Genomic DNA, 115,343 nt, shown 5'->3' on the forward strand with positions numbered 1-115,343 from the left:
TCATGCTAAACCAAGCCCTTATGCCACTATTAAAGGCGGCCCCCAACGCGTCAATTGTGTTTACAACCTCCAGCGTTGGTAGAAAAGCCAGAGCTTACTGGGGCGCTTATTCGGTGTCGAAATTTGCCACCGAAGGCATGATGCAACTGCTTGCTGACGAATTAGAGAGCACCTCCAACATTCGCTGCAACGCCATCAATCCAGGGGCAACCCGCACCACAATGCGCGCGGCCGCTTACCCAGCAGAAGACCCAGAAACCCTTCCCTCTCCTGAGGAAATAATGCCGGTTTACCTGTATTTAATGGGCGCCGATAGCGAAGGCATCAATGGCAAATCATTAGACGCTCAAGCCAAATAAACTACCGCGCAATGGTTTTCCACCATTGCGCGCCACTCAAACTTTCGGCTAGTATCGTGACATGACAACAATACCTAAGACACTGATCACAGCGCTTTTTTTTCTCGCCACTCTCGTCGGCTTTCACCCTACCGCTGTCGCCGCCACAGTAACCAGCAACCCTCATAAGCCCCTTGAAAAAGCCATTAGCGATCACAACAACTACAGTTTAATAACGCTACAAAATGGCCTCAATGTCATCCTTGTTAGCGACCCACACGCGGAACGATTTGCCGCCTCCATGGCCGTAAATGTCGGCAGTTACCAAGACCCCAAAAACCAACAGGGATTAGCGCATTTTTTAGAACACATGCTGCTCTTAGGCACTCAAAAATACCCTAATGCTGGCAGCTACCAGTCCTTTATTAGCCACCATGGCGGCAGCTACAACGCTTACACCAGCATCAACTCCACCAACTTTTTCTTCGATATAGAAAGTAAGCACTTTAGCAGCGCACTGGATAGATTTTCACAATTTTTCATTGCCCCACTGCTTGACCCGAATTCCGCACAACGGGAAAAAAACGCGGTTAACGCCGAATACAAAGCGAAATTTAACAGTCAACGCCGTCGCCTCAATCAGGCCTTTAAAACATTACTCAACCCAGAACACCCTCAGAGTCAATTCACCGTCGGCAGCTTAGACACACTGAAAGACCGCGAAAATAACCCACTGCACAAACAACTACTGACGCTTTATAAAGAAAACTATGTGGCCAACAACATGGCCTTGGTGTTGGTTGCTAACCTACCAATGGCAGATCTTGATGCATTGGCCACCAAATACTTTTCAGCCATCCCTTCTGGCAACATAAAACCAAGACCAAAAGCCCCATCATTACTCAAACCTGGGGCACCTCAACTGCAGTTCACTCGCCCCAATATAGACAGCAACACGCTGTCATTTTGCTACCAAATTGACAGCCAAGAAAAACACTACAAAACACGCCCCGCTCGCTATTTAACCTATATTTTAGGCAACGAAAGCAAAGGGTCACTGTACGCCACACTTAAAAACGAAGGCTTAATCAACAGTTTAAGCAGCGACATATCCCCTGACTACGAGCACAACGCGCTATTTTGTACCGACATTCGACTGACCGACCAAGGCACGCACAACATAGACAAGGTTGCCAGCACCTTCTTCGCCACGATCGGCACCATTAAGTCAGCCCCGATTAACCCTGTTTATCTCGAAGAAGAAGTCACACTAAGCAAACTGACCTATGACTATCACAATTACATCAGCCCACAAGCCTTAGCCAAGCTACTGTCTTCTAGGATGCTGTCGGTGCCACCACAAGACGCCCTTAGCAGCTTCAAAATAGAGAAAGTCGCCAGCAACAAAGACATCACCCATATTTTGAATCAACTAACCGATCAAAACCTATTGGTCCAATTATCCACCCAACACACACTACCCAAAAAATGGTCAAAAGAACCCATCACATGGCACACAGAACCCTGGTACCAAAGCCAGTACAGCAACACCCAATTTAGCGACTATTTTTTGAACATGGTGCATTTCTCCACCAAAAATACGGCCATCACACTTCCCAAAAAGAATCCGTTCATCCCAACATCACTCAGCATGGTCGATGAGCAAGATAAGACGCCACACATCATCCTCCAGAAAAAGAATTTCACCTTTTGGCACAAAGCGGACACCAGCTTCCAAAAGCCAACCAGTATTAACTTTCTCGCCATTCAATTTGACCACGCTGCCGATACCGCCAAGCACAGCGTACTCAATCATTTATGGACTCGAACCGTAAACGACAGCATCAGCGAGTCCACTTATGAGCCCTATATTGCAGGCCTTGGCTACAGCCTCTACCCTCACCTTAATGGCATTTCTTTTAACACCACAGGCTATGCAGACAAACAAGGCGACTACCTCGTTTGGCTGGTCGATCAGTTTTTTCTATTCAAGCCTACGCAGCAAGACTTTCAGCGCATCAAGGCACAGCTAAAGAAAGATCTCGATAACCAAAAGAGCCGCCAAGCCTATCAAGGCGCCAACATTGCACTAAGCTCCTTGATCACCAAGAACAACTTCACCACCAAAGAACTGCTTGCGGCACTTAAAGACAGCACCATTGGGGACCTTCAAAACTACATCAAGAACGCCAAAAGCCACTTCGAAGTCGTCGGCTACAGCACTGGCGACGTGTCAGAAGCAAACGCCATGAAGCTTGCCAGCACACTGCATGAGCGATTCATCAACAGACTCGCCCCTCACTTATCGACCAAGGTAGAAACCAAGCAACTGGCCGCACAAGAAAAGCTCGAGTACCGCTTTCCCTCTATCAGCAAAGACAGCACAGTCCTTTACTCCTTGATAGACACAGGCCCGCAGACGGAAAACAAAACTGAGTACGAATCCACTCTGCAAAAGTCCTACTTTGCCATCTTGTGCAACATACTCAACAGCCGCTTTTACAACCAGCTGCGCACCGAACAACAACTGGGCTACATTGTCGGCGTGCAAGACCTCAGCACACGCAACACCCCTATTCTCGGCTTTCTCATACAGTCCCCTGATAAGGACACCAACACCTTGGTCAACGCCATTGAATCCTTTATCAAAGAACAAGCCATATTGTTGCAAACACTGCCCAAACAAGACTTTCAGAACACCAAAAACAGTCTACTGAGTAGCCTAAAAATGGGCGCTAGAAATCTAGACGACAACGCGTACGATGAATGGCATGAAATCGCCAAATACTCACAGGATTTTGATCACAAAAAACAAGCCATTAAGGTCGTAGAAGGGATCACGCAAGAAGGCTTTATTCAGTACATTAAGCAGAAAATAGAACAAGGCAATACTGCAAAAATACTCATTCACAATAAAGCGCTAGATAAGACACTAATACAGAAAGGACACTGGATAAAAGCTCACCCAGAAGGCAACAACTTGACTGGACACTCGTTAAAAATAGAAGCTCAACACAACACACACACCCTAGCCGCCAATTAGTTTTTCCAGTTTATCTTCTTGGCTTTCGCTCGGCTTCGCTACATTATTGGAAGCCTTCACCGCTGGTGTTTTAGGCTTTATTTCTGAGAACTCTCCGGTATCTGGGATTAGATTTTGTGAATTCGAGTCATCTTGAGACTTCTCTAGCTTATTAAGCTGATCGCCAAAGACACCTATTTCCGGCATCATTCGCAGGCGCTTTTCTTGAATATCATCAGGGATATGACCAGTAAACAAAACCGTAAAGGGTGCATCTTTAGTACGCTTATTCACCTCATCATAAATCGCTTTTTCTCTTTTGGCGATCTTCTGCTCTTCAAGATAAGAGCGATCCGCCCCCGTCGCCGTCACCACCACATTAGGCCCCAACAACGACACTTTACTTTTTTCAGCAGGAATAACAGCAACCTCATCTGGAGAATTAAGCACCACCTGATGACGACCATGGATCACCTGATTGCCATAGATAATATCCACCGGTTGAATTTCCACTGTTTGAGCCTGCACCACTAAAGGCAGCACAAACATAACCCCTACTATTTTTTTCATAACCACCCCAAAGATCGAGCCTCTAACTATAAGAGATAATCAGCCATTAAAAAAGGAGGCTAAACACTGCTTAGCCTCCTTTTTGTAAACTAATCGCTGAGCGTATTACAAAGTAATAACATCAAACTCAACCAATGAATCCACATCCGCTTCGTAATCAACGCCATCTACACCAAAACCAAACAGCTTCAAAAACTCATCTTTGTAAAGCTGATAATCGGTTTCAGCAAATAAGTTTTCATCGGTAATTTGTGGCCATAGATCACGGCAAGCTTGCTGAACATCGTCGCGCAGCTCCCAATCATCCAAGCGCAAACGGTTCGCGTCATCAACCAATTCAGCTGGGTTATGGTTATTGTACAAACGCTCAGAGAACATGCGGTATATCTGATCCATACAGCCTTCATGAAGGCCTTTTTCGCGCATCACTCTGAAGACCATAGCCAAATACAAAGGCATCACTGGAATAGCCGAAGAAGCTTGAGTCACAACCGACTTCAAGACAGCGACGTTAGCACCACCATTAAGCACAGACAGCTGGCCATTAATTGCAGCAGAAGCACGATCTAGATCTTCTTTCGCTTTACCTAGAGCACCGTGCCAATAGATAGGCCATGTAATATCAGAGCCAATGTAAGAATACGCAACGGTACGCACACCTTCAGCCAATACGCCCGCTTCTTGCAACGCAGACATCCATAATTCCCAATCTTGGCCACCCATTACGGTCGTTGTCGCCGCAATTTCTTCCTCTGTCGCTGGCTCAATTTCCGCTTCGATAATCACATCTTTATTCGTATCGATCGCGGTAGAACGGTAAGGCTGACCGATCGGTTTCAAAACAGAACGAATGACTTCGCCAGTTTCTGGCATTTTGCGCACTGGCGACGCCAATGAGTAAACCACCATATCGATTTCACCAAGGTCTTGCTTGATCAACTCGATGACTTTGTCACGCGCTTCATTTGAGAAAGCGTCGCCATTAATGCTTTTGGCGTACAAACCTTCTTCTTTGGCTGCTTTTTCAAACGCCGCCGCATTGTACCAACCCGCAGTACCCGTTTTCTTTTCTGTTGCTGGTTTTTCAAAGAAAACACCGATTGTCGCCGCACCAGAACCAAATGCCGCCGCAATACGAGAAGACAAGCCATAACCACTAGAAGAACCAATGACCAATACTTTTTTAGGGCCATTTTCCACTTGGCCTTTTGCTTTCGTAAAAGCAATCTGCTCTCTTACGTTTTGCTCACAGCCTACAGGGTGAGTGGTGGTACAAATAAATCCACGAATCTTTGGTTTAATGATCATATTATCTTCTCAACGTCATGTTTTGCTTACATCCTACCTAACCAGAAAGCACCTTTCATCAGGCAAGACAAATCTGCGCACAATGATACAATAGCTTATCCTATATGTCCTCGCTCACTTTCAATAACCGGACATTCGTTCCCCATTTTCTGCAAAGAGACACCTTGATGCATCTACTTGTTATTGGTTATGTATGGCCAGAGCCAAACTCCTCGGCGGCCGGCAGTCGCATGATGCAATTGCTCCATACTTTTCGAGACGCCAACTGGCAAATCACTTTCGCCAGTCCAGCACAACAAACCGAGCACATGACCAAGCTTGACGAGCTCGACATCGCCTGCGAGCACATCACGCTAAACGACGCCTCGTTTGACCACTATGTCAGCTCATTGGCGCCCGATGCTGTGATGTTTGACCGCTTCATGATGGAAGAGCAGTTTGGTTGGCGAGTTGAAAAGTTCTGCTCCAACGCATTGCGCATTCTAAACACCGAAGATCTTCATTCCCTAAGGGAAGCACGCCATCAGGCACTGAAACAAAAGAGAAGCTTCCAGCAAGCAGACCTGCACAGTGATTTGGGCATTCGAGAAATCGCTGCCATTCATCGCTGCGACCTAACATTAATGATTTCCGAGTTCGAAAAAAACCTACTCGTAAATGAATTTCATGTGCCTGAGTCTCATGTTTTTCACCTTCCCTTTATGCTGGAAAGATCCACTGAATATGGGGTTTTACCCACCTTCGAAGAACGCCAACACTTTATTACCATTGGCAACTTTAGGCACGCCCCGAATTGGGATGCCGTTCTGTATTTAAAACAACAAGTGTGGCCAAAGATACGCAAAAAACTCCCCACCGCAGAGCTGCATATTTACGGCGCCTACCCGCCTCCAAAAGCCACCCAACTGCACAACGAAAAAGAAGGTTTTCTGGTAAAAGGCTGGGCCAAAGACGCTCAAGACGTCATGAAACACGCCAGAATTTGCTTAGCCCCATTGCGCTTTGGGGCTGGCATTAAAGGCAAGCTTGTCGAAGCCATGCAAATGGGCACACCCAGCATCACCACCTCAATCGGCGCAGAATCCATGTACGGGCACCTGCCTTGGAATGGCGTCATCAGTGATGACATAGAAGAATTTGCGGCCGCCGCCGCAGCGCTTTATCAGGACTCTGCCAGCTGGCATCTGATGCAGAAAAATGGCTTTTCCATCCTAGACACCCTTTACGATAAAGCCGTCTGGGGACCGCGTTTTTTAACAAGGATTGAGCGACAACTTACCCTAAAAGACACCCTAAGGGAAAAACATTTTTTGGGTAAAATGCTCAGGCACCACAGCCTAAAAAGCACCCAATACATGTCTCAGTGGATAGAGCTAAAAAACAAGAAAGAAGAAGGTAATTAACACAAAGAACCCATGAAGCGAGCGCTCACAGGCCTGAAAAACATTGACTAACTAACGAACTGACTGGTCTGTTCGCGCTCAGACACTTTGACCAACACCGCTCTTTGCTCTTCTGCCGTCAATCGCCCCCAGGTACTGATTTCTTTGCCAGTACGGTAGCAACCAACACAGACGTCGTCATCGTTAAGCAAACACAAATTCACACAAGGCGATGCTACTTTGGCGTTTTTAGTCGCTTTTTTTGACATGACTCTCTCCTTCGGCATCCTTGTCAGCCGCTGCCTTCATGGCTTTCTGCTCAGCATTCCATTCGCGCAGCTCTTCATAATACGTATCCCAAACACAAGGAGAGCACTCACTTTCACAGCATTCCCAGTCTTCTGGAGGTGTCGGACGTTCGGACATTTCATTACCCATACAAAAGCGTTAACACATTGAAATTAAAGTCATTGCACTTCTTAGAGTCGTCCCCCTAAGAAGTGCAATAATATTGATAAGCGCTTAATACTCAGCGTTATGATAAACACGCTGAACATCATCAAGATCATTCAAAAGGTCAAGAAAACGATCAAACTGCTCAACATCTTCACCTTCAATGGCCGTCAAGTTTTGCGCAACGAATTGAATCTCGTCAACATCAAATTCAATCTCACCAAAGGCTTCAACCAAAGCCGCTTTGGCTTTGCCATACTCTGTGTTTGGTGCAAACACGGTTACCTTGCCATCTTCCAGCTCGATATCAGTCACGTCCACATCGGCCATCATTAGTGCTTCTAAAACAGCCTCTTCGTCTGTGCCGTCAAAAACAAAAATCGCACTGTGGTCAAACATATGACTCACACTGCCTTGGCCACCAATCTTGCACTTAACCTTGTTAAAACAAGTACGCACATCACCAAAAGTACGGTTTGGATTATCAGACAAGCAATCCACGATCACCATGGTATTGCCCGGCCCAAACCCTTCATAACGAGCCGTGTCGAAATCTTCTCCGCCACCGCCTTTCGCCTTATCAATCGCTTTATCAATAACATGGGTTGGCACCTGATCTTTTTTCGCTCTTTCGATCATCGAGCGAAGTGCCAAGTTACCATTTGGATCAATACCACCGGATTTTGCGCAAACATAAATCTCACGGCCGTATTTACTGTAAACCTTGGCTTTTTGATCAGACGTTTTTGCCATGGACTCTTTGCGGTTTTGAAAGGCTCTGCCCATTACATTTTCCTATTCTATGCGTTCTTAAAAGCAAGATTCTAACGTGAAGGACAAAAAGAAGGAACTGCTAGAGTGCCAGATTCCTCCTTTTAAGTGCATTTTGAAGAACAGATGGAAGCCAACACAAGGCGAGAAAATACGATAAGAATCAATTTCATAACCCGCTCAGGCAAGCACGGGAAGATTTCGAGCGGCCAATACAGCAAGGGAAACCGTCGCTAAAACACAAAACATTTCTTTATTTGGCGCGAAAACAGCAGAAAATCAGCAAATCCTCATTGTTTACACCACCCAAAAGTAGCGCACAAGATCCTTGAAACTGTATGATAAACATTCTATAAAAAGTCTTTATATTATTAATCTAGATGCGGTTATTTTAGCCAACTCGTTGCGGCTCTTGAAATACAAATGAGTCCACCTACCACAGGATTTCACTGACTCCACTATGAGAATTACCAAGAAATTCAAAATACGCCATAAGCTGTTTGCCGTCTTCGTGCTCAGCAACATTTTAGTGATTGTGTCTATGTGGCAGGTTTTTCAATGGAGCTTTGACCGTGGTTTTGTGTCTTACGCCACAGAGCGAGATCGCGATTTCCTAGAGCAAATGGCGAACAGAACCGCCAATTTGTACATCTACTACGATGATTGGTACTTCTTGATTCAAGAAAGCCAAATGGAAAAAGACTGGCACAAAGAACGCCTTGAGAACCTGAGAGACTTGGTGCCGCCTCCTAGCACCCCTAATTTGGACCTTATCTATCCATCTCAATACTATCGCCAGCGTTTCTTATTGTTTGATAAAAATCAAAAAAGCATCATAGGTGATACGCCCTTTGATAAAGCGGAAACCCACGCGGTTATCGTCAATAAAAAAGTCGTCGGCTATATTGGCTTGCGCTCTATGCGCGCCCTAGTACAAGACCAAACCTTGCGATTTGTACGTCAGCAAGGGGAAGCCTTTTTATTGATCTCTGCCTTTATGCTGGCGATTGCCGCTTTGCTTACTTGGCCTCTTGCTCAATGGCTAAGCCGACCATTATGTACCGTACGTGAAGCCACACGTAAACTGTCAAAAGGTCATTACGATACTCGCATTAAAATTCACGGCTCAGACGAGCTTGCGGATTTAGGAAATGACTTCAACCATTTGGCCATCACGCTGGAAAACTCTCGCGAATCCAGAAAACGCTGGGTTGCAGATACCGCGCATGAGCTAAGAACGCCGGTTGCCATTTTAAGGGGCGAAATTGAAGCCATGCAGGATGGCATCATTAAAGTATCGCCAGAAAGTCTTTCTTCTCTACAGCAAGAGACGATACATATAACGCGTCTAATTGATGACTTAAACCAGTTATCCATGCATGATGTAGGCAATCTAAATTATGAAATGGAAGACGCGGATTTAAATGAAATCCTAGAACAAACAGTCCAATCTATGACACTGAGATACAATGAAGCGGGTCTTGATATAGAACTTGATATCATCAAGAAAGCCCCGATCATGATTACCGGTGACACAGATCGATTGCACCAGCTCTTTGCTAACTTAATGAATAACTCATTAAAGTACACAAACGCACCAGGAAAACTTAGTATAGTATTATCAAGAGAAGATGATACGGCGGTTGTGTTGTTCGAAGACACTCCTCCAGGTGTGAATGAAGAAGAGAAAAATCGAATTTTCGAACAGTTCTATCGAGTCGAGAATTCACGTAATAGGGCAACAGGTGGTAGAGGCTTAGGGCTTGCGATCTGTACCAATATTGTAGATGGCCATCAGGGCAACATTAGTGCCTATCACTCGCCACAGGGTGGTTTAGGAATAAGAATAGAATTCCCTTTAAATTAATATGGAACAAAAAGCATTATGAGCAAAATACTAATTGTTGAAGACGAACCAAAATTAGCTGAGTTAGTCGGCGCCTACCTAGACCAAGCAGGCTATGAAAACCACCATATTGATCGTGGCGATCAAGCGGTAGATTACGTGAAAAACAATCACGTAGATTTAATCCTTTTGGATCTTATGCTACCAGGCCTAGATGGTATCGAGATTTGCAAACAGGTACGTCAATTCAGCGGCATCCCAATCATTATGGTGACCGCAAAAGCAGAAGAAATTGACCGTCTAATCGGCCTAGAAATGGGCGCAGACGATTATGTATGCAAACCTTTCAGCCCACGCGAAATCGTTGCGCGCGTTAAAGCCAACCTTCGTCGCGTTGAGCTTGACCAAACTGAATCACCAAGAACAGATGGTTTTGACCTAGATGTAGATCGCCTACGCGCCACTTATAAAGGTGAGCTAATCGATCTAACGACCGTTGAATTCCAATTACTGCAATTGCTGATCAAAGAACCTGGTCGCGTTTTCGGCCGTGATCTGATTATGAAAAGCATTTACGCAGACAGCCGTGTAGTAAGTGACCGTACCATTGATAGTCACATCAAAAAACTGCGCAAGAAAATCTCTGCCGTTGCGCCTGAGCTAAACGTGATTCATTCTGTCTACGGTGCGGGTTACCGATTCGAAAACAACGATTAATAGACACTGTAACTCTGTTTACCTATAAGGAATGACGTTGGATAACTTTTTAGACGTACTTGGTTTTTCTTTTTCTATCACCATGCCAATTTTTTTGATTCTGGTGCTAGGGATTTTTCTTTACCAAGTACAGCTGATCAATGATAATTTCATTGATGTTGCCTCTAAATTGGTTTTCAACGTCACTCTTCCTGCCCTACTCTTCATCAGTATTTCCAAAACCAAATTAAGCAGTGACACAGATTTTTCTCTGGTCATTTACGCCATGCTTGCCGTGGTTGCGACCTATATTCTATTAGAAGTTATCACCAGTAAGATGATTCCCGATAAGGGAGATCGTGGCGTGGTTATTCAAGGCGCTTTTCGCTCTAATATGGGCATTATTGGTTTAGCCTATTGTGTCAACGCCTATGGCGACAGCGTGTTTTCTGTGGCTTCTATTTACCTTGGCGGTGTAACCGTCCTTTATAATATTTTGTCTGTTATTTGTTTAAACAGATCCATGGATGCCAAAAAGAGCATTGCTAACACCTTAAAAGGCATCGCAAAAAACCCACTTATTCTCGCCATTGTGGCCGCATTAATTTTCTCTGCCACTGGCCTAACGCTCCCTTCTACCCTGCACAAAGCAGGTGATTACTTTGCGCAAATGACACTGCCTCTGGCTTTGCTCTGCGCGGGCGCCTCGTTGAGCTTTAAAGCCATGCAAAAAGACATCACGATTGCGATGATATCTTCTGTTGGCAAGCTCATCTTTATCCCTGTCATCATCACCTTCGGTGGCTATCTGCTCGGATACCGAGGCATGGAACTTGGCGTGTTATTTTTGATGTCATCTGCGCCATCCGCCTCAGCAAGCTACATCATGGTCAGAGCCATGGGCGGCAACGCGACCTTGGCGGCAAATATTATCGTGATCACCACCATTGCCTCTCTATTAAGCACCAGCATAGGCGTCACCGTGTTGCGCAGTTTAAATCTAATGTAAGAGCGCTTCACGCCAGTGTGACCGGCGTCATTTCAGGCGCGATAGAAAATTAAGTTATTTTAATGATAATCACTTGCATTTAACCCAAAAAACCTCTTTAATGATAACCATTATCAAGACAGAGGTACGACATGCAGCACGTTAATTTACATGAGGCCTATGACTCACAAGGTGACACCATCAGTCATCTATCTGACATTATTGGTGGTCACAAACGTCATATCAGTCTGTTACCCAATCTAAAGGTTATTGACCAACACCTATCCTGTCATAGTGACACTCTGTTTACTGAACAAGCTCAACAAGGGCTCTATTTTTCGCTTGTAGGCACTAAACCTATTATTGATAGCGACGATATCGATAGCATTCAAATCAGCTATCAAGCTCAAGACATTGTTGGTGATTTTGCGATGGCGGAAGGCGAAGAAAAATCGTTGTTCCAAATCCACGTTACAACAGAGCTGCTTGCCAGTTTATTTAATGAAACAGAAGAGCAAGTTATTCAGTACTTTAGCAATTTATTCGCCAGCATTAATCAAGACGGCCCTCTTATTAGACTGCCTGTAACGGAAAAAAACCGAGCGGTTTGCCGTCTAATGCTTGCCTATCAAAGACAAACATTAAGCCTTATTGGTCACGTGTACTCTTGTATTTTCACGTTTGTCGATCAACTTAAAATGCTCAACCATTTATCCCGCTGTGAAGATTGCCAACAAAAAGTCTTTCAAGCACAGAATTTATTAGAAAGCCCTGATCACGGTAAGCTGGAAATAGATCAGCTGGCCCATCGCGTAGGCTTAAACAGCGAAGCATTAACCCTTGGATTCCAGCACCTAGTAGGACAATCCGTTGAACGCTATGGCATGCACAGTCGAATGCAATATGCCGCGGCTATGTTGCGCCAAGACCCTCATTCAAAATCGTCCGTTGTGGCCAAAAGCGGTTTTACTGAATCTCAGTTTGAAGCCGCTTTTGTCCAGCATTTTGGCGTTAGCAGCCATCAATACGGGCAAATTCACTAGTAATAGGAACATTGAAAAACCATGGATCAGCCGTCAATCGCCTTAATATATGGCACAGATACCAATAACACCGAGGAAGTTGGTACAAAAATCGTTAATCAATGGAAAGAACTGGGCATTGATGTAGAAATGCACAATGTAAAAGACATCGAAATCAATCAACTCGAAAACTACGAGATGTTGATTCTCGGCATACCAACATGGGATTTTGGAGGCATTCAAGAAGATTGGGAAGAGTTAGGCGATGCGCTTAGTGAACTCTCGCTTGCTGATAAAACCATCGCCCTTTATGGCCTCGGCGACCAATTTGGTTATGGTGATTATTTTGTCGATGCCATGGGCTGGCTCTACGAAAAATTAGCACCAACCCAAGCCACCTTTATTGGTGAATGGCCAACGGAAGGCTACGAATTTGAAGCCTCTAGAGCCTGCATAAAAGACAAAGAACACTTTGTCGGTTTGGCCATAGATGAAGATCAACAGTTTGAACTCACTGATCAGCGCATCGAACAGTGGGTTATCCAACTTTACGCAGAAAGAGCGGTTGAAGCCGCATAAATATCACCTGACTGGCACATTGGATATAGGTTCACGACTCAAGATTTGGACGACTGCACATTCGCTGCCCCGAATGACCAAATTTCACCTCATCTAATGGATATTTATAACGCTCGCTCATACAGCGTGAAGCACGTGACCACTCCTTCTTTCTCTCCTGCTTGGGGGGTGGTCACGCATTTCTATTTTCTAGCGCGATTCGCTATGATGGGTACTCCTTTTTTGAATAGACCATCATGAACCTGCAACTTTCTGACATTATCTTCTTCTTAATCATTGCGATGCTTTTCTATGGTTGGTGGCGTAACAGCACCATCAGAGAACGCGCCATCATGACGGCAAAAAGTCACTGCCAAGAACTCAATCTGCAACTACTCGATGAAAGTGTCGCTGGTGACGGCTGGAAGCCATGCTGGGCAAATCATCAGCCTTGTATAAAGCGCACCTATCAATTTGAATTCTCTTCTACTGGACGTATGCGCTACCAAGGTCGTATTGTTTTTGTGGGCAATAAAATAGCCACTATTTGGTTAAGCCCCCACGATATTTAACCCCTAAAAAAAAGCGTTATATATTCTCAATTGTTGCGACAATTGAGCCGCACATTGTGTGTTTATTAAAATAAATTTTTCCATTTAATTGCAAAGCAAGATAAACAAGAAATAGAATGTAAATGAAACCTTACTTTGTTTGCATGATTCACAACAAACTAGGCTTTAGCTTTACCCCAATATTAGGCTGTGTATCAGCGCATTATTGGCTCATAAAATATAATAAGAAATATAGGTATCATTTATGCTGTCAAACCTAAGTTTTCGCACCAAGCTTATAGCCCTGCTGTCTGCAGCGATTATTGGTTTTGTTATTGTTACCGTGGTGGCTTTACAAGGATTGAGTACCCAAACTTCTGCATCAGAAAGGTACGAAGTATTAACACGGGTAGACAAAGACTTGGCAACCTTGGTTATTACCTTAATGGAAGAGCATGAAACGCTTTCCTCACTCAACGACAAGTCGCATAAGTCCTTCTTAAAAACACTCGACTCTGAGTCTATCGAGTCAATGAAAACCTTAGACGACAACATACAATCCGTGTCCTCAGAAGAGGCAAAAAACCTTTTACATCAGGTTAAAACAACCGTAGATGCTTATAACAGCACCTTAAAACAGCTGGTTCATCAACAACAAGTCGTTGGCTTTAATGGTTCCGCTGGCCTCAAAGGCAAGATCTCGGATTTGGGCGTTCAAGTTACTGATAAAGTCTCTTTTCTAAGCCTAGTAAAACAAGAATTCTTACCGGTTCGCGAAGCGGAAAAGAACTTCATCTTTGAACCGACAGCAGACAATAAAGCGGCGTTCATGGAGAAGTACAACAAGTTCCACAAACGCATCGTCGATTTTGGTCTAGAAGAGCGCTTCGGTGAAGTTATCGAGCAGTACTTTGCTGCCATACAAAATTACGATCAAGCCAATAACACCCTAGTGTCTCTTCAAAAACAGTTTAAAACGAACAAAGAAGCCTTTCACGATGCTCGCTTAGCCGCGGCCAACTTTATGCAAAGCGCAGTGCAAGAGGCTCGTTTACAAGCCTCCGCCAGTTCTGAGAAAGCCAGCGCAGGTTTAATCATAGTGAGCATTATTGTTGCCATTGTCGCCGCGCTAATGATGCTAGGCATTGGCCGCAGCGTAAACAAAACACTCAATCAAATTATTCGAGATCTGGGTAAGGTAAAAAGCGGTGACCTAACAGCTCGCCTATTCGTGAATAGTAAACGCAATGACGAATTTGATTCCTTGTGCAGCTCAGTCAATGAAATGACCGATGGCCTAGGCTCTGTGATTGGTGACGTGGTGCACACCACACGAGATGTGTCCGGCATGGTAACCGAGCTAAATGACTCAGTGAAGAACATCGCCGACAGCAACCGTTCGGTCAGTGAACAAACCAACTCTTTAGCCGCTGCGACAGAGGAAATCTCCACAACCATATCCAGTATTTCCATTACCACCGACGAATTAAGCAATCAGTCTCAGGATACCTATGAGTCTGCTAAAGTCGGGGCAGAAACCATCAAGGGCGCATTGTCGAATTTGGCCAGCACCATCAGCATTGTCAATCAAACGGGTGTGCAGCTCAATGAGTTAGGTCAGCTATCAAAAGACATTGATAATGTCATTGGCATGATCAACGACCTTGCTAGCCAAACCAACTTGCTCGCACTGAACGCGGCCATTGAAGCGGCACGTGCAGGGGAAGCTGGTCGAGGCTTCTCCGTTGTGGCCGATGAGGTTCGCTCTTTGGCAGAGAAAACCGTTGATGCAACCGCCAAAATCACCGACATTGTCAGCACGATTCAAGGCTCCACTCAAACCGCCATCGAAACGATGCAAAGCGGCCAAGAAAGCCTCCATGCTATTGAAAGTTTCAGTGAAAAAGCCGAAATCGCCATTCAGGAAATCGAGCAAAATGCTCAAACCAGCTCAGCCTCCTCCATTGATATGGCACGCTCTATTCAAGAAGTAGCGAAAACCGCCGTGCACATGAGTGAAGAAATGGACCGTATCGCACAGCAATTACAACGCGATAACAGCTACATCAACAGCATAGAAGACAATACACGTCACATTCACGACCAGGTCGCGAACCTAGACAGCAAAACAAGCGTGTTTACCACCAAGTAGTATTTGAGCAGCCACAACCGGCTTATCCACTATGTCGTGATGACAAAGGCGCAATAAAAAAGCTGACTTAGTAAACTAAGTCAGCTTTTTTTGTTTTACTTACCAAGCCTTTAAATCAAAGCATTGATCTATAGACGGGCTTATAAATCCGCAAATTCTTTTTCCCAACGTTTCGCTTCTTTCTTAGAAGGTCCACCTAAGGCATTCACCGCGGTACGCATGCGCGCACGAGAAAGGTCAGGCCCTAGAATCGCCATAGAATCGAAAACCGAGACAGAGGCACTGGAACCCGAAATGGCCACAAACAAAGGCGCAAAGAAATCTTTCGGCTTCACGTCCATGCTTTGAGCAAGAGATTTCAAGGTGTTGAAAATCTCATCTTTTTCCCAAGTGCGTAACGCTTCAAGTTTCCACAAGGCAAACTGCATGGCTTTGCGCAATGTTTCTTCTTCCATTTTTACCGTCGAAAAATCTTCTTTGGTAATCGGCAACATACCTTTTAGGAAGAAGCCTGCAACATTCGCTACGTCGGAGAAGGTTTCTACGCGAGGCATGATCAATGGAATGATTTGCATCAAATACTCAGGGTTTAACGCCCACTCAACGTATTTCTGTGCGAAGGTTTCAGGGTTTAGGTTCTCACGAATCCACATACCGTTTAACCAGCTCAGTTTTTCAACATCAAAAACTGGCCCGCCTAAAGACACACGTTGGATATCGAATTGCTCAATCATTTCATCCAATGAGAATTTTTCACGCTCATCAGGCATAGACCAACCCATACGACCAAGATAGTTAATGACAGACTCTGCCATGTAACCCATACGTTGGTAGTACAAGATACTGGTTGGGTTTTTGCGTTTTGACAACTTTGACTTATCTGGGTTACGCAACAATGGCATATGGCACAATGTCGGCATGTCCCAACCAAAGTATTGGTAAAGCAAAATGTGTTTAGGCGCAGAGTTAATCCACTCTTCACCACGAATAACATGGGTGATCTTCATCAGATGATCATCCACTACGTTCGCAAGGTGATAAGTTGGCATACCGTCGGCTTTCAGCAAGACTTGCATGTCGACTTGAGACCAATCGATCTCAATGGTGCCACGCAGCATATCTTGAACAACACAGGTGCCTTCTTCAGGGATTTTCATACGAATAACGTAGGGAACGCCGGCGTCTAGTTTTGCTTGTACTTCTTCTGCGCTCAGAGCCAAAGCTCGACCATCGTATTTTTGCGGTAGGCCTTGCTCTTTTTGCTCGATGCGCATTTGATCAAGCTCTTCAGGGGTTTCAAAAGCGTAAAACGCATGGCCTTTTTCCACCAACTCTAAAGCGTATTGACCGTAAATATCACCTCGCTCACTTTGACGGTAAGGACCATATTCACCGCCAACATCTGGACCTTCAGCCCAATCAAGCCCTAACCAACGAAGCGCATCTAGAATCATTTTTTCTGATTCCGGCGTACTACGAGTTTGATCCGTATCTTCTATGCGTAAAATAAACTTGCCGCCCATTTTGCGAGCAAACGCCATATTAAACAGAGCGATGTAAGCTGTGCCAACATGTGGGTCGCCTGTTGGAGACGGTGCAATACGAGTTCTTACCTCTGACATATCAATCTCATTTATCCAGTTCGTGAAATGCGGCTATTATAATCTGCTTGGTGCCATGGGGTAAGTGCGCTTTCACATCTTTTCCAACCTCATGTTTGACCCTGACCAAACAAACCCACGAAGTCTGCTCTTTTATAGCGCCTAGCGCCGTCTTTATTGGTGCAATTCTTAATCAGCACGCCCAACATCAGGCCAAAAACCGCCCATCACTGCTCTGGCCTATTTATTGCTGGTTAGAAAACAGCTCAACCGTGACGTAACGGTATTGGATACCTTATAAGGATTGCAATTATGCTATTGAAGCCTGGCACCTTGCTGATGACAGCACTGCCCTATTTTGGCCGCCAAACCTTACTCATCGTACTGGCCTGCGGCACCCTCTTCCTCTGCTTTACGCCGACTATTCCTACGCTGTTTGTTGCTTTGTCGGTCTTATTACTGCTCTACTTTTCCCTATCGGTCTCCCAGATAACCAAAAACAGATTGCAAAAGCTAGGAAAGGCTCTTGAAGTAAAGGATCAGCCTAGCGTCATACCGCTTATTCATTCAGACGCTGAATTTAACCGCTTAGCCCACTGCATTAACCCTTTGCTGCGCACCTTAGAGCGCCACCAACAGCTGTTGATCAGCTGTTCACAAGAAACCCGTTACACAGCCACCGAACTGCAAAACTCATCCACCCATGTGGCGCAAGGCGCAGAAGAAGAATATCTAGCCATTGACACGCTCGCGGCCACCAGCCAAGAGATGAATAACAAGATCTCCACCATTGCCGAGCGCATTGCACAAACATCGCAACTGGCCGCCAATACTAAATCGCAATCTGAAAAAGGGCAGGACGCACAAACTCAATTAAAAGAACGACTCACTCTGATGCAAAGCAAGGTGGACAGCAATCAATCACAAATGGCTTCCTTAAGCGAAACCGCCAGTAACATCCGACGCTTTGTTGAAACGATTGAAACCATCACCTCACAAATCAATCTACTGTCATTGAATGCGGCCATTGAATCCGCTCGGGCAGGGGAAGCGGGCAGAGGCTTTGCGGTGGTGGCTAACGAAGTACGCACACTCGCAGCCAATACGGAACTTGCCACCCAAGACATTGCCACGTTAGTGGATTCCATCTCAAAACAAGTGAATGCCTGTGAACAAACCAGCGATGAATTAATCGCCTACGCCAACAGCGCCAATGCCAGCGCAGAAGAAACAGATAACGCACTGCAATTGATTTACCAAGCCGCCCACGAAACACAAGATGACATTAGTGTCTCAACGCAATTAATCTCAGAATTTCGCCTCTCAAACGCCGCCATGAGCGAGCGTTTGCAAAGCATTGCCTTAATCAGTAAACGCCACAGCAAAGCCAGCCAAGACACCAAAGACATGGTCAAATATTTAGAGTGGCTGTCCTCACGACTTGAGCAGAAGGAACTCGCGGAATGACTTCAATCCTCTTATTTATCGGTTTATGCGTTGGCGTAGTTGCCTTAGCCATAGCGCGCCATTATTACTCAAAGAAAAGCGCTAAACGGCGTTCGTACCAAGGTTTAGAAGGCAGTAAACAGCTCATCGAGTTAATCAAGCTCACCCAGCAACATCGCGGCATGCATTCTGGATTTTTAAATGGGCAAACCGAGTTTTCAAGCAAATTAGACTCATTAAAAGCCGACATTAGTCATCGCTACAACACCCTACTCCGGCTCGAAGAGACACTTAATTACCCCAAACAATTAAGTTGCCAGTTTCAATACATTCAATGGCAAAAGCTCATCCGAGATTCAGCGCTTAGCAGCGCACAAAGCTTTCAAATTCACTCACGCCTTATTGCTAGATTGCTCGACGGCCTTTGGGATATGTCCGATGAATTCGCGCTAACATCAAGCCAGGATGACACTGTGCGGGCCTTAGCACAGCAATACATTAAAACCCTGCCGAATATTGCCGAAGCGTTAGGACAAATTCGCGCACTGTCTGTGCAAGTGGCGGCCAAGCACACCCTAAGCTCCGATAAGAAACTGCAGCTGCTTTTTACCTTAGGAAAAGTCGATGCTCATATTGACCATCTCGATCAAAGCCACGCCTTACAAGACAAGCAAAAAATCAGAGATTTTGTTGAGCAGATTCGCAAAAAAACAGACAGCAAAGAGTTGGTTAATAGCCAGCCAGAGGCCTTATTTAAAGACGCCACCTTAATTATAGATGGCGTGTTTGCACTTATTTTTACAGGGGTAGACACATTGCAAAAGAAAATCCACTTGTCCTAAAGACTCAGCCTGTAGATTGCTCATCAGAGCCCCAAAATGCTCGTTTAGGCTGGCTGGTAAGCCAGTTGAGAAAGGCGCACGCCGATTTCAACATCGACTTTTAAGGACACCAACTGGCGCGATAATAAGCATTGCTCATAATTATCAGATAAAAGATGCTGAATGCGGTCCGAAAAAGACGTCACATTTTGATAAATACTTTCTATGGTTGAATGCGTCTTCATGATCGACATGGCGGTTTTCGGGCCTATGCCTTTCACCCCAGGAATGCGGTTAGTGGTGTCTCCAACCAAAGCCCAGTAATCCGTCAGTTGAGTGGCTTGCACCCCGTATTTCCCTGGTACCCAAATTTTATCGTAACCGAGTTTGGCAAAATAATCGTATTGCAGAATATTCTCGTTATCGAGCAACTGAGTAAAGCCTTTATCGGTCGACACTATATAGGATTTTACCCCTTGGTTCGCCGCTTTGACGGCCAAAGTAGCAATCAAATCATCCGCTTCCCAACCTGCTAAGCGCAAACAATGAATCTTGTTATAACGAAAGACGGTGGCAAAATCAGGCAATGACTCCAAAAGCGCATCGTCCATGGGCACTCGACCTAATTTATATTCTGGGAAAATTTTATGACGCCAAGTTTGACCACTGGCATCAAATACCACAACAATATGAGACGGTACGATTTGTTTAATGAGTTTAATCAAGGCATCAATGGAAACACTTTGTGTTCGCTCTACCCTGCGCGCCAGATCTTGTTCTGATTCCAGCGCCGCATAAAGGCGACGAATCAAATTTAATCCATCAATGATCAGTAATCGTTTATCCACTCTAGACCCTTTATTTACACGCTGTGATATTAATGCCATATTTTGCCATTAGATTAACATGCCAAGACAAGTAGAACGACACAACGACGCTTAATCATTGAAGACAAGAAGGTTTTTATGAAAGGTTTGACGGTATATTTCTGCCTACCTCTGCTGCTAACCAGCATTCAGGCTAGCGCACAGGCATCGCCACTTCGCGCTGTTATCGACACCAACAGCAGTCAAATTGTTGAAAACATCTCCGCGAATCAAACCCCCAGTTTATCGGTGACACCCGGGAGCTTACTGCCCCTCACCGCCAACTTCTCACCAATCACACAAGTTCGAGCGGCGGACTACCGTGATTGGTCTTCACAGATCGGCCAGCAAGTAACGGTCGAGAACAAACACAGAGAGTTATCTTATACTGGGGAATTGCTGGCTCTTGAGCCGCAAAGCGACACCTTTTCTTTACTCATAGAGAAGAAAACCGTCACTTTGCCCATCAATGATTTTTACTTGATTCCGTCCCACGCCCACACCACGGACAAAAGCACCAAGACTCAGTACCCGAGCGTTGTCAGCTATCAATCCAATGACTTATCCTGGAGCCCGAAGCGCACTCTTATTTTTACCGATGGGTTTGTTTCTCTCATCAATTCCGCCGAGCTCCACAACGCGGCAACGCACGCAATTCAGCTCAAAAACAGCGTGTTACACTATTCTCCGGCGACACCAATGAGAGCAAAAGTAGAGCAAACCGCCTTGCGCATGAGCGACAGCAGTAGCGCGGATTACACAGACAACGAAGTGACTTTCCCGCTCAAGAGCGCACACCTGAAAGCCAACTCAGACACCCTAGTCAAACTCATTCGCTTGCAATCGCCTATTGATAAAAACGAACATACTGCCACTGTCTATACCGCGTTTAATCGCGCCGCTGACATCCCTTTATCCTTTGAAAATACGCTAACTTTTACACTGAGCGCCGACGCCTTTCCTGGGCACTACCAGACGTTTTGGCAACGCGATGGCTTACTGATCCCAAGCAACAACACCCACCTAGACATTGCTCGAGCGAAACAACCGATCCAAGTGGTGACCAACAAAAGCCTCGATATCACAGGGCATTTATCGCTAGTGAGCAGCACATCGCAAAAATTACCCAGCCAGCAAACTTGGAAGGTCACGCTGCAAAACCACTCAAATCAGGCGAAAAGCTATGCAATTTCACACACAATGCGTGGTGTCATTAGTCATGTAGAGGGTCCGAATGTCAGCCAAAAAACAGCCAGTAGCGTTCAAATAAAAGGCAAAATACCGGCCTTAAAAACGCAAAGCTTCCAATACCAAGTTGAGCTAAAAGAATAGAAAAAGGGTAATAAAGACGAGATGATGCATTGAATTTTCACAATCCGCGACGCACTAAGTTTTTTGATTATGATATGGTCACGGGTAATACCAGATATAACATTTACCCTACTGCCATCTTATTGTGCCCTAGGGTAATATAACTATATTTCATACTAAGAGCCCACGATAACCCATGAAAAAGCATATTATCTCATCTTTTATAGCCGCCATGACCATAAGCAGCGCCACTGTTCATGCAGAAAGCTTATATGACGTTTATAAATTAGCATTGCAAACGGATCCTGGTTTACGCGCGGCAGCGGCGACTTATAAAGCCCAAGGCGAACAAGTCACCGTCACAAAGGGTAGCCTATACCCTAATATCTCTTTGAGTGGGAGTTTGGGCTATGCAAAGGACGACAACCCAAGCACAGACTACAACACCAAAACAGGGGCCGTATCACTGGACCTTGATTACCCAATCTATTCCCCTGCGCTCGATTACGGTGTGGATGCGGTTGAATTGACTTACAAAAGCTCTGGAGTCACCTACGAAAACACCAAAGAAGATTTGTCTTTGACGGCGTTGACGGACTACTTCAATTTGCTGATGGCACAATCCACACTGAACACCACCCTTGCTCAAGTAAAAAGCAACAAGAGCGAATTGGATCAGGTTCAGAAGCAATACGATGTTGGCCTAGTGTCTATTACTGACTTGCAAGATGCGCAAGCAGAATATGACGCAGTAAAGGTAACCGAGCTGACCAACCGCGCGAATGTTGCTTATGCTCAAAAGGTGCTGTTGCAGTTAACCGGTCGTGTTATTACAGACATTCCTGAACTTTCAAAAGATTACCCGATCCAGCTTGATCCAAACATGTCGGTGGATTCTCTGATCCAAAAAGCGATCAAGAACAACAAAGAGTTGAACATCCTTGATCTTGCGGTACAAAGTGCCGATAACAACATCGATCTAAAAAGAGCCAGCGGCCGCACGCCTGTTGTGTCTATCACAGGGTCATTATCTCGTTCTGACTATGACTACAGTGAAGACGTATCATACGGTGATGGCAACTACGATAATGCCACCATCGGCTTAGCGCTTAGTATGCCACTTTACAGCGGTGGCTCGATCAATGCGTCCATTAGACAGGCTGCGGCAGAAGCCGAGTCGAGCCGAGAGTCCCGCGATGACTCATTGCAAACCATTGAGCTAAACATCCGCAGCTTGGTTCTTAACTTGCAAACGTCTGTGGCACAAGTACAAGCACAGAAAGTACTGATCAAGTCTCGTCGCAGTGCATTGGAAGCCAGCAAAGCCGGCTACGAAGTAGGAACACGTAACTTGGTTGAGTTATTAGACGCTCAATCCAACTTGTTTGATGCGATTGACGCCTTACAACAATACCGCTACAACTTTGTCTTGCAGCAACTTCAATTGCTTGAAGTCACAGGTGAGCTAACAGAAGACAAGATCAAAAGCCTAGACAAGTGGCTTGTCAGCAGAAGCTAATCGCTGCGCGCTAAAAACCATCCGCTAGCACCATAAAAAATGCCGAAGCGTGAACTCATTCACACTTCGGCATTTTTTTATCAAGGACTCGCTCTTAACGCGCGATCAACTTAGCACGCTTAGTAAAGCGCGCCAGCACCTTATAAAGCCCATGAGCGTCATGGCTACCAGCTAATTCACGAATGGAGTGCATACCAAAAGTTGGCAAGCCAATATCGATCGTCGGCACACCGATTTCTCCAGAGGTTATCGGCCCAATCGTGCTGCCACACGCCATGTCGCTGCGCACGACAAAGCTCTGTACTGTGTAGTTTTCTTCAGCGGCAATATCCCGGTACACACTCGCCGTTTCGCTGTTGGTGGCATAACGCTGATTCGCGTTAATCTTGATCACCGCACCTTGGTTAATCATAGGAGCGTGATTTGCATCGTGCATGCTAGCGTAATTCGGATGCAACGCATGCGCGTTGTCTGCAGACACCAACATCGAACGCTGCATAGCCTGTACATATTGCTCTGGATTTGGCGATAAGCGACGCAGTACATCTTCCAAAAACGGCCCATTCGCGCCACAAGCAGACAAACTGCCAATCTCTTCATGATCGGTACAAATCAACAAACTTGGACGCTGATTATCTGAATCCAATAACGCTTGCATACCAACAAAGCAACTCAGCAAATTATCCAATCGAGCGGAGCAAATGTACTCTTGATGCAAGCCCACTAACGACGGCTTCTGAGTATCGTAAAGGCTGAGCTCAAAATCCAATATGGTTGCCACTTTCGCATCTGGATGCTGCTTCTCAATTTGAGTTTTCAGCAAAAGTTGCAGATCGAATGTGTTTTCTGCGCCACATAAAATAGGCAAAATTTCGTTTTGTGGGTTCACAGAAAACGCTTCATTGGCTTTTCTATTCAAATGGATGGCCAGATTAGGAACCACAGCAATAGGGTCTTTAAAGTCCACCAGACGGCTACTAATGTCACCGTCTTGGTTTTTGTAACTAACGCGACCTGCGATCGACAAGTCACGGTCTAGCCAGGTGTGCAGCAACACCCCGCCATACACTTCCACACCCAATTGGTGATGGCCATGACGCTGCACATGAGCATTCGGTTTCAGCTTTAAGCACGGACTGTCTGTATGAGCCCCTATCATTCGCCAGCCACTTTGATGAAAATCCAATTGCGGACTCGTAAAGGCAATCAGTGACGAGTCATTACGGGTCACAAAATATTTTCCACCTTCATCAATCACCCAACTATCTTCTTCTAATAGTTCAATGAAACCCGCATTGGTTAATGCTTGGCGCATGCTGTCTGTGGCATGAAAAGGAGTGGGAGAATCTTGTAAAAAAGATAACAAAGTATGATTAAAGCTAGAATATTCCATAATTTCCTGAAAGGACAATACCTTAAAAAAGTGACTTTTTAGCAGTTAGGCTGGCCTTACTGCTCTGTGTCTAATATGATTTTACTCAATAACGTAAATACAGACCAAGAGAACCCACACCGGATGAATTATAAACACCTATTGTTTTGCCTTTTCACGGGTCTAATCTTTGCCTCGACGCAAGCATCTGCCTACACAGAACTTCAACCGCCACATGAGTACGACACAGTATCCAAAGAACTAGTGAGTATGCTAGAAAGCGAACATTATGACAAACCTACGATTGATGATCGCATTTCAGAAGAAGCCTTTGATTATTACTTGGACTCTCTCGACCCATCTAAAAGCTTTTTACTGCAAAGCGATGTGGATGCGTTATCACAATACAAAGACAGCTTTGACGATGCCTTACGCAATGGCGACACACAAGTGGCTTACACCATCTACAACCTCTATTCAAAGCGCATCGAAGATCGTCTAAACAGCGTTGAAAAAGACATTCCAAAAATCGTCAAATCCTTTGACTACACAAAAAAAGAGTCACTGAATAATGACCCTGATAAGTTAAAGTGGGCAACCTCTGAAAGCGAGCTAAACGAATACTGGCGCAAGCGTTTAAAAAACCGCGCTTTGGTGCTTAAGATGAATGGTGATTCCGAAGAGAAAATCATCGACACATTAGAACGCCGCTATAAAAACCAGCTGCGCCAAGTAGACCAAACGAACGCCGTGGATGTTTACCAAATCTTCGCCAATTCGATTACCGCAACATTGGACCCTCATACGTCTTATTTTGCGCCACGCGCATCAGAAACCTTCAACATCAACATGAGCCTTTCTTTAGAAGGGATTGGTGCGGTACTGCAGGCCGATGACGACTACACCAAGATAGTTCGTTTGGTTCCAGGTGGCCCAGCCGCCACTCAGACCGACCTAGCCCCTAACGACAAGATCATTGCCGTTGGCCAAGAAGGCAAACCCATGGTCGATATTGTTGGCATGCGACTTGATGATGTGGTCGAAATGATCCGCGGTGAGCGAGACACCAAGGTAAATCTGGAAGTGATTCCAAGTAAAGGCGATGGCCAAACCAGTAAAAAAATCACCATAGTCCGCAAAAAAGTAAAACTGGAAGACCAGTCTGCGAAAAAAGACATCATCCACATTAAGCGTGATGGTAAAGACTACAAGGTAGGCATTATCCACTTACCTACCTTCTATTCTGATTTTGCGGCCATCCAACGTGGCGACAAAAACTACAAGAGCTCCACTCGTGACACTAAGAAGCTGATCGAAGAATTGCGCAAAGAAGGCGTGGTCGCGCTTATCCTTGACCTTAGAAACAACGGTGGCGGCTCATTGCAAGAAGCAAACTCACTAGCAGGCCTATTTATTCCATCTGGCCCTGTAGTGCAAATTCGCGATCAAAAAGGGCGTGTTACGCCACTTGGCGACAGCGACGGAGAAATCAGCTACAGCGGCCCTCTTGCTGTGCTAACCAACCGTATGAGCGCATCCGCGTCTGAAATCGTCGCAGGGGCTTTGCAAGACTATGGCCGCGCCTTGATCCTTGGCAGCCAAACCTTTGGTAAAGGCACAGTCCAAGTACTTCAAGACATGGACAAAGGCCAACTTAAAGTCACTCAAGCGAAGTTTTACCGCATCTCAGGTGAAAGTACTCAGCACAAAGGGGTTATCCCAGACATTGCCTTCCCTTCTTTGATTGACGACAAACTGGTCGGTGAAAGCGCATTAGACAATCCGCTACCATGGGACAAAATCCATGAAACACGCTACCCAGTCTATTGGAACATGGAGGCCTATGTACCACTGCTTGAGCCACGCCATAACGCGCGCATCAAGAAGGACCCAAACTTTATTGCGGTGGTAGATCAAATCAAAGACTACAAAGCCCAAGCAGAAAAATACAAAACCATCTCTTTGAATGAAAAGGTTCGCGAAGCACAAGCCGCGGCGAATAAGAAAAGAGAATTGGACAGAGAAAACACGCGTCGCAAAGCCCTTGGCCTAGAGTTGGTTAAATCAGTCGATGACATCAAGCCATCTGACAAAGCCGATGACGACGCTTATGCTCACGAAGCATCAGAAATTTTGCTGGACTTCATTGCCATTAACCAAAAAGCAGAAGCCGCCGCTAAGGCACAGCAAGCCGCCAGCCACAACTGATCTTAATCCTGGCGGGATTACCCAAAAAGGCAGTGTGTTTTCACACTGCCTTTTTCTTTATTAAACGCAAACTCGTGGCTTTGGTCTTGGACTGACATCAAAATTCCCACATAATAGCGCGCTGAAATTCATAATAAGGCGATACAGGGATTACCCCCCTGCTCAACGCCCCGTTTTATTCTACTTTTTGATTGTATGTACGGAATACCATGGCAAAATCGTCCGCCGATAGAAACACTATCGACTTATTTGGCTCTCCTCGAGGTCGACCTCGAAGCCAACCGTTGAATCGAAAAGATCAACTAAAAGCAAACAAACGCATCCAACGCGAAAAAGAAAAAGCCCTTGGGCTGAAACGGTTAGAATTATTGGTTGATGAAGAAACCATCACCAAGCTTGACCAGCTCTGTGAGCTAAACGATGTAAAACGCTCTGAATGGCTAACCATGCAAATTGCCTTGTCTTTTTCAAAGTCAAAAACAGGGAAGCTAAAAAAGCCGACCCGCTAGCCAGCCTGCGTCTGTAACAAGACTTTTCGCTGACTATAAACCCACGCATAACAACTCGATTAACTGACTTACTATGGCCAAACTGTACTTTTATTATTCTGCAATGAATGCGGGAAAATCCACCATACTCTTGCAGTCCGCTCACAATTACCAAGAACGCGGAATGGAAGTCATGTTACTGACGGCCGCTATTGACGACCGTTATGAAAGCGGGCAAATTGCTTCTCGTATTGGCATTAATGCAGAGGCTCAAGTCTTTACCAGAGAGTCCGATCTTTGGTCGCAGATCGACGCACAACATCAAGCAACCAAGCTAAGTTGTATCTTGATCGATGAAGCTCAGTTTCTTACCAAAGAACAAGTGTATGCATTGTCTGATGTGGTTGACTCGCTGGACATTCCCGTCTTGGCGTTCGGTATTAGAACCGATTTCCAAGGGGCGTTATTCGAAGGCAGTAACGCCCTACTCGCTTGGTCAGATAAATTAATCGAGCTGAAAACCGTTTGTCATTGTGGCAGCAAAGCCACTATGGTGATTCGCCTTGATGAACAAGGCCATCCAGTAAAAGAAGGCGCCCAGGTAGAAATTGGTGGCAACGACCGCTATTTGTCCGTTTGTCGAAAACATTTTAAAGAAGCCGTGAGACGATAATTATGTGGTTCAAGAACGCCCAGATTTTTCAATTAAAAGACACAGAGTCACTCGATACGAATGAGCTCATTGATAAAATTCCTGAGTTCCCACTAAAAGAATGTGGCTCACAAGAAGAGTTTTCCTTCGGCTGGCTGCCATTAATTCGCAACAGCGAACAATGGAGTCTGGCCAGCGACCACTGCTTGTTATTCCGTGCAGGCAAAGAAGAAAAAGTATTGCCAGCGGCGGTAGTTCGTGAAGAACTGGAAGCCAAGGTGGCCGAAATCGAATTAATAGAAGGACGCAAAGTCGGTCGTAAAGAGAAAACCGACATGAAGGACGAATTGGTCTTCACGTTGCGCCCTAAAGCGTTTTCAAAACGCACAGACATTTGGGCATATATTGATTTAAAAGCCAAAATCTTAGTTATCAACAGCACCAACGCAAGCATGACCGAATTGCTTTTCAAGCACCTGCAAACCACGCTGGGTAGCTTCCCTATGTCTCCGCTGCAAGCTCAAGTTTCACCGGCGTCTTTGATGACCGACTGGCTGACCAAAAATGAAGTGCCTGCTAGCCTAGAAACCGGCGACGAATGTGAAATTCAAGACGGTTCAGAAGAAAAAGCGACGATCCGCTTTAAAGCATTAGAACCACTATCAGAAGATGTAACACGCCACCTAGAGCAAGGCATGGCGGTAAAATCTTTAGCCCTACGCTGGACAGACAAACTGACCTTTGTATTGCATGAAGATCTGACCTTACGCAAAATCAAATTTGATGATGCGCTAAAAGAAGCGGCCTTTAATGACTCTCAAGGTGGCGGTTTATCCGACATGGATGCCAACTTCTCCTTGATGTCGCTGACACTGCGCGAGTTCTATGCCTCTTACTGCCTTTGGTTTGAAATCCCAGAAGCATAAAACGTGCCTGAGTTTTAACCACTCCCCAACGTTTTCCACAGATATCGTGGATAACACTGGGGAGAACATTCGGGAAGCCAGATAACATGCAGATCCCCAGAATAAAGTTAGACACAACAGACGCTATTGAGTGCTATTAAACTCAATCTGGAAACCATATTGATGAGCGTTTTATGACAAAACTTCAGCAAGAACAAGCTATTGCCAAAAGAGTTACCCTGATGGGAGCGATTTGGGATGCCATCTTAGGCGCCGCGAAAATTGTTGCCGGTTATTTCTCTCAATCCCAAGCACTGATTGCCGATGGCATACACTCATTGTCCGATCTAATCACCGATGTGTTTGTTTATTTCGCGTCTTCTAATGCGCGCCAAGGGCCTGACGAAAAACACCCATACGGACACTTACGCTTTGAAACCGTGACCACGGTCTTTTTAGGCATGGTATTGGTCGCGGTCGCGGTAGGCATTGCCTATGAATCACTGGATAACCAGAAAGAAGCGCAATTCACCTGGTATGGCATGGCGGCGTTGCTGGCCACCATTGGCATTAAAGAAGCCATTTTTCACTATACCAAAAAAGCGGGCGAAGAAATCAGCAGCAAGCTGTTGATTGCCAACGCTTGGCACAGTCGCAGTGATGCCCTGTCTTCGGTTGCTGTGTTAGTCGGCCTCATTGGGGTGTATTTCGGCTACGGATGGGCTGACATGCTGGCGTCCATCGTGGTGGCTTTATTGATTGGTAAGATGGCGCTTAGCATGATCTGGGAGAGTTTAAGCGAATTGGTCGACAGCGCCCCAGACCCAAAGCTTATTGCCAAGATCAAAGAAACCGCAGACAGCCTAAAAAATGTCATGGCGCCCCACGATGTGCGGGCACGCTCGATGGCGGGTAAAATTTACCTTGATATGCACATTCATGTACCAAGCCATGCCAGCGTCAGTGAAGGGCATTTTCTGGGTGAACTGGTGTCTTACACCATTCGTAAAGCGCACCCGCAAGTGGTCGACGTGTTAGTACACATTGACCCAGAAGAAGACTTCGACGAAGTGTTGTCGGCTGAAGGCGCCAAGCCTGAGTACCTGAAACGACCAGCAAGGCACCAGGTATTGGCGGATTTACGTTTTTTATTGCGTCAGCACACGGCGTACTTAAATATTGATCAGACTCGCTTGCATTATCTTGCAGACAGCTTAGACATCGAACTGGTGGCCGATTCTAGTAAATTGCCAGAAGACGCGAACCTGCAAAAAGTGACGCAGGCTATCTATCTTGATATTCAAGCGGCACCTTATGCTAAAAAGGTCGACGTGCTTTGGTCTTTTCCTAAAAACGATACGAATTAAGCGTCTTCCGATTCGTCACTCAGAGCGTCATTCAGGCGCTCTGCGGGCAGCGCCTTGGTGGTTTTTGCGCCCATCTGTTTCAGTTTTTCAGCGCGCGCTAATAAGTTCCCTCGGCCTAAGCTCAGTTTTTTCAACGCCGCATCATGACTGCGCCCTACCGCGTCTAACCTGCTACCAATGTCATCCATATCCTGCACAAAAGCAGCGAACTTGTCGTACATAGCCCCTGCTTGACGGGCAATTTCAATGGCGTTTTGGCTCTGCTTTTCATTGCGCCAAATGTTCTGAATAGTCCGCAAAGTGGCCAACAAGTTAGATGGCCCCACAATAATAATATTGTGCTCAAACGCTTCACTAAAGAGACCGTTGTCCGCCTGTAACGCCAGACCAAACGCCGCCTCGATGGGAATAAACAGGAGCACAAAGTCCAACGAAGTAATGCCAGGAAGGTCATGATAAGACTTAGCGCTAAGCTCTTTCATATGACGGCGTACCGCTTCGAGGTGCTGTTTTAACGCCCGATTTCTTGCCTCATCGTTGTCCGCTTCCATATAAGCAAGGTAGCTCACCAACACCATTTTAGAGTCCACTACGATTTGCTTACCTTCAGGAAGATGAATCACCACATCAGGCTGCAACCGTCTTCCCTCTTCTGTTTGCAAGGACATCTGTACATCGTATTCTCGGCCTTTTTCTAGCCCCGACTTTTCTAAAATGCGCTCCAAGATGACTTCACCCCAGCCACCTTGCAGTTTGTTTTGCCCTTTTAATGCCGTCGTCAAGCTCATGGCATCGTCACTGATCTTCTGATTCAGTTGCTGTAAGCTTTTGATTTCTCGAACCAAAGAAAAGCGCTCTCTGGCCTCTTCTTGATAGCTTTTGTCCACGCTTTCTTGAAACTTCTGAATTTGGCTGCCAAGCGGCGTCAGTAAAGACCCCAGTTGGCGCTCGTTTTCTTTTGCCAAATGCTGCCCTTGCTGGCTCATAATCTCATGGGCCATTTGTTTAAATTCGGTTTCGTTCTGTTTCTTCTGCTCACGATAAAACGCTTCTTTTTCCTGCCAAACGCTTTGCGCTGCGGCAAATTGCTGTTCTAACGTAATGGATTCTTTTTCGAGATAGTGAATCTGTTCCTTAGATTGCTCAACGAGGCGCATTAACTCCTCATTTTGTTGCTGCATTTTTTCTTGTGTATGGTGCCACTGACGACGCATAGCCTGTACAATAAGGCTGGCAAGGCCAGACAGTAGAATCGCGCCCACACAAAAGCCCGATAACGCCCAAACCGATTGTGAAAGCCAATCTGTCATATGAATTAAAACCCGCTATTTTTATAGTGAAATCAATCACTCTTGAATTCAATTGATAAGTTTACATGGATTACTACTTAAGCCCAACACACACGCAACGCTTTGATCTTGAAATTAAAAATAGCCAGTTCATTACGCGAGTAAGTCGAACTCAAGGTCGTGATGCCGCCAAAGCCTTCATAGACGAAATACGCGCCCAGTACCCAGACGCGAATCATCATTGCTGGGCCTTTGTCGCGGGCGCCCCCAACAACGTGCATTTGTGGGATCAAAGTGACGATGGCGAGCCCAAAGGCACCGCCGGAAAACCCATGTTAAATGTGCTACAGCATTCAGATTTTGGCGAAACGACGGTCGTCGTTACTCGCTACTTTGGTGGCATTAAACTCGGCGCTGGCGGGCTAGTAAGAGCCTATAGCCAAGCCGTACAAGAAGCCCTAACACAAACAGAATATGAAAATGTTTACCCGCGCGTCCCTGTTCAACTAAAAATCACCTACTCTCTATTGGGTAAGGTCGAATATTTTTTAGAGCAAAGCGACATTGAGGTAAACAACAAAACCTACACCGACAGCATTATCATTGATCTTGCTGTTATAGAACGCACTTGGCCTGAGCAGAAACAAGCACTGACTGACTTATGCCAAGGCAGCTTAACGTTAATTGAACCGGACAAAGAGTAACTATGTACCAAACTGGACAAAGATGGAGTAGCCGCAACGAGCCTGATCTTGGCGTCGGCATGATCATTGAAAAACAAAACAAATCCTTCTTGTTGCATTTTCCCGATGCAGAAGCAGATCGCCAATACTCAAACGACCAAACCAGTCTTGTACGCCGTACACTCACACCTGGCGACCAATTGTCTTTCAAAGATGAAACCTTCACGGTACTGGAAGTGGAAGAAATTGACGGGCTCATCGAATACCGCATTAGCGACGATGACGATTGGCTAGAAGAGTCTCTTATCCAATTTCCACGTAACGACAAAAATGAACTGGACTCCATTTTAGCCTTGTCACCTGCGCGTCGCATGTGGTTTGACTTACGCCGCCATACATTGGAGCACCAAGCCGCCAACGCTGCGTCCCAAGTGCGTGGGTTAATGGGCTTAAAAGCAGAGCTTTTGCCACACCAAATTTACCTAGCACACGACATCGCAAATCGCCCACAAGCACGCGCCCTCTTATGTGACGAAGTGGGCATGGGTAAAACCCTAGAAGCCGGCTTGATCTTGCATCAACGCCTATTAAACGGTCTGTGTAAACGCGCCTTGATCCTCACCCCAACCAACCTGCAACACCAATGGTTGGTTGAAATGCTACGTCGTTTCCATCAGCCATTTAGCTTGATTAACGACGCTGTGTATGAAGATTTCATGGACGGTGACGACAACCCATTTGAACAACAACCCTTTGTGATTGCCCCAATCGATTGGGCAAGCCAGCACCCGAAAGCCGCCCAGCACATGCTAGACGCAGAATGGGACATGGTGATTGTGGATGAAGCGCATCACCTAGCGTGGCACCCAGAAACACCGAGCATCGGTTACCAGGTGGTTGCCCGCCTTGCTGAAAAATCAGAATCTTTGTTGCTGCTCAGCGCAACACCAGAGCAGACCGGCGAACGCGAACATTTCTCTCGTTTGCAATTACTGGATGCCGATCGCTATCACGATTTCGAGCGTTACCAAGCGCAACAACAGGCATTCAAACAAGCCGCCAGCTTAGCGGAAGCCTTGCTGCCAATCACCACACAGGACGACAACGCTGCAGAGCACGATTGGCCGACCACATTTGGCGACTACCTAGAGGAAGTAAAAGCCAAAGAATGGTTCACCAACCTAACCAATGGCAACCCTGAGCAACGCGCCGAAGCGGCCAAAGAAGCCATTAGTTGGCTGATTGATCGCCACGGTACTGGGCGTGAAATGTTCCGTAACACCCGAGCGGCTGTCGGCGGCTTCCCAAATCGAGCATTGCACAGCTACCCGCTTGAAAATAACGAGTTTTTTGCCTCTGCAACACACCATGTTCAGCCTGAAACAGACGTTCAAGATGGATTGTGGGAAAAAGACCCGCGCTGGAACTGGCTAAAAGAGTTCCTAGAATGCCAAGCGGATAAAGTATTGGTGATTTGTCATACCGCTGACATGGCCCAATGGCTAAATGACCAGCTTACGTTTGCCGGCTTCCAAAGCGCCGATTTCCATGAGCAAATGCCATTGATCCATCGCGATCGCGCGGCCGCTTATTTTGCTGACGAAGAAGGCGCACAAATTCTCGTTTGTTCTGAAATCGGCAGTGAAGGTCGTAACTTCCAGTTTAGCCATCACCTAGTGATGTATGACTTACCTGAACACCCTGACTTGCTTGAGCAACGTATCGGTCGTTTGGACCGTTTAGGACAACGTGAAGACGTGCAAATTCACGTGCCTTACCTTGCCAACAGTGTGCAAGAACGCCTATTCCATTGGTATCACGATGCACTGAATGCATTCTGCCGCACCACAGGCGCAGGCGACAAAGTAGAAGAAGCCTTCCGCGATAGCCTATACGCTTATCTGCATGGGCAAGACGATGACGCCACCTTGCTTGAAGAAGCCAATGTGTATCACGAAGCGTTGCTGAAGCAGATGGAAGAAGGCCGCAATCGTCTATTGGAAATGAGTTCTTGCCGCCCTGAACGCGCTCGTGAATTGATCACACAGATCAATGACCAAGCCATCCACGGCCTGCATAACTACATCGAAGACGTGACCCACGCTTTTAACATTCACGCCGAATGCATGAACGACAACCCTGAGCAAAGCGCTTGGTTTATTCGTCCATCAACCGACATGATGCTAGAAGCTCTGCCTGGCATCGAAGAAGAAGGCAAAATGCTGATGTTGGATCGCCGTCAAGCGAGCCAGCGTGAAGATGTGGCCTTTGCAACATGGGAACACCCACTGATCACCATGCTAATGGACGAAGTCCAAGGCTTTGATTCAGGCAAACTCACCTCCGCTATCTTGCCTATTGCCGCCTTACCAGAAGGCACAGTCTTGGTCGAAAGTATGTTTGTCATCGAAGCGACAGCACACCCTCGATTGAAGCTGGCGCAATCACTGCCGATGACGCCAATGTGGCAATTGTCTGATTCCAATGGCAAATTCCTGCACCAGCAATTTACCGCGGATAAGTGGGCTGAAAAACTAAAAGGCGTGCCAAACCGAGTTGCAGAACAATGGGTTGCTGCCTTGCGCAAAAATCTGATCGAAGTATTACAAACTCATCAGCTCAACGCTCAAGACCAAGCTCGCCCTATTGTTCAGGCGGCAAAATCGTCTTATCAGCATCGCTGTCAAAGTGAAATTGAGCGCTTAAGTGAGCTTAAAACATTCAATTCTGCGATCACCGAAGAAGACATCGAACGCCTAGAAACAAACATGCAAGAAGGCTTAGTGCGCATTGATGAACACCAAATCCGTTTGGATGCGATTCGAATCATTCTAACCACTAAACCGGAATAGCCATTCGTGCCAACGCCATCATCTAGACGAGCACCAGACTCTACCCTAGAGATACTCTATGAAGACGACTGGTTTGTTGTGATCAACAAACCAGCGAATTGTTTGTCTGTACCCGGTCGCGGTCCAGACAAACAAGATTCTATTTTGTATCGTGCTGAGCAGCAGTTTGGTGAAGCCTTTGCCATTCATCGATTGGACGAAGCCACCTCAGGATTGATTCTGGTGGCCAAAACCCACGAATGCCAAAAGCGCATGTACGCACATTTTCGTGAACGAGAAGTCAAAAAAGAATACCGCGCCTTGCTGCGCGGTAAACTTTTAGGCCAACGAGGAGAAGTGCGCAAACCGTTACGTTGCGACTGGCCAAACCGGCCAAGGCAAATCGTTTGTACTGACGAATGGAGTAAAGATTCCATCACCTTTTGGGAGCCAATGGCCTACGAAGGCAACACCACTCGCGTTCGGCTAACGCCCTACACGGGTCGTTCCCATCAACTTCGTGTGCACATGCAAAGCATCGGACACTCGATCATCGGCGATGAATTCTACGACCCAGAATACTCCGAAGCCGACCCCAGATTACTGCTGCACGCGTATCGCCTCGAATTCCGCCATCCTTTTACCAAAGCCTGGCTCGCCTTCGTCGCACCCTGTCCTTTTTAGCCCGCGGCCCCACCGGGGCAAATGACCGCTGGGCTATTTATTGCGGCGTATAAATGGTTAGTAGTAACATGGGCGCGCAAATGACTCACAAGCGCATTAGCGCCATACAAGGAAGAGTAACGATATGAGCGATCTGTATACGCAAATGATCACGGTCTTTTTGGGCTTTTTCGCCATTATGAACCCTATCGCGAACACCGCCGCCTTCGCGGGCTTAGTCGGAGACAAAAGCAAAGCGGAGCAAATTAAAATCGCCGCGAAAGCATTGGTCATCACTTTCATCGTCATCTTGTCTTTTGCCCTACTTGGCAAAGCCATCTTTCATTTATTTGGAATCACCATTTCTGCGCTGAGAATAACCGGCGGTATTTTAGTGTTTCTCGTCGGCTATCACATGCTGAATGGACACACCTCTAAAATGCATTCTGCACAAGAGCATGACGAAACAGACATTGCTGTGTCGCCTTTGGCCGTGCCACTGCTTGCTGGGCCTGGCACCATTGCAACGGCAATGAATTACTCCTCGTCAGGGGGGGTATCAGGCATATTAGTCACCCTGTCTGTGTTTGCTGTTTTGTGCATCATCACTTTTTTCTGCTTTATTTTTAGCTCGCGCATTCTGGCACTCATAGGCAAAAGTGGCCTTGATATCGTCACCCGTTTAATGGGGTTAATTCTCGCGGTCATCGGTATGCAAATGGTGATTGTCGGCGTTACCGCCGTGGTCAAAGCCATGAACTAAGCAACTCAATGCTTTGCCTTCCTCAACCAAAGGGTCATCAGACTAGGAGGCATTTCCCTTTAAAACCCTAAGCACTTTATGATGACTACATCCGTTGCGTTTAAAGGGATTTGACCTCGCAGGTTCCAACAACCTGACACACAATCGGCGTTTCTCTTCGAAACTGCCGTCTACCTCATCGAAAACACCGATTGATGTTATGCATAAAACAGTACTAGCCTTGCAGACAATTATGAATGGAGTAACGACAGAGATTTGGCTTTTTAAGGCATTAGCATTATAAAAATATTTTCAGGAAAGTTGATAATTAGAGCATTTAGATTATTTTTAATAATGAATATATACAATTGAAAATGTATTAGTCGAGTCTCAGCTCTGGGAGGATCGTCTGTCGTTTTTCAGAGTTCAAAAGGAATGAAACAATGAAGACTCCATTAATGATTATAATCATCTCTCTAACTCTAACGGGGTGTTCAAGCATCTCAAACATGGATAAAAAAGCCATAGTGACTGCTACCAAAGCTGAAATGATACCTGTCCCAAACCCTATGGCAGTTCAAACTATTGAAATATATGATAAAAATCAAAATAAACGTATAGAGGCTGACGTACTATCTCTAGAATCCTCCGTAATTAGAAAAAGGCTCACAAGCACACGAACTTTTATTTCAGTAGAAAAACGAGATTCGAATGGTAGTTTTTCATATATTGGGGCTGGCGGAAAGGTATCAAAAGGCACATACAGAGTAACATTTGATTATACTAACTATTTAAATAGACCATTTAATATAGATGAAAAAACTTCAGCAATAGCTAGAATAGGCGTTGGTCTTAGAGTCACAGCTTTATTAGATACATCAAGTAAGTCTGTTGATGTGAGCGGTTTACTTCCTATTGGTTTAGCAGCTAAAGATAATAAGGTATCTGGCCAGATAGAATATTATGTATACGGTATGAGTAACGATAAAATTTCAATTGCTGCTCCATCCCCTAAAACACTAGATCTAAGCTCTATTCAAGAAGCTTTTGAAGCATCAGCTAAAACTAAAGTCATGTTTAACCTTGATGAGACAACATTGGAGCCGTATTTAATTGGCCTTGCACAAGTCACTAATGAAAATGCCTCCAAAGCTGAAGAGATTGCTGCGAAAAAATTAGCCATCAGTTCCAATTAAACAAAAGCCTACCTCTACTGCCTACTCTACACAAAGCGTAAGCTCAGAAATACTGGGCTTACGTCAATGCCCCCCTCCCTCTAGATTGCTGCTAATTAACACATCAAAGAAAAACTGATAAGCCACATCGATTTAGTTTGCAGTAGCACCTAGAAGTGACAATAAGTCACCGTAATACAACAGAAACATACCGCCTCCCCCTCAAATTTCCCATTAGAGGAAATCAGCCTTTCTAGACGCACTAATGCTTGTATTGCAGTAGAGGGGTGGTCGCTGATTTATGTTTTGAGACCCGATAAGTCTAGGATTTTCGAAGGTGTCTAGGTGAGTGACCATAATGGCGCTGAAATGCATGAGTCATAGCACTTTGATTACTAAACCCTGTTTCTTCAGCAATAATAGAAAGCGGTTTATTGGTGGTGATAATTAAGTCATACGCCGTTTCTAAGCGTCTTTTCAAGATAAATTGGTAAGGCGTAACTGAGGTTTCTTTGGCGAAGAGCTCACTAAAATGGCCGGCGCTTACATGATGCATTTCTGCGAGTTGTGTAACCGATATTTTCTGATCAAGGTTCTCATCAATAAAGTGTGAGATCGAGTTGATATTGAGTTTTGAGCGACTCTTATTACTCGGCAAATCACCCAAAATTCTATGATGTAGCGAGGCCATTAAACCAAGAGTACAACCATCGAGGGCTTCAGGAAAAAAGTTAAAATTATTGGCTTCTTTGTCTAGGTAAGAAATAAGCAGTTTCAGGTTTTCATCAATAGAAAAGTAACGTGGTTGCTCAAATAGGTTTTCTAAGCGGCTGTTTAACTGCACGTTTGGAATGTCGATAATGATGTGGTTATTATCACCAATAGCTTCAAAATAGTGGGTTTCACTGGCTGGCGCTAGGCACCCAGTTTGACTATTTACGACGCCTCCTTTTCCATCAATTTCAAATAATGCCTGTCCTTTTACTGCGATAATCAATTGATGATGATTATGGTTATGCTGATCGCATGCGTTCGGCAAAATAAGATTTCGAATATGCATTTCATACCTAACATTTTATAAATTCTGTTAGTGTTACATTTTCATTGAATAAGTCAATTTAATTTGACCGCGACGATATTCTCTTAGCCGTACTTTTCAGTCATCGTACAACCCAGAGAAACGATTCTACTGGGTTGTAACTTGATAAAATTACCAGTCTTTTACACCAAGAACCCGTGGTAACCAGAGTGCAGTCTCTGGAAAAACGAGTATGACGAACAGCACAAGCAGTTGGATAGCGATGAAAGGTATTACCCCAGCGTACATGTGTTTTAAGGTAATGCTCGGTGGTGAAATAGCCCTTAAGTAGAAAATTGAAGGTGCCAAGGGTGGTGTTAGATAACTGGTCTGCAACACAACCAAGAAAGCCACACAGAACCAAATATCATCAAAGCCCAGTAAGCGAACAATAGGAATGGCCACTGGAATAATGATCAAAACAACCGACATCATGTCTAGCAAAAAGCCCGCTATAAAAGCGATAAACAAGATCAAACCAATAACGGTATGCGGACTGAAACCAGACCCAGTAAGCAAGGATTGAACCGTTTGCATGCCGCCAGTGGCAAAAAATATTCCGGCAAACATATTACCCGCCATCACGATCAACAAAATCATTGCTGTGATGTTGACGGTACGCAACATAGATTCCCACAACACGCTCAGTTTGCAGCTTTTGTAGCAAATAGACAAAATAACCGCGCCTAAGGCACCACAAGCCGACGCTTCTGTTGGTGTCGCAAGGCCTAATAAAATCGTGCCTAACACGGTAAAAATCAGAGCCGCCGCTGGCAAAATAGCCGTCGCCGTGATTTTCAGCCTTTCAGCAAGTGGCACCCCTACTTCGTCCTGCTCGCGTGGCGCCATGCTAGGTTTGAAATACGCCAAAGTAATGACATAAATAATAAACAAAGCCGCCATTAACAGGCCAGGAATAAGCAAGCCATTAAACAACTGACCAACCGATATTCCGGCAACCGGTCCTAATACAATGACGGTGATAGAAGGTGGGATAGCGGTACCCAATGAACCACTCGCACAAATGACACCTGAAAGTAAGCGTTTGTCATACTGGTGTTTAAGCATGATAGGAATGGTCAACAAACCAATGACGGCTTCGGTTGCTCCCACCACACCACTTGATGCTGCGAATATCGCACCGAGTAAAATAGTCCCCACACCTATGCCACCAGGTAGACGTCGTGTCCATAAGTGAATGGCGTGAAAGAGTCGTTCTGCTATACCAGATTTCTCCAACATAGCGCCCATAAAGATAAACAGTGGCACCGCCGCCAATATTGAATTAGACGCGGTTTCTTCAATTTTTGTTAATAGCTGATACGCCGTGACGTCACCGAACATCATTAGGCCAAAAATAGTGGCCGTCAGTATCATGGCAAAGGCAATCTGTACGCCTAGGAAAATAAATAGGATGAGCACAGGAAACATAAAAATAGACAGGAAATCACTCATGCAAAGTCATCCTCTTTTCCACTAATCATGGTAATAATGGCTTTAAGAAGCTCGGCAATAAGTTGCATAACGAGCAATAAGAAACCTAAGAACCAAGTAAAATAAATAGGCCAAACAATCGGGTTCCATGCGGAACGTCCAGAACGTTCGCCGCTTTCATAGGCTTCATAGAAATAATAAGCGAGCTCCCAGGTCAGCCAGATAATGATCGGCAATAGCATGATGTAAAAGATGGCACGGATACTAGCAGCCACTCTATTCGACATTTTCATGGTGAGTAAATCTACGCTTACGTGTTGTTTAAGGCGTAGAGCATTTGCCATTCCGAGTACGAACAGCGTCCCCATTACCATGTAGCTGATTTCAAATGCCCATACGGTTGGAGTCCCTAAAACATGACGACTAAACACTTCGACAATTAAGGCTCCGACCAGCGGCAGTATCAACAGTGCGGCAATGCCACCAAAGAAACGTGTTGGCATTTCTAATATTTTGATAAGAATCATTGTATTCCTGATAAGACAAATCTGAATAGGAGGAAAACAGAAGGGAAGAGGCAAATGACGGCCTCTTCCCTCATTTATTAAAGTTCAGATTCACCAATTGCAAGGCGATATTCTGACCAATTTTTCATGTTTTCTTTGAACGCACGTTGAGAGTTAAGAACTTTTGCAAACCAAGGATTTTTCGTTGCGTTTTCGTCTTCCCAAGCCGTTGTTTCTTCAAGGATTTTAGTGATAAAGCTAGGGTCTAACTTAACGATTTCGTTTTTACCACTTTTTAACTCTTCATAAGCCGCTAGATCGGCGTATGAAGAAGCAAGCCACGAATCAAACACAGACAGCTTCGCGGCGTTGCGAAGTAGGTTTTGCTCTTGTGCTGTTAATTTATCCCATTGACGCTTGTTCACCTGACACTCAAGAACACCACCTGATTGATGAACACCTGGAACCATCACATATTTAGCAACTTCATGGAAACCAGTCGGTTTGTTCATTTCAGGGCTACCCCACTCTGCGGCGTCAATCACACCGCGCTCAAGTGCGCTGTATATTTCACTGCCCGCCATTACGACCGTTGAAGCACCTAGACGAGAAGCAATTTCAGCCCATGCTCCTGATGTTCTTAGACGTAGACCTTGAAAGTCTTCAAACGTCTGTACTTTTTTGTTTGAGTGAAGAAAAATCTCAGTCCCCAAAACCGAGCAAGGTAATGCGACGACTTTCGATTTTTCCAAACGGAATTGTTCGTATAACTCTAGACCGCCACCTTGATATATCCATAACATGAACTCTTCTGGGGTTAGTCCGCTTGAGTGTCCAGCAAGTAGCGCTGCAGTCGGATCAACACCATAGTCATAGTTAATATAGTTGTGGCTTAGCTGTGCAACGCCAGACTTAACCGTTTCAGTCACCTTTAATGCGCTACCCAATGTGCCGCCTGGGAACACCTTGATATTAAAGTCACCGTTACTCATTGTGTTAACGTGATCGGCAAAGTTTTGCGCATCGCGTTCTAGCCAAGGACCACCTGACCAAGGAGTGGCCATACGCCAGTCTTTTTCAGCCGCACTGATGTTTACGCTAGCAGACATAACCGCTGTGGCGATTAGAGTCGTCGATAATATTTTTTTAAGTGATTTCATGTTCGTTCCTTTGTTTCTTGTTATTTCAGTGGATCACTGAAGCTAGAGCCAAGTCCGTGCTAATTGTTGATATCGTCCTTGATTCCGTTGTTGTTTTAATTCATTGGTTTATATGCCGGATTCTTCAGCCTCTCTCAGACCTATTCCACTCAAGCCAGAGAGACGCGTTCGACGATGCCTGGCAAGTCGTCATGTTCGACACTAAACGCTGCTCACGTTTTGACCTTAGTGGCAACCTAACGTTCAGTTACGCTTCGATTACAGAGTCGAAACTTGTTTCCTAGAGCACTCGTTTCAAGACCATTCTTCTTAATATTTTGGGAGCGAATCTTGTTTTTATTCGATCTATTTCATTACTGGTTAACTCGCTTTATGTGGACTCCGATTCACACGAATAGTGTTGCTATCCTCACAAATGAATCTGCTTCTCAACTAGGTACACATCGATTGTAGGGGGTTTCTAATGAATCAACTTGTCGAAAAAACTGGTCTTTTTGTGAGAAACACGGTTTTTGCAAAAAAGGTGTAAGAAAAAATTCTATTTTTGTTTACTTTGTAGGAGCTGAGGAGAGGTTGAAAGATTGTGCCGTAGCATAAACGCTATTGCGAACCGATTCTCTTATCTAGACCAGGTGTGTCGGTTGTTGTTTAGATCTAACAATGTCTTAAATAAAAATTGATGAGCAGAAAACAATTTTAGGAAGTTAAAGTGAAGAATATTTTCGTACAATACAAAGACGGTTGCTTACCTTATAAAAACGTAATATCTGCATTAGATGATGCGTTTAGATTGGATATTAATTGCCCCATTCGTCACCATCACCATTTGAAAGTACCAGGTAAAAAAGAAGCCACCTTACTATTAATGCCCGCTTGGTTAGAAGGCCAATACTTAGGGGTTAAACAAGTCAGTGTTTTTCCGAGTAATAGCGAAGCGGGCCTGCCTGGATTAAATAGCATCTATATTCTTAGCTGTGCAAAAACAGGTCAGCCTCTCGCACAATTTGATGGCAACATTATTACCGCTCGACGCACAGCATCAGCAGCAGCATTAGGTGCAAAATACTTATCTCGACCAGACTCTAAGTCTTTGTTAATGATTGGAGCAGGGAAAGTTGCGAGCCAAGTGGTACAAGCAATGTGTGAAGTGCGTGATATAGAAGAAATTAAAGTCTTTGATATTTATGAGGCTTCAGCGGCCCGCTTGGTCGACCAAATTCAAACAGACATGAAGATTAAAGCCAGTGTCGTCAGCAAAGAAGAGCTACCTAACACCGTCGCTTGGGCCGATATTGTCAGTTGTGCCACATTAAGTGAAGAGCCGTTGGTACTAGGAGAATGGGTAACACCTGGAACACACGTTGATTTGATCGGTAGTTTTACCCCTAATATGCGAGAAGCCGATGATTCTCTAATGCAAAAAGCACAGGTATTCGCCGATTTCAAAGAAGCAGCACTAACTGAAACGGGCGACTTTATTGCCCCAATCAAAAGCGGTGCAATCACAGCGGACCATATAATAGGTGATTTTTTCACATTAAGCCGTGGTGTTCATGCTGGACGTCAACAATTTAACGACCCAGAAAATGATATCTCCGTATTTAAAGCGGTTGGCTCCTCCATTGAAGACCTTGCCACTGCGATGCTATGGTTTGATTCAATTTAGCGAATAAGTTTTCACAGAGCTGCCTTTTTAAAGCGCAAGGTCAAACTTGCACTTTTTATAAGGCATTCTCTATAAACTAACGCCATACATATCAATCATTTATTTTTTAGGAAAGGATCATTTCTAAAAAAGAGAATGGTTTCTAAAAGCCAGATCTTAAATAAAAGCTGAGCTTTTTATAATGGTCGCAGCATAAATTCAGTGTTGAACATTGCATCACTTGAAAAGAGAGCGAACATTGCTATGGAAGGTATGATTATCTGCCGCCTTTTTTAAGGCCTACAGCAGCAAGGCTTACGTTGATTTTATTCACTGACTGCCTCTCTAGAACGTCAGCAAAAAGGCATCTATAGCAAGCAATCAGTGCTCCACAGACGCCCGACTCTTGTTCTTTACCCTCTCTATACCAATTTTTATCAAATTAAAGTAATGAGCTGGCGAGGTTATGAGGTAAGATGTTGGCACTTACATTGCATTTTGTTGCTGTTGATCACGGTAATAGGTGCCCCTATGATGTAAATTAAAACAACTTAATAACAGATCGGTGTTTCCTCACCGCTTTGAACACGCTTCATTACACCACTATTCCGTACGCTAAAGAGGCACTTCTAAACAAAGTGCTTGTTGGTTACCCCATGGAACAATGACGTTATTACACACTAAGAGACAGGCGTTTTATGACAGATAAGCACTTTATTTTTCAACGAATTCAGAACTTTGCAGGCGAAGGGTTTGACCCCACTGCGGATGACCAGGTAGCGACTATGCTGCGCTCAAAATTTAATATCTACCTACCTCAAAGAACATCCATCGATAAGTCCCTTGAGTCCACCAGTAGTGATCACGAAATCATTAATCTGATTATTCAATATCGAACCATGAGCGCTTAACACTTTTCCCTATTCTTTTTCACGACTGCCCTTAACGCTTCTTTTTCTTGCCAACAGGCGTCTGTGACCTATCAGGGTTCGCGCATTACAAACACGAGAGCGGGCTTTCTTGCCAAACTCGATTCGCCGCTTGGTGCAATAAACTGTGCCGCCACGCCACTTTTTCTTCTTGCCGGTCATAGCCACCACCAATCACACAGGCAACAGGCAAGCCCAGCGCTACACAAGTGGCGATCACGAAGTGATCTCGCGCCAGCACCCCCTTATCGGTTAGGTTGACATAGCCTAGCCGGTCCTCTTTGTGCACATCGACACCGGCATCATAGAAGATAAAATCAGGCTGATGTTGCGCTAATAAGTTCGGCAGCGTGCTTTTTAAGATGGCTAAATATTGCTCGTCATCTGCCCCTTTGGGAATGGCGATGTTGATGCCTTTTGTTTGTTTCACGCTGGGGTAGTTTTCTTCGCAATGCCAAGAGATTGGTATGATGTCAGTCCGATCTTGAAAGAAGGCAACGGTGCCATCGCCCTGGTGCACATCGCAATCCAAGATCAGCACTTTTTTGGCTTTGCCTGAGTTCACCAAAGCCAATGCCGCGACGGCCAAATCATTAAAAATACAAAAGCCTGCACCATGGGAAGGGTGCGCATGGTGTGTGCCACCCGCCAGGTGACAGGCCAACCCATGTTGCAAGGCCAACTCACTGGTGAGTATGGTGCCAGAAACCGCACGCAAGGTACGCTCTACTAGCCACTCAGACCAAGGCAAACCAATTTCTTTGACTTCTTGGACACTCAAATCGCCACGAATAAAGCGCTGAACATACCCTTTATCATGAGCCTGCATCAGTGTGGTTAACGATAAGGGTATGGGTTGATGCTCGTTTTCAGCGCTCAAAATACCTTGTTCACGCAAGGTCTCTGCGAGCAAGCGAAATTTGTGCATCGGAAAACGATGCCCTGCCGGAAACGGTATGCTGTAGTGAGGGTGAAAAACCAGTGGCATTTTAGCCGGCGTTACCGCCACAGCACTGGCTGTAGAAAGCGAATCAGTCATAGAAAAACACAGAAAATTTAAGACATAGAACAAGCATGTTAGCAGTGATTATTGGCTGCGCGCCACTATGACCTTGCGAATCGCCGCGTTAAAGGATTCCACCAAATGATGAGGAAAGCCTTTGCCACTTTCAAAGTTAACCTGTTGAATCGCTCGCATCGAACTTTTTCGATATTCGCTGCCCGACGTCCCCCAGACAACATCAATAAACATCACAGAAATGGCCAACAAGAAGGCCCCTTGAGGAATTAAAGGCCCCACCAATCCAGCCGGAAAACCGCTGCCATCAAAACGTTCTTTATGGGTTTTTACCATGGCGACTGCGGCATCCCAGCCAAGGTGTTTGTCGAGCAGTTTGGCGCCGACCATAGGATGGTTTAATTCTGCCTGACGCTTGGCCTCCTCGTCATCTTGGCAGTTCAATACCACCGCCATCCCCATATTATGCATGTAGGCTGCGGCACTGAGTTGAGCGGGATCTTCTGGTGTTTGGCATTCTAGGTTGATCAATTGGCTCAGTTTAAGAATGCGTTCACTACGCTCCTCAGAGTAACCTAGCAAACGGTTTAGCTTGGTGCTGAATAATCGAAATTGCTCGATGTCTGCTTGCTGCACAGCGCTGTAATTGACCTTCACCAAAAGCGACGTTGTTTTTGCGCCGATCGGTGCGTCGCTTAACTCAACCGCGATATCTTCTAATAAAGAACGAGCAAGGCTTGGTCGGTTGGCGTCGTTTTCACAGCCATAAATAGCGCCCAGTCCTGACTGTAACTTTTCCAACACCAAACGCTCGGCGCCGTGGTATTGATACAGATCTTGCAATAGGCAACCCACTTGCTCCAGCACCACATTGATCACATCGCCTAAGTCATAGTGATAAGCGATATAGCCGCCCCGCATGCCATCCACAATTTCTTCTAAACTGTGAAGGGCCGCCACCAAAGGATCCAGAAAACAGACAGAGCAGTTTCCTTTCATACTATGAAGCGAGCGAAATAACGTATCGAGTTTGTCGAAAGAAAAGCCGTCATCTTCGATATTATTGATGATGTTTTCGATTTCTTGTTGGGCTTCTTGGTAGCACTCTAGTAAGTCATCTTTGAGCTCTTTTTCCAGAGCAGAGAATTCTGTGCAGGCAAATTGACTCATAGTGTCCATCCATTACAAAAAAGCGCGCTTGTTTGAAACCTGTATGTCGCCTTCAAACGATTTCGCGCATGACCTATTCCATGGCTTAATGCCCTCATTGTAGATAAAATACCATGGATCGTGAAGCACCCAACTGTCTCGCTATGACACTGAGGAAAATATGTCTCAATATTGGCTAATGAAATCCGAGCCTGATGCGTTTTCAATAGATGACCTTAAACAACAAGGACCGTCCCCATGGGATGGTGTTCGAAATTACCAAGCTCGCAATTTCATGAAGGACATGAAGATTGACGATCTTGTCTTTTTTTATCACTCCAGCTGTAAACCCGCGGGCATTGCAGGCATTGCTAAAGTCACTCGTAACGCGTATCCAGACCACACCAGTTGGGATCCGAACAGCGCATACTACGACCCTAAATCCACGAAAGAAAGCCCTCGTTGGTTTATGGTGGATATTGAACTCGTTGAGAAATTTCCTGTACTGATCCCATTAAGCAGTCTAAAACAAGACCCTGAACTGACCGACATGGCGCTGCTGAAAAAAGGGAGCCGCTTGTCCGTCATGCCCATAGTAGAGTCTCATTGGCAACATATACTCCAGAGCACACGCTCAGCCTAACCCATGATGCAGGCTTAATGATAACGCCTTTCGCGCTCTTTCAGTGACACGGCGGTATCAAAGTAATAACGGGCAATAACCCCCAGATAATCATTGTCTTCGCCCGATCGAACAATGATCCCAAGGCTCGCTAACTGGCGGTATTTCTCTGGCTGATAGTAGGTTTCAAGACGCCAAGCAGACTCATCGTTATAGCGTTCACGGTAGACAGAAACACGCTGATCGTCGTTCAGGTAATAACTAATACCAACACGAGTACTACTAAGATTGTTGAGTGTACTGTCGTATGAAGTGTAGTTCCCGGTGAGCGTTACAGCGTCCCAGAATGCATCCGCCATGGCGCGCCCCACCACACTGCGATCGGTTTCTTTGTTGTCGTCTTTCGGTTTGAACTCAGACACGCCAACACCAATACCTAATCGACCGTATTCATTTCGAGCAAACCAGTTAGAAGCCAGTTCCGACTGCGCAAAACTGTCTTCTGAGCGTCCTGTCATCAGGTAATTACTATTCAACAGAACTTGTGTGGAATACACATCCGTTAACGGAATATTCAGCACGACGTCCAAATTAAACAGCGCTTTACTGTTTAATAGCCCGCCTCCGAGCCCCAATTCAAAATTGGGGGATTCGTCATCTGCCCATACGGACTCACTGAAAATGTTTAAAATAATGAAAATTGAAAGCAGGTACTTCATAGGGTCTCCTTGCCCAGACAGCCCTATAACTGTGGCATTGTCAGGTAAATAAAGCAAAGTCGATGGCGCTTGTGAACAAACTATTTCGACTTTAAATGCGCGGAATGTTCGACACCTCTGTGATTCAGACTCAATCCCCAATATAATGGGTACAAAGTCGATAAGACGAACACATTTTAGGTTTATAGGTTACATGGCAAAAAAACTTTTTATCCAAACTCACGGCTGCCAAATGAACGAATACGATTCTTCTCGTATGGCAGATTTACTCGGCGAAAGTCATGAGATGGAGCTAACAGACAATGCGGACGAAGCAGACGTTCTGCTTCTAAACACATGCTCCATTCGTGAAAAAGCGCAAGACAAGGTATATCACCAACTTGGCCGCTGGAAAAAACTAAAACAGAAAAACCCAAACCTCGTCATTGGTGTGGGCGGTTGTGTGGCAAGCCAAGAAGGCGATGCTATTCGCAAGCGCGCTAAACACGTTGATATGATTTTTGGCCCACAAACGCTGCATAAGTTACCAGAAATGGTCAATGCGGCGGGCAGCCATATTCCTATCACTGACGTCACTTTTCCAGAAATTGAAAAGTTCGACCACCTACCAGCGCCTCGCGTTGACGGCGCGGAAGCCTTTGTTTCCATCATGGAAGGCTGCAGTAAGTACTGTACTTTTTGTGTGGTGCCTTACACTCGCGGTGAAGAAGTCAGTCGTCCGTTTGAAAGTATCCTAGTTGAAGTCGTTCAATTGGCTGAGCAAGGCGTTCGAGAGATTCACTTGCTGGGTCAGAACGTTAACGCATACCGTGGTGAAAACGAAGATGGCGACGAAACAGATTTAGCGGACATTATCCACGCCGTTGCTCAAATTGACGGGGTTGAACGTATTCGTTTCACCACCTCGCATCCAGTGGAATTCACCGACAGCTTGATCGAAGCCTTCCGTAACGAGCCTAAGTTGGTGAGTCACCTGCATTTGCCGGTACAAAGTGGTGCCGATAACATTTTGAGCGCCATGAAACGCGGCCATGATCGTCAATATTACATTGATAAAATCAACCGTATTAAAGAAGCACGACCAGGCATTAGCTTGTCTTCTGACTTTATTATTGGCTTCCCTGGCGAAACCGACGATGACTTCATCGACACAATGAACCTGATACAAGAGATTGGTTTCGACCATTCTTTCAGCTTCGTTTACAGCCAGCGCCCTGGTACGCCAGCGTCTAACTTAGAAGACGACACGCCTGAAGAGGTGAAAAAAGAACGCCTTTCGATTCTACAGCGTCGCATCAGCCAGCAAGCTTATGACATTAGCTTAGCCATGGTTGGCGAGGTTCAACGCATCTTAATCAGTGGTTATTCCCCACGCGATCCAGGCCAGCTACAAGGCCGCACAGAAAACAATCGCATTGTGAATTTCCGCGCGACGGACTCACAATTAATCGGCAAATTTGCCGATGTGGTGATCACAGACGCTTATCCAAACTCCCTTCTTGGGGAATTGATTGGCTCTGAACTCGACACTGATTTTGTTCTTCATTAAGTAAGGTAACTCTTGGAAACCACACAGACAACACAACAAACTCGCTTAGCGCCTGCCCAAGCTTCTGCTTTGGCGGCGTTATGCGGTCAGCTTGATGAGAACATTAAGCTGATCGAAGCTCGTCTTGATGTCACTATCCGCTATCGCGGTGAACTGTTTGATATTTCAGGCGATGACGCAGAACGCGTTGCTGCCAGCAAAACCCTGATCGAAAACTTGTATCGAGAAGCCCTCGCGGAATCTGTGCTTAGTACAGAAACAGTGCATCTCTATTTGCAAGAATCTGCGATTGAATCAATCACCAAAAGCAGCAAAAGCCAAAGCGATCAACTGGTCATAAAAACACGTAAAGCCTTTATCAAACCAAAAGGCAGAAACCAACAAGGTTATGTCCGCGAAGTTCGCAAAAATGACATTAACTTTGGCATTGGACCCGCTGGTACAGGTAAAACGTACCTGGCAGTGGCGTGTGCAGTTGAAGCGTTAGAAGCCGATCGTGTAGAACGTATTATGCTTGTTCGACCGGCAGTGGAAGCAGGCGAAAAACTGGGCTTTTTGCCTGGTGACTTATCACAAAAAATCGACCCTTATCTACGCCCACTGTACGATGCTCTTTACGAGATGCTCGGCTTTGAGTTAGTGGACAAGCTGATCGAGAAAAACGTCATTGAAATCGCGCCGCTTGCGTTTATGCGCGGTCGTACGCTAAACAATGCGTTTATCATTCTGGATGAAAGTCAGAACACCACCCGTGAGCAAATGAAAATGTTTCTTACGCGCATTGGTTTTGGCTCTACTGCGGTTATCACAGGCGACACCTCTCAGGTCGATTTGCCGCGTGGAACCTCCTCCGGCCTTGCCCACGCTATGCATGTATTACGTGGCGTCAACGGCATTAGCTTGACTCACTTTACCGCGGCCGATGTGGTTCGTCATCCTCTGGTACAACGCATCGTTGAAGCTTACGAGCGCTTCGATGAAGAAGAGGAAGTCGAGAAAAAAGCCCGCACCGAAGCCCGTTTAAAAGCGCAAACTGAACACAAGAGCAATACAGAATAATGGCCCATTTAGAGTTAGATCTACAAGTTGCCACAGAAGACACCGACACCCTACCCAGCCTTGAAGATTTTTCTCGCTGGGTACAGGTGGCCTTGCCGACCATTGGTGACGAATTTGAAGTGACTATTCGTCTTGTTGACGAAGCAGAAAGCCAATCACTCAATAACGAATACCGTGGCAAAGACAAACCCACTAACGTCCTCTCTTTTCCATTCGAAGCACCTATGGATTTAGATGTGCCCCTGCTGGGTGACTTAGTCATCTGCACGCAAGTGGTTAACCAAGAAGCAAAAGAACAACAAAAACCTCTTTTGCATCACTGGGCACACTTGACGATTCATGGCATATTGCATTTACGTGGTTATGACCATATAAATGATGATGAAGCAGAAGAAATGGAAGCACTGGAAGTGCAACTACTCGCTTCCCTAGATATACCCGACCCCTATTTGATAAAAGAGTGAGTTCACAACCCCATGAGTGAAGACCGATCGAGTAACTCCAACGATCATAAATCTTGGTTTGAGCGATTAGCGCAAGCGTTTCATGACGAGCCTCGTAGCCGAGAAGACATCGTCAAGCTACTAGAAACGGCGGTAAAGTCCGATGTTATCGACCGCGATGCCTTTACTATTGTAGAGGGTGCTTTAGAAGTATCTGAAGTACAGGCCCGTGACATTATGATTCCACCTTCTCAGATGGTGATCATCAAATCCGAAGACGATCCAAAAACCTCGATTCGAAAAGTCATCGATTCTTCCCACTCTCGCTTTCCTGTGGTGGGCGAAGAGCCGGATGAAATTCTGGGTGTACTGCTTGCGAAAGACCTCTTGCCTTTGCTGTTTAAAGAAGAAGACATTGTGCTGGACGACATTATGTCGCGTTTACGTCCGGCCAACTTCATCCCAGAAAGCAAGCGCCTCAATGTATTATTGAATGACTTTCGAACCAAACGCTACCACATGGCCTTGGTACTCGACGAATACGGCAGCGTGTCTGGTTTAGTCACCATCGAAGATGTGTTAGAACAAATTGTTGGTGAAATCGAAGACGAAACAGACCGCTTAGAAAACGAAGACATTCAAACCACGGAAGACAGCAATGTGTTCCTAGTACCAGCCTTGTGCACCATTGAAGACTTTAACGAATTTTTCAAAGTGGACTTGAGCGAAGAAGAGTTCGATACCGTTGGAGGCATTCTGGTGCAGCAATTTGGCCATGTGCCCGTTCGCGGCGAAGAAATCACCTTCAACCAGCTGCATTTCCATGTGCTGAAATCAGATGGTCGCCGAGTGAAAACCATACAAGTCTCCACCCCTACAGAAGAATCAATGGAATAATATGTCCGACCGCCTCCCCGACTTAACCACTAAAGCGGGGCGGAAACGCCCTTCTGCGTTAAAAAACCGCTCACCGTATATTGTTTTTATTATCGGTTTATTGGCGGGTGCTTTGGGAGTAACCAGCTTTGCTCCCTTCAATTTTTGGCCTAGCTACTTTGTCACCCTGATGGTCTTCGCGACCTTAATTTTGTCCAGTTCGACGGCGAAATCGGCGTTTTGGCGAGGCACCTCGGTTGGCTTAGGTTTCTTTGGCGCAGGCGTGTCTTGGGTCTTTGTCAGCATTGACACCTATGGCCAAGTGGGCGACATTGCTTCTGCTCTGATTACGTTTTTATTTGTCTTAGTCGTCACGCTTTTTTGGTCCGTATCCGGCTGGCTGTCTTGGCGTTTAATTCAACGTTTTAAACACATCTCACCGGCTTTGTTGATCGCCTTTAGTTTATTGCTTGGCGAATTTGCCCGTAGCCATTTATTCACTGGTTTCCCATGGCTCTTACCTGGCTATGCCATACAGGAAACTTGGCTGTTCGAATTACTGCCAATTGGCGGTATTTGGCTGACCAGCGCTGTGGTGGTACTGACCGCCTGCCTGATTCCCGGACGCTTGTTTAGCAACCATAATCACATTGCTTTGATCATGGCGGTGCTGTTCACCTGGTCTGCCGGCTTGTATTTGCATTACTTCCCTGAAAAATGGGTCTCGCCAACAGGCTCAATCAAAACCACCTTGGTGCAAGGCAATGTTCCACAAGAACTAAAATGGCAACAAAGTACCGCCGCCAGCTCATTGGCGTATTATGAAAAAGCCACCAGAGAACATTTGGACAGTGATTTGGTCGTTTGGCCAGAAACCGCCATCACCTATTTTTATCACGAAGTTCGCCCTTTCTTAAGCCCATTAAGAAAGCAATTGGCAGACACTAAAACCACCTTAATTACTGGTGTGCCGGATTACCAAGCCGACACAAAAACCTACTACAACGCGATGTGGGCGACGGGTAATGGCTTTGGTCTTTACTACAAACGTCACCTAGTACCGTTTGGCGAATACATCCCTCTCGCGTCGATCGTGGGGCCTATTTTAGACATCTTTGGCATGCCGATGTCGTCTTTCTCTCCAGGGGACAGCAACCAGCCAACACTGCAAGTGGGCGAATGGGCCGCGGCGCCTTTCATCTGCTATGAAATTGTGTACCCAGAACAGGTTCGCCGTTTAGTTCGCGACAGTGACTTCCTAATCACCATCAGTAACGATGCTTGGTTTGGCGCGTCCATTGGTCCGTGGCAACACTTGCAAATCGCGCGCTTTAGGGCCAAGGAATCAGGGCGCTACTTGATTCGTGCGACCAACACAGGTGTGTCGGCGATCATTGATCAAAATGGCGACATTGTGGCCGAAGCGAAACAGTTTAAAAGAACCACTCTCACCTCCACCGTGAAGACCTTTAGTGGCATCACGCCTTATGTCCAATGGGGTTACTGGCCTGTGCTCTTACTGCTGCTGATCACCTTTATCCTCTCTTATAGCAGCAACAAGGCTTTGAGCAAAAAACGCATCGACGAGAAGAAGAGTCTATTGAAGAAGCGACTTTACCAATAAGTCGCGCTTTCATCGCAAGTAAAAAAGGAATTAGGTTACTTGCGATGAAAACATTAGGTCTATCAAGCAATTAGATAGGGTAAGAAAACCACCTGCTTAATGGGTCGACAACAACCCGTAGTGGCACACTTCACAGGTTTCTAACGGGCCATCTTGCGCCAAGGTATTATCGTGGCCACAAGACATACAGTGATACACCCCCGCTTTCGCTTGCTCTCCGGCCACATGACACTCTTCGAGTGGCACAGGATTATTGTTCGCGTGATTGATTAACCACAACAAGGCGGCGTCTTCTTTCTCGTCCAGCTCTTCGACAAAATCATGACCTTCGTCTAGGATCAAATGCCAATTGGCATCAACCCATGCTTCGGTATAGCCCATCTTATCGTGCCAATAAGCTTTCATAAGCGACACGTCGTCTAATAGCCAATCCTTAGCCCCTTGCAATGTCTTACGAGCTTCTTCAACCAAATCCGTGTTGTTTTGCTCATTTGCGTGATCTTTTTTCATTGTTTTCATAACTCCTCTTCTATGTGCCTTCTCATTAGAGCTCCATCTCTATAAAATAGCGAATATTCTTAGACTCTGTTGGGCTCTACGCAAACATTTAGTGCATTTCTTCTCTTTTCCTTAGTTAGAGAGGCAATTGTGTAGACAAGGCCAACCTAACGCCTATTACGGGACCATAAAACATCATGCAAGAACAATATAATCCTCAGCAGATTGAACAAGCTGCTCAATCATTTTGGGATGAAAACAAAGTATTCAAAGCCGTCGCCGATGCCAGTAAAGAAAAATTCTACTGCTTGTCTATGTTCCCTTACCCAAGTGGCCGTTTGCACATGGGCCACGTACGTAATTACACCATTGGCGATGTGATCTCTCGTTACCAGCGTATGCAAGGCAAAAACGTTTTGCAACCAATGGGTTGGGATGCTTTTGGTCTGCCAGCAGAAAACGCAGCGATCAAACACAAAACCGCACCAGCGAAATGGACCACAGAAAACATTGCCTACATGAAAGGCCAATTAAAAGAACTTGGCTTTGGTTATGACTGGGACCGTGAAGTAGCAACTTGCACACCTGAATACTACAAGTGGGAACAATGGTTCTTCACGCAATTGGTAGAAAAAGGCTTAGCGTACAAAAAAACAGCGGCCGTTAACTGGTGTCCTGAAGACCAAACGGTTCTCGCAAACGAGCAAGTAGAAGAAGGTGCTTGTTGGCGTTGTGGCACGACCGTAGAGAAAAAAGAAATTTCTCAGTGGTTTATCCGTATTACGGATTACGCAGAAGAATTACTGAACGACCTTGACCAACTAGATGGCTGGCCAGAAAAAGTAAAAGCCATGCAGCGTAACTGGATTGGCCGCTCTGAAGGTCTAGAATTCAGCTTTGCCGTAGAAGGTAAAGAAGAGCGCTTATCTGTTTATACGACTCGCCCAGACACCATCATGGGGGTCACTTACGTTGCCGTAGCGACGCAACACCCATTGGCATTAGAAGCCGCTGAAAGTAACCCAGCGCTTGCTAACTTCGTCGCCGAAAGCAAATTGATGTCGACCACAGAAGCCGACATGGCCACGGTTGAGAAAAAAGGCATGGACACTGGCTTTAAAGCCATCCACCCTATTTCTGGCGACATAGTGCCTGTTTTCGCGGCCAATTTTGTGTTGATGGAATACGGTTCGGGCGCGGTTATGTCGGTGCCTGCTCATGATCAACGCGACTTTGAATTTGCGAAAAAATACAATCTAGAAATCAAACAAGTCATCCAGCCTGCGGGCGAAGAAACAGTGGACCTTGAGAACGCGGCTTTCACCGAAAAAGGCGTGTTATGCAACTCAGGTGAATTCGACGGTTTGGCGTTTAAAGACGCGTTTGCTGCGATTTGCACTTGGATGGAAGACCAGGGTATTGGCGAGAAAAAAGTCAACTATCGCCTACGCGATTGGGGTGTAAGCCGCCAACGTTACTGGGGCACACCCATTCCGACTATTAACTTGAAAGATGGTTCTGTCGTTCCTGTACCAGAAGATCAACTGCCTGTTGTCTTGCCGACAGACGTGATCATGGATGGCGTTAACTCTCCAATCAAAAACAACCCTGACTTCTCGTCTATTATGTTCAACGGCGAAGAAGCAGAGCGCGAAACCGATACCTTTGATACCTTTATGGAATCCTCTTGGTACTTCGCACGTTACTGCTGCCCAGATTCAACAGACGCCATGCTGACAGAAGAAGCCAACTACTGGCTACCTGTTGACCAATACGTTGGTGGTGTAGAACACGCTATCTTGCATTTGTTGTACTCACGTTTCTTCCATAAGTTGTTGCGTGATGCCGGCTTAGTAACGTCTGACGAACCATTCAAACGCCTTCTAACCCAAGGTATGGTGAATAAAGACGGCACCAAGATGTCTAAATCCAAAGGCAACACCGTTGACCCTCAACAAATGATTGAGAAATACGGCGCGGATACCGTTCGCCTATTCATCATGTTTACCGCACCACCAGAGCAATCTCTAGAGTGGAACGACGCGGGTGTGGATGGCGCATCACGTTTCTTACGCCGCTTGTGGGCTTTGTCTTACCGTCACACCAATGCTGGCGAAGTCGGTACATTAGACATTGGCGCACTGAATGGCGCGCAAAAGTCTCTGCGTCGTAAAACTCACGAAACCATTCAGAAAGTCACCGACGATATTGAACGCCGTCAAACCTTCAACACCGCCATTGCCGCTGTGATGGAGCTGTGCAACGAAATCAGTAAGTTTGAAGACAACTCGCCATTGGGTCTGGCTGTGGTTCAAGAAGCATTAGAAGCGGCAACCTTGTTGTTGTCTCCTATCGTGCCTCACATTTCTCATCAGCTTTGGACAGACCTTGGTCACACGGACAACATTGTGGATACCGCTTGGCCAACACTGGACGAAGATGCCTTGATCAAAGACGAATTGACCATTGTCGTTCAAGTATTAGGCAAGAAACGTGCTGAGTTAACCGTGTCTGCCAGCGCAGACAACAAAACGATTGAAGCTGAAGCATTGGCTCACCCAGGTGTGGCTAAGTTCCTTGAAGGAAAAACGGTTCGTAAAGTCATCGTTGTTCCCGGTCGCTTGGTTAATATTGTCGCAAACTAATGCGCTTAACAGGGATGGCGCTGCCATCCCTTTTCATTCTTGCCGAATAAGAGATCATGGCCATGCTAGTATCATTTAACAAAACGACCCGTTATTTTTTCCTTGCCCTCATCGCCATGAGCGTTACTGCTTGCGGCTTTCACTTACGTGGACAAGTCGCAATACCACAAGCACTGAAAACCATTACCCTAACCTCAGACGCGAAATCCAATACCTTTAATACTTCGTTACGTATTGCCTTGTCGCGCGCTGGCGTTAACGTGGTCGACCCTAAAGACGCTGGTGATGATGTATTAGAACTCAAAGTAAACGCCATAACGACTTCGGATACTGTGTTGGCGCGTAACTCGTCAAACGACATTACCCAAATCGAGCGTCGCATGAGCACCAGCTATTTTATTCGCCAAGAAGATGGCAAGTCGCTGTACGGTCCTCGTACCGTCAGTACTAGCAAAACCTTGTCGAATCAGAACTCAGAAGAAAGTACCAAAGCGGCTTACAATCAATCAAAAGAAGAAGACATGAGCGAAGAGCTTGCCAATCAATTGATCTATGATTTAGGCTACGCGCCCCTTAAATAAGCTCGCCAACAGGCTAATCACTGATGAAAGTAAGAGCAGATCAACTGCCTCAGCAGCTTAATAAAAACCTCGCACCCCTGTATATTATTTCGGGGGACGAGGTGTTACTGATCCAAGAAGCCGCCGATAGCATTCGTCGTGCAGCGCAACAAGCAGGCATCAGTGAACGCCTTAGATTTGTCGCCGACGCGCAATTTGATTGGCAAGATGTGATCAATGAAAACCAGAGTTTGTCGTTGTTTTCCAATCAACGTTTGTTTGATATTCAAATAGATAAGATGGGCGAGAAACACACCAAAGCCCTCGCTCAACTGGCGCAATCTCTCACCCCTGATAACACCATATTACTCACTTTACCCAAGATAGACGCTCGCACCCAAAAGGCAAAATGGTTCACACAACTGGAATCCCAGGGCGTGTTTGTCCAAATTTGGCCAGTGGACGCCAGCCGCCTGCCAGCGTGGGTTCAACAACGGGCTCAAGCGCTCGACTTATCCTTGAGCCGAGACGCCGCAAGCATCATTTGTGAACGCGGAGAAGGCAACTTATTAGCCCTTTCCCAAGAGCTTGAGAAGCTGGTATTACTGCATGGCGCTGGCACTAAAATAGACGCAGAAAAGGTCGCCGAGTCGGTGGCCGACAGCAGTCGTTATTCGATTTATGATTTAAGCGATCGCTTATTAATGGGCAAAACCAAAGACGCCATGCATTGCTTAAGCCAGCTCATTGGCGAAGGGGTCGAACCCAACATTATTCTCTGGTTGTTTAACCGCGAGGCACAAACCCTTGTGGATTTATTACACGCCATGAGCTCGTCCAGTTTACGCCAAGCCTGCCAAGCCCAAAGAATTTGGGATAAGCGCATCCCTTTTTATGAAAGCGCCATGTCTCGTCATAACCAAGGCACGCTGCCCTATTTGCAAAATTACCTAGCCTTGATGGATCAACGCATCAAAGGCCTCGACGGCCCTGATTTAGAAGTGGGATTTCGCAATTTGGTCATGATGTTTTGTGGTTTCAAGCCCGTTATGACTGAGTTAGATCTGCCCGCCTACTAACAAGGCGGTGCGATCTAACGTCTTCGTAATCAGACCTCTTTGAGGCTTTTATTTAATGCCTTTAAACGCGTAAAACTCAGTATAATGGCTAACATTGTCGCCGTTACAGCCACCCAAAGGCTGACTCTTACACCCTGAGCTTCCATCTGTAGATGCGCCGATTCACCATGGCTAGACAACGCATACTGCGCCAAAATAACCCCAACAAGAGCCCCGCCTAAACACTGTCCAAAGGTTCTCATAATTGCCAGTACGCCTGATGCGTAACCGCTGTTTTCCCGCGACACATTCGACAACAACTCACGATTATTCGGGCTTTGAAAACAGCCAAAGCCAATACCACACAATAAGCTGCGAAAGCCTATGTCCCAGATGGACGCGTTGGCTGGCAATAACGCCAATAATGCGATGCCCAGCATAAAAATACACAAACCAATCGTTGATACCAAAGCCGCAGAATAGCGGTCCGCAAACTTGCCCGCTTGAGGCGCGGCTAAAATAATGCCCACAGGCCAAGGCGTAAAAAGCAATGCTGAGGCAAATGCACTGTAGCCATAGACATTCTGAAACAGAAAAGGCAATGCAATAAAAATGATCCCCTGACTGACAAAAGAAGACAGCGACGTTAAAGCCGCCAATGAAAAGCGTGTCGATGAAAAGATAACCAAAGGCAGCAGCGGTTTCGCCACACGCTTCTGTCGTCGAAAGAAGAGTACGCCAGCAACAACAGACACCACGGCATAGAGTAGAGCAGTGAATAAGGTATCCGTCGATATGCCGCCCTCGCCCGCTTGGGAAAAACTATTGGCGGTCATAATAAAGGCCCCCAGCATAACGGCCGACAACACGCCGCCTAGAACATCAAAAGACTCACGCTCATTCGTTTGCTTGCGAGGCATCGCGCGCTGCGTGAGCAACAAAGCCGTCAGGCCAAACGGCACATTAATCACAAACAACCACTGCCAGCTCAATGTTGAAATCAGTGTGCCACCAAATACCGGGGCAATGGCCGTTATCGTGGCGATCAACAATGCATTCGCGCCGAGTATTCGTCCCAACAAACGATTGGGAAAAATAGACCTGAGTATCGCGGGAGCAATACTTAATACCGCAGCAGCACCAACACCTTGCAGCAGGCGCATGCCCACCAACATAGGCAAGGACGTGGATAAAGCACAACCTAATGACGCCAAGGTAAACACACTCAACCCCATGGTAAATTGCACACGAAAGCCCACTTGCTTAACAAACGCCGCAAAAATGGCCAAAAACATCGCCGTCGACAACAAATAACTATTGGATATCAAGACCGCATCACTGGACGAAATGGCCAACGAGCGAGCAATCTGTGGCAAGGCAATATTGACCATTGAGCCATCAAACACCGCCATGGACGTTGTCGTCATTACCGCAAGCATTGCTAAACAGCGCTCTCGCCCCTTTAAACCTTCATCTCCAGGCTTGTCTGAAAATAATTCCATATAAACCATCGCTCCCACGCATGCCTTGTATTTGAACTCATTGTAAATGAGTCGCAGTATAAGCGCTCAAGAAGCAACTCAAAAGGCTGAATTCAAACCGCAGGGTAGCGATGGACTTCATTTATTCTCTTAGCCTGTTATCATGCGCCATTCTCATGCACCACTTTTACGACACTCTTAAGTTACTAGGCAGAATAGAATGAACGATGAATCCATTATCTTAGAAGAACTCAATGTCTGGAACACGCCTTTGTTTGTGAGCCAGCTACCAGACCATGAGTTTTTAAAAGAGGCACTGCTGGATTTGATCTATCAACAAAAAGCCGCACAAAAAACGGCGATTGATAGCCTAATCGCCCCAACAGCAAAACACGCCATGCACGAAAGTACGTTGGATTTTCTAGATCAAGAAGACCCGACTGTGATGGAAACCAAACGTATTTTAGAAGAATTAACGTTAGAAGTGGCTGCCAGCTTAAACCATTCATTCTGGCCTGAAGACGCCAACGCAGACGCACACATTATTGAGTCTTGGTATCACGTCACGCAAAAAGGCGGTTACCATGATGTGCACTCGCACCCAAACTGCTCTTGGTGTGGCATTTATTATCTAGAACCTGGCGATGCGTCGAGCGCAGGCAATGGTGGCTTAAATCGTTTTTATGACCCTCGCGTCAACGCCGAACATTATGCGGATCCAGGCACCGCCTACTTAGGCGCTCAAGGGGTATGGGACTTTACACCTGTCGAAGGTCAAATTGTGTTTTTCCCTTCGTATTTGAAACACTCGGCTCTGCCCTATTTTGGCGACAAAGACCGAGTAGTGATTGCCTTTAATAGCATCATAGAAGTGTATTAATAAGGCACCTGCGTTCAATCTTCTTGGCCGCAGGTGTAGGTTTGCACTAATCCCTCTTTACCCCAAGACTCTAAACGCACCTCAAAGCCCCAGAGTCGACGGAAATGCTTCATGACTTCGACCGTGTCTTCATTCAACGGACGGTCGCCATCCATCACATGACGCAACACCAAGCTTCTGTCTTCGTTAATATTGACTCTTTGTACCTGAATATTCGGTTCGCGGTAACTCAGGTTATATTGCTGAGACAAACGCTCTCGTAACTTTTGATAGCCTTCGTCATTGTGAATTTCTTTAACCTCAACAAAGGGGTCCAACACGTCGTTTTCCATGCCAAAGAAGCGAAATTCACGCATCAACTTAGGTGACAAATACTGCAGAATAAAACTTTCGTCTTTAAAATTGCGCATGGCAAAATCCAGCACCTCAAGCCAGTTTTTGTCCACGATATCAGGGAACCAGCGACGGTCTTCTTCTGTGGGCTTTTCACACATTCGCTTAATATCAGAATACATAGCAAACCCCAGAGCGTAAGGGTTAATGCCCGAATAGTAAGGCGAATCAAAGCCCGGCTGATACACCACACTGGTGTGTGATTGCAGAAACTCTAAGATAAAGCCATCGTCCACCAGCCCTTTGTCGTACAAAGTATTCATCAGGGTGTAATGCCAAAACGACGCCCAGCCTTCGTTCATCACTTGGGTCTGGCGCTGAGGGTAAAAATACTGAGCCATTTTACGCACAATGCGAATCAACTCTCGTTGCCAAGGACGCAGTAAAGGCGCGTGTTTTTCTAAAAAGTAGAGCAGATTTTCTTGCGGCTCAGAGGGAAAAATCCGTTCTTTTCGAATCGCCGCCTCCTCCTTATCCAACGTAGGAATCGTGCGCCACAAATCGTTTACCTGTTGTTGCAAAACACGCTCACGCTCCTCCTGTCGAGAACGTTCTTCTTCTGCTGAAAGCGGCACCGGACGCTTATAACGATCCACCCCAAAGTTCATCAAGGCATGGCAAGAATCCAGCGTGAGCTCCACTTCTTCTATGCCATATTTCTCTTCACACTCTTGAACGTATTTTTTAGCAAAAACGAGATAATCAATGATCGCCGTGGCATCGGTCCAGGTTTTAAACAGGTAATTACCTTTGAAAAAAGAGTTGTGCCCATAACACGCATGGGAGATGACCAAGGCTTGCATCATCATATTGTTCTCTTCCATCAGATAGGCAATACAAGGCGATGAATTGATCACGATTTCATAAGCCAGCCCCATGCGGCCACGCTTATAGTTTTGCTCGACTTCTAAAAACTGCTTGCCATAGGACCAGTGGTGATACCCTAACGGCATACCAACGGACGCATAGGCATCCATCATTTGTTCAGAGCTGATGATTTCAATTTGATTTGGATAGGTGTCTAAACCAAACTCCTTGGCTATTTTACCTATCTCTTGCTCGTATTTTTGCACCAATTCAAAAGACCATTCTGGCCCTTCGGATAAAAAGTGACGCTTCGCTTTACTGGCCGCTTGACTCATTTTGCCTCCTTTGGAACAAGTCCCGGAAAACAGGGTAAATATCGCCAACATCGGTTATATGCCGCATTGAAAAGTACTTAGGATGCGCGTTTTGCACCTGTTCATAGGAGTACCACAAACTTTGATGCTCGCGTGGGGTAATTTCTATATAGGTAAAATACTGTACTTTATCGACAATGCTGTCTTCTAAAATCTTACGACAGGTAGTCGAATCGTCATCCCAATTATCGCCATCTGACGCTTGAGCAGCATAGATGTTCCACGCATCCGATGGGTAACGATCAGCAATAATTTTGTCCATCAAGGTCAGGGCACTGGAGACAATGGTGCCGCCGGTTTCACGAGAATAAAAGAACTCCTCTTCGGTCACTTCTTTCGCGCTGGTGTGATGACGGATAAACACCACGTCTATTTTTTCGTAGTTCCGACGCAAGAAAAGATACAAGAGAATAAAGAATCGCTTGGCAATATTCTTTGTTTCTTGGGTCATTGAACCAGACACATCCATCACACAAAACATCACCGCTTGGCTGCTGGGTTTGGGCTCTTTTATATGATGGTTGTATCGCAGATCATAAGTATCCAAAAATGGCGTACGCGCGATTTTCTGCTCCAGCAAGGCGACCTGTTCTTCTAGCTCGGCCATTCTTACCTGATCGCGTAACGACACATCCAATGCCATCAGGCGCTCAATCTCGCCCTCAACTTCTTTAAGCTGACGCCTTGCCCCACCACTCATCACAATGCGCCGTGCATAAGCATTACGCATAGACCGCACTATGTTTAATTTAGACGGTGTGCCATCACTGACAATGCCGGCGTGCTTCAAAGAATACTCTTTGATTTCCTTAAGCTCTTTCTTCAATAAATTAGGCAACGCCAAATCTTCAAAGACGTAATCGAGAAACTCTTCTTGGGATATTTGGAAAACGAAGTCGTCTTCCCCTTCCCCCGTATTACTCGCATCGCCATTACCGGCACCACCCGCGCCACCGCCACGTGGTTTAGGTATGCGGTCACCGGTTGAAAACTCTTTATTACCAGGATGAACAATGGAGCCCTTTCCACCAACACCATGACCAAAAGTTGGCTCATGTATGTCTTTTTGTGGAATCGTAATTTTCTCACCACGGTCCAAATCCTTAATGCTGCGCTCGTTCACCGCCTCCTCAACGGCTTTACGAATATGCTCACGGTAACGGCGTAAAAATCGTTGCCGATTCACACTGCTCTTATGCTTTCCGTTTAGGCGGCGGTCAATAATGTATGACATACCCACCTCCTTTACTGATCAGACAGTACATCTTAGTCTTTCGCATAAACACCACCCGCCTCTTCGTTGGTACGACATCAATATGATTCTCTATTGAGATTTACGGACGCGTAAGTACCACTCAGACAATAAGCGAACTTGTTTTTCGGTGTAGCCGCGCTCTACCATGCGCTTAACAAACTCATTGTGTTTGTTTTTGTCTTCACTAGACGATTTCGCACTGAATGAAATAACCGGTAATAGGTCTTCCGTGTTAGAAAACATTTTACGTTCAATCACGACTCTGAGTTTTTCATAACTTAACCAGCTTGGGTTTTTGCCATTGTTGTTGGCTTTGGCTCGAAGCACAAAGTTCACCACTTCATTTCGGAAGTCTTTAGGGTTACTGATGCCCGCGGGTTTTTCGATTTTTTCCAGTTCGTCATTGATAGACGAACGATCCAAAATATCGCCGGTTTCAGGGTCTCGGTATTCTTGATCTTGAATCCAAAAGTCCGCATAAATCACATAACGATCGAAGATGTTTTGACCGTATTCTGAGTAAGATTCCAAATAAGCGGTCTGAATCTCTTTACCAATAAACTCCACATAACGAGGGGCAAGGTATTCTTTCAAAGCTCGTAGATAGCGATCGTGACGATCCTGATCGAATTGCTCTTGCTCAATTTGTTGCTCTAGCACATACATTAAGTGCACAGGGTTAGCCGCCACTTCCGTCGGGTCAAAGTTAAACACTCGTGAGAGAATCTTGAACGCAAACCGCGTCGATAACCCATCCATGCCTTCATTCACCCCTGCGGCGTCTTTGTACTCTTGCAAGGATTTCGCTTTAGGGTCGACGTCTTTCAAAGACTCCCCATCGTAAATGCGCATTTTTGAAAAAAGACTGGAATTCTCAGGCTCTTTTAGGCGGGACAACACAGAGAACTGTGCCAGCATTTTGAGCGTATCTGGCGCACAAGGAGAATGATGCAGCGAGCTGTGTTCCAGCAATTTCTGGTAGATGTGCATCTCTTCCGTTACTCGAGTACAGTAAGGCACCTTAACCGTATACACCCGATCAATAAACGCCTCATTGGTTTTGTTGTTTTTAAAGGTTTGCCACTCAGACTCATTCGAGTGAGCGAGAATCAAACCATCAAAAGGGATCCCCCCCAAACCTTCGGTGCCGTTATAGTTACCCTCTTGCGTCGCGGTTAACAAAGGGTGAAGGACTTTAATTGGCGCTTTAAACATTTCCACGAATTCCATAATGCCGCGGTTACCGCGACACAATCCGCCTGAATAGCTGTAAGCATCAGCGTCATTTTGTTCGAAATATTCCAACTTACGAATGTCGACCTTACCGACCAAGGCCGAAATATCTTGGTTGTTTTCATCCCCAGGCTCGGTTTTCGAGATAGCGATTTGATTGAGCGCAGAAGGGTAAATTTTCACCACTTTGAATTCTTCAATATTGCCGTTGAATTCTTTTAGCCGCTTCGTCGCCCAAGGAGACATGGCGTTTTTTAGGTAGCGTTTTGGAATGCCGTATTCTTCTTGAAGAATGTCACCGTCTTCATTGACGTCAAACAAGGCCAACGGCGATTCAAACACCGGGGAGCCTTTGATGGCGTAAAACGGCACTGTCTGCATGAGTTCTTTTAATTTTTCCGCGAGAGAAGATTTACCGCCCCCCACAGGCCCTAAGAGATACAAAACCTGTTTCGATTCTTCCAGGCCTTGAGCGGCATGAGTTAAGAAAGCCACAATTCGTTCAATGGCTTCTTCCATGCCATAGAAATGCTCGAATGATGGGTATCGCTTGATCAATTTATTGGAAAAGATTCGACTCATCCGCGTATCGCGGGATGTATCAATCACCTCAGGTTCACCAATGGCCATTAAAAGGCGCTCAGCCGAAGAAGCAAAAGCGGACGAATCCTGTTTGCATAAAGTGAGGTACTCAGAAAGAGACATTTCTTCTTCTTTTTGAGCGTCATAGCGAGATTGGATATGGTCAAAAATACTCATTACAGCATCCTCTCAGGGTAAGTTGTAGCAAGGTTATTGCCGTTAAACTCACGGGCGTTACCTAAATTTTCCGGCAGAAAGAAACTGGGTATATGTATTAGGTTTAGCATAGTCTCAGCCGTACTCAAGGCTTTTAATGCAAAGTCTCATTTCATAATATCCTTACCAAAACAAGATATTAGACAAATAAGTGTATGAAAATTAAGCGCTTTCAATCGCTCAAAATACGCTCAAACAAAACATTAAAAATAACAAAATTCATATTTCAATCTTAAATCGTCTGTTTTCCTTACCATTGCGCTTTGAGATCACGCCAATGGCAAGTAATTCGCACAAGTTTCCAATCAAGCATTCACAACGCCTCAACACTTGTAGTAATTTAACCAGTATCGATTTTTGATTTGATTAGGAAGGTTTATGCTGTTTCAATTTGATCAACTCAGTGGCACTGACCGCTATCACTTGATCACCCAAACCGTGACCCCAAGACCCATAGCTTGGATCATGACACGCAATGAAAATCAGTCTTATAATCTTGCTCCTTTTTCTTTCTTTTCTGCCATTTCTCCCGATCCTGCGCTTCTTGTTGTTTCTATCGGTAACAAAACAGCCGATCTTCAAAAAGACACTAAGCACAACCTAATTCGAGAGCAGGAATGCGTTTTGCATATTCCAAGTGGCGAGCAAATTGAAGCCGTTAATCGTAGTGCCGCGACCTTAGCCTACGGCGAATCAGAGTTAGACGATGGCGGATTGACACTGGTCGACTTCACACCACACTTGCCTCGTATTACAGGGGCAAAAGTCGCCATGCACTGTCGTCTCTATGAAATGCACCCGATAGGCACATCATCATTTAACGCCTGTTATTTGGAAATTTTAAGCTTACATGTCGATGACGACATTCTGAAACAAGAAAACGGGCGCAACATTATTAACAACGCCCAACTCAATCCGTTAAGCCGTCTTGGTGGAAACGATTACGCACTCATTGGTCAAACACTGACGATCAAACGCCCTGAATAAGCGCAAAAAGAACCGAGGTAATAACGATGGACATCACCGAACAAATACAAGCCATGCCTTTTATGGCCGACACCAGCAAAGAACTGCACGCCTCATTGCTTGATATTGCCAGCATAAAAACCCTTAACTCAGGCGAATTATTGGCCAAGCAGTTTGAAATTGGTCACTCTTTGTATTTTTTATTGGATGGGGAAATCGCCATTTCCATCCCTCTAAAAGAACAGGGTAAATCCTATAATGTCGGTTTGCTGAGCACCAAATACACGCCCATTGGTTGGTCTGCTTTTCGCCATCCTTCGCGCTATGCCACCACCTTCCAGGCGACCAAATCCTCTGCCGTGCTGGCACTGCCTATTGTGGCATTGCAAAAAATATTAGACAGCGACCTCGACTTCGCGAATATTTTCTTACGCTTTATCTACGAACAATCACTACCAGTCCTCACCAGCATACATAACCAAACACGCCCTTTCTTTTCCAATGAATCGTTGGCGTTTGAAGAAACACGGCCTTTTGTTAACCCAGACCAACAGACGCAATCGCTGAAAGAGTCGACAGCGCTGCTAAATTACGCCCCTTTTTGTGAAACCTTTACCCAAGCAGAAATTCACGCTCTGGCCAAACAGGCGTCGATTTTGTTGGCTCACCAAGGCGATATTATTTGCCAACAGGACCAATACACTGACGGTTTGTATTTTCTAATCAAGGGTAAAGCGGTCATTAGCTACCAAACAGACAATGGCGACATCATTACCACGCGTTCTATTGCACGCGCAGGCACGCTACTGGCTTGGTGTACCCCAGGTGATGAACTAAAAAACCGCACCTCTATTATTTCCTCTCGTGATAGCAGTATTCTGTTTATCCCGAAAGACAAGCTATTGTCTCTTTTTGACACCATGCCAAAACTGTCGGTGAAATACCTACACCGTTTAATCTGGTTGGTCGGCACTCATTTACTGGCCGCCCGCATGCGTTATTTGTCTCAAATTGCCAACGATGAAGCCCTTGCCGTAAGCAATGTCATCGAACAAAACGCCGCGGTTCTACCGGTGAGCTCGCCTCTTTATAAAGTCAGTGAGTTGCTAAAAAGCGCCATCACCACCGCCTCTGCGTTTGGCGTCTTGTACAAATGTCTGCATTTTGGCAGCGTCCTAGAAAGAACCATTGCTGGCATGTGCTTAGACATTCTCAAAGACCTACAACGTGAGAATGCCTTTTATCGTCATTTGCAAAAAGCCTACGACAACATCAATAGCTTGCCAAAAGACACCCCAGCACTGGATGTCAGACGATTTGGAACAGAGCAATTCAAGCAAGCTTTTCAGCAAGTGCCTTATGTGATTAAGGGCTTAGAAAACCTGCCTAAAAAAGCAGGCAGCCTGTTTATTTATAATCATTTATTAGGCTCGCCAACCAACCGCTTACCCAACGGTTTCCGCTTCTCTATCGACGCCCAATTTATTAGCGCCATGATCATAGATAAAGAATATGGCATTTCAGGGCAACGGATTGTGCGTCGCAGTGGGGAGAATGAATTCTGGCGTGACGATTATTATGAGCGCTTTGATAATGTCTTTGTCGATAGCTGGGAAACGCTGAGTAAGGACACTCCTGAATACCAGCAGTTTATTGAGCAGTCTCAAGACACCTTACGTAAAAACTACCCGCTAATGATCTCTCCAGAAGGCAAGAGTTATGGCACGCACCAATCACCTGGTACCTTTTTACCGCACGCTTTTGAGCTGGCGAAATCGATGGGAACAGACGAACCTTGGATAGTGCCTCTCGTGGTTGCCAACTTTGACCGTCGTGCGGATCACAACATTTACACCGTGATCATCAAACCGGCGTTTAAATTGTCCGACCGAGTTGACACCCAAGACCCTAAAGCGCTGGACGCCTTTTTAGCAGAATACCAAGAAGAATACCGTGGTTACGTGAATGAAGCGGTCGAGCTATCAAGAGAGATCCGCCAATACCCGATTCTCAGTGGACGCTCTGGTTATCGCTCCAATGTAATGAGTCTAAACCAGTTGGATGTGGAGTTTGAGTCTGATGTACGAGAACTAGAATTCCGTACTGCGCATCAGGATTACAAAGATCGCCCTGTCGCCTTTTATGGCTCATCGACCATTCGTCTCTGGCACGATTTTGATGAACATTTCCACCCTAAGGACACCATTAATCTAGGCTTTAGCGGCGCCACCTTAGAAGCCTGTGTGTACTATTTTGAGCGCATCATCTTGCCTCATAATCCACGCTCTATGGTGATTTACGCAGGAGACAATGACATAGGAAATCATTGTGATAGCAACAAGGTAACTGAGCTCTACATCGATTTACTGCAAAAAATCGACCGTTACCTGCCCGGCATCCCCGTGACCTTGCTAAGCATCAAGTGCAGTCCTGCACGCCGCGCGATGCGTGACACCATAGAAAAAGCCAACTCACAGCTGGAGCGCTTGGCGATCACACGACCCAATACTCGCTACCTCGACCTATTCTCTACCTTGCTGGATCAAGAAGGAGAGATTAAAGAGAACTGCTTTGAAGGGGACAAATTGCACATCAATAGCAAAGCGTATGACATCTGGACAAAACACCTAAACAAAGAGCAGGCATTTATTTTCCAAGGATAAATTTCCAAAGATAAAGAGACCATCAAAAAAGGGGCGCCCAGTGTTGTTCACTGAGCGCCCCTTTCTTATGGCAACTATTAGCGATTGGCGCCCACCGCTTGATGCAGCGATTCGCTATCATCCAATAATGACTTTCAACGCCAATAAAATCAGCAAGCACCCCATGACTCTATCGACCCATACCTGATGACGGCGCAACCATGGAAGCACTGGCCCACCAGCAAGCAGCAACGCCACTAAGACATACCAGCCACCATCGATGAGCACCACGGTTGCCCATAATTGAAACTGCACCAAGGCGTCCATATCAGCCTGAATGTATTGACTAAACAGCGCCAGAAAAAACAACCCGGCTTTGGGGTTCATGAGCGCCATGAAAAAACCATCTCGCGCCGATTCCCAATAGGAAGACTTCACCCCAGTGGCGTCTATGTCGCCACTTTTGCCAGCGTAGCGAATGGATTTAATCCCTAACCAGGCCAAATACAAGCCGCCAATCACAGACAAAATATGAAACACAGTGGGGTGTGCCGTTACCAGCACCGCCAAACCTTGCATCGTCAGCAAGGCCCAAAAACCAACGCCGAGGCCATGAGTGATTGCCGCGACCACACCATGCAAAGGCGCTTGAGATAATGTCACTCTTAGTATCACGGCCAAACTTGGGCCAGGCGAAATCGCCCCCATAGTACAAATTGCGGCTAACGATAGCCAAGTTGCTAAATCCATTTAAACACTCTTATTATTAACTTTTAGGGTTGTGACAGAAAACGAAAATACACAGGCGGATTATTTTGCCCGTATTCACCTCTAAATCCTAGATAATTAAGCACGGAGTCTTGACCTTCTAAGACAAAAACGGCAGCATGATAACCATCAACTTACAAAATAGATTTACTAATAAACACTATGCTTAATGTCATCTTATCAAAACACAACGGCGATAAACGTAAGGCTAAGAAGCCCTGCAACGCTGACGTGTGGATGTAAGATAAAAAATTCCCCGGCAGCATTTCTCGCTGACGGGTTCACTTTCTCTTCAGCGACATGCTTACCTACTATTAATGAGGCAACAGTATGTTCCACGGTGCAATAACCGCTTTAATTACTCCTTTTCGTGATGGTCAATTAGATGAAGACGCTCTGCGTAACATTGTCCGCTGGCAAATAGACCAAGGCATCGACGGACTGGTTCCTGTTGGTACGACTGGCGAGTCCCCTACTCTAAGCGAACACGAACATAAGCGCGTCATCGAAATTACCGTAGAAGAAACCAATAAAGCCGTCCCAGTATTAGCGGGTGCTGGATCGAACAACCCAGTCGAAGCCGTCAACTATTCTGAGTTTGCCTACCAAGCAGGCGCCGATGCCACCTTACATGTGGCAGGTTACTATAACCGCCCGAATCAAACGGGTTTGTACGAACATTTCAAATACGTCCATGACAACAGCAAACTGCCTATCGTGCTTTATAACATTCCTCCGCGCTCTGTTGTTGGTCTTGAAGTCAGCACCTTAGTTCGTTTAGCAGAATTACCACGCATTATTGGTGTCAAAGATGCGACCGGTGACCTAACACGCCCCATCCGTGAACGTGCTTTAGTCAATAAGCCTTTTTGCTTTTTAAGCGGTGATGATGTGACGACCGTGGCGTATAACGTGGGCGGTGGTAACGGTTGTATTTCCGTTTCTTCCAACGTAGCACCGAAGCAAGTTGTTGAATTACAACGTTTATGTCGCGAAAACAGATTCAGCGAAGCGGCTCAACTGCAAGACAAACTGTTTAACTTGCACAGCGCTCTGTTTATTGAACCTAACCCAGCGGGCGCTAAATACGCCATGTCATTGCTTGGTCTGTGTTCTGAAGAATGTCGCTTACCCATTGTGCCACTGCAAGACAGCAGCAAAGCCAGCATTCGCCAAGCTATGCTTGATCTAGAGTTGATCTAATCCAACGCTCTTAAGGCAACAATCTCACTGCATAAGCCAGCCTGTGACCAGGCTGGCTTTTTTATTATCAAAAAAATCATTTTTCACCATAAAATATTGATAAAGTATCTGCAAAGGAAACAGGGGATTTCCCCAAGGGACTGAACGGCTAGTATTTCGTTTACATGATGCATTGCAAGGAGAGTTGAATGTCTAAAGTACATTTTGTTGGTGGTGAAAAAGGCGGCGTTGGCAAATCCATGACCGCGCGCGTGTTAGCCCAGTATTACATTGATAATGAACGGCCGTTTCTCGGCTTTGATTGCGACTCTTCCCACGCGACCTTCTCGCGGTTTTATCAAGATTTCTCCTCCCCTATTATCATTGGTGAAGAAGACAGCCTAGATGGCATGTTAGCGGCCATTGAAGAATACCCAGATCGTGACCTCATTATTGATTTGGCCGCCCAAGCCGCTCAACCGCTTGGCGTTTGGATCGAAGAAACAGACGTCTTTGGGCTGTTGGATGAAATGGGTTATCAGGTGTGTTTGTGGCACGTAATGGACGATGGCGCGGATTCAGTCGCCCTGCTTGAGCAATTATTAACCCGCTATCAACAACCTTCGGTTGATTTTGTCGTGGTGCAAAACTTTGGTCGTGGCAGTGACTTCTCTCGCTTTCAAAAATCAGACACCTACAAGCAAGCCATCGAACGCGATGCCTTAATTCTGGAACTCGCTAAACTTCAAACCAAATTAACGCAGAAAATAGACTTCAATAGCAGCAGCTTTTGGTCAGTGGCCAATGACCGAAGTATTATGAATATCGCAGAGCGTCAGCGAATGAAAGTCTGGCTGCGCAAAGTCTATGAAGAACTCGATAAAATAGGCTAATTCAAAGCGCCCTCTTTTCAATAAGCCATAAAAAGCCAAGATCCACTCTCGCGAATCTTGGCTTTTCTAACTCTAGCGAACCCTGCACTTCGTCTGCTACAAGATGCCGTTGCTCGCTATTCAGTCTCTAAAAACATGCCCTTGTCTGGGCAAGATTATTCCTGCACGTCCATGTATTTGTTTGCCCACACACGGTTTTCTTCTAGCGTTGAGTAACGTGTCGACAATTCTGAAGCGTTTAGCGTGCCTTCGGCAATGCCTCTTTGCTCACGCAAGCAGTCGTACGTCGCCTTGATCGCGGCAAAATACGCGGCATGACCATTAACAATAATGCGCACACCATTGGCAGCAAGACGTTCACGATCGCGTAGCTCTGGGTTGTCGTAAGACACCAACATAACAGGAATGGTCAAATGTTGAGTGATTTGCTCAAGATGGTCAAAGTCACGAATACCGACCATACAAATACCATCAACCCCAACCGCTTGATACGCCGTCACACGCGTGATGGTTTCTTCGATGGTGAGTTGGCCGGCATTCGTACGAGCAATGATGCTCATCGCAGGATCAATACGCGCATCCAATGCGGCTTTCAATTTGCCTACCGCCTCTTCTAGCGGAATTAAATCCGTTGATTTATGACCGTATTTGGCAGGCAAAAGTGTGTCTTCAATCGTTAACGCAGCAACACCCGCTCGCTCTAGTTCGGTGATGGTACGAATGACATTCAAAGCATTCCCGTAGCCATGATCTGCATCAGCAATAATAGGCAAACGGGCAACACGACCAATACGAGTTGCTTGTTCAGTGAATTCACTCAAAGTGATCAAGGCAAAATCGGGCGCGGCCAATACTTGAAGTGACGCAACAGAGCCGCCAAGAATACCAACTTCAAAACCAAGATCCGCGGCAATGCGTGCCGACATAGGATCGAAAGTAGACGCTGTGTAGTAACATTTATTGCTTGCTAATAAGGCACGAAAGTCATTTCGTAGATCGTGCTGGGAAGGTGTTGCCATGTATTTACTCCTGAAATGTCACTAAATTACATATGACTAATTTGGCGAGATTATACTCGTCTTAGGAATCAGCTTCATCAGTAACCAACCAATTGGTTATGTTTTGTAACTAAATGATTACTATAACGAGCGTGTATAGTAATACGCTGTGAGCACGGATTATCAGGACTCTGTAAAGAATGGGGGATAATATTTATATCCACAAAAAAGCCGACGTAAACGTCGGCCATGGTATTGCTTAGTATCCACTCAATGCCATTACATGGCTTTAAACTGAGGAATAATATGACGACCATACTGGGCGATGATCTCTTCTTCATCACCACTGTCTAAATAGATATTAAACTGCGTGGTGCCGGCTTCTTCTAGCGCTTTGACCCGTGCGATATGATCATCCACTGTGCCCAGTACACAAAAACTTTTCACAATGTCTTCGGTAATGAAATCCAAGAAAGGATTATCACTCTGGCCGTGTTTTGAATAATCGTAACCACGACGTTTTTCAATGTAATCCGTTAAACTCTTCGGTACTAATCCAGAATCATTACCGTATTTTTCGACAATATCAGCCACATGGTTACCCACCATCGCAGGAAACCATTTCGTGTGTTCAATGCAATAATCTATGTCGCCAAAGTAGGCTGGCGCAGCCGCCTGTACTTTGAAATTCGACATATCACGGCCTGCTTTTTCTCCGGCACTAATCGCTTGATCTTTGAACCATTTTACCAAATCAGGATCACCAATTTGCAGGATCAAACCGTCACCCACCTCGCCCGCTGTCGCCAGCGCTTTAGGCCCATATGCGCCAATCCAAACCGGTAGTTCATAGCCAGTTGCCCAAGGTAACTTGACTGGCTCTGGGCATTCGCCGTATTCCACCTCTTCTCCACGTACCATGGCTTTTACCTTGGTGGTGAATTCTGCAAGGCGCGCCAATGTTGCCGGTTTTTTCCCCATCACCCGCATCGACGAATCACCACGGCCGAGACCAATGTCGAAACGACCGTTACTTTGGTGCGCCAAACTTGCGTACAGACTTGCAGACAATGACCAATCTCGAATATTTGGGTTGGTAACGCAAGGCCCAAAACGCATGGTTTTGGTGTGCTCCATGCACATCGCCATCGCCACAAAGGATTCACGCCACAAAATATGTGAATCATAAAACCAACAGTAATCAAAGCCGGCCGCTTCCGCTTGACGGACTAAATTTCGAGCTCGATCTGGGCTGACAAACCCTTTAAACGTAATACCGAATTCCATGCTGAGTTCCTCTTATGCTTGTGATGTCTTTTAATATTTTTATGGTTTAAAACCGTTCAATAACGGGGTCTAACGTCAGTCAATACATTCAGTGTTGTGGAGGGCAAATCCGTATACCGGCATGACTAAACGGCACCTCTTTTGAGATATTCAAACGAATCAAAATAGGCGTAATTGCTTCGATGCAGCGAGCACTTTCCGCCAAACCGGCGTTATAGGCTTTCGTCCCCATGGTATCGATCAGCGCCATAACCTGTTTTTTCGACGCCAAGTCATTACCGCAAACCAAAATATCGCAATTAATAGGACGCGATAAATCGTTCAGAGTGATCGCCGACACATTGTGTAAGGCGCCCACCACAGGAACCGAATCCCCCAATAGAGCTTGCGCATGTTCAGTGACAGAACCGGCGGCTGGCATTTCTACGGCTTTCGGGTTGCCAGGGGCCAAAGGCACCACTATGTCCACCAGAATTTTCCCTGTTAGCCGTGGTTTGAGTGTATTCAAGGTGGCATCGTGTGCACTGTAAGGCACAGACAAAATCACCATGCTGCTTGCTGCTTGAGTCGCCGCTTCCATAGACAGGCCAGTAATGCTGGCTGCATTCCCCCCAAGCTCAGCCAATTGAGCAACCAGCTCTTCGGCCAAAGCGTGCGCTTTTTGTGCGTCACGAGAGCCTAATACGACGCTCGTTCCTGCCATTGCAAGGCGCAAGGCGAGACCTTTCCCTTGTGGGCCGGTGCCACCGATAATGGCGACTTTTTCGCTTTCTCTACTCATTCTATTCCCCTTTTTATGCAGCGTTTCTTATGGGTGTTCTAGTCATTTAGCGTTCACTTATTTAAAAAGATCTTCATTTTGTGCACGGATAAGATCGCGGCTCTGACTGTCTGTTTTTGGCCAATCAAGACCACGAAACACAATCACCGGCGCTTTCGCACTTTTTTCCATCAATAAACCAGAGGCCGCGGCCAGCTCATCCGCAAACGCCGGCGCTGTCACACTAAGCGGGCGCCCAAAGGCGTCCATTTCCCCTTCCATCTTCATCACCCCAGGCACATTAGCGAGACCAATAGCCACGTTGGTTTGACCTAGACGCCAAGGTCGTCCAAAGGTGTCGCTGATCACAATGCCCAGATCGCATTGGAAATGTGCTTCTAATCGCTGACACAATAATTGCGCGCTGCGATCGGGATTCTCAGGCAATAAAATCAATTGTCCTGGGTGGTCCGCATTGGATTCATCCACCGCCGCATTGGCGCAAATGTAACCATTTTTATGCTCTGCAATGAGCACACCTTCTTGCTGGTCTGGACGTTTAACCGCCCGCACTATGCGTTTTGACTGAGATAAAATCACCTCAACTTTACGAGGGTCTTTATTGACGGTTTTGGCTAACTCGATGGCGTCTGCGCTTGGTGTGATCTGATCCAAATAGGCACAAGCGCCTTCGCTTTTGGAGACCACTTTGTGCGCGATCACTAAAATATCCCCCGCCACCAAGGCTTTTTGTTGCGCCTGAAAGGTGTCGATAATGACTTGCGCAAGGTCATCCCCTTGCTGAAAATCAGGCAAGCCTTCAAGGCGAAACATGGTCATGGACTCAGGCATAGCGTCGCTCCTTTATAAAGGGTGTATCTGCTCCCCGACGCCACGCAGAAAAGCGCTGAGGCTGCTGAGCAATGGCCCTTTCGAGGTCATCACTTTGATCAATGTCTTGTGATAAGTTCGGTAATAAAAGCTGGCAACAAGCGAGGCCCTGTAACCCAGCTTCAGCGTCATGTTTTGCGGCGGATTCTGTGCCATAGCGAAACGCAATGGCATCAGGCGGAGATGTCGCCAACGCATTGGTGCCACCGTCTTTGGCCTTAGCGATAACCACTTGATGGCACCTTGCTGCTTGCAACAAGGCACTAAACTCCCCCTGATCCAATAAGGCGATGTCGCTCGGTATAATAATTTGATGGCTGAATCCGGCGTTTTTCACCCATTGGCAGGCTTGCGATAACGCACCATTCAGACCTTTTTTGCCGTCTTCACGCAGGGTGTTTGCCCCATATGATGCGGCTAACGACAACATCTCATCGGACTCACTAATCACCATCATATTGAGCGCTGGAAAGTGACGACGAAAAAACATCAAGGTATTCGTGAACATACTGATCGCCAATTGCTCACGCTCGCGATGAGACAAGCAGCCCGATAACCGCTGTTTCGCATGGGCTGGGCGTTTCATTGGAATAACCACACACAGTTTGCTCATTAGGCTGCCCTCTGCTTACGTTGTTGTTCCGCAAAAGCCACAGTGTTGGTCAATAACGCGCATTTATCGTCGCGGGTTTTCATCAGCGTTGGCGTCACCAAGACATCCAAACCTTGATCCTGCAACCAAGGCAACTCATCGCGGTCCGCATCATCGATCACCATGGCATTCAATAACGAGCCATAGCATTGATAAATGCCTTTTGAATCGGTGCTTTTCCCCATGCTTTCCAGCATTTTATCCGCAGGCCCTTTAACGGTTTTACCTGCGATCAAGGGGGAAATGGCAATCACATACGCGGTGCTTTTTTCAATCGCTTCTTGAAGCCCTGGAGTGGCCAAAATGGCACCAATACTAACGATGGGGTTACTCGGTGCGATCACGATCACATCGCTCTTAGCAATCTGAAACAAGGCTTCCGAAGTGGCTCTGGCGATGTTTGCTCCCTTATATTCCACCCCCAACACCTTAGGCTTGCATTGCTCACGTACAAAATATTCTTGAAACGACAACCAACCCGATTCGGTTTTTACTTGAGTTTGCACCACGTCATCCGTTGGCAACAAAATCGGCATGGTGACACCGTGACGTTTCGCCAAACGCTGAGTAATGTGACTTGCTCGAACCCCTTGTTTGCGTAATTCGGTGCGGTAAATATGAGTGGCCAAATCCAAATCCCCAAGGGTCATCCAGGTTTCTTGGCCAAGGGCACTCAGTTCGTTTAATACTTGATAGGACTCGTTTTTCCTGCCCCAGCCTCGCTCCCGGTCGATCTGATCTCCTAAGGAATACAGTAATGTATCTATGTCTGGCGATACCCATAAACCATGAAACGCGTCATCGTCTGCAACATTGCCAATGATGTGAGTCGTACTGGCATAGACACTGGCTGCCAATCCCTCTGCCGCTTTTGCTCCCCCCACACCACCAGCCAATAAAGTAATGGTCAAATCGGACATTAAGCGACTCCTTGAATGGGGATGCGTCGAATCACTGAGGTGTCTAATGCAAAGGTTTCTAATGGTTCATATAGGGTATTGCGTTGTACTGCCTCTAAACCGGCCGAGTGAATATTCGCCACCATGTCTTCAGGCATGACTTCTTGCCCATGCGTCGCCCCTGCCGCCCGAGAAATACTCTCGTTCATCAAGGTGCCACCCAAATCATTCGCCCCAGAACGCAGCATTTTCGCCGCCACATCCGGCCCCATTTTGACCCATGAGGCTTGAATATTATCGATGTGACCTTGCAGCATTAAGCGTGCAATAGCGTGCATTTTAAAATGCTCATCCCGCGTCGGACCTGGGCGGACGACATCTGGGTTATCGTTATATAAGCGAGTTTCATAATGGATAAAACCCAATGGCACAAACTCCGTAAAACCACCGGTTTCCTTTTGAATATCACGCAACAATTCAAGATGGTTAGCCCAATGGATCGGCTGATCCACATGGCCATACATGATCGTTGAGGTGGTTCTCACCCCCACTGAATGAGCGGCTTTAACAATGCGCACCCACTCTTCTGTGGTCAGCTTATTTTTGGTCAATTGTTTACGAATTTCAGTGTCTAAAATCTCCGCGGCTGTGCCTGGCATGGTGCCCAGCCCCAGCGCTTTCAGTTCGCTTAAAAACACCTCAGGCTCCAGTCGAGCTTTCTTACAGCCATACCAAATTTCAAAAGGTGAAAAGGCATGAATATGAATATCTGGCACGCGTTTTTTCACAGCAACAATAAGATCACGGTAATAATTCGCATCAATATCTGGGTGCAAGCCGCCTTGAATACAGACCTCAGTCGCACCACGAGCCCACGCTTCTTCCGCCCTGTCTGCCACTTGTTCAACCGTTAAAAATTCCGCGTCTTGATCGCCTTTTTCTTTGGCAAAATTGCAAAATCGGCAGCCCATATAGCACACGTTAGTAAAGTTAATATTGCGTGTAATAACATAGCTTCCGGTGTTACCGACTCTTTTTTGTCGAACTTGATCGGCGGTATCTAACACCGCTTGCGCTTCTTCACCTTGCGTCGCAAACAACACACAAGCGTCGGCAACCGATAGCTCATCACCTTGTAAACACTGGGCTAAAATCTGTTGTACTGGCGCACTAACCGCTTGGCTAAAAAAAGCGGGCGCGCGGCGGTCTTGATAAGTTGACTGTATTGGGTTCATGCTGGAACACCTCCTGACTGAACATAGGTAGAGTGCGCAGCCTGCCCTGTTAGCAGAGCGATTTTGTGCGCCAAATGAGTGGTGAGATAGCCTTCTTTTTGCTGATAAAAACGCTCGTAAATAGTCAATCGCTCAGCAAGGGAATACCCCAAACCTTCACACGCTTGCGCCACACTGCTGATCTGAGGCCAGGCGCGCTCTGGGTTAATGAAGTCTTTTGTTAAAGGGGAAATGCCACCAAAATCATTAATACCCGCACCGACATAACAGCCATATTCCCTCTCTAAGTTAGGCGGTGCCTGAATGCTGATTTCAGCCGGTAGAATAAGACGCGCCATCGCGATGGTGCGTTTCATGTCGTCTAAGTCGGGTTCTTGGCAACCCGCCATTGTGGTGCCTTCTTTGGCACGAAAGTTCTGGATAATGACTTCTTGAATATGGCCATAAGAAAGGTGACGGTCACGAATGGCGATCAAGCTATTCACCCGGTCTTGCCAGGTTTCCCCAATGCCAATCAAGATTCCTGTGGTAAAAGCGATGTCCAGTTTTCCCGCCTGCTCTATGGTGTCGAGCCGACGTTTCGGCGTTTTATCCGGACACGAGTAATGGGCTTGGCCTTTTTTAAGCAAATCGTTGGAGACATTTTCCAGCATCATCCCCATGCTCGCCGCCACAGGCTTGAGGTGCTTTAATTCGTCGTATGACAAAGCACCAGCGTTCACATGAGGCAACAACGAGGTGTTCGACAAGACATTTTCACATTGGTCATGCAGGTAAGCTAATGTGCTGTCGTACCCTAACGCCGTCAGCAGCTCGCGGGCTTTTTGATGGCGCTCTTCCGGTCGCTCTCCCAAGCTAAATAAGGCCTCCTTACAATCTAGTTGCTCCCCTTCAAACGCCGTTTTAAGCACTTGAGATGGGGTCATGTAGTTCGCATGAGGTGAATCAGGGTCTTGCACAAAGGTGCAATAACCGCACGCATCACGACACATATTCGTTAGTGGGATAAAAACTTTTTTAGAATAGGTAAGCTGTTTGCCCCAGTGTGCATCACGTAGCTGAGCCGCTTGCTGGCAAAGCGAATACAAGTCTGGTCCAGTGACAAACTCATAAGACATAGCTTCAGAAACAGAAATCATATTCACTCTCCGGCAAACCTAAAATTTATTTTTTACCATTTGGTATAAAAACTAATATCAAGAATATCAAAGAGAGTAAATTGTTTTTTTTAGTGCAGAGACGCACCAATAACCGACCTCGAAACTAAAGTTTAGTTAACTTTAAAGTTAACTAAACGGTTAAGATCATGAATAGGAAAGGTTTTTATTTTTTAATCTATATTCTTAAGGGGAGATACACTGCATTTAAACAATAAAAAATCTTAAATTAATAAATCTATTTTTTATTATGCGCACCAAGAGCGCGCACAACAAAGTCGGTGACGGCTTTCTCTGCTCGTTCAAAGTCGGGTTCGGTCAAATCACTTTTCCCTAATAAAACTTCAATCTGAGTTGAAAAATCCGCATAAGTTTGCGTCGCGGCCCAAATGGTAAAAAATAAATGTTCAGGGTCAGTTTTTTCAATTAATCCCTTATTTATCCATGAGTTAACCAATGCTACATCGCGATCAAACTGAGGTTTAAGATGGCTTATTAAGTAATCCTTTAATACCGGAGCCCCACTGATGATTTCATGGGCGAAGACTTTGGAACCATTGGGGTAGAGGCGTGAGATCTGCATTTTTTCTCGCACGTAGCTGCGGATCACCTCTTCTGGGGTATCCCCATGATTTTCAAGAAAGGAGAGTTTTTCGATCCATATGTCGAGAATCTCTTCTAGTACTTTTCTATATAGTAAGTCTTTGTTTGGAAAGTAATAAATAAGATTTTGCTTGGATATTTTAGATATTTCCGCAATGCGTTCCATAGAAGCGCCGCTAAATCCTTTAGACGCAAATACAATTTCTGCCGACCGTAATATACGTGACTCCAATATCTTTCTATTAACCGACTGCTTAGTATATTTTGGCTTTTTCTCAATCAAAGTTTATCCCTACCTTATTTGACAATACTTATAAAAATAACTATCTATAATCTTATTTACTTCATTCTACCTTTAAAGTAGCATCGAAAATCACTTGAATTATCATATCATTTTGATTGCTAATATTAAAAGTTGGCCTGCTAATTGCTTTCTGTAAAGTCTAATACACTTTTTGCCAATCACGACTCAACGCTGGATCATTATATTCTTTCTTCGATAAAAAAGAGTATGTGATTCACTTTGTTTCGATAACTTTTTTACCTTTTGGTAAAAAGAATGATTTCAAAGAGAGATACGATACCTAGGAGAAAAGTATGCAAGATCTACGCATTAATGAGCAACGTCTTTGGGACACCTTAATGGAAATGGGTGAAATAGGCGGCACCGAGAAAGGTGGCTGTAACCGGCTTGCTGGCACCGACTTAGATAAGCAATCACGTGATCTTTTTGTGGCTTGGTGTAAGGCCTGTGGCTGCGAAGTGAACATTGATAAAATCGGTAATATTTTTGCGCGCCGACCAGGAAAAAACAACGACTTACCTGCAGTAGGCACTGGCAGCCATCTTGATACTCAGCCTACCGGTGGTAAATTCGATGGTGTTTTTGGTGTCCTTTCTGGTGTTGAAGTACTGCGCACCTTGCATGAAAACAACATTGAAACACCCACGCCAATGGAGTTCTCTGTTTGGACAAACGAAGAAGGCTCCCGCTTTCAGCCTGCCATGCAAGGCTCAGGTACCTATGTTGGCCGCTTTGACCTTGAAACCGAATTAAACAAAACCGACGTCAATGGCATTCGACTAGGTGACGAACTAGACCGCATTGGTTACTTGGGAGACATGGAGCTGGGTAGCCGCAATATGGGGGCCTTTTTTGAAGCCCACATAGAGCAAGGCCCTATTTTAGAAGACGAAAAGAAAGCCATTGGTATCGTTCGTCTTGGCCAAGGGATTCGCTGGTACAACATTGAAGTCGTTGGACGCCCTTCCCATTCTGGCACCACACCAATGCACCTTCGTAAAGACGCTATGCTAGCGGCGGCGGCCATAGTGACAGAAATGAATGCCATCGCCGATCGCCATGAAAATGGTTTGGGCACAGTCGGCTTTATGCAAGTCTGGCCAAACTCGCGCAACACCATTCCTGGCAACGTAAAATTTAGCGCCGACCTTCGCAACCCTCGCCCTGACGTACTGTTAAAAATGCATGAAGAGTTGCTCGCCTTTTGTGAAAAAATCGCCAGTGAACACGAATTAGACGTCAACATTGACCCTTTCTGGTATTTCGCCCCAGTAGAATTTAATGCGTCCGATGATGTAAAAGCCGCCACCGAAAAACTCGGCTACAGTCATATGGACATTTACGCAGGGGCTGGCCATGACGCGTGTTACATGGCGGACCTAGTTCCTACCGGAATGATCTTTACACCTTGCTTAAATGGCATCAGCCATAACGAAGCAGAATACAGCTCACCAGAAGAATGTGGTGCTGGAGCAAACGTATTGCTGCACACCATGCTCGAAGCCAGTGAACGAATAGCCAAGCAACATAACGCTTAGCACTCATATGTAACCCGTAATGAAGCGCATAATTTGACCCAATGACCTAACACTGATAATCACAAAAGAAGAGGTGAAGCATGACCAGCAAATCTGTCCAGCAAGGTGAGTTTTACGAACTCGAGGTCGATAGCGACCTCAAGCAAAGCCCGGCCTATAACGATGACTTAGCCCCAACTAAAGTGCATGAACGCACCTGGAACAAATGGAATATCACCGCTTTATGGGTGGGCATGGCGATCTGTGTGCCCACTTATACACTAGGGGGTGTACTCACCGCGTATTTTGGCTTATCCGTCATGGAAGCCTTATTTACCATCTTGGTGGCGAACATAGTTCTGCTCGTTCCTTTGACCTTGAATGCTTACCCAGGTACGAAATTTGGCATTCCCTTTCCGGTGCTACTGCGCTCTTCCTTTGGCATAGTCGGCTCCAACATTCCTTGTTTGATTCGAGGCTTAGTCGCCTGCGGCTGGTTTGGCATTCAAACCATGTTTGGTGGCCTTGCCATTCATCTATTCTTATCCGCCGTGTCATCTAGCTGGGCAAGTTTAGGGGGGGTCGGCGAAGTCATTGGCTTCTTCATTTTTTGGTCATTAAATATGTACGTGGTCATTCGCGGGGCCGAGTCAATCAAATGGCTTGAAACATTGTCTGCTCCCCTGCTATTAATTGTCAGTATTGGCTTGATGGTCTGGGCCGGTGGCAAAGTGTCTTTTACCGAAATCCTAGCCACCCCAGCTTCACGCCCTGAAGACGCCAGTTTTTGGAGCTATTTCTTCGGTGGTTTAACCGCCATGGTAGGTTTTTGGGCCACTCTGTCACTCAATATTCCTGACTTTAGTCGCTATGCTAAGTCGCAAAAAGATCAAGTTCTTGGGCAAATCATTGGTTTACCGATCACCATGTTCTTCTTTGCGGCGTTAGGCGTTGTGTTAACCGCGGCATCTTCTACCTTAGTTGGCGAAACCATTTCTGATCCTATTTCTTTAATCGGTAAGATCGACAGCCCTTTCTGGGTCGCCATCGCCATGGTGTTGATTATCATCGCTACCCTCTCAACCAATACCGCGGCGAACGTTGTCTCGCCTACCAACGATTTCCAAAACATTGCGCCTAAATACATCAATCATACTCGTGGTGCATTGCTCACAGGGTTTGTCGGCATTGCCTTAATGAGTTGGGAACTGTTGAAAAAAATGGGTTGGTTAGAATCCGACGTCAGTGTCGAGAGCATGTACTCCAATTGGCTGTTAGGTTACTCCAGCTTACTGGGGCCTATTGCTGGCATCATGATTGTCGATTACTTCTTGATCAAGCGTCAACATCTTGACCTTGTCGCCCTGTATACCCCAAACAGCCTGTACCCAGCCTTTAACAGTGCTGGTTTGATCGCCTTTGCGGTTCCTGTGGTGATCACCTTGATTGCTCTGAATGTCTCTGCTCTAGGTTGGTTCTACAGTTACGGTTGGTTTACCGGTGCTTTCACTGGCGCCATTGTGTACTTCATTATTGCGAAAGCACAACTTTCTACCGTCAGCCAAACAAACGCCGTATCGCCTTAAAGGTGATCTGACATTTCTTTGGTCATAACGCAAAGTGTTCAGAAGAGTAGCGTGCACGCAGCTCTTCTGAACACGCTCTATTTAGCCGCTGTTTCATCAGCAACAGGTCACATAACACGCTCAAAATACCAATAAGACACACAACAAAGGACAACATTATGAGCCTATTCATAAAAGGGGGGACAATCGTCACCCACGAAGAAACTTACCAAGCTGATATTTTGTGTTCAGGAAACAAAATCGTCGAAATTGGCCAACAGCTCACGCCACCTCAAGACGCAACCCTTTTAGACGCCACTGGTAAACTTATTATGCCAGGTGGTATTGACCCTCATACTCACATGCAACTGCCTTTTATGGGCACGGTCGCCAAAGACGATTTTGCTTCCGGCACCCGAGCCGCGTTAGCTGGCGGCACCACTAGTATTATTGACTTTGTTATTCCTAACCCTCAGCAATCCCTATTAGAAGCGTATCATCAATGGCGTGAATGGGCCCAAAAAGCCCACTCAAATTACACCTTTCATGTGGCCATTACATGGTGGGATGAGAGTGTCGGAAAAGAGATGGAGACCCTGGTTAAGCAATATGGTGTCAACAGCTTTAAGCACTTTATGGCGTACAAAAATGCCATTATGGCGACCGATGACATCTTGGTGGCAAGCTTCACCAAGTGCCTTGAATTAGGGGCCTTGCCTACCGTTCACGCAGAAAATGGGGAGCTGGTGTACCATTTACAAAATTCTTTAATGGAACAAGGCATTATTGGGCCAGAAGCGCACCCATTATCACGACCTTCTTCGGTTGAAGGAGAAGCCGCTAACCGTGCGATTAGCATCGCCAACACATTAGGCGCGCCACTGTATTTGGTTCACGTTTCAACAGAAGAAGCGGTCGACGCCATTCGTTACGCAAAAGACCACGGTCATACGATATTTGGCGAGGTGCTAGCGGGGCATTTGACCGTGAACGACAGCGTTTACCAAAACCCAGATTGGGCCACGGCGGCGGCGCATGTCATGAGCCCTCCTTTTCGACCTAAACATCACCAAGATGCCTTATGGAAAGGCGTGCAAGGAGGCACGTTACAAACCACAGCCACTGACCATTGCGCCTTTTGCAGTGAGCAAAAAGCCATGGGTAAAGACAACTTCACGCAAATCCCCAACGGCACAGCTGGCGTCGAAGAGCGCATGATGGTGCTATGGGAAAAAGGCGTCAATGAAGGCAAGATCACCCCCAATGAATTTGTTGCTCTTACGTCGACAAATAGCGCTAAGATTTTCAATATTTACCCAGATAAAGGCTGTGTTCGCGTTGGGGCCGACGCGGATCTGGTTATTTGGAACCCGAACGCTGAGAAAACACTATCAGCGAAAACTCACCAATCAAATATTGAGCACAGTATCTTTGAAGGCATGACGATTCATGGCATTCCAGAAACCACCATCTGTAATGGTGCTCTTGCTTGGCATGAAGGTAAATTGCTGGCGCAATCTGGCGATGGAAAATACATAGACAGACCAACCTATGCGCCTTTTTACGAAGCGCTCAAAAAGCGCCAACAGCGAGCGAAACCGCAGTGCGTGCAACGCTAATCAGCGCAGAAGCAAGACTCTAGAAACAACAAAGGGCACCGGGTAAGTGCCCTTTTCTTTGCTTAACCCGTTATCGGATAAAAGCTTAACTAAGCGCTTAACCGCCATTGTTGCGCCTGCTTAATGGCACTTTTTAATAATGGCCATTGCAACAAGCTCTGCTGATATTTTCCTGCATCGCCGGTTAAATACACACCGTATTGTTGCAACCGATACGCCAAAATGGCGTAACACGCATCCACCGCACTAGGGCGCTCAAACATAAATGGCCCTTCGGCTTGAGCGAATATCGCTTCCACTCTGAGCAACTCACCTTGCACACTGTCTGGAATCACCTCTAACGGTGTTGAGTTGGCGGAAGAAAATGGGCACTGCTGACGTAGCTGATGAAAACCAGAGTGCATTTCTGCACACAAACTGCGCGCAATGGCTCTGTCTTCTAGAGAAATGGGATACAAGGCGCCTTTTGTCAGTTCATTCAGGTATTCAATAATGGCCAGAGAATCGTGAATGACAAGAGAATCGGTTTTCAGAGCAGGCACCAACCCTGATGGAGAATGCTGATAAAGGGTCGTTTTATAGTCTGCTAAAGACAGATCTATCACAGTTTCTGTCAAGTCAACATTGACCATTTTAGCGCACAGCCAAACCCTTAGTGACCACGTCGATTCCATTCCAACCACAAGCTCCATAGCACTCTCCTTTTTTATTATTAAGCGGACATATTGATCTACAATGCCTTCTCAATATACTCGCCTCAAGCCCTGCCTGGGAATAGCCAACGACATAAAGAACAAAAACACCCCGCTCTAGTGCCGCATTATTCCGTACTTAACACCATCAGCCGTGCGCCTTCGCCGTAGCTTTCACTGACCGGAACCTCTTTTACTTGAAAACCATAGCGGGCCCAAAATGGCACTGACCCTTGCACGGCAACCAGCATAAAACGGCTATACCCCATTAAAGACGCTTGCTCGAAAAAAGCACTTAGCAAGGCTTTTGCAATGCCTTTCCCCGCCGCCTCTGGTGAGACCGCTAAATCGTGGACAAACAACTGATCACCAGCGCAAGCTTCAGGCAACGCATCGTGTAATTTTGGCGCTGCAGACGATCCCCATGCGTGGGTCAATAAATAGGCAACAATGCGCCCAGTCTCATCGCGATACTGAAAACAAGTGTCTGGAGAAGCCTGCCATTTACTTTTCAGTACTTCACACTCTTCATGCAGAGACTCAACATAAGCCGCTTGTTGGATCCGCTGAATATCTGACCATGAAGAGGCATTTAATACACTAACCGCCATACAATTTTTCCCGTTAATACGTAAACATTAAAGCGCGTCTGTAATACTTTTTGCCATCGGGTCTATGACTTTTTGGAACCAAGTAGACGCCAACGTTTGTACCAAGGCGGAATAACCATTCTCGCTCAAAGTTTCTTTTACCATAAACCCATGGGAACGAATAATTTGCCCAGTTTCAGAGAACAATGTCCAACGTCCAGACACATACACCTGACCATCTAACCCTCCATAAAAGGCGTCTACCTCTATGCTTAATTTAAGCAGATTCGACACCCGAGTATTGTGCCCTTTATACCAGTTTGCGGCCGGTAAACGCTGAATTAAGCCCTGCATCGTTAAGCGATTTAATTGCGAAGACAATGGCTCAGCCCATAAATTTTGTTGAGAGCGGTGCACTTCGCCTTGCTTAGACAGTAAAACGATTTCGCTGCCTGCCAAATAATCTGCCACCTGAATTGGCATGAGCTGAATATTGACCTGAGTTTTAGGATCACTGATCACCATTTTAGGCGTGTTGTCCATCAACAAATATTCACTACTCGGCAGCGCAGTGCTGGCACACCCTGCCAATAACCAAGATAAACAGATGACCATTAAAGCCGATAAATACTGACGTTTCATATCTCTTTCCTTTTACTGTGCGGCTTTAGGTTGTATATCTGGCTGCGATTTTTTATCAAAAATTAAGGTATTTGGGTTATTTCTCAGCTGTCGTAATAATGGCTGAAGCTCGTTTAACGACTTTTCCAACGCCGTTAGATTGTCTTTTATCGGCAACCCTATTTCACCATTTGTTTGATACGCTTCTAGAATACGTGACACTTGATTCAAGGTCGTCATTACCTCTTTAGGCAATTTCTGTATCCCTGGCTGATTTATCAACTGGTCCACTTGTACAGAAACGTCTTTCATCGAGGCCAAGGTATCGTTGGCATTGCTCATGGTATTTTTAATGCTCTGCAAACTTTCATTAACGGGTGCTTTCGCCAATTTATCGAGTATCTCAGTCACTTTCTTTTCGATGCTTGAGAAGCCAGTATTGGTCACAGGAAAGACGTCTATGCCCGCCACTTTTTGTGCTTTCTCATTCTTAGCATTAGGGTAATAATCGATATTAATCGCCTTAGCACCGGTTAAAAAGTTACGCGTTTTCAGCGTCGCTCGAAAGCCACTGTCAATTCGATCTTGAAGCAAGGCTTCCCATTCTTGTAACGTGAGGTCTTTGTCCCCATTGTTCAAACGCTGAGGTTCAATACGAGCCAATACAGGAATCGCAGACTGCTTCAATGACGTTAACGCCACCATAGAAAGACCTGTGAAGGGCACTTGCTCAACGGTACCAATGCGGATGCCTCGAAACTCCACGGGGGCACCAGCCGCCAAGCCACTGATGTCAGAGTTGAATAAAAAGACATACTCAATAAATTGATTAAAATACTGATTTTGCGCGGCTTCTTTGGATTTATACAAATGGAATTTGGCTAAATCTTCCACCGCTTTGCCTGTTCTCTGATGATGAACCAAGCCAAAACTGATGCCTCCAGATAATAAGGTTTCCAGAGAGTCTACGCGTACTTCCATCCCTTGGGCCGAACTTTTTAATGCAATGCCTGGGGTTATCCAAAATTCGACGGCGCGGTTTACCAACGCATCGTATGGGGCCTTGATAAAGACTTGGTAAGTAATGGCCCCAGCTTTCGTGTCAAAACCCACTTTTTCAATATAACCCACGTCGTAACCACGAAAATGCACAGCGGTGCCAACGTCCAGTTTTGAGTTGTCTGTGCTATCGAGTATGACACGCACTCCCTTGTCTTCTGTCGTCGACAGGGGCGCTTGTTCAAGCACATGAAATTGAGACTTGATGTCCCCATTAGAGCCGGGCTCCATATCAATATACGCCCCGGATAACAAGGTGCCTAAACCGCTGATGCCTTCTTTGCCAACACGAGGTTTGACCACCCAAAACTTAGCGTCTTGGTGCAACATATTGTCGGTGTCTTTGTTCATCCGCACAGAAATAATCGCCGTATTGTAATCTGCACTAAGGCGAATGCGAGTCACGGTACCAATATCAACATTGCGTGCTTTGATCTTGGTTTTCCCGGCTTCCAACCCTTCTGCATTAGAGGCGATCAAGGTGATTTCTGGGCCTTCACTCGACCAATTTTGATACACCATCCAACCCGCTACGATTAGGGCCAATAAAGGAACAAGCCAAATCGAATTGAAGCGTACCTTGCGTACCGACTGGCTGTTCTCTTGTAACTCACTCAACGTTTATTCCCCTTGCTCATTAGTAACACTTGCTCACTATTAATGACTGTTGCGCCCTACTTGCCTAACTCGCGCGCTCTTCTTGGTCCCACAACAGCCGTGAATCGTAGGACATTGCGGCCAGCATGGTTAAAATAACCACCCCAGCAAACGACAACGCCGCCGCGCCGGGCACCACCGACATAAGCCCGCCCATTTGCACCAAACCGGTCAATGTCGCCACCACAAAAATATCAATCATCGACCAACGGCCCACACACTCTGTAAGGCGGTACAGTTTCAATTTCTGTGTCGTTGAATGGCGAGAAGAAAAACGCAACTGCCAACATAACCACCCTAAAGAGAGAATCTTGGCAATGGGAATGAACACACTCGCCAATAAAATAATAATCGCAATAGGGTAAGAGCCCATTCCCCAAAGCTGGAACACACCGCCTAAGATGGTCGAGGGCTCGCTGACACCAAAGAAGGTGGTGTCCATAATAGGCAGCAGGTTTGCAGGAAGGTACATCAATAAGGCGGCTATCAATAAGGCGATCGTCATTTGTACGCTGGCGGGTTTTCGACTGTGAGTTTTGTGCCCACAACGACCGCAATGGCCCAACTCATCGGCGACCAGCGCACCACAAAAATGGCACCCAACCAACCCTTGAGATAATGCAGAGCCACCACTAAAAGGCTGAGGTTTCGCCGCACCAGCCACTTGATTCCAGAGCCAGCGGCGATTCATTAACGAAACGGTTTTCAATAAACACAGCACGTAGCCACAAAACGACCAAAAAGATAAACCAAAACCAATATCCGCCATGCTTTGCATTTTTACCAATGCCACAAGCACACCGACTAAAAACACATCCACCATTAACCAAGGTTGAATGACCGTGGTAATGCGTGCGCACAAACGCTGCACTATTCTGTTTCTTCTTTTTTTAATAAGCCAAGCCAGCATCACCGCACTGAGTAAATAACACGCAGGCAACACCAAAAGCACAAACACCAATAATGCGCCTAGAAACGTAAAATGCTGATCTAATAACACAGACATGCTTTGCCAAAACGTCACAGTGCGACCTATTCCTGAGGTAGAAAAACTCAAAAAAGGAAAGCTCAGCGACAACACCAACATTAATAAACCCGAGCCACCATAGGCCAAGATTTTTTCCAGTCTTTTACTCGGCAAGCGCACCAATAGATGATCGCAGCGGGAACAGCACAGAAGATCACCAGACGCCATGGGGGGAATGTCATTCACCCAGTCACACTCATCACAGACTGTGGCGTATTCGTTAAATTCTGAGCGACTCATACCCTTCCTAAAAAATAAAACGCGTTCAAGGTAATGTATTCCATCCAGTGAGATGACAGCAAGTTATGAAAGATAGTTCGAAAAACACACATATCTAAAAGCAAAACGCGACGTTAAAATGGCATTTTAAACATCGATCAATTCGCACACACTTTCTTTTAACTTTTTTGATACTTTCCTCACAAATAGGTTCATTTTTTTCACAGCGTAAATTAGCCTAAAAAAAAGGATGAGTCTTGCACTTTGTCTGCAAAAAAAGGAAACAAGGTCACAAAATCTTTTCAATTCTTGGACGCCAAAAACTCACTATGAAAATGTGAAAGCTTTATCATAAGGCTTTATATTAAAAGAGATTCTCAAGGAGTCAGAGGCTCATAAAAACCACAACATTCAGAACCAGGTTTTATACTCAGTACTGTCTGTTTATTTAGAGCTCATTTTTTTTACTATGCATAATTCGACATCTATTAAATTCTTTTTCATTGTTGCCTCTCTGCTATTAAGCGCCTTTGCGCAAGCAGAAAATGACGTGGCAACCCCTAAACCAGAAAACCTTGTGGTGACCCCACAAATAAAAGACACACAAGACGACCTCGTTAAAACAACAGAGGACGCAACCACGTCAGCAAAGAAAATAGAAAAGAAAGACGCTCAGTCTTCTGCTGAAAAGGATACTAAGTCAGTTAAGGAGACAGAAAAAGACGCGAAGGAAGATTATCCCTTTTCTTCCCAAACTGTGATCGATATTGCAAGAAATCTGGCTAAATCTCCCATGGTTGCCCCTGATGTCGCACCTGAAATGCTAACCAACTTAGACGCAGCAACCTATCAAAAAATAGATTTTCAGCAAAACAAGGCCGTGTGGGGGAATACACCGACGCCGTTTTCCATCCAGCTGTTTGCACCAGGCTATTTATACAAAGATTTGGTGTCTATCGATGTGGTTGAAAATGGTCGCGGCTTTCCTCTAGAAGTTTCCGCGTCGTCATTTACCACACCGACTCAAGAAATTGACGACATGATCGCTAAAGCAGGTAAATACGCGGGTCTGCGCCTTCATTATCCACTCAATTCAAGCGACGAAAATGATGAGTTCATCGTCTTTCAGGGCGCCAGCTATTTCCGCGCTATTTCGAAAGGGCAGAGTTACGGATTGTCTTCTCGCGGTTTGGCGATAAATGTGGCGCAACCGATGGGAGAAGAATTCCCACGCTTTAAACATTTTTGGATCGAGCGCCCTTCTGTCACACAAAAAGCCATTGTGGTTCACGCTCTGCTCGACAGCAAAAGTGTCACCGGTGCGTTTCGTTTTGGCATCTACCCTGGAGCTCCAACACGGGTGGATGTTCAAGCAACCCTATTCCCACGCGTTGATATTAAACATGTGGGCTTAGCACCGCTGACTTCCATGTTTATGTATGACGGTTCTTTAGACATCTCGGATCGCCCTGATTATCATCCAGAACTCCATGACTCAGATGGCCTACAGATCCAAACGGGCAACGACGAAATGTTATGGCGCCCTCTGAACAACCCTAAAAACCTGCAAATCAGCGCCTTTGTTGACACCTCACCAAAAGGCTTTGGCTTGATTCAACGCCATAATAAATTCAGTGACTATCAAGACTTAGACAATGACTACCAAGATCGCCCATCAAGCTGGATTAAACCGCTGAACGATTGGGGGGCAGGTCACATTGAATTAGTAGAGATTCCTTCTAACTCAAAAGACAACGACAATATTGTTGCCTATTGGCAGCCAAAAGATGGCCTTAAGAAAGACACGCCATACACTTACTCATACCAACTGACTTGGCCCAATGACACGCCGACTTTGGCCGGAAAACCGCATATAGTGCGCAGCGCTAAAGAAGTGTCACCTGGGAACAACTACCGTGAAATATTGATTGATTACAGCAACCTAGCAATCAAAGACATCAATAAAATCACGGTAGACACGAGTACTAGTCGAGGAAAAATCGTAAAAACCCGCGTGGTAAAAAATCCTCACATTCATGGTGTTAGAGCCTACGTTACGTTTGATCCTCAAGAAGCTGATGTTGCAGAATTGCGCGTACAGCTGAAAGAAAACGATCAATCAATTGCTTCTACATGGTTATATCGATGGTTGAAACAAAAATGATGACTCCCCAAGAACGTCTAGCCTTGCCGCACGAAGCGCCACTAGATATGCCGCGCCATGCGGTGAATGAGCCTCGTCAGAAGGCTAAAAAACTGGTTAAGCCTTTCCTGCTGCGCACCTTGTTAGCTCGCTTGTGCGTGATCAGCATTACTCTTGGCCTCACCTGGTACGGTGCGACAGAAATGTACGCCGTACTAAATACCAACGCCATTGCAGGCTTGCAGTGGGCATTTTTAGTGCTGTTTTGCATTAACTTCACTTGGATTTCATTTGCCTTTTCCCAAGCAAGCATTGGCTTTTTATGCCGCCTTTGGCCATTTTCTCGCAAAGTGAAAGAAGCAGAGCCTGAAGGTGTCACGGCCATTTTATTGCCGGTTTACAATGAAGATCCGATTCGAATCCGCGCCAGCATTGAAGCCATGCACGATGATCTATTGGAGAAAGCCCCCGGTAAATTTGCCTTTTTTATTCTCAGTGACAGCAACCGCTCAGACGCCTGTATTAAAGAAAAACACACCTTCTATCCGTTACTGAACCATGAAGATCAAGGCTGCCCTATTTATTATCGCCGTCGTCATAACAACAACGAGCGTAAAGCCGGTAACATCGCCGAATGGGTGACTCGCTTTGGCGCACGCTATGAAAGCATGATTGTGCTAGATGCTGACAGCTTAATGAGTGCCGACTGTTTGATTAGTCTGTCTCGCCGCATGGCCGCTGAGCCTGGTCTTGGCCTCATACAAACCCTGCCAACCATCATCAAAGCGAATACCTTATACAGCCGCATTCAGCAGTTTGCTAACCAGTGTTTCGGGCCGGTTTATGCCTCAGGCTTAGCCGCATGGCATGGCACCGCCTCTAACTTTTGGGGGCATAATGCCATCATTCGCACCAAAGCCTTCGCCGAAGCGTGTGGTCTGCCTATTTTAGAAGGCAAAGCCCCATTTGGTGGCCATGTGATGAGCCATGATTTTATGGAAGCCGCCATGTTACGTCGTGCGGGTTGGGGAGTGCGTTTTGACATGGATTTGGAGGCCTCTTATGAAGAAGCGCCGCCATCATTGATCGACGTTATGGTGCGGGACCGTCGCTGGTGTCAGGGCAACCTACAACATAAAGCCTTCCTGTTGGCGCAAGACTTTCATTTTGCGACACGCGTGCATTTATTTTCGGGTATTTTCTCGTACCTAAGCGCTGTCTTTTGGTTTTTACTGATCGCCGTAGGGTTTGCTCTTGCCGTGCAAGCACACTTTGTGCGCCCAGAGTATTTTTCTAACCCTTCCCTGTTTCCTACTTGGCCTGTGTTTGATTTCCAAAAAGCCTTGTTATTATTCGAGCTGTCTATGGCGCTTGTCTTGGCGCCCAAGGTCTATGGCTGGTTAAGCGCCCTTCTCTACCCTAAGCGCTGCATGTCATTTGGTGGGCCCATATTATTGACGCTAGACACCTTACTTGAGGTGGCCTTGTCTGCCTTGTATGCGCCCATCCTGATGTTCTCTCAGTTCTTGGTCGTTTTTGATGTGCTAAAAGGCCGCGATAGTGGCTGGAAACCTCAATCTCGAGACGATGGCGCCACCCCATGGAAAACCGTTGCTCGCGCCCATTTGTCTCATACTTTGTTGGGAGCAGGGTTGGCCAGTGCTGCGTTATTCCTGAGCCCTGCGCTGTTTTATTGGTCCTTGCCCATTACCATAGGCTTGGTGTTTTCTATCCCTCTGTCCTGGTTAAGCGGTGGCGAAAAACGTGGCAACCTCTTGTCCAAGTTTATGTTGCTTCGAGCGTCTCAAGAAAAGCGCCCAACGGGCATAGTAAAACGACTCAATGAAAAACAAGCGCAGGCCATTGAAGATGACAGCAGTGCGACACAACCGGCGTTGCAACGCTTTATCAAGGATGTGAACTTTTATCATTGGTACCTTGCTCAACTACCACAAGAAGAAGAAAACACCCTGTGTCGTAGTCGTATTTGTGCACAATGGCAGATCGAAAAAAGTGCGAACTTGGAGCAGCTTACCGAGCACCTTCAAGAAAGCGAATGCTTGGCTATTTTGAAACATAAGTCTTTGATGCTGGCCATGGGGAAATACCTACCTCAAGCTTAGCGCTTCGGCGCTATGACTGGCTATTGTCAGTCATAGCGCCCTACTTCCTCTCCCATTATTGTTCGTCCCCTCGCCATCTTTGTTTATTGTTTTTATCCCTTCGTTCTCACATATGTGCTTGTCCTCACGGCTTTTATTTACCCCATTCTTCACGCTTAGCTAGCTAATTTAAAATATTAGTGAGATAAATAAGTGTCGTAAGTGAGCAAGCTGAGCCATGCTTATCTTGTTAACTTAGTAGAAAAATCAATAATAAACGACTAACCACACTGTACTTCACCACTCTGTTTGTTAGTCCTACAGCAGGGAATGTATATGTATGAGCTGATTCAATTGGCAGGCGCCATTACTTTGTTGCTTTGGTCTATTCGCATGGTCCGCACAGGGTTCGAGAGAGCCTATGGAAAAAACTTAGAAAATGCCGTCCGCCTGATGACACGCCGCCGTCTGCAGACAGCGGTATTAGGCGGTGTCGCCGCCGCGGCCTTACAATCAGGAACCGCTGTCGTGCTCTTGGCTGCAGGCTTTGTCGCCACCAGCGCATTAGGGCTTATTCCTGCGCTTGCCTTAGCCGTTGGCGCCGAAATTGGCTCTAGCCTAATGGCGATGCTATTGAGCTTTGACCTGTCCGCGCTCTCGCCTTTGCTGCTTTTAATTGGTTACGTCAGCTTTCAAAAATCGTCCAAACGAAAACACAAATACTGGGGGCGAATTTGCTTAGGCCTTGGCCTGCTTTTGCTCGCCTTATCCTTGATCGCAAGAAGCACCGCCGACATGCGTTCCGGCAATGGAATGACGTACCTGACCAGTATTTTGGCTCATGACACCCTCCTCACCTTGTTTTTGGTGGCGCTCTTTACTTGGTTGGTGCATTCCAGCCTCGCCGTTATTCTGATTATTGCGCACCTTGTTACTGACGGTGCCATCTCTTTAGAAATGTCGATGATCATGGTTATAGGCGCCAATATTGGTGGCGCTCTGCCGGCATTAAGTTCAGGCTGGGGACTCAGCGCAAAAGGCCGCTTGGTGATCATTGGCAACCTGGTGATTCGCACCTGTGCGGTCATTATTGGTTTGCTGATTTACTACCTTCAAGAATCTGGCGGCCCTTCGCTGGCCGACATTGGCTTAGATTCCCCTATGGCCTTCCATGTTCTTATCAATGCCATTAACGGCGTTCTGTTTCTGTCTATGTTGCCTTTCTGGGCGCAATTATTAAAAAAATACGTCTCGCCGAATGACACAGAAAACGATACTCACAAGCCTTTGACCTCGGTGTATTTGTCACAAGATGATATCCAACACCCAACTCGAGCCATTGCCAATGTCACCAACGAAACACTGCGCATTGCCGACATCGCTTATCAAATGCTAGAAAGCACCCCCAAAACCTTTACCAATGGCAAACACATTAATCGAGTAAAAGAACTGGACGATGACATTGACCGAATACACCGTGAAGTGACTTACTATTTGGCGGCCATTGAAAACATTAAGAGCGCATCAGAAGAGCAAAGCAGCTGGCAAGATGCCTTTAGTTTCGTCACAAATTTAGAGCACGTAGGCGACATAATTGACGCCAGCTTGATGGTACTGGCACGGAAAAAACACAAAGAACACATTCATTTTTCAGAACAAGGAGAGCGAGAATTAGACACCTTATTCTCTGAATTATTCGAGATCTTTCGTTTGGCTCAAGCGGTTTATGTGTCAAAAAGTCCAGATTTAGCCACCGAGTTGGTCGATGCAAAACACGTCTATCGCAATAAAATCGCGGTTTGTCGAGAACAGCATACGCGTCGGATTCGAGATCAAGAGCCTGCGACGCTTGCGTCCTCACAAATTCACATGGATATTTTGCGTGACTTACAGCGTTTATGCTCTTTACTCGTCTCCACCGCCTACCCTATTTTAAAACGCCACAAACAAGAAAAAGGCTGACCTTAGTCAGCCTCTCTGTTTAACGAGACGATTTTGGTTTGCGTTGTGCGCCTTTGCCATTTGGCTTAGACCCAGCGGGTTTTGAAGCGCCAGGTCTGGAACCGGCAGGCTTGGGTCTTTGTCCTGGTCTGCCCCCTTTGGCTGGGCCATTTTCCCCAGGACGCTTATGTTTGGTGTTCGGCGTTTTAGAAGCACCATTCGGACGATTCGGCTTACCACCAGGTTTGCCATGACCGCCTGGAGAGGCGCCCGTTTTAGCTCTAGGGCCGGGTGTTTTCTTCGCTTTAGAAGAGGATTTTCGAGCACCAGAAGACGCTTTTTTAGCCGGCTGGGATGACTCAGAAGACGAATCCTCGATGGCTTTAGACAGCAGTTCTACTTCTTTTTGAGTAAAGTCCCGCCACTCACCCACTGGCAAACCTTTTAAACCAATGTGCATGATACGAATGCGCTCAAGCTTCATGACTTCATAGCCAAAATGCTCTGCCATACGACGAATCTGACGGTTCAAGCCCTGTACCAGAGTGATGCGAAACACATTATTAGATTCTTTTGATACTTGGCACTTTTTCGTCATGGTGCCCAAAATGGGCACGCCATTCGCCATACCGCTGATAAAGTCATCCGTGATGGTTTTGTTCACCGTCACCAGATACTCTTTCTCGTGATTATTGCCAGCGCGCAGTACTTTATTGACTAGGTCGCCGTTATTCGTCAAAAAGATAAGCCCTTGGGAGTCCTTATCAAGACGACCAATCGGGAAGATACGCACACCGTGTTTAACAAAATCGACTATGTTATTACGCTCGGCACTTTCCGTCGTACTGACAATGCCAACGGGCTTATTCAATGCGATCAAGACAAAGTCTTCCGCATCTTGTGGTTCGATTAATTGCCCATTAACTCTGACCGTATCGCCAGGTGCAACCTGATCCCCTATTTTTGCTCGCTTGCCATTAATAAACACATTGCCTTGTTCGATAAAGCGATCTGCGTCTCGACGGGAGCAAATGCCACTTTCGCTAATGTATTTATTTAAACGGATTGTGTTTGAAAGATTCAGCATAAATAGTTGTCTTATAAATTCTTAATAATCACTGTGGAATGGGGTCAAAGTAACGCCAATACACTCTACACCGCCAGTCTAACAGCGCAGTGGTAAGAGATAAAATTTGCACACGGATTATAGGGGATTGAGGCGTAATAAACTGTATAAATGCGTTTAAAAAAGCGTTCTTTTCATCGCGACTATTCACTTTTTTTTGTTCATAAGGGCAATAGACTGGCGTCAGTGCATAACTGATCCGATGAAGAGGCCCAGCATGTCAAAGACAATACCATCCTACAACCCATTACAAATAATACTGCACTGGCTTATTGCCACCTTAATCGTCGCTAATTATTTCATTAGTGATCATATGCCGAGTTATTTTGATGCTCACCAAAAGGACAGTAACAGCCCAACAAACTGGGTAGAAAACTTCCATATTTATGTAGGCCTTAGTATTTTGGCCTTGGTTGTGGCTCGAATTATTGTCCGCGTTATCAGCAAACAGCCTGAGAAAATAAGCACAGGCAACGCATGGCTAGACACGCTATCACGCTACTCGCACAAGCTGTTGTATTTGCTCATGTTGCTTGTTCCTGCTTTGGGCGCCCTCGCCTGGTATTTCAACCTAGATCAACTAGGGTATGTCCATGTTGTTACCATAAACGCCATGATGATTATTGTGCTTTTACACGCCGCGGCCGCCCTCTTTCACCATTACGTCCTTAAAGACAGAATATTAACTCGCATGCTCGGACGTTCATGATAATGGCTTAATTAGTGCATTATGATAGGGATAAAAACACAAAAAGACTCGCCAAAGTGGAGTTAGCTTGAGGCTATTGGTAAACTGCCCGCAGATTTAATTTTGAATGGACATTTCATTTCATGCTAACGGCAACCAAGTCACGAATTTCTCTTCCCGCAGCGTTACGCGTTGGCGCCTTGTCACTGGCTACGGCGTTAATGCTAAGCGGCTGCAGTCAACCACCTAAGATCGAAAAAGTCGAAGGGTACGCTCAAGGCACCACTTACCATATCAGTTTTTGGTCCGATTCGTCGGTGCCAGTGGCCGACGTTAAAACGAGCTTTAACAATACGCTAGCGCAAATCGACAAAGAGCTGTCTACTTGGCGTAATGACTCTTACATTTCAGAGTTCAATCACAGCAGCTCTACCGCATGGCAAGCCGCTTCAGACGATTTTATCGCGCTGATCCATATCGCCAAAGACATCAACCAAAAATCTGGCGGTTGTTACGACCCAACCATAGGCCCCTTATTTGATTTATGGGGCTTCAAAAAAGAATCGCTCCATGTGCCAAGCCAACAAGAATTAGCCGCCGCCAAAGCGGATCTTGGTATGGACAAGCTGGAAGTCGACGACACCGGCAAACGCATTCGTAAAACCATCCCAGCCTTGCAAATCGATTTCTCCTCTATGGGCGAAGGCTATACCATCAGCAAGCTGAGCCAGGTCTTAGAAGCCAAAGGCGTGAACAACTATTTGGTTGAGTTTGGCGGCGACATGAAAATCAAAGGGCACAAGCCAAACGGCGATAAATGGCGTGTCGCGGTTGAGCGTCCGATCTCAGACAATGGCAATCCGACCCCTTACCAAATAGTCACCATCAATGATGAAAGTGGCGTTTCTCTAGACACTTCAGGCACGTATCACCACTATTTTGATGATAATGGCAAAGAATACTCACACATTCTTAACCCCAATACAGGGCAGCCTGTCACCCACGATTTGGTGTCGGCTTCTGTTTTTGGCACCGACCCAAGAGTCAGCGATGCGTGGGCAACCACCATGTTGTGTCTTGGTCAAAAAGAAGGCGCTAACATTGCCAAAAAAGAGAACTTAGAAGTGTTCTTTATCGAAAACAAAGCAGGCAAATTGGTCAACTCCAGCAGCCAAACGTTAGCAGACTCTCCTCGCGTGACTTTCGAAAGCGACAAAAAATAGCACAGTGAGTTAGCGCTATAGCGTGTTTATTTACTCAAAAATGCAACGCAAAAAAATGGCCGCAATACGCGGCCATTTTTTATGCGAAACAACGCTCATCGCGTAACATTACTCGCCAATGTGCCAACCGTTGGTAATCGGGTAACGACGATCGCGACCAAAGCCGCGCCCTGTTACTCGAACCCCTGTCGGCGCTTGACGGCGTTTATACTCGTTAACATCCACCAAACGCAGCACCCGATACACAGTATCACGATCAAATTGATTGGTCGCCAAGATCGCTTCAGCGCTTAAGTCTTGTTCGATGTACATGCGCAAGATCTCATCCAACACATCGTAGCTTGGTAGAGAATCTTCATCCTTTTGATCCGGTGCTAATTCCGCAGACGGCGGACGAGTAATAACACGCTCAGGAATAACATAACCCAGAGTATTACGGTAACGACACAGCTTAAATACCAGGGTTTTAAACACGTCTTTCAAAACAGAATAACCGCCCACCATGTCACCATATAAGGTCGCATAGCCAACCGCCATCTCGCTCTTGTTTCCTGTGGTTAACACCATCAAGCCTTTCTTATTCGATATGGCCATGAGCACCACACCGCGCGTACGTGCCTGTAAATTCTCTTCCGTCGTGTCTTTTCCAAGTCCTTCAAACTCTGGCGCCAACACATCACTAAACGCAGACACCATAGGTTCGATCGGCAATACACTGTATTTCACGCCTAATAGCCTTGCTTCTTCTTCTGCGTCATGCAAGCTGATAGACGAGGTGTAGGTGTATGGCATCATGACCGCTTGAACACGGTCTGCACCAATCGCATCCACCGCAACGGCCAATGACAACGCAGAATCAATGCCGCCACTCAAGCCCAACACTATGCCTTTAAAACGGTTCTTTTCAATGTAATCACGCAAGCCCAACACCATGGCTTGATACACACTGGCTTCAACATCTAACGCGGGCGCAATCGGGCCAGCGACAGGCTCAACCTTGTTAGGTTGGGTCTCATCAACAATGAAGTCGACACAATATAAACCCGATTCAAACCAAGGGGCTTGTGATACTTTTTCGCCTTTTGCGTTCACCACAAAAGAGCCACCCTCATACACCAACTCATCTTGCGCGCCCATGTAATTCACATAGACAATCGGCAAGCTGACTGCAGTGGCGCGTTGGTGTAATAACGCTTCACGCTCGCCCATTTTTTCAATGTGGTAAGGCGATGCGTTCAGATTAAGAATCAATTCTGCGCCAGCCGCCTTTGCTTGAGCAATCGGCTCTGGGTGCCAAATATCTTCACAAATACTTAATCCGACTTTCACGCCTTTAATATCAAGAATGCCCGCTTCACGGCCTTCGCTGAAATAACGCTTATCATCAAACACCAAAAAGTTGGGCAGTTTTTGCTTAGCGTATTCCGCCAACATGGCGCCTTGATAGATAACCCCTGCGCAGTTAAATAATTCACCATCAATGCGTCTTGGGTAACCCACAACAACATAAATGTCATGAACCTCATCTAGAATGCGTTGCAGAGCAGATTCGATGCGAGGGTCTAAACTGGGACGCAGCAATAAGTCTTCTGGTGGATAGCCTGTTAAGGTTAACTCAGGGAAAACAATCACATCCGCTTGTTCGTTATCGCGGGCTTTGTGTGCCGAATCGATCACAGATTGTGTGTTTTTTGCTATGTCGCCGACCAGCATATCCAGCTGGGCCATTGCTACTCGTAATGTCATACAGTTGCTATCTCGTTAACTCTGTTAGAATATGCCTTTATTGTCTGGAATTACCCAACCTAGGTAAAGTATATGATCGTCCGATTGATCGTTTTTATTGCTATTTTCGCAATTGGCTGGTGGTTATACCGCCAAGTGCTCGCTTTTCAACGCGCGAAGCTATCAAATAAGCCTGATTCTCCTGCTAATACCACGAAGCAGGAAAACCAAGAAAGCATGGTTCGCTGTGAACAATGCAAAACCCATGTGCCAAAGTCCCATGCGATTCATGACCAAGATGCCAATTCTTTTTGCAGCAAAGAGCATTTGCAAGCGTTCCACAAAACGTCGTCTTAAGTTATTAAAGAGCGCCTACTGCTGATGACCTTCTAGTTGGTGGTATTAACAAAACCTCGACTGATGAGTCTGTGTTCTTGCCACCACCAGCAATAATTTTGCTGCTGGTGGCGTGCGCACAAGCGATAAAAACGCCGATTTTCATCATGGCTGTAATAACGCCACTGATACATCAGAGCATCTTCGCCATGACGCCAGACATTCGCGTTGGCCATGTAGGCATTGGACGTTAATGGGCAAAATCCTTGGCACAGACTTTCTGTCGCCAATGAAAAATCAACCGATGCGACCTGTGATCCCTCAAAAGCCTGCCACAACTGCGTGCTTTTGGTGAGCGAATCAAGCGTCGAACGAAACACAAAATGCGCTTCTAAGCGCTGCTGATAAGCCAATGACAACCCAGCGACTGTGATCAATAACACCAAAATAGGCAGGGAAACCCAACCCTGTAAAGACCTGTGTTTTGTCATCGCCATTCAGCCAAATCCATTAAGCACAATGATTTGATTAGCCACGCCCTGACAAGGCGCTAGGTATTCCCAGCGCTCACCGCGTAACGTCTGATATTGCTGAGCCAACGGAATCTGTGTCGCCGCCTGGCATGGCTCTAACTCATAGAGGTATTCCACCCACAAGGCTCGTACCTTGCTCAACGAATAGCTCCCATAACGAGAGTCGATGGTGTCCACCAAGCCATCCTGATCCTCATCCAGCAAGGGCGACACTGATAAAGCCATCACCCCCGACCAAAGCTCTAATGAATTGCCACTTACTGTCGGCGTACGCCACAACGCTTGCTGACCGTTTTTGCCTTCCCCCACATACCAATAAAATGGCATTCTGGTTTCGAGTATTCCCGTTTGCTCAAGCACTGAGTTGCCCAATAAATCAAATCGCACCGCAAGATCCGTCGCCTGCGTCACTTGCGCTTGCACACTGGCTTCACAACTTGCAACACGCACTAACTCACCGACGTTTAAGTCACAATCATTGCTGGTGATAAGAGGCGCTTGAATGGAGTCTAATGACACTCGGCACGCGCCGTAATCCATCCCCTCTAGCCAATCCGATTGACTCGACATTGAGCGCTGAGATAAACGCACAGGCACATTTTGAGCTGACCCTATGGTGAGGCTTAGTGTGCTATCAAGGTAACACCCTGCGGGCAACAATCGCGCCCAATGGGCGGTGAATTGCGCCCCCAATGCCGTTTGGTATTTGGCTTGGTCAAGATACGTCAGGATAAGAGAGTGGCGTTTTTGGAGTTGCCAAAAAGGAGACACGAGCAAAGGCAAAAGGATTGCTAACAGCGCACACACCAGCATTAACTCTAGCAAGATACTGCCAGCTAACCTTGATTGTGGGAGGTGTTTACGCTGCTCATTCATCTGCTGGCACCAACGCTTGCACCTTGGCGGAAACCCTGTGCTGGGTGGCGCTAAACCAGGTTGAAAACTCTACGCCTGTGCACGGCTCACAGACCGGATAACGCCCCTGCCGAGAAGAGTAGACAGAGTCTAACCAAGACTCAGAACCCGTAAGATGCACCATTAAGGCTTGCTTTGCGGCATTGTCACGCAGCTGACGGACTTGCTCTCCTTGTTGCAGCGTTTGCCATTGCCTTGCAGATTGACGCTCTAGCACAAGCATCACCACCGACAGCAATACCAAAGCCAACATAATCTCCAAAGTGATCCAACCACCGCTGGAAGAGCGCAACGAAAGAGAACCGCGACTCATAAGCAGGCCCCATCACTGTCACTCACATCAACAATGTCTGAGGCATAAAAACGACCGCTTTGATTAATAACCAAGCGGGTGTGCCAATCGAGGTAACAGAAAAGAAAGGTGCCATTTTGGTAGCTGGATAAGCCCGTAGGCAGAAACGTTATGCGAGATTTATTGGCGGGAAAACCTTGCCAAGCAATATTGACTTCATGATCAAAGACAACCCGGCGATACAGGCCACCAAATTGCTCTGTCTGCATCACGACAAAGCCGTCCGACCAGTTCCCCCTGCAATCTGCACCACCACAGACATAGCTGCTATCGCCTGACTGTATGGCCAATAAACGCGCCTCTTGCAGGGCATTGCTCAGATTTTTAACATCGTCTAGTAATACCGCTTTGTCTTCATTTCTTTGCGCGTTCTGGATAATAAACCCAGAGCCGATAACCGCAAGCAAACTCAAAATAGCGAGTACACACATCACTTCAAGCAGTGAAAAGCCTTGTTTGTTTTGCATAGAAACCTCCTTGTTTCTAGCCTTTATACATTCAGAAAGCCACGACTACGCTGGCAACAAGATCACACCATCCTTAGTGTTTTGCTGCTTACTCAGTCTTGCTTCCTGTGTTCTTATTACAGTCCACCTCAGGCGAAAAATCTAGTTCAAAGCAAACCATCGATTAATATGATTCGCAATTTGTCTTGGTTTTTGGAACGGCAATGAATGATCGCACGCGCTCATCACCTTATGTTGCCAGCCAGGAAACTGCTCACTCAGCTTTTGATAATGCTCTCTTAATTGCTCACTGCTGAGCTCTCCAGAAAACAAAAACACCTCTTTCGCAGAGCGAATCATGGCGTCTCTGTGCTCCGGCGCTTGCGCTAACACATCCACATGATTGGTGACCGCGTCTAAGGCATAAGAAAAACCATGGGGGCGATGCGCCAACCGCGATTGCGTGGTTGCCTCAGCCACCGGATGCTTACGCCGATTTGGCGAAACGCCGTCCATAAAGTGCGCGACCCCTTGCTCAACATCACCGGTTTCACGAATGATGCTCGAAGCTTGACGGTACTTTTTGCGCACTTCGCTCAGCGCATTCAAATCTTCTCGATCCAAGGAGGCGGGCTCCATCAACGCCATTTTGACTGGCAAATGTCCTGAGATCACTCGGCGATGGTTTAGGTTCAACGCAATTAAGCCGCCTAATGAATACCCCACCACATCAAAATCCTGCCAATTAAGATGCGCCAACAAGGCTTCTATATCATGAGTTAACTCACTGATGGTGACAGGGGCTTCTTTGCCATGCAGATGAAACGATTCCCCCATGCCCTTGATGTCAGGCACCAGCATCCAACGCCAATTTGTGAAATAAGGAAGTATCGGCGAGTAGGTAATTTCGCCCGCCACACCTGCGCCATGAAGCAATAAGCAGTGGCGATCTGTGGTGGCGTCTTTATTTTCATAAAGGCGATAGGCAATACGACTGTTAAATAAACTAAGAAAATGTACGTCAGACACTTGTAATAACCCTGTGGTCGCCCTTATTAAAGGACTACAATTGTAAACTTTTGAAATCGTGGTTCCATTATGCCAGAAATAAAACGGATAACACTGCCCTATCAGGCTTCTTTACTTTCTCTATACCAAGCCCTACGGGCGCTGCCTTATCCCGCTTTATTGGACAGCAATCACCACGCCTTCCCTGACACTAAGTTTGATATCTTGGTGGCAAACCCACTGGCGCGAATCTATGCCAAACAAGGTGCCCACCATATTGAGTGGCGTGACGACCAAGCTGACACACCGCTTTATACGTTAACCGACAGCGATTCCCCTTTGTCGACACTTGAGCAATTGCTGACGCTCAGCACGCAAGAGCCATGGGCGAAAAATGCCCCCAAAGATCTGCCTTTTACCGGCGGTCTACTGGGCTATTATGGCTACGAATGCGGCCATTATGTCGAAACGCTGCCCGATAACGTGCTGCACGACATCAGCTTGGATCAACTCAGTGTTGGCCTCTATGGTTGGAGCATTGTTTCCTCCCATACCAGCAGCACAACCGAGCTTATTATTACGCCTTGGTGTTCAATTCAAGAAGAAAAAAGTCTGCTTACGCAGATCAATAAGGCGCTGTCTCTCAACCCGCCTGCAGCGCTCAACAGCGACCCTATTGAACCGCAAAGTCGCCCGCGTTTTGTGTTAAAAACGCCCTTTGTTTCTAATATGACGGCGCTTGAATACAAAACCAAATTTGACACGGTGAAAGACTACATTCTTTCTGGAGATTGCTATCAGGTAAATCTGGCCCAGCGTTTTTCCAGCCATTATGCTGGCGACCCCATGGACGCCTACCTGCGCTTACGAGAAGTTTGCCCAACGCCCTTCTCAGCGTTTATGGAGCTGGGTGAACAACAAGCCATCTTAAGCCACTCACCGGAACGTTTTTTGCTGTGTGAACAAGGGCGCGTCGAATCCAAACCGATTAAAGGCACCATTGCCCGCGGCAAGACACCAGCAGAAGACAAAGCCAACGCAGACACCTTACTGGCCTCCGAGAAAGACCGTGCCGAAAACCTGATGATTGTTGATCTATTACGCAACGATCTGGGTCGCACCTGCCTTACTGGCAGCATTAAAGTGCCCAAATTATTTGCCTTAGAAAGCTACGCCAACGTTCACCATCTGGTGTCGACCGTGGAAGGAAGAATTGAAGGGTTGGATCAATCCATTCGCGTGTTCCATGAAAGTTTCCCAGGCGGCTCAATCACAGGCGCGCCCAAGATTCGTTCTATGGAAATTATTGACGAGTTAGAACCTCACGAGCGCTCTGTTTATTGCGGCTCCATTGCCTACTTCAGCGTTAACGGTCAAATGGATTCCAGCATCACCATTAGGACCTTGGTTGCAGACCGTGGGCGCATCCATTGTTGGGCTGGCGGTGGGCTCGTTGCTGACTCTAAATATCAAGAAGAGTACCAAGAAACCTTTACCAAAGTAGGTAAATTAACTCATACTCTTGAACATGATTTTTTAAAATAGGCCGTAGTATGTCCGACATTGTGCAGTTTTTAAACGCTCCTCCTATCTCAACCAACTTAGATGAGATACGCGCTGCGCTAGACACGACACAAGAAGTACACCCTATTTACAACCCAGATAAAGACCTGTCTCCTAGCGCCTACAAATTAAAATACCGCTCTGCGGCGGTATTGATTCCTATTTGGCGTTCACCCGAAGACGATCAACTCAATGTGCTGGTGACCAAGCGTGCCTTACACATGCGCAATCACCCAGGGCAAATATCGTTCCCAGGTGGTAAACATGACCCCGACGATGCCAGTATTCAATACACGGCGTTAAGAGAAACGCTTGAGGAAGTCGGCTTGGCGCCAGACTGTTTTGATCTGATTGGTGAGCTCGGCGAATACTGTACAATTTCTGGTTATTGCATCAAGCCCATCATTGCTGAAATGACCCGCTTTAGCGAAATGAGCTTGTGTGAAGATGAGGTAAAATCGGTCCATTGGGTGCCCTTAGATTATTTATTAGACCCCGGTAACTACCAGTTTAAGACCAAACAATTGGGGACGGTTGCACGAGGGTATTTTGAAATAAACTACCAGGGAATTCGCATTTGGGGCGTCACAGCGGGCATTTTGTACGGCCTTTATCAGACCCTATCCAACCATATACGCTAAGCCATTATAAGGTTAGTGTGCTTTCGTCTTTTGCATCGCTGGCGCAAATTGTTATGGTACAGCCAACATAAATTTAGATAGTGGTAAAACAGACTATGTCTACTTTCGACTTAACGTCTTTCGTTGCTAATAACGTTGAAGACGAAGCGCAAAAAATCATTCATAACGCCATGAAAGAATTCGACAACATCGCCATTTCATTCAGTGGCGCAGAAGATGTTGTATTGATTGATATGGCCGTCAAAGCCAATAAGAATGTGAAAGTTTTCTCCCTAGATACTGGCCGTTTGCACGCAGAAACATACCGTTTCATTGACCAAGTTCGCAAACACTACAATATTGAAATCGACATTCTGTCCCCAAATAACGAAGCGCTTGAAAACTTCACTCGTGAAAAAGGCTTATTTAGCTTTTTTGAAGACGGCCATAAAGAGTGCTGCGGCATTCGTAAAGTTCAGCCATTAAAACGCAAACTTGCGACGTTGGATGCATGGATCACAGGCCAACGTAAAGACCAAAGCCCAGGCACTCGAAATGTATTGGCATTTGCAGAAGTCGACTCAGCGTTTAGCTCCGATGAGAAAACACTGTATAAATTCAACCCATTGGCGAACTGGTCTTCTGAAGACGTCTGGAACTACATTAAGATGTTTGATGTGCCATACAATGAATTGCATTCAAAAGGCTTTGTCAGCATTGGTTGCGAACCTTGTACCCGTGCTGTGCTGCCTAACCAGCATGAACGCGAAGGTCGTTGGTGGTGGGAAGAATCTGAGCACAAAGAATGTGGCCTACACATTGGCAACTTGATCCCTACTGCTCAGCAATAAACACAGTATCCATTAAGTCTATCAACAGGCTGGATTATCCCGCCTGTTGATCTCTCTCTTGTACGACCTCTTGTTGCCACTTCTCCATAAAGCGCTCATAGCACACTTCCAAATTCAAAATGTGCTTAAGCAGGACTTCGCCCGCACACGTCAATTCGGTCGTTCTACCGTGCCGAATCACCAATGTTGCGCCCAGCCCTTGCTCTAACTTTTTGATATGCTGGCTCACCGCTGGCTGAGTCAATCCTAACTGCTGAGCGGTTTGTGTGAAGTTTCCCGTCTCAACCAATGTTTTAAACGTGATTAGATGATGCGTATTTAACATAACGATTCCTTATAGTTAGGGACATTATGACGAAGCCTTTTCGTGGGCACATTGACCTAAGTCGTGTTTTAATGAAAGACTGATAATTCCTTACATACGTAGAGTATGAGCATGACGATAGAGCAAGATGAGATGATGCCTTGGCACGAGAGGCAATCCGGTCACCAACAATCTCGTGAAAATGACTACCGCACGCCCTATCAACGAGATCGGGCGCGCATTATTCATAGCGCGGCGTTTCGTCGCTTGCAGTCTAAAACCCAAATACTGGCCATCCGCCAAAACGACTACAGCCGAACACGCCTGACCCATTCATTGGAAGTGGCGCAAATTGGCAATGGCCTAGTGCACCAGTTAAAGCACAGTGCTTCACCGGATGCGCCTTTTCAAAAATGGCTCGCCGATGCCGCTCTAATCGAAACCGTTTGCCTGAGCCACGACATAGGCCACCCACCTTTTGGCCATGGTGGTGAAGTAGCACTCAACTACATGATGAACAAAAATGGGGGCTTTGAAGGCAATGCTCAGTCCCTACGCATCTTAGGCAAGCGCGGCTCCTATTCGCCAACATACGGCATGGATGTGACCCGTCGCACTTTATTGGGTATTTTAAAATACCCCGTTTTACACCATGATGTGGTCGGTACTTACCCAGCGAAGCCTGCACGCTTTAGACAATTTAAAGCCAGCCATTGGGCACCACCTAAATGCGTCTATCAAGAAGAGCAAACACTCTTAGATTGGGTACTCGCGCCCTTTAGTGAGGCCGATAAGGTCGCCTTGCAACACACCACTCGCGCTACGCCAGAGAGCCATGGAAAATCGAGCCATTCAAGCTTTGATACCAGCATCATGGATTTGGCCGACGACATTGCCTATGGGGTACATGATCTAGAAGACGCCATCGTCTTGGGCATGGTCACTAAAGAAATGTGGTCAGAACACCTAGAACCGCAACTGGCTAACCTCCCATCGTCCTTTTTGAGCGACAACCTAGACACCATTAAAACTCAGCTTTTTAGCCGCCAAAGTCATTTACGCAAAGAAGCCATTGGCAGCCTAGTCAGTTGGTTTATCACCGCGTGCCAAGTGGTTGAAGACAAGCGCTTTGAACATCCACTATTGCGCTTTCAAGTCACGCTTCCAGACAGCCAACGCCAAGCTTTATCGCTCTTGAAAAACTTTGAAATGGCGCACATTATTCAGCGCCCAGAAGTGCAAATGCTGGTCTATAAAGGCCAGCAAATGCTACTGGAAATGTTTGAAGCCCTCGCCGCAGACCCAAGCCGCCTGCTACCGAGAGAAATTGCCAACGAATGGCAAAAAAGCATTAACGAGGGCCATGACGGGCTGCGTATTATCTGTGATTACATGGCTTCCATGACCGATGATTACGCCAGCCGCATGTACAACAAGCTGTTTGTCCCCAGTTTAGGCTCTGTTTTCGAACCCATGTAACGCAAGCCATCAACCCACTTTCTTATGGCTTATAAGAAAGTGGGTTCTTTTTATCTAGGCCTTTAAAATGAACACCATTGATAGACAACAACTGATTCGCCAATTTCCATTGCTTGAGCAACTCATCCACTTGCAAGAAACCCATTGGTTTAACCCCAATGTCACCAGCCTGAAAGACGCTTTACCTTATGTTGGCCTCAGTGCACAAGACATCCAAGAAGCCAGCGACAGATTGGCTCGATTCGCTCCCTATTTGGCCCAGGTCTTCCCAGAAACCGCAGAAAGTCATGGCATCATTGAATCTGACGTGATCGAAATCACCGCCATGAAAGCCAAACTTGAAGAAGAATACCAAACCGCCATCAGCGGCTCGTTGCGACTAAAAAAAGACAGTCACTTGCCGATTTCCGGTTCCATAAAAGCCCGCGGAGGCATTTATGAAGTCCTAACCCACGCCGAGCAATTAGCCATTAAGGCGGGCTTGCTGTCCGTGTCAGACGATTACCGTAAGCTGGCTTCCCCTGAGTTTAGACACTTCTTCCAGCAACACAGCATTGCGGTAGGATCGACAGGAAATCTGGGGATGTCGATCGGCATAATGAGCGCTAAATTGGGCTTTTCGGTGGCGGTGCATATGTCGGCCGACGCTCGCCAATGGAAAAAAGACAAGCTACGAGAACACGGAGTCACCGTCGTTGAGTACCTCCAAGACTATGGCGTGGCCGTGGAGCAAGGCCGTCAAGAAGCCGAAAATGATCCCTCCTGTTTCTTTATTGATGATGAGAATTCACACACCTTGTTTCTAGGTTACGCGGTCGCAGGAGAGCGTTTAAAAAAGCAGTTTGACCAGCAAGGCATCACAGTAGACGAGCATCATCCACTGTTTGTCTATTTACCTTGCGGTGTTGGCGGCGGCCCTGGTGGCGTGGCCTTTGGTCTAAAGATGGCGTTTGGCGATCACGTCCATTGCCTTTTTGCCGAACCAACTCACTCCCCTTGCATGATGCTTGGAGTGCACACCGGACTGCATGACCAGATTTCAGTGCAAGACCTTGGCATAGATAACATCACCGCAGCAGACGGTTTGGCGGTGGGTCGTGCTTCTGGGTTTGTCGGACGTGCAATGGAACGCCTACTCGACGGTTATTACACCCTATCCGATGAGCGCATGTATCGACATTTAGGCGACATGGATGCACTCGAAAACATTCAATTGGAACCCTCTGCTTTGGCGGGAATAATGGGGCCGATTCTGGTATCAAACGACGCGGACTATCGACATCGTTTTGCACTGGACGATGCAACAATGCGCAACGCAACTCACCTTATATGGGCCACAGGCGGCGGCATGGTACCAAAAGAGGAAATGGCGTCGTATTTAGCCAAGGCGCTTGATGAAAAAACGCGTAATGAGAGCGCGAAAACAACGAAATGAGGTAACCGCTGAAAAGCGGTTTCTCTTCATAAAGGCAGCCATGAAAAAGGAGCGATTCAGCCGATCACTTATTGCCCAGCGCCTTAGCCACACAAATAGCAGAATGCGCGTCATTCGCAGCATACAAAATTTGACTTGTCTTCAGCGGGTAAGCGCCCCAATTTGAAATTTGGGCGCCTTTTCTGAGGCACAACTTAAGCACCATGGCCACCGCCGCGCGGGCACCAATGGTGTTTTTCTCGCCCACCTTGTTCTTCAATATGACCGACAGGTCTTGCGTATTCGCAATCTCTATATCAAGTTTGTTGCGCAACGCCTTGTTGTCGTCTTTGATGCCGAAACCGACTTTTTGAATGCCTTCATTACTCAACAACACCCTAGCGGCGTCGACGGCAAATGGAAACCGTGTTGGAAACAAATATGCGCAAGATTCCGTTGCTAACTGAATTAACGCAGGCCCTGGGCTTTCTTCTCCCTTACGAAAGATGGGCTTTGTTTCTGTGTCAAAACCAAGGCAAGTTTCATTTGCTAATGCGCTCAACGCTTGGTCAGCGTCCTGGGCGTTTTCAATGATTTTAATATCCGACAAACCCAAGCCAATATAAAAAGGCAAGGCTTTGATCTGCTCCTTAGTTGGACGTTCCATATTGGCTCTCTTTCGTTATGCATTTGGATTTGTGCTCAATAATAAACAACATCCGCCATCTGATAACACAGTCGTAACAAGGTGACCATGTTATAGTCAGCCACTTAATCTGTGCTGTCGCTTAAGGTCTGACCACTGTATGGCAATGTCTGAATACCCTTCAAAGCTGAGTTTACCTCAGACCAACCCCGGCGTCGTTACTGTGCTGGACTACCTGATCATTAAATTCCCTTATATTGACGAACAAACGTGGCGACGGCGCATGGCGGCAGGTAAGGTACATTGGCATGATGGTAGCTTGATTAGTGCAACGACTCGATTTCAGCCACAGCAAAGGGTGTATTATTATCGAGAAGTAGACAATGAACCTCAGATCCCGTTTCAAGAAACCATTGTTTTTCAAGACGAATATCTTTTGGTGGCTTATAAACCGCATTTCTTGGCCGTTACGCCTGGTGGCCAATTTGTGAATGAGTGTCTGCAAAATCGCTTACGTCGCCGCACTGGCATTCACACACTGCAAGCCCTTCATCGCTTGGACAGAGTCACGGCCGGCTTGGTGATTTTCTCGATCAACCCTGACTCTCGTCACTCTTATCATCAGCTATTCAAAACCCAACAGATTCATAAGACCTATCAGGCCGTTGCCAATATTCACAGCGACGAATGCCTTGTAGGCCAAGAATGGGTAATGAACAATCGCATAGAGCCTAGCGAGCCACGCTTTCGGATGCAGGTGGTTGAGGGCGAAGCCAACAGTCGCTCGGTGATTCGCTGCCTACAACAAACCACCCAGCAAGCCTTGTTTGAATTACACCCTGTCACCGGTCGCACCCACCAGCTGCGGGTTCACATGCAAACGCTAGGCTGGCCGATTTTGCATGACAAGTATTACCCTGAGTTACAGCCGCTCAGTGCGGACAACTATACGACGCCATTGCAACTGCTCGCCAAAGAGATCCAGTTTATCGACCCTCTTACGCAGCAACCAAGACACTTCTGTTATCAGGGGCAACTCACACTAGCCCCCCCCTAACCGCCAATAATGTGCTTAAGCTATTTCTCAAAGAGCGGTTTCTGCGGCCAAATATCGTCAAACTTAGCCTGAGTTTTCTGCTGCTTGGCGGCAAAGCTTTTTACCATATCATTGGGTCTAAACATGCCCGCTTGCCAAGTCGCCATGTATTTTAAACTGTCTTCCACACTGTGATCGCGGCTGTAGTTAATCATCTCTTTGCAACCAGTTACCGCCAAAGGCGAGTTCCTCGCGATCAATTTTGCCACCTCCAACACCCCTTCGATCAAGCTTTCGTGATCGGGGTAAACGGCATTGATCAAGCCCATTTCTTTGGCTTCTTGGGCACTAAATTTACGTCCCGTATAGGCCAATTCACGCACCAATCCCGGCGGGGCTAAGGCCGGAAAGCGCTGCAAGGTACCAACATCCGCGGTCATCCCAAGTTCTGTTTCTTTAATGGTAAAAAAAGCATCCTCTGTGGCATAACGACAGTCTGCTGCGCACACCAAATCCAAAGCACCACCAATACAGCCCCCATGAATCGCCACCAAAACAGGAATGCGTATCTCTTCAAGCGCAGACAAACTCGCTTGAAGCTGCATCACCACACGCCGTAAATTTTCCGCCATTCGGCCAGGGTCGCCCGTCAAGGGAACCGCATCGCCTCCCATAAACACACCAAGATCCATACCGGCACTGAAGTGTTTTCCGGTCGATGAAATAACAATCACTCGCGCCAGCGCCTCATCGTCTAACGCTTTCACCAAACGGGGAAGCTCTTGCCAAAACGCCTTATTCATGGTGTTCAGCTCATTTGGACGAGACATCTGAATGTGCGCAATATGGTCTTTAATATTGACCTCAAAACACGTGAATTTTCGCTCTAAAACAGCCATGACTCTCACCCTTTATTTATCATTTTTATAAGTTAGGCCATTGCCTATTAAACAACCAAGACACATCAAATTAGCAAGCTTTGACCGTTAGAATCAAGTCGCTTGCACACCACCCTCCGGCGCTGAACTTTTCTCATCCTCATCCGGACGAAGTTTCATTATCATTTGCGGCAAATTATGGTTGAATTGCCTCCTCTTAATTTGGGCCGACACAAGACCTCTACAATGAAAAATCTAACCATACTCGATGGCGGCATGGGCCGTCAGCTTAAGCGCATGGGCGCGCCTTTTTCACAACCATGGTGGAGCGCCGCTTCTCTGATAGAAGCCCCTCATTATGTGACGCAAGCACACCAAGAATTTATTGCCGCCGGCGCCAACATCATTACCGCCAATAGCTATGCCTGTGTGCCATTTCACCTTGGTGAAGCGCTTTATCAAGAACGTGGCTGCGCTTTAGCCACATACGCCGCCGCCCTAGCGAAAGAAGCCGCCGACAAGGCGAAACAAAACGTATTGGTCGCAGGGTCGTTACCGCCTCCGTTTGGTTCCTACCGTCCTGATTTATTCGATAGTAACCGTGCATTCGACATTTTAAATGACTTGATGCAGGCACAGGACGATCATGTGGATCTTTGGCTTGTTGAAACCATCGCCAGCATTGAAGAAGGCCTTATCGCGGCCAATGTTCTAAAAGGCTCAACCAAGCCTTGCTATTACGCCTTTACATTGAGCGATGAGGTGAGCTCATCGGCCAAGTTACGCTCAGGTGAACCTGTGAGCCAAGCCATTGAGGCCATTCTCTCGCAAAACATAGCGGGCATTTTCTTCAACTGCTCCATCCCTGAAGCCATGGCACAAGCCATTCGTGACACCACAGAGGCATTGGCGACACACGATCGCTCCATTGATATTGGCGCATACGCCAATAGCTTTACCCCCATATCGAAAGACCACCAAGCCAACGACAGCATACAAGACTACCGTGAGTTATCGCCTGAGGAATATCTCGCGTTTGCCAAACACTGGTATCAGCTTGGCGCTCGTATTATCGGCGGCTGCTGCGGCATTGGGCCTGAACACATTGCTCTATTAAGCCAATGGCAAAAGAGCATAAACAACTAACACCATGGTTAGACGCCTCTTTGCTATTGAGTTTGATCACTAGCAAAGAGGCAGCAATGGCAAAGCCTCTCAGCAAGACGCTGTCCAACAAGCATGGACCCCCGCTTCAAGACCAAGATAGCCAATGATATAGATATTCAGGCGGTGAGCTCGTAAGGCATAATGTGACTGGCGTGGCCAATAATCACAACATCAGCGATGACAAAACACGCCCTTAATGACTCGATGGATGAGCAGTACCCATGATACCTTCAACTCAATTTCCGATGATTGCCGCCTTTGTTTCGTTGCTGTCTTTACAGGTTGGCGCCGCCTTTGCGAAAACCATTTTCCCTCTCGTCGGCACCGATGGCGTCGCCGCATTGCGTATCGGCATCAGCGCACTCCTTTTTGTTGTCCTTTTTCAGCCGTGGAAAGTCAGGCTCAGCGTGTCTCAATGGCCGAGCATTGTGATCTACGGCGCCATGATTGGACTCATGAACCTATTAATTTATCGCGCATTTCTGTACATCCCTGTCGGCATCGCCATTTCCATAGAGGTGCTGGGGCCGCTTGGTATTTCATTGCTTTCTACTAAACGTAGAACGGACATTATCTGGATATTCTGTGCATTGATTGGTGTGCTGTTACTGCCATTTAATCAAACCGATACCACGTTAAATATAACCGGTGTGAT

General features: G+C 46.3%; 102 protein-coding genes and 1 pseudogene (2 of these 103 only partly in view). 57 read left to right on the top strand and 46 right to left on the bottom strand.

All coding sequences use genetic code 11. The features are described 5' to 3' along the window. A protein-coding gene (locus tag ACIGBN_RS04470) for a YciK family oxidoreductase (RefSeq protein WP_133003080.1) crosses the window boundary here: on the top strand, positions 1 to 359 show its 3' portion. It extends 388 nt beyond the left edge of the window; the window shows 359 of its 747 coding nt (coding positions 389-747); the start codon falls outside the window, past its left edge; its stop codon occupies positions 357 to 359. A 61-nt stretch (positions 360 to 420) separates the two neighbouring features. Continuing rightward, entirely contained in the window at positions 421 to 3,381 is a 2,961-nt protein-coding gene (locus ACIGBN_RS04475; protein ID WP_396663848.1) for an insulinase family protein, read from the top strand. Here the strand turns inward: ACIGBN_RS04475 and ACIGBN_RS04480 are convergent. After that, the gene (locus ACIGBN_RS04480; RefSeq protein ID WP_133003078.1) at positions 3,367 to 3,930 is read right to left on the bottom strand and encodes a hypothetical protein; all 564 of its coding nucleotides are present in this window, start codon (positions 3,928 to 3,930) and stop codon (positions 3,367 to 3,369) included. The genes ACIGBN_RS04475 and ACIGBN_RS04480 overlap by 15 nt on opposite strands. A gap of 105 nt (positions 3,931 to 4,035) precedes the next feature. After that, positions 4,036 to 5,238 carry an enoyl-ACP reductase FabV gene (gene fabV, locus ACIGBN_RS04485; protein ID WP_133003077.1) on the bottom strand — a complete coding sequence of 401 codons (1,203 nt, stop codon included), beginning with the start codon at positions 5,236 to 5,238 and terminating at the stop codon, positions 4,036 to 4,038. A gap of 167 nt (positions 5,239 to 5,405) precedes the next feature. Between fabV and ACIGBN_RS04490 the strand changes: the two genes are divergently transcribed. Then, complete coding sequence (locus ACIGBN_RS04490) at positions 5,406 to 6,641, top strand: glycosyltransferase (protein WP_396663851.1); 1,236 nt, start codon at positions 5,406 to 5,408, stop codon at positions 6,639 to 6,641. A gap of 47 nt (positions 6,642 to 6,688) precedes the next feature. Here the strand turns inward: ACIGBN_RS04490 and ACIGBN_RS04495 are convergent, their stop codons facing one another. From ACIGBN_RS04495 to ACIGBN_RS04505, 3 genes are all read right to left on the bottom strand, one after another. Continuing rightward, the gene (locus ACIGBN_RS04495) at positions 6,689 to 6,889 is read right to left on the bottom strand and encodes a DUF1289 domain-containing protein (RefSeq protein ID WP_133003075.1); all 201 of its coding nucleotides are present in this window, start codon (positions 6,887 to 6,889) and stop codon (positions 6,689 to 6,691) included. Further along, positions 6,870 to 7,046, bottom strand: a complete 177-nt coding sequence (locus ACIGBN_RS04500) for an oxidoreductase-like domain-containing protein (RefSeq protein ID WP_243712006.1) — start codon at positions 7,044 to 7,046, stop codon at positions 6,870 to 6,872. Before ACIGBN_RS04500 ends, ACIGBN_RS04495 begins: the two co-directional genes overlap by 20 nt. A 96-nt stretch (positions 7,047 to 7,142) precedes the next feature. Next, complete coding sequence (locus ACIGBN_RS04505; RefSeq protein ID WP_341563912.1) at positions 7,143 to 7,859, bottom strand: YebC/PmpR family DNA-binding transcriptional regulator; 717 nt, start codon at positions 7,857 to 7,859, stop codon at positions 7,143 to 7,145. 445 nt (positions 7,860 to 8,304) lie between these two features. Between ACIGBN_RS04505 and ACIGBN_RS04510 the strand changes: the two genes are divergently transcribed. From ACIGBN_RS04510 to ACIGBN_RS04540, 7 genes are all read left to right on the top strand, one after another. Then, a complete protein-coding gene (locus ACIGBN_RS04510) occupies positions 8,305 to 9,711 on the top strand; it encodes an ATP-binding protein (RefSeq protein ID WP_133003072.1) in 1,407 nt (468 codons plus the stop codon). Positions 9,712 to 9,729: 18 nt separating this feature from the next. Beyond that, on the top strand, positions 9,730 to 10,407 hold the full coding sequence (locus tag ACIGBN_RS04515) for a response regulator (RefSeq protein WP_115897125.1): 678 nt from the start codon (positions 9,730 to 9,732) through the stop codon (positions 10,405 to 10,407). Between the two features lie 31 nt (positions 10,408 to 10,438). Continuing rightward, entirely contained in the window at positions 10,439 to 11,395 is a 957-nt protein-coding gene (locus ACIGBN_RS04520) for an AEC family transporter (protein WP_133003071.1), read from the top strand. A 131-nt stretch (positions 11,396 to 11,526) separates the two neighbouring features. Beyond that, positions 11,527 to 12,417 carry a helix-turn-helix domain-containing protein gene (locus tag ACIGBN_RS04525; protein WP_396663855.1) on the top strand — a complete coding sequence of 297 codons (891 nt, stop codon included), beginning with the start codon at positions 11,527 to 11,529 and terminating at the stop codon, positions 12,415 to 12,417. A 21-nt stretch (positions 12,418 to 12,438) separates the two neighbouring features. Further along, the gene (locus tag ACIGBN_RS04530) at positions 12,439 to 12,975 is read left to right on the top strand and encodes a flavodoxin (RefSeq protein ID WP_133003069.1); all 537 of its coding nucleotides are present in this window, start codon (positions 12,439 to 12,441) and stop codon (positions 12,973 to 12,975) included. Between the two features lie 236 nt (positions 12,976 to 13,211). Continuing rightward, a complete protein-coding gene (locus ACIGBN_RS04535; protein ID WP_341563916.1) occupies positions 13,212 to 13,526 on the top strand; it encodes a DUF3301 domain-containing protein in 315 nt (104 codons plus the stop codon). Positions 13,527 to 13,770: 244 nt separating this feature from the next. Further along, positions 13,771 to 15,657: a methyl-accepting chemotaxis protein gene (locus ACIGBN_RS04540; RefSeq protein ID WP_396663858.1), complete on the top strand. Its 1,887-nt coding sequence runs from the start codon at positions 13,771 to 13,773 to the stop codon at positions 15,655 to 15,657. 140 nt (positions 15,658 to 15,797) lie between these two features. On the opposite strand, the gene gltX is transcribed toward ACIGBN_RS04540, so the two are convergent. Further along, complete coding sequence (gltX, locus tag ACIGBN_RS04545; RefSeq protein ID WP_133003066.1) at positions 15,798 to 17,279, bottom strand: glutamate--tRNA ligase; 1,482 nt, start codon at positions 17,277 to 17,279, stop codon at positions 15,798 to 15,800. 291 nt (positions 17,280 to 17,570) lie between these two features. Between gltX and ACIGBN_RS04550 the strand changes: the two genes are divergently transcribed. Together ACIGBN_RS04550 and ACIGBN_RS04555 are read left to right on the top strand one after the other, a co-directional pair. Then, positions 17,571 to 18,725 (top strand): methyl-accepting chemotaxis protein, encoded by a 1,155-nt coding sequence (locus ACIGBN_RS04550; RefSeq protein ID WP_396663860.1) that lies wholly within the window; start codon positions 17,571 to 17,573, stop codon positions 18,723 to 18,725. Next, positions 18,722 to 19,546, top strand: a complete 825-nt coding sequence (locus ACIGBN_RS04555) for a nitrate- and nitrite sensing domain-containing protein (RefSeq protein ID WP_396663862.1) — start codon at positions 18,722 to 18,724, stop codon at positions 19,544 to 19,546. The genes ACIGBN_RS04550 and ACIGBN_RS04555 overlap by 4 nt, the downstream gene beginning before the upstream one ends. A 44-nt stretch (positions 19,547 to 19,590) precedes the next feature. Here ACIGBN_RS04555 and xni read toward each other — a convergent pair whose 3' ends face one another. After that, on the bottom strand, positions 19,591 to 20,373 hold the full coding sequence (gene xni / locus ACIGBN_RS04560; RefSeq protein WP_133003063.1) for a flap endonuclease Xni: 783 nt from the start codon (positions 20,371 to 20,373) through the stop codon (positions 19,591 to 19,593). Between the two features lie 117 nt (positions 20,374 to 20,490). Between xni and ACIGBN_RS04565 the strand changes: the two genes are divergently transcribed. Together ACIGBN_RS04565 and ACIGBN_RS04570 are read left to right on the top strand one after the other, a co-directional pair. Further along, a complete protein-coding gene (locus ACIGBN_RS04565; protein ID WP_396663864.1) occupies positions 20,491 to 21,723 on the top strand; it encodes a hypothetical protein in 1,233 nt (410 codons plus the stop codon). Between the two features lie 175 nt (positions 21,724 to 21,898). Continuing rightward, positions 21,899 to 23,221, top strand: a complete 1,323-nt coding sequence (locus tag ACIGBN_RS04570) for a TolC family outer membrane protein (RefSeq protein ID WP_396663866.1) — start codon at positions 21,899 to 21,901, stop codon at positions 23,219 to 23,221. Between the two features lie 94 nt (positions 23,222 to 23,315). On the opposite strand, the gene ACIGBN_RS04575 is transcribed toward ACIGBN_RS04570, so the two are convergent. Next, a complete protein-coding gene (locus ACIGBN_RS04575) occupies positions 23,316 to 24,614 on the bottom strand; it encodes a M18 family aminopeptidase (protein WP_133003060.1) in 1,299 nt (432 codons plus the stop codon). A 123-nt stretch (positions 24,615 to 24,737) separates the two neighbouring features. Here ACIGBN_RS04575 and ACIGBN_RS04580 point away from each other — a divergent pair, with 123 nt between their 5' ends. The 5 genes from ACIGBN_RS04580 (at position 24,738) to ACIGBN_RS04600 (ending at position 30,213) form a co-directional block, all read left to right on the top strand. Beyond that, entirely contained in the window at positions 24,738 to 26,801 is a 2,064-nt protein-coding gene (locus ACIGBN_RS04580) for a carboxy terminal-processing peptidase (RefSeq protein ID WP_133003059.1), read from the top strand. Positions 26,802 to 27,010: 209 nt separating this feature from the next. Then, complete coding sequence (gene ybfE, locus ACIGBN_RS04585; RefSeq protein ID WP_133003058.1) at positions 27,011 to 27,310, top strand: LexA regulated protein; 300 nt, start codon at positions 27,011 to 27,013, stop codon at positions 27,308 to 27,310. A 73-nt stretch (positions 27,311 to 27,383) separates the two neighbouring features. Next, on the top strand, positions 27,384 to 27,962 hold the full coding sequence (locus ACIGBN_RS04590; RefSeq protein WP_133003057.1) for a thymidine kinase: 579 nt from the start codon (positions 27,384 to 27,386) through the stop codon (positions 27,960 to 27,962). Between the two features lie 2 nt (positions 27,963 to 27,964). After that, positions 27,965 to 28,867 carry a recombination-associated protein RdgC gene (locus tag ACIGBN_RS04595; protein ID WP_396663869.1) on the top strand — a complete coding sequence of 301 codons (903 nt, stop codon included), beginning with the start codon at positions 27,965 to 27,967 and terminating at the stop codon, positions 28,865 to 28,867. Between the two features lie 173 nt (positions 28,868 to 29,040). Beyond that, positions 29,041 to 30,213, top strand: a complete 1,173-nt coding sequence (locus ACIGBN_RS04600; RefSeq protein WP_396663871.1) for a cation diffusion facilitator family transporter — start codon at positions 29,041 to 29,043, stop codon at positions 30,211 to 30,213. On the opposite strand, the gene ACIGBN_RS04605 is transcribed toward ACIGBN_RS04600, so the two are convergent. Beyond that, on the bottom strand, positions 30,210 to 31,523 hold the full coding sequence (locus ACIGBN_RS04605; protein WP_396663872.1) for a DNA recombination protein RmuC: 1,314 nt from the start codon (positions 31,521 to 31,523) through the stop codon (positions 30,210 to 30,212). The genes ACIGBN_RS04600 and ACIGBN_RS04605 overlap by 4 nt on opposite strands. A gap of 65 nt (positions 31,524 to 31,588) precedes the next feature. Here ACIGBN_RS04605 and ACIGBN_RS04610 point away from each other — a divergent pair, with 65 nt between their 5' ends. The 5 genes from ACIGBN_RS04610 (at position 31,589) to ACIGBN_RS04630 (ending at position 37,617) form a co-directional block, all read left to right on the top strand. Next, complete coding sequence (locus ACIGBN_RS04610; protein ID WP_133003053.1) at positions 31,589 to 32,206, top strand: YigZ family protein; 618 nt, start codon at positions 31,589 to 31,591, stop codon at positions 32,204 to 32,206. Between the two features lie 2 nt (positions 32,207 to 32,208). Beyond that, positions 32,209 to 35,037 carry an RNA polymerase-associated protein RapA gene (rapA, locus tag ACIGBN_RS04615; RefSeq protein WP_396663874.1) on the top strand — a complete coding sequence of 943 codons (2,829 nt, stop codon included), beginning with the start codon at positions 32,209 to 32,211 and terminating at the stop codon, positions 35,035 to 35,037. Positions 35,038 to 35,043: 6 nt separating this feature from the next. Beyond that, positions 35,044 to 35,700, top strand: coding sequence for an RluA family pseudouridine synthase (locus ACIGBN_RS04620; protein ID WP_133003051.1), 657 nt, complete (start codon positions 35,044 to 35,046; stop codon positions 35,698 to 35,700). A gap of 124 nt (positions 35,701 to 35,824) precedes the next feature. Further along, positions 35,825 to 36,442, top strand: a complete 618-nt coding sequence (locus ACIGBN_RS04625) for a MarC family protein (RefSeq protein ID WP_133003050.1) — start codon at positions 35,825 to 35,827, stop codon at positions 36,440 to 36,442. Positions 36,443 to 36,864: 422 nt separating this feature from the next. Further along, positions 36,865 to 37,617 carry a hypothetical protein gene (locus ACIGBN_RS04630; RefSeq protein ID WP_396663877.1) on the top strand — a complete coding sequence of 251 codons (753 nt, stop codon included), beginning with the start codon at positions 36,865 to 36,867 and terminating at the stop codon, positions 37,615 to 37,617. Between the two features lie 301 nt (positions 37,618 to 37,918). On the opposite strand, the gene ACIGBN_RS04635 is transcribed toward ACIGBN_RS04630, so the two are convergent. The 4 genes from ACIGBN_RS04635 to dctP form a co-directional block, all read right to left on the bottom strand. Continuing rightward, positions 37,919 to 38,656 carry an AraC family transcriptional regulator gene (locus tag ACIGBN_RS04635; RefSeq protein ID WP_341563934.1) on the bottom strand — a complete coding sequence of 246 codons (738 nt, stop codon included), beginning with the start codon at positions 38,654 to 38,656 and terminating at the stop codon, positions 37,919 to 37,921. Positions 38,657 to 38,806: 150 nt separating this feature from the next. Then, positions 38,807 to 40,129 (bottom strand): TRAP transporter large permease subunit, encoded by a 1,323-nt coding sequence (locus ACIGBN_RS04640; RefSeq protein WP_341563935.1) that lies wholly within the window; start codon positions 40,127 to 40,129, stop codon positions 38,807 to 38,809. Next, entirely contained in the window at positions 40,126 to 40,635 is a 510-nt protein-coding gene (locus ACIGBN_RS04645) for a TRAP transporter small permease subunit (RefSeq protein WP_341563936.1), read from the bottom strand. Before ACIGBN_RS04645 ends, ACIGBN_RS04640 begins: the two co-directional genes overlap by 4 nt. A 77-nt stretch (positions 40,636 to 40,712) precedes the next feature. After that, entirely contained in the window at positions 40,713 to 41,774 is a 1,062-nt protein-coding gene (gene dctP, locus ACIGBN_RS04650; protein ID WP_341563937.1) for a TRAP transporter substrate-binding protein DctP, read from the bottom strand. 709 nt (positions 41,775 to 42,483) lie between these two features. Between dctP and ACIGBN_RS04655 the strand changes: the two genes are divergently transcribed. Together ACIGBN_RS04655 and ACIGBN_RS04660 are read left to right on the top strand one after the other, a co-directional pair. Next, positions 42,484 to 43,440 (top strand): ornithine cyclodeaminase family protein, encoded by a 957-nt coding sequence (locus tag ACIGBN_RS04655; RefSeq protein ID WP_396663880.1) that lies wholly within the window; start codon positions 42,484 to 42,486, stop codon positions 43,438 to 43,440. 677 nt (positions 43,441 to 44,117) lie between these two features. Continuing rightward, entirely contained in the window at positions 44,118 to 44,330 is a 213-nt protein-coding gene (locus ACIGBN_RS04660; protein ID WP_133003048.1) for a hypothetical protein, read from the top strand. Positions 44,331 to 44,415: 85 nt separating this feature from the next. On the opposite strand, the gene ACIGBN_RS04665 is transcribed toward ACIGBN_RS04660, so the two are convergent. Beyond that, positions 44,416 to 45,387, bottom strand: a complete 972-nt coding sequence (locus ACIGBN_RS04665; RefSeq protein WP_133003047.1) for a histone deacetylase — start codon at positions 45,385 to 45,387, stop codon at positions 44,416 to 44,418. 48 nt (positions 45,388 to 45,435) lie between these two features. After that, positions 45,436 to 46,536: an HD-GYP domain-containing protein gene (locus ACIGBN_RS04670; RefSeq protein WP_396663883.1), complete on the bottom strand. Its 1,101-nt coding sequence runs from the start codon at positions 46,534 to 46,536 to the stop codon at positions 45,436 to 45,438. A gap of 160 nt (positions 46,537 to 46,696) precedes the next feature. On the opposite strand from ACIGBN_RS04670, the gene ACIGBN_RS04675 reads away from it, so the two are divergent. After that, complete coding sequence (locus tag ACIGBN_RS04675) at positions 46,697 to 47,158, top strand: EVE domain-containing protein (RefSeq protein ID WP_396663885.1); 462 nt, start codon at positions 46,697 to 46,699, stop codon at positions 47,156 to 47,158. Between the two features lie 14 nt (positions 47,159 to 47,172). Here ACIGBN_RS04675 and ACIGBN_RS04680 read toward each other — a convergent pair whose 3' ends face one another. After that, positions 47,173 to 47,856, bottom strand: coding sequence for a hypothetical protein (locus ACIGBN_RS04680; protein ID WP_396663887.1), 684 nt, complete (start codon positions 47,854 to 47,856; stop codon positions 47,173 to 47,175). A 193-nt stretch (positions 47,857 to 48,049) separates the two neighbouring features. On the opposite strand from ACIGBN_RS04680, the gene miaB reads away from it, so the two are divergent. From miaB to lnt, 5 genes are read left to right on the top strand one after another with little or no spacing between them, the layout of a single operon-like run. After that, complete coding sequence (miaB, locus tag ACIGBN_RS04685; RefSeq protein WP_133003043.1) at positions 48,050 to 49,405, top strand: tRNA (N6-isopentenyl adenosine(37)-C2)-methylthiotransferase MiaB; 1,356 nt, start codon at positions 48,050 to 48,052, stop codon at positions 49,403 to 49,405. 12 nt (positions 49,406 to 49,417) lie between these two features. Next, positions 49,418 to 50,464: a PhoH family protein gene (locus ACIGBN_RS04690; protein WP_396663889.1), complete on the top strand. Its 1,047-nt coding sequence runs from the start codon at positions 49,418 to 49,420 to the stop codon at positions 50,462 to 50,464. Further along, positions 50,464 to 50,928, top strand: a complete 465-nt coding sequence (gene ybeY, locus ACIGBN_RS04695; protein WP_133003041.1) for an rRNA maturation RNase YbeY — start codon at positions 50,464 to 50,466, stop codon at positions 50,926 to 50,928. The genes ACIGBN_RS04690 and ybeY overlap by 1 nt, the downstream gene beginning before the upstream one ends. Positions 50,929 to 50,940: 12 nt before the next feature. Further along, positions 50,941 to 51,804 carry an HlyC/CorC family transporter gene (locus ACIGBN_RS04700; protein ID WP_133003040.1) on the top strand — a complete coding sequence of 288 codons (864 nt, stop codon included), beginning with the start codon at positions 50,941 to 50,943 and terminating at the stop codon, positions 51,802 to 51,804. 1 nt (position 51,805) lies between these two features. After that, positions 51,806 to 53,407 (top strand): apolipoprotein N-acyltransferase, encoded by a 1,602-nt coding sequence (lnt, locus tag ACIGBN_RS04705; RefSeq protein ID WP_133003039.1) that lies wholly within the window; start codon positions 51,806 to 51,808, stop codon positions 53,405 to 53,407. Positions 53,408 to 53,503: 96 nt separating this feature from the next. Here the strand turns inward: lnt and ACIGBN_RS04710 are convergent. Beyond that, a pseudogene (locus tag ACIGBN_RS04710) lies at positions 53,504 to 53,947 on the bottom strand (hypothetical protein); the annotation flags it as partial. A 155-nt stretch (positions 53,948 to 54,102) separates the two neighbouring features. On the opposite strand from ACIGBN_RS04710, the gene leuS reads away from it, so the two are divergent. The 3 genes from leuS to holA all read left to right on the top strand — a co-directional run bounded on the left by leuS (position 54,103) and on the right by holA (position 58,189). After that, positions 54,103 to 56,550 (top strand): leucine--tRNA ligase, encoded by a 2,448-nt coding sequence (gene leuS, locus ACIGBN_RS04715; RefSeq protein WP_133003037.1) that lies wholly within the window; start codon positions 54,103 to 54,105, stop codon positions 56,548 to 56,550. Between the two features lie 62 nt (positions 56,551 to 56,612). Then, the gene (locus ACIGBN_RS04720) at positions 56,613 to 57,131 is read left to right on the top strand and encodes an LPS assembly lipoprotein LptE (protein ID WP_133003036.1); all 519 of its coding nucleotides are present in this window, start codon (positions 56,613 to 56,615) and stop codon (positions 57,129 to 57,131) included. 23 nt (positions 57,132 to 57,154) lie between these two features. Continuing rightward, positions 57,155 to 58,189 carry a DNA polymerase III subunit delta gene (gene holA / locus ACIGBN_RS04725; RefSeq protein WP_396663893.1) on the top strand — a complete coding sequence of 345 codons (1,035 nt, stop codon included), beginning with the start codon at positions 57,155 to 57,157 and terminating at the stop codon, positions 58,187 to 58,189. A 29-nt stretch (positions 58,190 to 58,218) separates the two neighbouring features. On the opposite strand, the gene ACIGBN_RS04730 is transcribed toward holA, so the two are convergent. Continuing rightward, positions 58,219 to 59,679 carry an MFS transporter gene (locus ACIGBN_RS04730; RefSeq protein ID WP_396663895.1) on the bottom strand — a complete coding sequence of 487 codons (1,461 nt, stop codon included), beginning with the start codon at positions 59,677 to 59,679 and terminating at the stop codon, positions 58,219 to 58,221. Positions 59,680 to 59,869: 190 nt separating this feature from the next. On the opposite strand from ACIGBN_RS04730, the gene ACIGBN_RS04735 reads away from it, so the two are divergent. Then, positions 59,870 to 60,529 (top strand): putative 2OG-Fe(II) oxygenase, encoded by a 660-nt coding sequence (locus tag ACIGBN_RS04735; protein WP_133003033.1) that lies wholly within the window; start codon positions 59,870 to 59,872, stop codon positions 60,527 to 60,529. A gap of 14 nt (positions 60,530 to 60,543) precedes the next feature. Here the strand turns inward: ACIGBN_RS04735 and ACIGBN_RS04740 are convergent, their stop codons facing one another. The 3 genes from ACIGBN_RS04740 to ACIGBN_RS04750 all read right to left on the bottom strand — a co-directional run bounded on the left by ACIGBN_RS04740 (position 60,544) and on the right by ACIGBN_RS04750 (position 65,350). Further along, on the bottom strand, positions 60,544 to 62,064 hold the full coding sequence (locus tag ACIGBN_RS04740; RefSeq protein ID WP_133003032.1) for a SpoVR family protein: 1,521 nt from the start codon (positions 62,062 to 62,064) through the stop codon (positions 60,544 to 60,546). Further along, positions 62,045 to 63,337 carry a YeaH/YhbH family protein gene (locus ACIGBN_RS04745; protein ID WP_133003031.1) on the bottom strand — a complete coding sequence of 431 codons (1,293 nt, stop codon included), beginning with the start codon at positions 63,335 to 63,337 and terminating at the stop codon, positions 62,045 to 62,047. Before ACIGBN_RS04745 ends, ACIGBN_RS04740 begins: the two co-directional genes overlap by 20 nt. 90 nt (positions 63,338 to 63,427) lie before the next feature. Beyond that, entirely contained in the window at positions 63,428 to 65,350 is a 1,923-nt protein-coding gene (locus tag ACIGBN_RS04750; protein WP_133003030.1) for a PrkA family serine protein kinase, read from the bottom strand. 417 nt (positions 65,351 to 65,767) lie between these two features. On the opposite strand from ACIGBN_RS04750, the gene ACIGBN_RS04755 reads away from it, so the two are divergent. Then, on the top strand, positions 65,768 to 66,376 hold the full coding sequence (locus ACIGBN_RS04755; protein ID WP_396663898.1) for a flavin reductase family protein: 609 nt from the start codon (positions 65,768 to 65,770) through the stop codon (positions 66,374 to 66,376). A gap of 26 nt (positions 66,377 to 66,402) precedes the next feature. Next, a complete protein-coding gene (locus ACIGBN_RS04760; protein ID WP_396663900.1) occupies positions 66,403 to 69,018 on the top strand; it encodes a cyclic nucleotide-binding domain-containing protein in 2,616 nt (871 codons plus the stop codon). Between the two features lie 117 nt (positions 69,019 to 69,135). Here ACIGBN_RS04760 and ACIGBN_RS04765 read toward each other — a convergent pair whose 3' ends face one another. Then, positions 69,136 to 69,747: a LysE family translocator gene (locus tag ACIGBN_RS04765; protein WP_396663902.1), complete on the bottom strand. Its 612-nt coding sequence runs from the start codon at positions 69,745 to 69,747 to the stop codon at positions 69,136 to 69,138. A gap of 348 nt (positions 69,748 to 70,095) precedes the next feature. Here ACIGBN_RS04765 and dapA point away from each other — a divergent pair, with 348 nt between their 5' ends. Continuing rightward, complete coding sequence (gene dapA / locus ACIGBN_RS04770) at positions 70,096 to 70,968, top strand: 4-hydroxy-tetrahydrodipicolinate synthase (protein ID WP_133003026.1); 873 nt, start codon at positions 70,096 to 70,098, stop codon at positions 70,966 to 70,968. Between the two features lie 188 nt (positions 70,969 to 71,156). Then, a complete protein-coding gene (locus ACIGBN_RS04775) occupies positions 71,157 to 71,840 on the top strand; it encodes a mobilization protein (protein ID WP_133003025.1) in 684 nt (227 codons plus the stop codon). Between the two features lie 155 nt (positions 71,841 to 71,995). Here the strand turns inward: ACIGBN_RS04775 and ACIGBN_RS04780 are convergent, their stop codons facing one another. The 9 genes from ACIGBN_RS04780 to ACIGBN_RS04820 form a co-directional block, all read right to left on the bottom strand. Then, positions 71,996 to 72,859 (bottom strand): oxaloacetate decarboxylase, encoded by an 864-nt coding sequence (locus ACIGBN_RS04780; protein WP_133003024.1) that lies wholly within the window; start codon positions 72,857 to 72,859, stop codon positions 71,996 to 71,998. A 258-nt stretch (positions 72,860 to 73,117) separates the two neighbouring features. Next, positions 73,118 to 74,125, bottom strand: a complete 1,008-nt coding sequence (locus ACIGBN_RS04785) for a TIGR03842 family LLM class F420-dependent oxidoreductase (protein WP_133003023.1) — start codon at positions 74,123 to 74,125, stop codon at positions 73,118 to 73,120. An 88-nt stretch (positions 74,126 to 74,213) separates the two neighbouring features. Continuing rightward, complete coding sequence (gene npdG, locus ACIGBN_RS04790; RefSeq protein ID WP_396663905.1) at positions 74,214 to 74,906, bottom strand: NADPH-dependent F420 reductase; 693 nt, start codon at positions 74,904 to 74,906, stop codon at positions 74,214 to 74,216. 57 nt (positions 74,907 to 74,963) lie between these two features. Further along, a complete protein-coding gene (gene cofE / locus ACIGBN_RS04795; RefSeq protein ID WP_133003021.1) occupies positions 74,964 to 75,737 on the bottom strand; it encodes a coenzyme F420-0:L-glutamate ligase in 774 nt (257 codons plus the stop codon). Beyond that, positions 75,730 to 76,389 (bottom strand): 2-phospho-L-lactate guanylyltransferase, encoded by a 660-nt coding sequence (cofC, locus tag ACIGBN_RS04800; protein WP_396663907.1) that lies wholly within the window; start codon positions 76,387 to 76,389, stop codon positions 75,730 to 75,732. Before cofC ends, cofE begins: the two co-directional genes overlap by 8 nt. Further along, positions 76,389 to 77,348 (bottom strand): 2-phospho-L-lactate transferase, encoded by a 960-nt coding sequence (gene cofD, locus ACIGBN_RS04805; RefSeq protein ID WP_396663909.1) that lies wholly within the window; start codon positions 77,346 to 77,348, stop codon positions 76,389 to 76,391. Before cofD ends, cofC begins: the two co-directional genes overlap by 1 nt. Then, a complete protein-coding gene (cofH, locus tag ACIGBN_RS04810; protein ID WP_396663911.1) occupies positions 77,348 to 78,562 on the bottom strand; it encodes a 5-amino-6-(D-ribitylamino)uracil--L-tyrosine 4-hydroxyphenyl transferase CofH in 1,215 nt (404 codons plus the stop codon). The genes cofD and cofH overlap by 1 nt, the downstream gene beginning before the upstream one ends. Next, a complete protein-coding gene (gene cofG / locus ACIGBN_RS04815) occupies positions 78,559 to 79,701 on the bottom strand; it encodes a 7,8-didemethyl-8-hydroxy-5-deazariboflavin synthase CofG (RefSeq protein WP_396663913.1) in 1,143 nt (380 codons plus the stop codon). The genes cofH and cofG overlap by 4 nt, the downstream gene beginning before the upstream one ends. Before the next feature lie 256 nt (positions 79,702 to 79,957). After that, the gene (locus ACIGBN_RS04820; RefSeq protein WP_133003016.1) at positions 79,958 to 80,605 is read right to left on the bottom strand and encodes a TetR/AcrR family transcriptional regulator; all 648 of its coding nucleotides are present in this window, start codon (positions 80,603 to 80,605) and stop codon (positions 79,958 to 79,960) included. A 314-nt stretch (positions 80,606 to 80,919) separates the two neighbouring features. On the opposite strand from ACIGBN_RS04820, the gene ACIGBN_RS04825 reads away from it, so the two are divergent. The 3 genes from ACIGBN_RS04825 (at position 80,920) to hydA (ending at position 85,327) form a co-directional block, all read left to right on the top strand. Then, a complete protein-coding gene (locus tag ACIGBN_RS04825) occupies positions 80,920 to 82,164 on the top strand; it encodes a Zn-dependent hydrolase (RefSeq protein WP_396663916.1) in 1,245 nt (414 codons plus the stop codon). An 80-nt stretch (positions 82,165 to 82,244) separates the two neighbouring features. Beyond that, positions 82,245 to 83,729, top strand: a complete 1,485-nt coding sequence (locus tag ACIGBN_RS04830) for an NCS1 family nucleobase:cation symporter-1 (RefSeq protein ID WP_133003014.1) — start codon at positions 82,245 to 82,247, stop codon at positions 83,727 to 83,729. 158 nt (positions 83,730 to 83,887) lie between these two features. After that, positions 83,888 to 85,327 (top strand): dihydropyrimidinase, encoded by a 1,440-nt coding sequence (gene hydA, locus ACIGBN_RS04835; protein WP_396663919.1) that lies wholly within the window; start codon positions 83,888 to 83,890, stop codon positions 85,325 to 85,327. An 89-nt stretch (positions 85,328 to 85,416) separates the two neighbouring features. Here hydA and ACIGBN_RS04840 read toward each other — a convergent pair whose 3' ends face one another. The 5 genes from ACIGBN_RS04840 to ACIGBN_RS04860 form a co-directional block, all read right to left on the bottom strand. Next, positions 85,417 to 86,019 (bottom strand): glutathione S-transferase N-terminal domain-containing protein, encoded by a 603-nt coding sequence (locus ACIGBN_RS04840; RefSeq protein ID WP_396663921.1) that lies wholly within the window; start codon positions 86,017 to 86,019, stop codon positions 85,417 to 85,419. A gap of 128 nt (positions 86,020 to 86,147) precedes the next feature. Continuing rightward, the gene (locus tag ACIGBN_RS04845; protein WP_396663923.1) at positions 86,148 to 86,630 is read right to left on the bottom strand and encodes a GNAT family N-acetyltransferase; all 483 of its coding nucleotides are present in this window, start codon (positions 86,628 to 86,630) and stop codon (positions 86,148 to 86,150) included. Between the two features lie 27 nt (positions 86,631 to 86,657). Beyond that, positions 86,658 to 87,251: a membrane integrity-associated transporter subunit PqiC gene (locus ACIGBN_RS04850; protein ID WP_396663925.1), complete on the bottom strand. Its 594-nt coding sequence runs from the start codon at positions 87,249 to 87,251 to the stop codon at positions 86,658 to 86,660. A gap of 12 nt (positions 87,252 to 87,263) precedes the next feature. Next, positions 87,264 to 88,907 carry an intermembrane transport protein PqiB gene (gene pqiB, locus ACIGBN_RS04855; protein WP_396663927.1) on the bottom strand — a complete coding sequence of 548 codons (1,644 nt, stop codon included), beginning with the start codon at positions 88,905 to 88,907 and terminating at the stop codon, positions 87,264 to 87,266. A 64-nt stretch (positions 88,908 to 88,971) separates the two neighbouring features. Then, on the bottom strand, positions 88,972 to 90,213 hold the full coding sequence (locus ACIGBN_RS04860; RefSeq protein ID WP_133003008.1) for a paraquat-inducible protein A: 1,242 nt from the start codon (positions 90,211 to 90,213) through the stop codon (positions 88,972 to 88,974). A gap of 448 nt (positions 90,214 to 90,661) precedes the next feature. Here ACIGBN_RS04860 and ACIGBN_RS04865 point away from each other — a divergent pair, with 448 nt between their 5' ends. From ACIGBN_RS04865 to ACIGBN_RS04875, 3 genes are all read left to right on the top strand, one after another. Further along, on the top strand, positions 90,662 to 92,356 hold the full coding sequence (locus tag ACIGBN_RS04865) for a glucan biosynthesis protein G (protein ID WP_396663929.1): 1,695 nt from the start codon (positions 90,662 to 90,664) through the stop codon (positions 92,354 to 92,356). Further along, positions 92,338 to 94,458: a glucans biosynthesis glucosyltransferase MdoH gene (mdoH, locus tag ACIGBN_RS04870; RefSeq protein ID WP_396663931.1), complete on the top strand. Its 2,121-nt coding sequence runs from the start codon at positions 92,338 to 92,340 to the stop codon at positions 94,456 to 94,458. The genes ACIGBN_RS04865 and mdoH overlap by 19 nt, the downstream gene beginning before the upstream one ends. 315 nt (positions 94,459 to 94,773) lie before the next feature. After that, on the top strand, positions 94,774 to 96,399 hold the full coding sequence (locus ACIGBN_RS04875) for a Na/Pi cotransporter family protein (protein ID WP_396663933.1): 1,626 nt from the start codon (positions 94,774 to 94,776) through the stop codon (positions 96,397 to 96,399). Positions 96,400 to 96,418: 19 nt separating this feature from the next. Here ACIGBN_RS04875 and rluF read toward each other — a convergent pair whose 3' ends face one another. After that, entirely contained in the window at positions 96,419 to 97,465 is a 1,047-nt protein-coding gene (gene rluF, locus ACIGBN_RS04880) for a 23S rRNA pseudouridine(2604) synthase RluF (RefSeq protein ID WP_396663935.1), read from the bottom strand. A gap of 256 nt (positions 97,466 to 97,721) precedes the next feature. Between rluF and ACIGBN_RS04885 the strand changes: the two genes are divergently transcribed. Then, positions 97,722 to 98,213, top strand: coding sequence for a cytochrome b (locus ACIGBN_RS04885; protein ID WP_165942977.1), 492 nt, complete (start codon positions 97,722 to 97,724; stop codon positions 98,211 to 98,213). Positions 98,214 to 98,335: 122 nt separating this feature from the next. Beyond that, positions 98,336 to 99,415 (top strand): FAD:protein FMN transferase, encoded by a 1,080-nt coding sequence (locus ACIGBN_RS04890; RefSeq protein ID WP_396663938.1) that lies wholly within the window; start codon positions 98,336 to 98,338, stop codon positions 99,413 to 99,415. Positions 99,416 to 99,523: 108 nt separating this feature from the next. On the opposite strand, the gene ACIGBN_RS04895 is transcribed toward ACIGBN_RS04890, so the two are convergent. Beyond that, entirely contained in the window at positions 99,524 to 101,161 is a 1,638-nt protein-coding gene (locus tag ACIGBN_RS04895; RefSeq protein ID WP_133003002.1) for an NAD+ synthase, read from the bottom strand. Between the two features lie 72 nt (positions 101,162 to 101,233). On the opposite strand from ACIGBN_RS04895, the gene ACIGBN_RS04900 reads away from it, so the two are divergent. Further along, positions 101,234 to 101,497 carry a PP0621 family protein gene (locus tag ACIGBN_RS04900; protein ID WP_396663941.1) on the top strand — a complete coding sequence of 88 codons (264 nt, stop codon included), beginning with the start codon at positions 101,234 to 101,236 and terminating at the stop codon, positions 101,495 to 101,497. 32 nt (positions 101,498 to 101,529) lie between these two features. Here the strand turns inward: ACIGBN_RS04900 and ACIGBN_RS04905 are convergent, their stop codons facing one another. The 5 genes from ACIGBN_RS04905 to ACIGBN_RS04925 form a co-directional block, all read right to left on the bottom strand. Further along, positions 101,530 to 101,973 (bottom strand): hypothetical protein, encoded by a 444-nt coding sequence (locus ACIGBN_RS04905; RefSeq protein WP_396663943.1) that lies wholly within the window; start codon positions 101,971 to 101,973, stop codon positions 101,530 to 101,532. Continuing rightward, positions 101,974 to 102,885 carry a hypothetical protein gene (locus ACIGBN_RS04910; protein ID WP_396663945.1) on the bottom strand — a complete coding sequence of 304 codons (912 nt, stop codon included), beginning with the start codon at positions 102,883 to 102,885 and terminating at the stop codon, positions 101,974 to 101,976. Continuing rightward, a complete protein-coding gene (locus ACIGBN_RS04915) occupies positions 102,878 to 103,237 on the bottom strand; it encodes a hypothetical protein (protein ID WP_396663947.1) in 360 nt (119 codons plus the stop codon). The genes ACIGBN_RS04910 and ACIGBN_RS04915 overlap by 8 nt, the downstream gene beginning before the upstream one ends. Next, positions 103,234 to 103,743: a GspH/FimT family protein gene (locus ACIGBN_RS04920; protein WP_396663949.1), complete on the bottom strand. Its 510-nt coding sequence runs from the start codon at positions 103,741 to 103,743 to the stop codon at positions 103,234 to 103,236. The genes ACIGBN_RS04915 and ACIGBN_RS04920 overlap by 4 nt, the downstream gene beginning before the upstream one ends. A gap of 141 nt (positions 103,744 to 103,884) precedes the next feature. Beyond that, positions 103,885 to 104,751 carry an alpha/beta fold hydrolase gene (locus tag ACIGBN_RS04925; RefSeq protein ID WP_133002997.1) on the bottom strand — a complete coding sequence of 289 codons (867 nt, stop codon included), beginning with the start codon at positions 104,749 to 104,751 and terminating at the stop codon, positions 103,885 to 103,887. A gap of 69 nt (positions 104,752 to 104,820) precedes the next feature. On the opposite strand from ACIGBN_RS04925, the gene pabB reads away from it, so the two are divergent. From pabB to ACIGBN_RS04940, 3 genes are all read left to right on the top strand, one after another. Continuing rightward, positions 104,821 to 106,275, top strand: a complete 1,455-nt coding sequence (gene pabB, locus ACIGBN_RS04930; RefSeq protein ID WP_396663951.1) for an aminodeoxychorismate synthase component I — start codon at positions 104,821 to 104,823, stop codon at positions 106,273 to 106,275. An 8-nt stretch (positions 106,276 to 106,283) separates the two neighbouring features. Beyond that, positions 106,284 to 106,934 carry a CoA pyrophosphatase gene (locus ACIGBN_RS04935; RefSeq protein WP_133002995.1) on the top strand — a complete coding sequence of 217 codons (651 nt, stop codon included), beginning with the start codon at positions 106,284 to 106,286 and terminating at the stop codon, positions 106,932 to 106,934. A 95-nt stretch (positions 106,935 to 107,029) separates the two neighbouring features. Beyond that, positions 107,030 to 107,764, top strand: coding sequence for a phosphoadenylyl-sulfate reductase (locus tag ACIGBN_RS04940; protein WP_133002994.1), 735 nt, complete (start codon positions 107,030 to 107,032; stop codon positions 107,762 to 107,764). 34 nt (positions 107,765 to 107,798) lie between these two features. On the opposite strand, the gene ACIGBN_RS04945 is transcribed toward ACIGBN_RS04940, so the two are convergent. Then, complete coding sequence (locus tag ACIGBN_RS04945) at positions 107,799 to 108,089, bottom strand: LysR family transcriptional regulator (protein ID WP_133002993.1); 291 nt, start codon at positions 108,087 to 108,089, stop codon at positions 107,799 to 107,801. 111 nt (positions 108,090 to 108,200) lie between these two features. Between ACIGBN_RS04945 and ACIGBN_RS04950 the strand changes: the two genes are divergently transcribed. Both ACIGBN_RS04950 and ACIGBN_RS04955 read left to right on the top strand, forming a co-directional pair. Then, entirely contained in the window at positions 108,201 to 109,547 is a 1,347-nt protein-coding gene (locus tag ACIGBN_RS04950; RefSeq protein ID WP_396663954.1) for an anti-phage deoxyguanosine triphosphatase, read from the top strand. A gap of 67 nt (positions 109,548 to 109,614) precedes the next feature. Continuing rightward, positions 109,615 to 110,982 carry a D-serine ammonia-lyase gene (locus ACIGBN_RS04955; RefSeq protein ID WP_133002991.1) on the top strand — a complete coding sequence of 456 codons (1,368 nt, stop codon included), beginning with the start codon at positions 109,615 to 109,617 and terminating at the stop codon, positions 110,980 to 110,982. A 64-nt stretch (positions 110,983 to 111,046) separates the two neighbouring features. On the opposite strand, the gene ACIGBN_RS04960 is transcribed toward ACIGBN_RS04955, so the two are convergent. Next, the gene (locus ACIGBN_RS04960) at positions 111,047 to 111,628 is read right to left on the bottom strand and encodes a 3'-5' exonuclease (RefSeq protein ID WP_396663957.1); all 582 of its coding nucleotides are present in this window, start codon (positions 111,626 to 111,628) and stop codon (positions 111,047 to 111,049) included. A 139-nt stretch (positions 111,629 to 111,767) separates the two neighbouring features. Between ACIGBN_RS04960 and ACIGBN_RS04965 the strand changes: the two genes are divergently transcribed. Next, positions 111,768 to 112,664 carry a pseudouridine synthase gene (locus ACIGBN_RS04965; RefSeq protein ID WP_396663959.1) on the top strand — a complete coding sequence of 299 codons (897 nt, stop codon included), beginning with the start codon at positions 111,768 to 111,770 and terminating at the stop codon, positions 112,662 to 112,664. 20 nt (positions 112,665 to 112,684) lie between these two features. Here the strand turns inward: ACIGBN_RS04965 and ACIGBN_RS04970 are convergent, their stop codons facing one another. Continuing rightward, positions 112,685 to 113,542, bottom strand: a complete 858-nt coding sequence (locus tag ACIGBN_RS04970; RefSeq protein WP_396663961.1) for a crotonase/enoyl-CoA hydratase family protein — start codon at positions 113,540 to 113,542, stop codon at positions 112,685 to 112,687. Positions 113,543 to 113,767: 225 nt separating this feature from the next. Between ACIGBN_RS04970 and ACIGBN_RS04975 the strand changes: the two genes are divergently transcribed. Further along, entirely contained in the window at positions 113,768 to 114,667 is a 900-nt protein-coding gene (locus ACIGBN_RS04975; RefSeq protein ID WP_396663963.1) for a homocysteine S-methyltransferase family protein, read from the top strand. Between the two features lie 242 nt (positions 114,668 to 114,909). Then, a protein-coding gene (locus ACIGBN_RS04980) for an EamA family transporter (RefSeq protein WP_396663965.1) crosses the window boundary here: on the top strand, positions 114,910 to 115,343 show its 5' portion. 403 nt of this gene lie beyond the right edge of the window; only the first 434 of its 837 coding nucleotides appear in the window; it begins with the start codon at positions 114,910 to 114,912; its stop codon lies off the right edge, out of view.

Origin of the sequence: Marinomonas sp. NPDC078689 (assembly GCF_044542435.1) — a bacterium.
Taxonomy (GTDB): Bacteria; Pseudomonadota; Gammaproteobacteria; order Pseudomonadales; family Marinomonadaceae; genus Marinomonas; species Marinomonas arenicola.

Bases quoted from the DNA above. Each gene is read 5' to 3' on its own strand.
- ACIGBN_RS04475 (WP_396663848.1), top strand. From the start codon at position 421: ATGACAACAATACCTAAGACACTGATCACAGCGCTTTTTTTTCTCGCC.
- ACIGBN_RS04480 (WP_133003078.1), bottom strand. From the start codon at position 3,930: ATGAAAAAAATAGTAGGGGTTATGTTTGTGCTGCCTTTAGTGGTGCAG.
- fabV (WP_133003077.1), bottom strand. From the start codon at position 5,238: ATGATCATTAAACCAAAGATTCGTGGATTTATTTGTACCACCACTCAC.
- ACIGBN_RS04490 (WP_396663851.1), top strand. From the start codon at position 5,406: ATGCATCTACTTGTTATTGGTTATGTATGGCCAGAGCCAAACTCCTCG.
- ACIGBN_RS04495 (WP_133003075.1), bottom strand. From the start codon at position 6,889: ATGTCAAAAAAAGCGACTAAAAACGCCAAAGTAGCATCGCCTTGTGTG.
- ACIGBN_RS04500 (WP_243712006.1), bottom strand. From the start codon at position 7,046: ATGTCCGAACGTCCGACACCTCCAGAAGACTGGGAATGCTGTGAAAGT.
- ACIGBN_RS04505 (WP_341563912.1), bottom strand. From the start codon at position 7,859: ATGGGCAGAGCCTTTCAAAACCGCAAAGAGTCCATGGCAAAAACGTCT.
- ACIGBN_RS04510 (WP_133003072.1), top strand. From the start codon at position 8,305: ATGAGAATTACCAAGAAATTCAAAATACGCCATAAGCTGTTTGCCGTC.
- ACIGBN_RS04515 (WP_115897125.1), top strand. From the start codon at position 9,730: ATGAGCAAAATACTAATTGTTGAAGACGAACCAAAATTAGCTGAGTTA.
- ACIGBN_RS04520 (WP_133003071.1), top strand. From the start codon at position 10,439: ATGACGTTGGATAACTTTTTAGACGTACTTGGTTTTTCTTTTTCTATC.
- ACIGBN_RS04525 (WP_396663855.1), top strand. From the start codon at position 11,527: ATGCAGCACGTTAATTTACATGAGGCCTATGACTCACAAGGTGACACC.
- ACIGBN_RS04530 (WP_133003069.1), top strand. From the start codon at position 12,439: ATGGATCAGCCGTCAATCGCCTTAATATATGGCACAGATACCAATAAC.
- ACIGBN_RS04535 (WP_341563916.1), top strand. From the start codon at position 13,212: ATGAACCTGCAACTTTCTGACATTATCTTCTTCTTAATCATTGCGATG.
- ACIGBN_RS04540 (WP_396663858.1), top strand. From the start codon at position 13,771: ATGCTGTCAAACCTAAGTTTTCGCACCAAGCTTATAGCCCTGCTGTCT.
- gltX (WP_133003066.1), bottom strand. From the start codon at position 17,279: ATGTCAGAGGTAAGAACTCGTATTGCACCGTCTCCAACAGGCGACCCA.
- ACIGBN_RS04550 (WP_396663860.1), top strand. From the start codon at position 17,571: ATGCTATTGAAGCCTGGCACCTTGCTGATGACAGCACTGCCCTATTTT.
- ACIGBN_RS04555 (WP_396663862.1), top strand. From the start codon at position 18,722: ATGACTTCAATCCTCTTATTTATCGGTTTATGCGTTGGCGTAGTTGCC.
- ACIGBN_RS04565 (WP_396663864.1), top strand. From the start codon at position 20,491: ATGAAAGGTTTGACGGTATATTTCTGCCTACCTCTGCTGCTAACCAGC.
- ACIGBN_RS04570 (WP_396663866.1), top strand. From the start codon at position 21,899: ATGAAAAAGCATATTATCTCATCTTTTATAGCCGCCATGACCATAAGC.
- ACIGBN_RS04575 (WP_133003060.1), bottom strand. From the start codon at position 24,614: ATGGAATATTCTAGCTTTAATCATACTTTGTTATCTTTTTTACAAGAT.
- ACIGBN_RS04580 (WP_133003059.1), top strand. From the start codon at position 24,738: ATGAATTATAAACACCTATTGTTTTGCCTTTTCACGGGTCTAATCTTT.
- ybfE (WP_133003058.1), top strand. From the start codon at position 27,011: ATGGCAAAATCGTCCGCCGATAGAAACACTATCGACTTATTTGGCTCT.
- ACIGBN_RS04590 (WP_133003057.1), top strand. From the start codon at position 27,384: ATGGCCAAACTGTACTTTTATTATTCTGCAATGAATGCGGGAAAATCC.
- ACIGBN_RS04595 (WP_396663869.1), top strand. From the start codon at position 27,965: ATGTGGTTCAAGAACGCCCAGATTTTTCAATTAAAAGACACAGAGTCA.
- ACIGBN_RS04600 (WP_396663871.1), top strand. From the start codon at position 29,041: ATGACAAAACTTCAGCAAGAACAAGCTATTGCCAAAAGAGTTACCCTG.
- ACIGBN_RS04605 (WP_396663872.1), bottom strand. From the start codon at position 31,523: ATGACAGATTGGCTTTCACAATCGGTTTGGGCGTTATCGGGCTTTTGT.
- ACIGBN_RS04610 (WP_133003053.1), top strand. From the start codon at position 31,589: ATGGATTACTACTTAAGCCCAACACACACGCAACGCTTTGATCTTGAA.
- rapA (WP_396663874.1), top strand. From the start codon at position 32,209: ATGTACCAAACTGGACAAAGATGGAGTAGCCGCAACGAGCCTGATCTT.
- ACIGBN_RS04625 (WP_133003050.1), top strand. From the start codon at position 35,825: ATGAGCGATCTGTATACGCAAATGATCACGGTCTTTTTGGGCTTTTTC.
- ACIGBN_RS04630 (WP_396663877.1), top strand. From the start codon at position 36,865: ATGAAGACTCCATTAATGATTATAATCATCTCTCTAACTCTAACGGGG.
- ACIGBN_RS04635 (WP_341563934.1), bottom strand. From the start codon at position 38,656: ATGCATATTCGAAATCTTATTTTGCCGAACGCATGCGATCAGCATAAC.
- ACIGBN_RS04640 (WP_341563935.1), bottom strand. From the start codon at position 40,129: ATGAGTGATTTCCTGTCTATTTTTATGTTTCCTGTGCTCATCCTATTT.
- ACIGBN_RS04645 (WP_341563936.1), bottom strand. From the start codon at position 40,635: ATGATTCTTATCAAAATATTAGAAATGCCAACACGTTTCTTTGGTGGC.
- dctP (WP_341563937.1), bottom strand. From the start codon at position 41,774: ATGAAATCACTTAAAAAAATATTATCGACGACTCTAATCGCCACAGCG.
- ACIGBN_RS04660 (WP_133003048.1), top strand. From the start codon at position 44,118: ATGACAGATAAGCACTTTATTTTTCAACGAATTCAGAACTTTGCAGGC.
- ACIGBN_RS04665 (WP_133003047.1), bottom strand. From the start codon at position 45,387: ATGACTGATTCGCTTTCTACAGCCAGTGCTGTGGCGGTAACGCCGGCT.
- ACIGBN_RS04670 (WP_396663883.1), bottom strand. From the start codon at position 46,536: ATGAGTCAATTTGCCTGCACAGAATTCTCTGCTCTGGAAAAAGAGCTC.
- ACIGBN_RS04675 (WP_396663885.1), top strand. From the start codon at position 46,697: ATGTCTCAATATTGGCTAATGAAATCCGAGCCTGATGCGTTTTCAATA.
- ACIGBN_RS04680 (WP_396663887.1), bottom strand. From the start codon at position 47,856: ATGAAGTACCTGCTTTCAATTTTCATTATTTTAAACATTTTCAGTGAG.
- miaB (WP_133003043.1), top strand. From the start codon at position 48,050: ATGGCAAAAAAACTTTTTATCCAAACTCACGGCTGCCAAATGAACGAA.
- ybeY (WP_133003041.1), top strand. From the start codon at position 50,464: ATGGCCCATTTAGAGTTAGATCTACAAGTTGCCACAGAAGACACCGAC.
- ACIGBN_RS04700 (WP_133003040.1), top strand. From the start codon at position 50,941: ATGAGTGAAGACCGATCGAGTAACTCCAACGATCATAAATCTTGGTTT.
- lnt (WP_133003039.1), top strand. From the start codon at position 51,806: ATGTCCGACCGCCTCCCCGACTTAACCACTAAAGCGGGGCGGAAACGC.
- leuS (WP_133003037.1), top strand. From the start codon at position 54,103: ATGCAAGAACAATATAATCCTCAGCAGATTGAACAAGCTGCTCAATCA.
- ACIGBN_RS04720 (WP_133003036.1), top strand. From the start codon at position 56,613: ATGCTAGTATCATTTAACAAAACGACCCGTTATTTTTTCCTTGCCCTC.
- holA (WP_396663893.1), top strand. From the start codon at position 57,155: ATGAAAGTAAGAGCAGATCAACTGCCTCAGCAGCTTAATAAAAACCTC.
- ACIGBN_RS04730 (WP_396663895.1), bottom strand. From the start codon at position 59,679: ATGGTTTATATGGAATTATTTTCAGACAAGCCTGGAGATGAAGGTTTA.
- ACIGBN_RS04735 (WP_133003033.1), top strand. From the start codon at position 59,870: ATGAACGATGAATCCATTATCTTAGAAGAACTCAATGTCTGGAACACG.
- ACIGBN_RS04740 (WP_133003032.1), bottom strand. From the start codon at position 62,064: ATGAGTCAAGCGGCCAGTAAAGCGAAGCGTCACTTTTTATCCGAAGGG.
- ACIGBN_RS04745 (WP_133003031.1), bottom strand. From the start codon at position 63,337: ATGTCATACATTATTGACCGCCGCCTAAACGGAAAGCATAAGAGCAGT.
- ACIGBN_RS04750 (WP_133003030.1), bottom strand. From the start codon at position 65,350: ATGAGTATTTTTGACCATATCCAATCTCGCTATGACGCTCAAAAAGAA.
- ACIGBN_RS04755 (WP_396663898.1), top strand. From the start codon at position 65,768: ATGCTGTTTCAATTTGATCAACTCAGTGGCACTGACCGCTATCACTTG.
- ACIGBN_RS04760 (WP_396663900.1), top strand. From the start codon at position 66,403: ATGGACATCACCGAACAAATACAAGCCATGCCTTTTATGGCCGACACC.
- ACIGBN_RS04765 (WP_396663902.1), bottom strand. From the start codon at position 69,747: ATGGATTTAGCAACTTGGCTATCGTTAGCCGCAATTTGTACTATGGGG.
- dapA (WP_133003026.1), top strand. From the start codon at position 70,096: ATGTTCCACGGTGCAATAACCGCTTTAATTACTCCTTTTCGTGATGGT.
- ACIGBN_RS04775 (WP_133003025.1), top strand. From the start codon at position 71,157: ATGTCTAAAGTACATTTTGTTGGTGGTGAAAAAGGCGGCGTTGGCAAA.
- ACIGBN_RS04780 (WP_133003024.1), bottom strand. From the start codon at position 72,859: ATGGCAACACCTTCCCAGCACGATCTACGAAATGACTTTCGTGCCTTA.
- ACIGBN_RS04785 (WP_133003023.1), bottom strand. From the start codon at position 74,125: ATGGAATTCGGTATTACGTTTAAAGGGTTTGTCAGCCCAGATCGAGCT.
- npdG (WP_396663905.1), bottom strand. From the start codon at position 74,906: ATGAGTAGAGAAAGCGAAAAAGTCGCCATTATCGGTGGCACCGGCCCA.
- cofE (WP_133003021.1), bottom strand. From the start codon at position 75,737: ATGCCTGAGTCCATGACCATGTTTCGCCTTGAAGGCTTGCCTGATTTT.
- cofC (WP_396663907.1), bottom strand. From the start codon at position 76,389: ATGAGCAAACTGTGTGTGGTTATTCCAATGAAACGCCCAGCCCATGCG.
- cofD (WP_396663909.1), bottom strand. From the start codon at position 77,348: ATGTCCGATTTGACCATTACTTTATTGGCTGGTGGTGTGGGGGGAGCA.
- cofH (WP_396663911.1), bottom strand. From the start codon at position 78,562: ATGAACCCAATACAGTCAACTTATCAAGACCGCCGCGCGCCCGCTTTT.
- cofG (WP_396663913.1), bottom strand. From the start codon at position 79,701: ATGATTTCTGTTTCTGAAGCTATGTCTTATGAGTTTGTCACTGGACCA.
- ACIGBN_RS04825 (WP_396663916.1), top strand. From the start codon at position 80,920: ATGCAAGATCTACGCATTAATGAGCAACGTCTTTGGGACACCTTAATG.
- ACIGBN_RS04830 (WP_133003014.1), top strand. From the start codon at position 82,245: ATGACCAGCAAATCTGTCCAGCAAGGTGAGTTTTACGAACTCGAGGTC.
- hydA (WP_396663919.1), top strand. From the start codon at position 83,888: ATGAGCCTATTCATAAAAGGGGGGACAATCGTCACCCACGAAGAAACT.
- ACIGBN_RS04840 (WP_396663921.1), bottom strand. From the start codon at position 86,019: ATGGAGCTTGTGGTTGGAATGGAATCGACGTGGTCACTAAGGGTTTGG.
- ACIGBN_RS04845 (WP_396663923.1), bottom strand. From the start codon at position 86,630: ATGGCGGTTAGTGTATTAAATGCCTCTTCATGGTCAGATATTCAGCGG.
- ACIGBN_RS04850 (WP_396663925.1), bottom strand. From the start codon at position 87,251: ATGAAACGTCAGTATTTATCGGCTTTAATGGTCATCTGTTTATCTTGG.
- ACIGBN_RS04860 (WP_133003008.1), bottom strand. From the start codon at position 90,213: ATGAGTCGCTCAGAATTTAACGAATACGCCACAGTCTGTGATGAGTGT.
- ACIGBN_RS04865 (WP_396663929.1), top strand. From the start codon at position 90,662: ATGCATAATTCGACATCTATTAAATTCTTTTTCATTGTTGCCTCTCTG.
- mdoH (WP_396663931.1), top strand. From the start codon at position 92,338: ATGGTTGAAACAAAAATGATGACTCCCCAAGAACGTCTAGCCTTGCCG.
- ACIGBN_RS04875 (WP_396663933.1), top strand. From the start codon at position 94,774: ATGTATGAGCTGATTCAATTGGCAGGCGCCATTACTTTGTTGCTTTGG.
- rluF (WP_396663935.1), bottom strand. From the start codon at position 97,465: ATGCTGAATCTTTCAAACACAATCCGTTTAAATAAATACATTAGCGAA.
- ACIGBN_RS04885 (WP_165942977.1), top strand. From the start codon at position 97,722: ATGTCAAAGACAATACCATCCTACAACCCATTACAAATAATACTGCAC.
- ACIGBN_RS04890 (WP_396663938.1), top strand. From the start codon at position 98,336: ATGCTAACGGCAACCAAGTCACGAATTTCTCTTCCCGCAGCGTTACGC.
- ACIGBN_RS04895 (WP_133003002.1), bottom strand. From the start codon at position 101,161: ATGACATTACGAGTAGCAATGGCCCAGCTGGATATGCTGGTCGGCGAC.
- ACIGBN_RS04900 (WP_396663941.1), top strand. From the start codon at position 101,234: ATGATCGTCCGATTGATCGTTTTTATTGCTATTTTCGCAATTGGCTGG.
- ACIGBN_RS04905 (WP_396663943.1), bottom strand. From the start codon at position 101,973: ATGGCGATGACAAAACACAGGTCTTTACAGGGTTGGGTTTCCCTGCCT.
- ACIGBN_RS04910 (WP_396663945.1), bottom strand. From the start codon at position 102,885: ATGAATGAGCAGCGTAAACACCTCCCACAATCAAGGTTAGCTGGCAGT.
- ACIGBN_RS04915 (WP_396663947.1), bottom strand. From the start codon at position 103,237: ATGAGTCGCGGTTCTCTTTCGTTGCGCTCTTCCAGCGGTGGTTGGATC.
- ACIGBN_RS04920 (WP_396663949.1), bottom strand. From the start codon at position 103,743: ATGCAAAACAAACAAGGCTTTTCACTGCTTGAAGTGATGTGTGTACTC.
- pabB (WP_396663951.1), top strand. From the start codon at position 104,821: ATGCCAGAAATAAAACGGATAACACTGCCCTATCAGGCTTCTTTACTT.
- ACIGBN_RS04935 (WP_133002995.1), top strand. From the start codon at position 106,284: ATGTCCGACATTGTGCAGTTTTTAAACGCTCCTCCTATCTCAACCAAC.
- ACIGBN_RS04940 (WP_133002994.1), top strand. From the start codon at position 107,030: ATGTCTACTTTCGACTTAACGTCTTTCGTTGCTAATAACGTTGAAGAC.
- ACIGBN_RS04945 (WP_133002993.1), bottom strand. From the start codon at position 108,089: ATGTTAAATACGCATCATCTAATCACGTTTAAAACATTGGTTGAGACG.
- ACIGBN_RS04950 (WP_396663954.1), top strand. From the start codon at position 108,201: ATGACGATAGAGCAAGATGAGATGATGCCTTGGCACGAGAGGCAATCC.
- ACIGBN_RS04955 (WP_133002991.1), top strand. From the start codon at position 109,615: ATGAACACCATTGATAGACAACAACTGATTCGCCAATTTCCATTGCTT.
- ACIGBN_RS04960 (WP_396663957.1), bottom strand. From the start codon at position 111,628: ATGGAACGTCCAACTAAGGAGCAGATCAAAGCCTTGCCTTTTTATATT.
- ACIGBN_RS04965 (WP_396663959.1), top strand. From the start codon at position 111,768: ATGGCAATGTCTGAATACCCTTCAAAGCTGAGTTTACCTCAGACCAAC.
- ACIGBN_RS04970 (WP_396663961.1), bottom strand. From the start codon at position 113,542: ATGGCTGTTTTAGAGCGAAAATTCACGTGTTTTGAGGTCAATATTAAA.
- ACIGBN_RS04975 (WP_396663963.1), top strand. From the start codon at position 113,768: ATGAAAAATCTAACCATACTCGATGGCGGCATGGGCCGTCAGCTTAAG.